Source organism: Enterococcus italicus (genome assembly GCF_023743875.1).
GTDB lineage: Bacteria > Bacillota > Bacilli > Lactobacillales > Enterococcaceae > Enterococcus_G > Enterococcus_G italicus.
In genome coordinates this window covers 829,050-939,674 of sequence record NZ_JAMRVB010000001.1, presented here as the reverse complement: position 1 = coordinate 939,674, position 110,625 = coordinate 829,050, and the positions used below count along the sequence as shown (strand labels likewise).

At 38.2% G+C, this 110,625-nt stretch carries 105 protein-coding genes, 1 tRNA gene, 1 other RNA gene and 2 pseudogenes; 56 read left to right on the top strand and 53 right to left on the bottom strand.

All coding sequences use genetic code 11. The features are described 5' to 3' along the window. Window positions 1-45 precede the first annotated feature (45 nt). The 15 genes from NE257_RS04535 to NE257_RS04465 all read left to right on the top strand — a co-directional run bounded on the left by NE257_RS04535 (window position 46) and on the right by NE257_RS04465 (window position 15,374). On the top strand, window positions 46-1,188 hold the full coding sequence (locus tag NE257_RS04535; RefSeq protein ID WP_251885891.1) for a DNA cytosine methyltransferase: 1,143 nt from the start codon (window positions 46-48) through the stop codon (window positions 1,186-1,188). Then, window positions 1,178-1,468, top strand: coding sequence for a hypothetical protein (locus tag NE257_RS04530; protein WP_081119424.1), 291 nt, complete (start codon window positions 1,178-1,180; stop codon window positions 1,466-1,468). Before NE257_RS04535 ends, NE257_RS04530 begins: the two co-directional genes overlap by 11 nt. 253 nt (window positions 1,469-1,721) lie before the next feature. After that, window positions 1,722-2,906, top strand: coding sequence for a MobT family relaxase (gene mobT / locus NE257_RS04525; RefSeq protein WP_251885890.1), 1,185 nt, complete (start codon window positions 1,722-1,724; stop codon window positions 2,904-2,906). Beyond that, window positions 2,903-3,040 carry a DUF3789 domain-containing protein gene (locus NE257_RS04520; protein ID WP_251885889.1) on the top strand — a complete coding sequence of 46 codons (138 nt, stop codon included), beginning with the start codon at window positions 2,903-2,905 and terminating at the stop codon, window positions 3,038-3,040. Before mobT ends, NE257_RS04520 begins: the two co-directional genes overlap by 4 nt. A gap of 4 nt (window positions 3,041-3,044) precedes the next feature. Further along, entirely contained in the window at window positions 3,045-3,266 is a 222-nt protein-coding gene (locus NE257_RS04515) for a hypothetical protein (protein WP_002298822.1), read from the top strand. 11 nt (window positions 3,267-3,277) lie between these two features. Then, a complete protein-coding gene (locus NE257_RS04510; protein ID WP_251885888.1) occupies window positions 3,278-3,781 on the top strand; it encodes an antirestriction protein ArdA in 504 nt (167 codons plus the stop codon). A 200-nt stretch (window positions 3,782-3,981) separates the two neighbouring features. Then, window positions 3,982-5,037 (top strand): dsDNA nuclease domain-containing protein, encoded by a 1,056-nt coding sequence (locus tag NE257_RS04505; protein ID WP_251885887.1) that lies wholly within the window; start codon window positions 3,982-3,984, stop codon window positions 5,035-5,037. Further along, window positions 5,034-6,722 (top strand): coiled-coil domain-containing protein, encoded by a 1,689-nt coding sequence (locus NE257_RS04500; protein WP_251885886.1) that lies wholly within the window; start codon window positions 5,034-5,036, stop codon window positions 6,720-6,722. Before NE257_RS04505 ends, NE257_RS04500 begins: the two co-directional genes overlap by 4 nt. 56 nt (window positions 6,723-6,778) lie before the next feature. Next, on the top strand, window positions 6,779-7,168 hold the full coding sequence (locus tag NE257_RS04495) for a conjugal transfer protein (protein WP_251885885.1): 390 nt from the start codon (window positions 6,779-6,781) through the stop codon (window positions 7,166-7,168). Continuing rightward, complete coding sequence (gene tcpF, locus NE257_RS04490) at window positions 7,155-9,602, top strand: conjugal transfer ATPase TcpF (protein WP_251885884.1); 2,448 nt, start codon at window positions 7,155-7,157, stop codon at window positions 9,600-9,602. Before NE257_RS04495 ends, tcpF begins: the two co-directional genes overlap by 14 nt. Before the next feature lie 4 nt (window positions 9,603-9,606). After that, on the top strand, window positions 9,607-11,730 hold the full coding sequence (locus NE257_RS04485; RefSeq protein ID WP_251885883.1) for an FUSC family protein: 2,124 nt from the start codon (window positions 9,607-9,609) through the stop codon (window positions 11,728-11,730). Beyond that, complete coding sequence (locus NE257_RS04480; RefSeq protein WP_251885882.1) at window positions 11,727-12,731, top strand: bifunctional lytic transglycosylase/C40 family peptidase; 1,005 nt, start codon at window positions 11,727-11,729, stop codon at window positions 12,729-12,731. Before NE257_RS04485 ends, NE257_RS04480 begins: the two co-directional genes overlap by 4 nt. A gap of 18 nt (window positions 12,732-12,749) precedes the next feature. Next, window positions 12,750-13,661 carry a conjugal transfer protein gene (locus tag NE257_RS04475; protein WP_251885881.1) on the top strand — a complete coding sequence of 304 codons (912 nt, stop codon included), beginning with the start codon at window positions 12,750-12,752 and terminating at the stop codon, window positions 13,659-13,661. Between the two features lie 82 nt (window positions 13,662-13,743). Further along, entirely contained in the window at window positions 13,744-14,574 is an 831-nt protein-coding gene (locus NE257_RS04470) for a hypothetical protein (protein WP_251885880.1), read from the top strand. Next, window positions 14,571-15,374: a hypothetical protein gene (locus NE257_RS04465; RefSeq protein ID WP_251885879.1), complete on the top strand. Its 804-nt coding sequence runs from the start codon at window positions 14,571-14,573 to the stop codon at window positions 15,372-15,374. Before NE257_RS04470 ends, NE257_RS04465 begins: the two co-directional genes overlap by 4 nt. 546 nt (window positions 15,375-15,920) lie before the next feature. Here NE257_RS04465 and NE257_RS04460 read toward each other — a convergent pair. Both NE257_RS04460 and NE257_RS04455 read right to left on the bottom strand, forming a co-directional pair. Further along, complete coding sequence (locus NE257_RS04460) at window positions 15,921-16,427, bottom strand: hypothetical protein (protein WP_251885878.1); 507 nt, start codon at window positions 16,425-16,427, stop codon at window positions 15,921-15,923. A 160-nt stretch (window positions 16,428-16,587) separates the two neighbouring features. Beyond that, window positions 16,588-16,968 carry a helix-turn-helix domain-containing protein gene (locus tag NE257_RS04455; protein ID WP_251885877.1) on the bottom strand — a complete coding sequence of 127 codons (381 nt, stop codon included), beginning with the start codon at window positions 16,966-16,968 and terminating at the stop codon, window positions 16,588-16,590. Window positions 16,969-17,129: 161 nt separating this feature from the next. Between NE257_RS04455 and NE257_RS04450 the strand changes: the two are divergent. From NE257_RS04450 to NE257_RS04400, 11 genes and pseudogenes are all read left to right on the top strand, one after another. Then, window positions 17,130-17,648, top strand: a pseudogene (locus NE257_RS04450) (hypothetical protein). Window positions 17,649-17,689: 41 nt separating this feature from the next. Beyond that, on the top strand, window positions 17,690-18,340 hold the full coding sequence (locus NE257_RS04445) for a hypothetical protein (RefSeq protein WP_251885875.1): 651 nt from the start codon (window positions 17,690-17,692) through the stop codon (window positions 18,338-18,340). An 8-nt stretch (window positions 18,341-18,348) separates the two neighbouring features. Then, a complete protein-coding gene (locus tag NE257_RS04440; RefSeq protein WP_251885874.1) occupies window positions 18,349-18,657 on the top strand; it encodes a hypothetical protein in 309 nt (102 codons plus the stop codon). After that, complete coding sequence (locus NE257_RS04435) at window positions 18,644-20,170, top strand: hypothetical protein (RefSeq protein ID WP_251885873.1); 1,527 nt, start codon at window positions 18,644-18,646, stop codon at window positions 20,168-20,170. The genes NE257_RS04440 and NE257_RS04435 overlap by 14 nt, the downstream gene beginning before the upstream one ends. Before the next feature lie 30 nt (window positions 20,171-20,200). After that, window positions 20,201-20,452 carry a hypothetical protein gene (locus NE257_RS04430; protein WP_251885872.1) on the top strand — a complete coding sequence of 84 codons (252 nt, stop codon included), beginning with the start codon at window positions 20,201-20,203 and terminating at the stop codon, window positions 20,450-20,452. Between the two features lie 3 nt (window positions 20,453-20,455). Further along, a complete protein-coding gene (locus NE257_RS04425; protein WP_251885871.1) occupies window positions 20,456-20,770 on the top strand; it encodes a hypothetical protein in 315 nt (104 codons plus the stop codon). A gap of 69 nt (window positions 20,771-20,839) precedes the next feature. Then, window positions 20,840-21,586 (top strand): AP2 domain-containing protein, encoded by a 747-nt coding sequence (locus NE257_RS04420; protein ID WP_251885870.1) that lies wholly within the window; start codon window positions 20,840-20,842, stop codon window positions 21,584-21,586. A 71-nt stretch (window positions 21,587-21,657) separates the two neighbouring features. Further along, on the top strand, window positions 21,658-22,119 hold the full coding sequence (locus NE257_RS04415) for a hypothetical protein (protein ID WP_251885869.1): 462 nt from the start codon (window positions 21,658-21,660) through the stop codon (window positions 22,117-22,119). A 52-nt stretch (window positions 22,120-22,171) separates the two neighbouring features. Further along, window positions 22,172-22,579 (top strand): sigma-70 family RNA polymerase sigma factor, encoded by a 408-nt coding sequence (locus NE257_RS04410; RefSeq protein WP_251885868.1) that lies wholly within the window; start codon window positions 22,172-22,174, stop codon window positions 22,577-22,579. Between the two features lie 82 nt (window positions 22,580-22,661). Next, window positions 22,662-22,853, top strand: a complete 192-nt coding sequence (locus tag NE257_RS04405) for a helix-turn-helix domain-containing protein (protein ID WP_070783127.1) — start codon at window positions 22,662-22,664, stop codon at window positions 22,851-22,853. Window positions 22,854-24,172: 1,319 nt separating this feature from the next. After that, window positions 24,173-24,964, top strand: a complete 792-nt coding sequence (locus NE257_RS04400) for a TdeIII family type II restriction endonuclease (protein WP_251885867.1) — start codon at window positions 24,173-24,175, stop codon at window positions 24,962-24,964. 22 nt (window positions 24,965-24,986) lie between these two features. On the opposite strand, the gene NE257_RS04395 is transcribed toward NE257_RS04400, so the two are convergent. Then, window positions 24,987-26,510, bottom strand: coding sequence for a DNA cytosine methyltransferase (locus tag NE257_RS04395; RefSeq protein ID WP_251885866.1), 1,524 nt, complete (start codon window positions 26,508-26,510; stop codon window positions 24,987-24,989). Between the two features lie 583 nt (window positions 26,511-27,093). Here NE257_RS04395 and NE257_RS04390 point away from each other — a divergent pair. The 11 genes from NE257_RS04390 to NE257_RS04340 all read left to right on the top strand — a co-directional run bounded on the left by NE257_RS04390 (window position 27,094) and on the right by NE257_RS04340 (window position 38,051). Further along, window positions 27,094-28,746 carry a hypothetical protein gene (locus NE257_RS04390; RefSeq protein WP_251885865.1) on the top strand — a complete coding sequence of 551 codons (1,653 nt, stop codon included), beginning with the start codon at window positions 27,094-27,096 and terminating at the stop codon, window positions 28,744-28,746. Beyond that, complete coding sequence (locus tag NE257_RS04385; RefSeq protein ID WP_251885864.1) at window positions 28,727-29,488, top strand: ABC-three component system middle component 1; 762 nt, start codon at window positions 28,727-28,729, stop codon at window positions 29,486-29,488. Before NE257_RS04390 ends, NE257_RS04385 begins: the two co-directional genes overlap by 20 nt. Window positions 29,489-29,490: 2 nt before the next feature. After that, entirely contained in the window at window positions 29,491-31,881 is a 2,391-nt protein-coding gene (locus tag NE257_RS04380; RefSeq protein WP_251885863.1) for an AAA family ATPase, read from the top strand. A gap of 441 nt (window positions 31,882-32,322) precedes the next feature. After that, entirely contained in the window at window positions 32,323-32,514 is a 192-nt protein-coding gene (locus NE257_RS04375; protein ID WP_016171849.1) for a DUF3173 domain-containing protein, read from the top strand. After that, entirely contained in the window at window positions 32,514-33,662 is a 1,149-nt protein-coding gene (locus NE257_RS04370) for a site-specific integrase (RefSeq protein ID WP_251885862.1), read from the top strand. The genes NE257_RS04375 and NE257_RS04370 overlap by 1 nt, the downstream gene beginning before the upstream one ends. 513 nt (window positions 33,663-34,175) lie before the next feature. Next, window positions 34,176-34,439 carry a type II toxin-antitoxin system Phd/YefM family antitoxin gene (locus tag NE257_RS04365; protein WP_251869087.1) on the top strand — a complete coding sequence of 88 codons (264 nt, stop codon included), beginning with the start codon at window positions 34,176-34,178 and terminating at the stop codon, window positions 34,437-34,439. After that, window positions 34,439-34,708 carry a Txe/YoeB family addiction module toxin gene (locus NE257_RS04360; RefSeq protein WP_251885861.1) on the top strand — a complete coding sequence of 90 codons (270 nt, stop codon included), beginning with the start codon at window positions 34,439-34,441 and terminating at the stop codon, window positions 34,706-34,708. The genes NE257_RS04365 and NE257_RS04360 overlap by 1 nt, the downstream gene beginning before the upstream one ends. Window positions 34,709-35,163: 455 nt before the next feature. Then, window positions 35,164-35,895, top strand: coding sequence for an amino acid ABC transporter ATP-binding protein (locus tag NE257_RS04355; RefSeq protein ID WP_251854649.1), 732 nt, complete (start codon window positions 35,164-35,166; stop codon window positions 35,893-35,895). Window positions 35,896-35,910: 15 nt separating this feature from the next. Continuing rightward, window positions 35,911-36,717 carry a transporter substrate-binding domain-containing protein gene (locus NE257_RS04350; protein WP_251885860.1) on the top strand — a complete coding sequence of 269 codons (807 nt, stop codon included), beginning with the start codon at window positions 35,911-35,913 and terminating at the stop codon, window positions 36,715-36,717. A gap of 14 nt (window positions 36,718-36,731) precedes the next feature. Beyond that, on the top strand, window positions 36,732-37,379 hold the full coding sequence (locus tag NE257_RS04345; protein ID WP_251851582.1) for an amino acid ABC transporter permease: 648 nt from the start codon (window positions 36,732-36,734) through the stop codon (window positions 37,377-37,379). A gap of 15 nt (window positions 37,380-37,394) precedes the next feature. Then, window positions 37,395-38,051, top strand: coding sequence for an amino acid ABC transporter permease (locus NE257_RS04340; protein ID WP_007208249.1), 657 nt, complete (start codon window positions 37,395-37,397; stop codon window positions 38,049-38,051). Between the two features lie 192 nt (window positions 38,052-38,243). On the opposite strand, the gene NE257_RS11600 is transcribed toward NE257_RS04340, so the two are convergent. The 6 genes from NE257_RS11600 to NE257_RS04315 all read right to left on the bottom strand — a co-directional run bounded on the left by NE257_RS11600 (window position 38,244) and on the right by NE257_RS04315 (window position 41,197). Beyond that, window positions 38,244-38,375 carry a hypothetical protein gene (locus NE257_RS11600; protein ID WP_276532299.1) on the bottom strand — a complete coding sequence of 44 codons (132 nt, stop codon included), beginning with the start codon at window positions 38,373-38,375 and terminating at the stop codon, window positions 38,244-38,246. An 86-nt stretch (window positions 38,376-38,461) separates the two neighbouring features. Beyond that, window positions 38,462-38,716, bottom strand: coding sequence for a hypothetical protein (locus NE257_RS04335; protein WP_007208251.1), 255 nt, complete (start codon window positions 38,714-38,716; stop codon window positions 38,462-38,464). Window positions 38,717-38,937: 221 nt separating this feature from the next. Further along, window positions 38,938-39,219: a DUF5960 family protein gene (locus NE257_RS04330; protein ID WP_007208252.1), complete on the bottom strand. Its 282-nt coding sequence runs from the start codon at window positions 39,217-39,219 to the stop codon at window positions 38,938-38,940. Beyond that, window positions 39,216-39,620 (bottom strand): hypothetical protein, encoded by a 405-nt coding sequence (locus NE257_RS04325; RefSeq protein WP_251854646.1) that lies wholly within the window; start codon window positions 39,618-39,620, stop codon window positions 39,216-39,218. The genes NE257_RS04330 and NE257_RS04325 overlap by 4 nt, the downstream gene beginning before the upstream one ends. Next, window positions 39,613-40,986 (bottom strand): Y-family DNA polymerase, encoded by a 1,374-nt coding sequence (locus NE257_RS04320; protein ID WP_251885859.1) that lies wholly within the window; start codon window positions 40,984-40,986, stop codon window positions 39,613-39,615. The genes NE257_RS04325 and NE257_RS04320 overlap by 8 nt, the downstream gene beginning before the upstream one ends. A 127-nt stretch (window positions 40,987-41,113) precedes the next feature. Further along, window positions 41,114-41,197, bottom strand: a tRNA-Leu gene (locus NE257_RS04315). Window positions 41,198-41,322: 125 nt separating this feature from the next. Between NE257_RS04315 and NE257_RS04310 the strand changes: the two genes are divergently transcribed. Next, entirely contained in the window at window positions 41,323-41,517 is a 195-nt protein-coding gene (locus NE257_RS04310) for a hypothetical protein (protein WP_040366534.1), read from the top strand. Window positions 41,518-41,660: 143 nt separating this feature from the next. Here the strand turns inward: NE257_RS04310 and NE257_RS04305 are convergent, their stop codons facing one another. Continuing rightward, window positions 41,661-42,269, bottom strand: a complete 609-nt coding sequence (locus NE257_RS04305) for a TetR/AcrR family transcriptional regulator (protein ID WP_251885858.1) — start codon at window positions 42,267-42,269, stop codon at window positions 41,661-41,663. 172 nt (window positions 42,270-42,441) lie between these two features. Between NE257_RS04305 and NE257_RS04300 the strand changes: the two genes are divergently transcribed. The 7 genes from NE257_RS04300 to NE257_RS04270 all read left to right on the top strand — a co-directional run bounded on the left by NE257_RS04300 (window position 42,442) and on the right by NE257_RS04270 (window position 51,243). Then, a complete protein-coding gene (locus NE257_RS04300; protein ID WP_251885857.1) occupies window positions 42,442-46,668 on the top strand; it encodes a 2-hydroxyacyl-CoA dehydratase in 4,227 nt (1,408 codons plus the stop codon). Window positions 46,669-46,786: 118 nt separating this feature from the next. Beyond that, window positions 46,787-47,713: a dihydroorotate oxidase gene (locus NE257_RS04295; protein ID WP_251885856.1), complete on the top strand. Its 927-nt coding sequence runs from the start codon at window positions 46,787-46,789 to the stop codon at window positions 47,711-47,713. A 13-nt stretch (window positions 47,714-47,726) separates the two neighbouring features. After that, window positions 47,727-48,233 (top strand): GNAT family N-acetyltransferase, encoded by a 507-nt coding sequence (locus NE257_RS04290; RefSeq protein WP_251885855.1) that lies wholly within the window; start codon window positions 47,727-47,729, stop codon window positions 48,231-48,233. A gap of 62 nt (window positions 48,234-48,295) precedes the next feature. Continuing rightward, window positions 48,296-48,484, top strand: coding sequence for a hypothetical protein (locus NE257_RS04285; RefSeq protein ID WP_071859117.1), 189 nt, complete (start codon window positions 48,296-48,298; stop codon window positions 48,482-48,484). 101 nt (window positions 48,485-48,585) lie between these two features. Beyond that, complete coding sequence (locus NE257_RS04280; protein ID WP_251885854.1) at window positions 48,586-49,449, top strand: hypothetical protein; 864 nt, start codon at window positions 48,586-48,588, stop codon at window positions 49,447-49,449. Beyond that, on the top strand, window positions 49,446-50,420 hold the full coding sequence (locus NE257_RS04275) for a hypothetical protein (protein ID WP_251885853.1): 975 nt from the start codon (window positions 49,446-49,448) through the stop codon (window positions 50,418-50,420). The genes NE257_RS04280 and NE257_RS04275 overlap by 4 nt, the downstream gene beginning before the upstream one ends. A gap of 97 nt (window positions 50,421-50,517) precedes the next feature. Next, entirely contained in the window at window positions 50,518-51,243 is a 726-nt protein-coding gene (locus tag NE257_RS04270; protein ID WP_251885852.1) for a methyltransferase domain-containing protein, read from the top strand. Window positions 51,244-51,286: 43 nt separating this feature from the next. Here the strand turns inward: NE257_RS04270 and sstT are convergent, their stop codons facing one another. After that, entirely contained in the window at window positions 51,287-52,567 is a 1,281-nt protein-coding gene (gene sstT / locus NE257_RS04265) for a serine/threonine transporter SstT (RefSeq protein ID WP_040367301.1), read from the bottom strand. Window positions 52,568-52,986: 419 nt separating this feature from the next. Between sstT and NE257_RS04260 the strand changes: the two genes are divergently transcribed. From NE257_RS04260 to NE257_RS04240, 5 genes are all read left to right on the top strand, one after another. After that, a complete protein-coding gene (locus NE257_RS04260; RefSeq protein ID WP_007208266.1) occupies window positions 52,987-54,639 on the top strand; it encodes a peptide ABC transporter substrate-binding protein in 1,653 nt (550 codons plus the stop codon). A 24-nt stretch (window positions 54,640-54,663) separates the two neighbouring features. Next, window positions 54,664-55,752 carry a dipeptide epimerase gene (locus NE257_RS04255; RefSeq protein WP_251851569.1) on the top strand — a complete coding sequence of 363 codons (1,089 nt, stop codon included), beginning with the start codon at window positions 54,664-54,666 and terminating at the stop codon, window positions 55,750-55,752. Further along, window positions 55,749-56,636 (top strand): C40 family peptidase, encoded by an 888-nt coding sequence (locus tag NE257_RS04250; protein WP_251885851.1) that lies wholly within the window; start codon window positions 55,749-55,751, stop codon window positions 56,634-56,636. Before NE257_RS04255 ends, NE257_RS04250 begins: the two co-directional genes overlap by 4 nt. Window positions 56,637-56,653: 17 nt before the next feature. Then, complete coding sequence (locus NE257_RS04245) at window positions 56,654-57,415, top strand: serine hydrolase (protein ID WP_251869073.1); 762 nt, start codon at window positions 56,654-56,656, stop codon at window positions 57,413-57,415. 68 nt (window positions 57,416-57,483) lie between these two features. Further along, on the top strand, window positions 57,484-58,281 hold the full coding sequence (locus tag NE257_RS04240; protein ID WP_251885850.1) for a GNAT family N-acetyltransferase: 798 nt from the start codon (window positions 57,484-57,486) through the stop codon (window positions 58,279-58,281). A gap of 253 nt (window positions 58,282-58,534) precedes the next feature. Here NE257_RS04240 and NE257_RS04235 read toward each other — a convergent pair whose 3' ends face one another. From NE257_RS04235 to NE257_RS04165, 15 genes are all read right to left on the bottom strand, one after another. Further along, a complete protein-coding gene (locus NE257_RS04235) occupies window positions 58,535-59,383 on the bottom strand; it encodes a DegV family protein (protein ID WP_251885849.1) in 849 nt (282 codons plus the stop codon). Window positions 59,384-59,462: 79 nt separating this feature from the next. Continuing rightward, window positions 59,463-60,734, bottom strand: a complete 1,272-nt coding sequence (locus NE257_RS04230) for an LCP family protein (RefSeq protein WP_251885848.1) — start codon at window positions 60,732-60,734, stop codon at window positions 59,463-59,465. 262 nt (window positions 60,735-60,996) lie between these two features. Continuing rightward, on the bottom strand, window positions 60,997-61,830 hold the full coding sequence (gene pheA, locus NE257_RS04225; protein ID WP_251885847.1) for a prephenate dehydratase: 834 nt from the start codon (window positions 61,828-61,830) through the stop codon (window positions 60,997-60,999). After that, window positions 61,830-62,336 carry a shikimate kinase gene (locus NE257_RS04220; RefSeq protein ID WP_251851564.1) on the bottom strand — a complete coding sequence of 169 codons (507 nt, stop codon included), beginning with the start codon at window positions 62,334-62,336 and terminating at the stop codon, window positions 61,830-61,832. Before NE257_RS04220 ends, pheA begins: the two co-directional genes overlap by 1 nt. Before the next feature lie 2 nt (window positions 62,337-62,338). After that, window positions 62,339-63,622 (bottom strand): 3-phosphoshikimate 1-carboxyvinyltransferase, encoded by a 1,284-nt coding sequence (gene aroA, locus NE257_RS04215; protein ID WP_251854635.1) that lies wholly within the window; start codon window positions 63,620-63,622, stop codon window positions 62,339-62,341. An 11-nt stretch (window positions 63,623-63,633) separates the two neighbouring features. Next, a complete protein-coding gene (locus tag NE257_RS04210; RefSeq protein WP_040366541.1) occupies window positions 63,634-64,725 on the bottom strand; it encodes a prephenate dehydrogenase in 1,092 nt (363 codons plus the stop codon). A gap of 21 nt (window positions 64,726-64,746) precedes the next feature. Next, window positions 64,747-65,913, bottom strand: coding sequence for a chorismate synthase (aroC, locus tag NE257_RS04205; protein WP_251885846.1), 1,167 nt, complete (start codon window positions 65,911-65,913; stop codon window positions 64,747-64,749). A 1-nt stretch (window position 65,914) separates the two neighbouring features. Beyond that, a complete protein-coding gene (aroB, locus tag NE257_RS04200) occupies window positions 65,915-66,994 on the bottom strand; it encodes a 3-dehydroquinate synthase (protein WP_251885845.1) in 1,080 nt (359 codons plus the stop codon). A 14-nt stretch (window positions 66,995-67,008) separates the two neighbouring features. Further along, complete coding sequence (aroF, locus tag NE257_RS04195) at window positions 67,009-68,037, bottom strand: 3-deoxy-7-phosphoheptulonate synthase (protein WP_040366546.1); 1,029 nt, start codon at window positions 68,035-68,037, stop codon at window positions 67,009-67,011. An 11-nt stretch (window positions 68,038-68,048) separates the two neighbouring features. After that, window positions 68,049-68,942 carry a shikimate dehydrogenase gene (aroE, locus tag NE257_RS04190; protein ID WP_040366547.1) on the bottom strand — a complete coding sequence of 298 codons (894 nt, stop codon included), beginning with the start codon at window positions 68,940-68,942 and terminating at the stop codon, window positions 68,049-68,051. 382 nt (window positions 68,943-69,324) lie between these two features. Beyond that, a complete protein-coding gene (locus NE257_RS04185; RefSeq protein WP_007208281.1) occupies window positions 69,325-70,095 on the bottom strand; it encodes an ABC transporter ATP-binding protein in 771 nt (256 codons plus the stop codon). Continuing rightward, the gene (locus NE257_RS04180) at window positions 70,096-70,980 is read right to left on the bottom strand and encodes an ABC transporter permease (protein WP_251851561.1); all 885 of its coding nucleotides are present in this window, start codon (window positions 70,978-70,980) and stop codon (window positions 70,096-70,098) included. 1 nt (window position 70,981) lies between these two features. Then, the gene (trpX, locus tag NE257_RS04175) at window positions 70,982-72,001 is read right to left on the bottom strand and encodes a tryptophan ABC transporter substrate-binding protein (protein WP_251885844.1); all 1,020 of its coding nucleotides are present in this window, start codon (window positions 71,999-72,001) and stop codon (window positions 70,982-70,984) included. 1 nt (window position 72,002) lies between these two features. Beyond that, window positions 72,003-73,019, bottom strand: coding sequence for a tryptophan ABC transporter substrate-binding protein (gene trpX / locus NE257_RS04170; RefSeq protein ID WP_251854632.1), 1,017 nt, complete (start codon window positions 73,017-73,019; stop codon window positions 72,003-72,005). Between the two features lie 293 nt (window positions 73,020-73,312). Then, complete coding sequence (locus NE257_RS04165; protein WP_052607487.1) at window positions 73,313-73,873, bottom strand: hypothetical protein; 561 nt, start codon at window positions 73,871-73,873, stop codon at window positions 73,313-73,315. Window positions 73,874-74,026: 153 nt separating this feature from the next. Between NE257_RS04165 and efbA the strand changes: the two genes are divergently transcribed. Beyond that, window positions 74,027-75,730 carry a fibronectin-binding protein EfbA gene (gene efbA, locus NE257_RS04160; protein ID WP_251885843.1) on the top strand — a complete coding sequence of 568 codons (1,704 nt, stop codon included), beginning with the start codon at window positions 74,027-74,029 and terminating at the stop codon, window positions 75,728-75,730. Window positions 75,731-75,734: 4 nt separating this feature from the next. On the opposite strand, the gene NE257_RS04155 is transcribed toward efbA, so the two are convergent. The 16 genes from NE257_RS04155 to NE257_RS04080 form a co-directional block, all read right to left on the bottom strand. Further along, window positions 75,735-76,472: a carbonic anhydrase family protein gene (locus NE257_RS04155; RefSeq protein WP_251851557.1), complete on the bottom strand. Its 738-nt coding sequence runs from the start codon at window positions 76,470-76,472 to the stop codon at window positions 75,735-75,737. Window positions 76,473-76,552: 80 nt separating this feature from the next. Then, window positions 76,553-77,182: an orotate phosphoribosyltransferase gene (gene pyrE, locus NE257_RS04150; RefSeq protein ID WP_251885842.1), complete on the bottom strand. Its 630-nt coding sequence runs from the start codon at window positions 77,180-77,182 to the stop codon at window positions 76,553-76,555. Then, on the bottom strand, window positions 77,183-77,905 hold the full coding sequence (pyrF, locus tag NE257_RS04145; RefSeq protein ID WP_251885841.1) for an orotidine-5'-phosphate decarboxylase: 723 nt from the start codon (window positions 77,903-77,905) through the stop codon (window positions 77,183-77,185). Then, window positions 77,902-78,834, bottom strand: a complete 933-nt coding sequence (locus tag NE257_RS04140) for a dihydroorotate dehydrogenase (protein ID WP_007208290.1) — start codon at window positions 78,832-78,834, stop codon at window positions 77,902-77,904. Before NE257_RS04140 ends, pyrF begins: the two co-directional genes overlap by 4 nt. Continuing rightward, on the bottom strand, window positions 78,831-79,598 hold the full coding sequence (locus tag NE257_RS04135) for a dihydroorotate dehydrogenase electron transfer subunit (RefSeq protein ID WP_251885840.1): 768 nt from the start codon (window positions 79,596-79,598) through the stop codon (window positions 78,831-78,833). Before NE257_RS04135 ends, NE257_RS04140 begins: the two co-directional genes overlap by 4 nt. A 22-nt stretch (window positions 79,599-79,620) precedes the next feature. After that, a complete protein-coding gene (gene carB, locus NE257_RS04130; protein WP_251885839.1) occupies window positions 79,621-82,800 on the bottom strand; it encodes a carbamoyl-phosphate synthase large subunit in 3,180 nt (1,059 codons plus the stop codon). After that, a complete protein-coding gene (locus NE257_RS04125) occupies window positions 82,775-83,881 on the bottom strand; it encodes a carbamoyl phosphate synthase small subunit (protein WP_251885838.1) in 1,107 nt (368 codons plus the stop codon). The genes carB and NE257_RS04125 overlap by 26 nt, the downstream gene beginning before the upstream one ends. Before the next feature lie 2 nt (window positions 83,882-83,883). Then, entirely contained in the window at window positions 83,884-85,164 is a 1,281-nt protein-coding gene (locus NE257_RS04120; RefSeq protein WP_251851550.1) for a dihydroorotase, read from the bottom strand. 10 nt (window positions 85,165-85,174) lie between these two features. After that, a complete protein-coding gene (locus NE257_RS04115) occupies window positions 85,175-86,098 on the bottom strand; it encodes an aspartate carbamoyltransferase catalytic subunit (protein ID WP_251885837.1) in 924 nt (307 codons plus the stop codon). Window positions 86,099-86,119: 21 nt separating this feature from the next. Beyond that, window positions 86,120-87,415 carry a solute carrier family 23 protein gene (locus NE257_RS04110; protein WP_040366559.1) on the bottom strand — a complete coding sequence of 432 codons (1,296 nt, stop codon included), beginning with the start codon at window positions 87,413-87,415 and terminating at the stop codon, window positions 86,120-86,122. Next, a complete protein-coding gene (gene pyrR / locus NE257_RS04105) occupies window positions 87,408-87,950 on the bottom strand; it encodes a bifunctional pyr operon transcriptional regulator/uracil phosphoribosyltransferase PyrR (RefSeq protein ID WP_071859059.1) in 543 nt (180 codons plus the stop codon). The genes NE257_RS04110 and pyrR overlap by 8 nt, the downstream gene beginning before the upstream one ends. Window positions 87,951-88,171: 221 nt before the next feature. After that, complete coding sequence (locus NE257_RS04100) at window positions 88,172-89,080, bottom strand: RluA family pseudouridine synthase (RefSeq protein WP_007208298.1); 909 nt, start codon at window positions 89,078-89,080, stop codon at window positions 88,172-88,174. After that, window positions 89,073-89,540, bottom strand: a complete 468-nt coding sequence (lspA, locus tag NE257_RS04095) for a signal peptidase II (protein ID WP_251885836.1) — start codon at window positions 89,538-89,540, stop codon at window positions 89,073-89,075. The genes NE257_RS04100 and lspA overlap by 8 nt, the downstream gene beginning before the upstream one ends. Window positions 89,541-89,556: 16 nt before the next feature. Continuing rightward, complete coding sequence (locus NE257_RS04090; RefSeq protein ID WP_251885835.1) at window positions 89,557-90,246, bottom strand: CBS domain-containing protein; 690 nt, start codon at window positions 90,244-90,246, stop codon at window positions 89,557-89,559. A gap of 122 nt (window positions 90,247-90,368) precedes the next feature. After that, window positions 90,369-92,042: a formate--tetrahydrofolate ligase gene (locus tag NE257_RS04085; protein WP_251885834.1), complete on the bottom strand. Its 1,674-nt coding sequence runs from the start codon at window positions 92,040-92,042 to the stop codon at window positions 90,369-90,371. A gap of 108 nt (window positions 92,043-92,150) precedes the next feature. Then, window positions 92,151-92,552, bottom strand: a complete 402-nt coding sequence (locus NE257_RS04080; protein ID WP_251854625.1) for an EbsA family protein — start codon at window positions 92,550-92,552, stop codon at window positions 92,151-92,153. Window positions 92,553-92,624: 72 nt separating this feature from the next. On the opposite strand from NE257_RS04080, the gene NE257_RS04075 reads away from it, so the two are divergent. Beyond that, window positions 92,625-93,029, top strand: a complete 405-nt coding sequence (locus NE257_RS04075) for a ribonuclease HI family protein (RefSeq protein ID WP_251851544.1) — start codon at window positions 92,625-92,627, stop codon at window positions 93,027-93,029. On the opposite strand, the gene cls is transcribed toward NE257_RS04075, so the two are convergent. The 3 genes from cls to NE257_RS04060 form a co-directional block, all read right to left on the bottom strand. Further along, window positions 93,024-94,487 carry a cardiolipin synthase gene (gene cls / locus NE257_RS04070; protein ID WP_251854624.1) on the bottom strand — a complete coding sequence of 488 codons (1,464 nt, stop codon included), beginning with the start codon at window positions 94,485-94,487 and terminating at the stop codon, window positions 93,024-93,026. The genes NE257_RS04075 and cls overlap by 6 nt on opposite strands. Window positions 94,488-94,743: 256 nt before the next feature. Then, window positions 94,744-97,386 (bottom strand): alanine--tRNA ligase, encoded by a 2,643-nt coding sequence (gene alaS, locus NE257_RS04065; protein ID WP_007208305.1) that lies wholly within the window; start codon window positions 97,384-97,386, stop codon window positions 94,744-94,746. Window positions 97,387-97,655: 269 nt separating this feature from the next. Further along, window positions 97,656-98,708: a DUF7278 family profilin-like fold-containing protein gene (locus tag NE257_RS04060; protein ID WP_007208306.1), complete on the bottom strand. Its 1,053-nt coding sequence runs from the start codon at window positions 98,706-98,708 to the stop codon at window positions 97,656-97,658. Window positions 98,709-98,813: 105 nt separating this feature from the next. On the opposite strand from NE257_RS04060, the gene NE257_RS04055 reads away from it, so the two are divergent. Then, window positions 98,814-99,764, top strand: a complete 951-nt coding sequence (locus NE257_RS04055; protein WP_251885833.1) for a DNA-deoxyinosine glycosylase — start codon at window positions 98,814-98,816, stop codon at window positions 99,762-99,764. Window positions 99,765-99,853: 89 nt separating this feature from the next. Here the strand turns inward: NE257_RS04055 and NE257_RS04050 are convergent, their stop codons facing one another. The 8 genes from NE257_RS04050 to NE257_RS04015 form a co-directional block, all read right to left on the bottom strand. Continuing rightward, complete coding sequence (locus NE257_RS04050) at window positions 99,854-101,203, bottom strand: DEAD/DEAH box helicase (protein ID WP_251854623.1); 1,350 nt, start codon at window positions 101,201-101,203, stop codon at window positions 99,854-99,856. Window positions 101,204-101,403: 200 nt separating this feature from the next. Then, the gene (locus NE257_RS04045; RefSeq protein WP_007208309.1) at window positions 101,404-101,775 is read right to left on the bottom strand and encodes a hypothetical protein; all 372 of its coding nucleotides are present in this window, start codon (window positions 101,773-101,775) and stop codon (window positions 101,404-101,406) included. Between the two features lie 77 nt (window positions 101,776-101,852). Beyond that, window positions 101,853-102,488, bottom strand: a complete 636-nt coding sequence (locus NE257_RS04040; RefSeq protein WP_251885832.1) for an HD domain-containing protein — start codon at window positions 102,486-102,488, stop codon at window positions 101,853-101,855. Beyond that, complete coding sequence (locus tag NE257_RS04035; RefSeq protein WP_251885831.1) at window positions 102,488-103,987, bottom strand: carboxypeptidase M32; 1,500 nt, start codon at window positions 103,985-103,987, stop codon at window positions 102,488-102,490. Before NE257_RS04035 ends, NE257_RS04040 begins: the two co-directional genes overlap by 1 nt. Beyond that, window positions 103,984-105,159, bottom strand: coding sequence for a THUMP domain-containing class I SAM-dependent RNA methyltransferase (locus NE257_RS04030; protein ID WP_251854621.1), 1,176 nt, complete (start codon window positions 105,157-105,159; stop codon window positions 103,984-103,986). The genes NE257_RS04035 and NE257_RS04030 overlap by 4 nt, the downstream gene beginning before the upstream one ends. A gap of 105 nt (window positions 105,160-105,264) precedes the next feature. Further along, window positions 105,265-105,628, bottom strand: an RNA gene (gene rnpB / locus NE257_RS04025) — RNase P RNA component class B. Between the two features lie 13 nt (window positions 105,629-105,641). Continuing rightward, complete coding sequence (gene gpsB / locus NE257_RS04020) at window positions 105,642-106,058, bottom strand: cell division regulator GpsB (RefSeq protein ID WP_007208313.1); 417 nt, start codon at window positions 106,056-106,058, stop codon at window positions 105,642-105,644. 67 nt (window positions 106,059-106,125) lie between these two features. Beyond that, window positions 106,126-106,674, bottom strand: a complete 549-nt coding sequence (locus NE257_RS04015; protein WP_251852410.1) for an SLOG family protein — start codon at window positions 106,672-106,674, stop codon at window positions 106,126-106,128. 56 nt (window positions 106,675-106,730) lie between these two features. Here NE257_RS04015 and recU point away from each other — a divergent pair, with 56 nt between their 5' ends. From recU to NE257_RS04000, 3 genes and pseudogenes are all read left to right on the top strand, one after another. Further along, complete coding sequence (gene recU / locus NE257_RS04010) at window positions 106,731-107,354, top strand: Holliday junction resolvase RecU (RefSeq protein WP_040366565.1); 624 nt, start codon at window positions 106,731-106,733, stop codon at window positions 107,352-107,354. Further along, the gene (locus NE257_RS04005; protein ID WP_251885830.1) at window positions 107,344-109,605 is read left to right on the top strand and encodes a transglycosylase domain-containing protein; all 2,262 of its coding nucleotides are present in this window, start codon (window positions 107,344-107,346) and stop codon (window positions 109,603-109,605) included. Before recU ends, NE257_RS04005 begins: the two co-directional genes overlap by 11 nt. Before the next feature lie 17 nt (window positions 109,606-109,622). Then, a pseudogene (locus tag NE257_RS04000) lies at window positions 109,623-110,625 on the top strand (transposase family protein); the annotation flags it as partial.

Sequence of the window (110,625 nt, the reverse complement as noted above, 5' to 3'; positions counted from 1 at the left end):
CAAAAATGTTCTTGGCTTTTTTCTATGCAATGAATGAGGTGATTTATGAAATTTTTAGATTTATTTGCCGGTATCGGTGGCTTTCGCTTAGGCATGGAACAAGCAGGCCACCAGTGTATCGGCTTTTGTGAGATTGATGAATTTGCTCGGCGGAGTTATAAGGCAATTCATGATACCAGAGAGGAGGTGGAAATGCATGACATCACAAGTGTATCAGACGAATTTGTTCAATTCCTCGGACCAGTGGACATCATTTGCGGCGGATTTCCGTGCCAAGCTTTTTCAATTGCGGGAAAGCGGCAAGGATTTTCCGATACTCGAGGTACTTTATTCTTTGAAATCGCTCGGTTCGCCGCTCTTCTCCGACCTAAGTTTTTATTCCTTGAGAACGTCCGGGGATTGCTCAATCACGAAGGAGGGGCTACGTTCGAGACAATCCTCCGAACGTTGGATGGATTGGGGTATGACTTGGAGTGGCAAGTGCTTAACTCAAAGGCCTACGTTCCCCAAAGCCGCGAGCGGGTTTTCCTTATCGGACATTATCGAGACGCATGTACCGAACAAGTATTTCCTATCATTGGATCGTCTGCGGCATCTGATCAAAACATCAGAAACGTGTTAAATATCAATCCATCTAATCGTGGGATGGGTGGACAAGTCTACGGTCCAGATGGCGTGGCACCAACCTTAACAGGAGATGAAGGAATCAAAATCGCGTTACCAGCCAAAGAAGGCATATCGGTGGCGGGGGTGTTGCCGGGGAATTTTGAACAAGGCAATCGGGTTTATGAGGTAACTGGAACAGCACCCACCTTGTCAACGAAACAAGGTGGAACGAAGATTATGATTCGGAAAAATGAAACTGAATACCAAGAGGTGAAGCCAGGGGACAGTGTGAACCTGGCTTTTCCTCATTCCACAAGTCGGCGGGGGCGCCTTGGCAAACAAAGTGTGCATACCTTATTAACAGGAGACCAACAAGCAGTCGTCACGGATCAGTACCAGATTCGTAAGCTTACGCCAAGAGAGTGCTGGCGGCTTCAAGGCTTTCCTGATTGGGCTTTTGATCGGGCAGCTCAAGTCAATTCAGATAGTCAGTTGTACAAACAGGCCGGAAACTCTGTGACAGTTCCGGTCATTTTTGATATTGCCAGAAGATTAAAGGAGGTGGAGAAGCATGATTTATGATGAGTTGATTGGGGAAATTTATTGGGTGATCGGCAAAATTCAGTCAGATCCGGAACTAGAAGAAGAATTACGACGGCTCAATTTTGAGATTCGCAAAAATGGGGTGAAAGTCCCGGGTGATCCGTATGTAATGGACGAGGAAACCGATGCGCGTATTGAAGTGAATCAAGTAATCGCAGAATTTGAACGGATTGCCGACCTTGCGAAAGAGCCAGAGATTCAGCAATACTTGCTCGAAATGAAAGCAGAGTTGGAAGCAGATGGGATTACAGATGAATAACAGCTAAACCCAACTGATAGGCGCTGACCACGGGGGATTTGCGAAGCAGAAATCCTCCGTGGTGCTGTGCCTGTTCATGGTCGGCGCCAGCCGGCCATGATGTCTCACCCCCCGTATCTAACAGGGGGGTACAAAAACACAAAAAATAAGCAAGCAACCATTAAAAATGCTTGTTGTATCAAGGATATTAAGCAATTTGCATAGGTGTTAACTCATTTGAAAAAGTTAACACCTTGAACTTGGAGGTGAGAACTTGACACAACGGAATTTAGATTATCGGTTATTAAAAGAACGACGCAATGAATATGGTGTTTCACAAAATAAATTGGCTACGGCTTGCGGGCTTAGCCGTCCCTATTTAAATCAGATAGAAAACGGTGGCGTAACCGCCTCTACAAAGACCATGAGGAAAATTTTTGACCAACTGGAAAGTTTCAATCCCGATTTGCCTTTGACGTTACTGTTTGACTATGTAAGGATTCGTTTCCCCACAACGGATGTCCGGAAGATTATTGAAGGAATTCTCCATCTGAAATTTGAGTATATGCTTCATGAAGATTACGCCTTTTACTCCTATCAAGAACAATATGTCATGGGCGATATTGTGGTGATGTTATCTCATGAAGAAGATAAAGGTGTGCTTTTGGAATTAAAAGGGCGAGGTTGTAGGCAGTTTGAAACTTTTTTACTCGCTCAAAAGCGTAGCTGGTACGATTTTTTCGAAGATTGTTTAAAGGCTAGTGGCGTGATGAAACGCTTGGATTTGGCAATCAATGATCGAGTTGGCTTGTTGGATATTCCTGAGTTAACGAAAAAATGTCAGAAGGAAGAATGTATCTCCTTGTTTCGTACCTTTAAAAGTTACCGCTCCGGAGAGTTGTTGAAAGCTGATGAAAAGGATGGTATGGGCAATACTTTATATATCGGCAGCCTCAAAAGCGAGGTTTATTTTTGCTTGTACGAGAAAGATTATGAGCAGTATATCAAGTTAGGGATTCCATTAGACCAAACTGAAACGAAAAATCGTTTTGAGATTCGACTGAAAAATGACCGTGCTTATCATGCGATTCAAGATTTGTTAAAAGGTCGTAGCATTGAAAGTACTACGTTCTCCATTATCAATCGTTATTTGCGATTTGCGGATAAGGTGGAAGGAAAGAGACGAACCAACTGGCCCTTGAATGAACAATGGGGGCGCTTCATTGGTCGTAATCGGAAAGAGATTCAACTCACTTCTGAACCGAAGCCGTATACCATTGAGCGAACGTTGAATTGGCTTGGAAGACAAGTCGCCCCTACGTGGAAAATGGCTAAGGAGTTAGATCGGATGAATCAGACAACCTATATTCAGGATATGGTACAGAATGCACGATTATCAGACCGACATAAAAAGATTTTGGAGCAACAAAGCATGGCAATCGAAAACTTGATTATATGAAAAGAGGAATTGTGGTGGGAATTGTAAAAGATATGTTATTGGTATTTGGTGGCAGTATGCTTGGTGTTACTGTGATGTGCTTGGTGCATGCAAGTGAAGCAGCAGACCGAGCAATGGAAAAGAAAGGAAAGTGACAAGATGAATTTCGGACAAAATTTGTATCAATGGTTTTTAACCAATGCCCAATCATTAGTCTTACTGGCAATTGTGGTCATTGGTTTATTTTTAGGATTTAAGCGAGAATTTTCCAAACTGATTGGCTTCTTGGTCATTGCCTTAATTGCGGTCGGACTGGTCTTCAATGCTTCTGGGGTGAAGGATGTCTTACTTAATTTGTTTAACCGAATTGTCGGTGCTTAGGGGGAATCACAATGGAACAGATGCGCGTTTATATTGCGAACCTCGGGAAATATAACGAAGGTGAGTTAGTGGGGGCGTGGTTTACCCCACCTGTCGATTTTGATGAGGTCAAAGAACGGATTGGATTAAATGACGAATACGAAGAGTACGCAATTCATGATTATGAACTTCCCTTTGAGATTGATGAGTATACACCAATTGAAGAAATTAATCGGTTGTGTGGCTTAGCAGAGGTGCTTGAAGGAACGCCAGTTGGTGAAGCAACTTTAGAGATTCAACAAGCTTTCTTCAATTCTTTCGAGGAAATGGTAGAGCATGTGGATGATATTGTTTATTATCCGGACTGCGATGATATGAGTGATGTGGCGTATTATTTGATTGAAGAAACAGGCGCTTTGGGAGAGGTTCCTATACACCTACAAAATTATATTGATTATGAAGCTTATGGCCGAGACTTGGAAATAGGTGGAAATTATTTGACTACTAGTCGTGGTGTTTTTGAATATTGTATATAATATAACAAATATATTTCCTTGACTAAAAGGGAGAACAAGTGTTCTAATATGTAAAGGGGATGTTTTAGTAAAATAATTAATAAAATTAACGGGTTGTATATATATCTTAAATATGGTTTAAACTGATTTTTTTATGCTGTATAGCAAGCATTCCAAAGAAGGTGTTATAATAATAACAGCACTTTCAAGGAGGCACAATTATGGGGATAGATGAGGCGTATTTGAATTACCAAGCAGATGTTTCTGGGGCACGTTCAAAAAATCGCTTTTCATTTGAAATTTATTGGGGAATTGATAAATTTCTACATGAGTTAGCTATTTCATCTGATTTCACAATGGTTTTTGATTATGTTTGTGATATTGAAATTCATCATCCAGATCGGTTCGAATTTTTTCAAGTTAAAACAAAGAATGCTAAATCATATACTATCGGATCCCTTACAAAGAAAGATTCAAAGAAAAATAATTCAATAATTAGTACCTTATATCAAATAAGACATACCGAATATGTTGCCGGTCACCCAAAATCTAAACTAGCTATTGTATCTAACTTACATTTAGCTGTACCAGGTAATTCAAAATTACCTAACTCGGAATTTCAATTAAGTCTGTTGGATGAAAAAAATAGAGAATCAATTCTGAAAGCTATTAGAGCTGAATTTCCTGATGAAGAAATCGATTTATCAGATATTTTTTTTATTAATAGTGATTTAAATATTTCTGCATATAAAGATACGATGGTAGGTCGTGTTAATTCTTTTTTCATTCAGATGTTTGGTGAAGATCCTATTAAACCTGGAGCATTATTAAATCTTTTAGCGGAAGAGGCACAGTTAAAAGCAAATTATGAATTTTCTATTACTTCGCGTCAAGAAGTATTGGATAAAAAAGGTCTTTCATCAGATCGAGTAAATTTGATTATGGGGCGGTATGCAGAGCAATCCTTTTCTATTGCAGAACAGTGTAAAAAATATATCCAAGATTCTGTGATGAATATGGGGAAAAGGTTGAAATATTTTTCTATGATTCCTGATGTAATTTCTCGGTTAAGAATGGATTATTATTGGCAAGAGCTTGAAGAGAAAATAAAAAAAGATGTAATCGCTAAAGCAAGTGATTTAGAGGCAGATGAAATGTTCAGCTTAGTGAGACAGTTCATTGAGATTACCGATGTAGATTTTCCAGTTGAATTCTCTTTAGAAGAGATAGAGTTGTTATCTTTGGTAGTTTTGATTAAATTGGAGGAGGTTTTATGATGACGAAGTCGCTGATTGTGAAAAATATATATCTGTTCTCAACAGCATCACAAATGGCAAAGAAAGTATCTTTCACTTCAGGAATTAATATTGTCACCTCTGATCAGGAAGATGGTAATCAGAGAGGGAAATCTCTTATTTTAAAGAGCATTTTTCATACTTTAGGTGCAGATAGTTTTTTTGATGACAATTTAAAAAAAGATTCTGTTACTTTTGTTATAGATTTTATGATCAATAATAGTGAATTTACTATGTTGCGATTAGGGAAATTTTTCAAGTTGTTTGATTCTGAAAAAAATCTATTACTAAGTACGGATATAAGAACAGAGTTGGCTGAGAGGCTGTATTCGTTGTTTGACTTTTCAGTTTATCTACCATCAAGGGATGATAAAAAGTTAATGATTGCTCCGCCGGCATTTGCGTATATGTTGAATTTTATTGATCAGGATCATATGAAAGGAAGCAAGTTTGAATCTTTTTCTGGTTTGGGGCAATTTACAAGATTTCAAGAAGCATTGCTGTATACACATTTTGGTTTGTTCAATCGGGAATATTTTGATTTGAGACTTAAACAAGATGAGTTGAAAGAAAAGTTGAAAGTAAGTGATAATGAACTCGTAACTATTGGGAATATGTTGAAAAAAATTGATCAAGAACTACCAGAAGCTGTTCCAGAGCAAGTAGAGGCATTGCGAGAAGAGTTGAATCGGCAGGAAAAGAAATATAGGATTATATACGATGATTTAAGAAAAGTAAAAAATGAACTGGCAAACCTTAGAAGTAATCAAGTGAATATTATTAAAACCTTGGAGGATGTCAATAAGCGTAAACGTCATGAGGTTAGAGATATAAATCATGTATTGGAAAAACATTCTTGTCCATTATGTCAGCAGGATTTAGAAGATACATTAGATGTACGTATGGTGAAAAATATCAATATCGAAGATTTGTCGCAAGTAAGTCTTGAACTACAGCGACTTATTTCAGAAACCAATCGGCATATTGAAAAAAAGGAGCATGTTTATAGTAAACATCTTTCTAGATTAAACGGGTACAATAAGCTGCTTAAAGGAACGAAAGAGAGTCATGATGAGATTCTGAAGATACAGGGATATTCTGATCTTAAGACTAAGTTAGAATTAGAATGGGCGGAGGAAGACTTATATAATAGAAAAATCTCTAGTGAAAATAATGATGTAAGCAAGAAGTTGAGAGCATATTCAAAAAAGAAAAAAGAAGTGAACGCCTTTTATTATAAATCTATGAAGCAAGATATCGTAAAATTTGGCTTGAAAGAAATACCAGATTCATCCATTGAAAAAGTTGAGAAAAATGTAAAAGCTTCTGGTAGTAATAAACCTATTGCAACAGTAATTTGGTATATGAATTTATTAAAAATAAAAAATGAATTCAATCCTGAAGCAATTGAATTTCCAATTATTATGGACAGTCCCAACCATGGTGAGCTTGATGATCAAAAAAAGGAGACTCTATTTGAGTATATTTTTGAAAATATTCAAACCGATACTCAGTGTATTCTTTCAACTTTAGGGTTTAATCGAAATGAGTACGATGATGATTTAGAACTGAATATTATTACGCTTAATAATGACAAGTATCAACTCATGAATTTTAATGACTATCAAGATAATAAAGAGTATCTTTCAATGCTCATAGATAAGTAATAACAAAGAACTGCAGTGTGTACACTGTGGTTCTTTATTTTAAATTGAGGTGAAATATGAAAAAAATAAAAAGTTATACCAGTATCTGGGCAGTTGAAAAAGTCATTTATGCGATTAATGACTTTCAGTTGCCTTTTCCTGTGACCTTTAATCAGATGGCTTGGTTTGTTTTATCGTTGTTGTTTGTCGTCGTATTTTCCCATGTGCCTCCACTATCTATGATAGAGGGGGCGTTTTTAAAATACTTAGGTATTCCGGTGGCGGTTACTTGGTTCATGTCGCAAAAGACCTTTGACGGCAAGAAACCATTAGGATTTTTACGATCTTTTATCAGCTATCACTTACGGTTTAAGGTCACTTTTGCAGGGAAGAAAGTCAAAGAACAAAAGAAACGATGGGACGAACCTATTACTCTTGTAAGGAGTGTGAACTATGTACCCGATTAAGTATATCGAAAACAATCTTGTTTTTAACCAAGAAGGCGAATGTTTTGCCTACTATGAATTAGTGCCCTATAACTATTCCTTTTTATCGCCTGAACAGAAGTATCAAGTACACGATAACTTTCGCCAATTAATTGCACAGAATCGTGAGGGGAAGATCCATGCCTTACAAATTGCCACCGAAAGTAGTATTCGTGCCACACAAGAGCGATCGAAAAAGGAAATTACAGGTAGACTCAAAGAAGTAGCATTACAACGAATTGACCTTCAGACAGATGCTTTAGTATCCATGATTGGCGATAGTCAGATTGATTATCGCTTTTTTATTGGCTTCAAACTAATTGCGACAGATGAAGAGGTCAATCTAAAGAATCTCAAGAAATCTTTCTTTTCTGGGCTTCAAGAATTTGTCTATGGAGTGAACCATCATTTAATGGGCGATTTTGTTTCGTTATCCAATGAAGAAATTCGTCGCTATTCTAAGCTTGAAAAATTAATGGAAAGTAAATTGGCCCGAAGATTTAAAGTCAGACGAGTCACACCGAGTGATCTGACGTATTTGATTGAACATATCTATGGCGAAAAAGGGACACCGTTTGAAGAATACGAATTTCAGCTACCAAAGAAAAAGCTAAAATCAGAAACACTGGTGAAACGTTATGACCTACTGCGTCCTAGTCGTTGCTTGATTGAAGAAAAGCCTCGGTACTTACGCATGGAACACGAAAATCATGAGTCTTATGTAGCGTATTTAACAATCAATACGATTGTGGGGGAGATGGAGTTTCCATCTTCGGAACTTTTCTATTACCAGCAACAACAATTCACTTTTCCGATTGATACTTCAATGAATGTAGAGATTGTGACGAATAAGAAAGCACTTGCTACCGTTCGCAATAAGAAAAAGGAACTGAAAGATTTAGACAACCATGCCTATCAATCCGATAATGAAACGAATGCCAATGTATTAGATGCTTTGGATTCAGTAGACGAATTGGAAACCACTTTGGATCAGTCGAAAGAATCCATGTACAAATTGAGTTATTTGGTTCGAGTTAGTGCGGAATCAGTGGATGAACTAAAACGCCGTTGTGATGAAGTGTTCGATTTTTATGATGATACCAATGTAAAACTAGTCCGGCCCTTTGGCGATATGATGGGTTTACATGAAGAGTTCTTACCCTCAAGCAAACGCTACATGAACGACTATATCCAGTATGTGACGTCTGACTTTCTGGCGGGGCTTGGTTTTGGGGCTACTCAGATGTTAGGAGAGTTGGAAGGGATTTACTTTGGCTATAACGTGGATACAGGTCGCAATGTTTACCTGAAACCGGCATTGGCCTCACAAGGGGTCAAGGGTTCAGTAACCAATGCACTGGCCGCCGCTTTCCTTGGTTCACTCGGTGGTGGCAAATCCTTTAGTAACAATCTTTTAGTCTACTATGCCATCCTTTTTGGTGGGCAAGCCGTGATTGTCGATCCAAAAGGGGAACGTGGTGGATGGAAAGAAACGTTGCCAGAAATCGCGGATGAAATCAATATTCTTAATTTAACTAGTAAGCCAGAAAATCAGGGGTTACTTGATCCGTATGTGATTATGAAGAAAAAGAAAGACTCGGAAAGTTTAGCAATTGATATTCTGACCTTCTTAACAGGAATTTCTAGTCGAGATGGGGAGAAATTTCCTGTTTTACGCAAGGCAATTCGAACCGTTACTCAAAGTGAGCAACGGGGGTTATTACAAGTAATCGTTGAATTGCGAAAAGAGGGCTCGCCAGTCGCAGAAAATATCGCGGATCATATCGAGTCTTTTACCGATTATGATTTTGCCCATTTGCTTTTCTCAGATGGTTCAATTACTCAATCGATTAGCTTAGACAAGCAGTTGAATATCATTCAAGTAGCGGATTTGGTTTTACCGGATGCAGAAACCACTTTTGAAGAATATACCACCATGGAATTGCTGAGTGTTTCGATGCTAATCGTCATTTCCACTTTTGCCTTAGATTTTATCCATAGCAACAGAGAAATCTTCAAGATTGTGGACCTAGATGAAGCTTGGTCATTTCTTCAAGTAGCACAAGGAAAGACCTTAGCGAATAAATTAGTGCGCGCTGGGCGGGCCATGAATGCCGGGGTTTATTTCGTTACGCAAAACAGTGACGATTTACTGGATGAACGTTTGAAGAATAATATCGGTTTGAAGTTTGCTTTTCGCAGTACCGATATTCATGAAATTAAGAAAACCTTGGAATTCTTTGGATTAGATCAAGAAGATGAAAGCAATCAAAAACGCCTGCGAGATTTGGAAAACGGTCAATGTTTAATGCAAGATTTGTATGGTCGAGTGGGCGTGGTCCAGGTTCATCCAGTCTTTGAAGAACTTTTCCATGCTTTTGATACTCGTCCACCTGTTCAAGAGAGAATGGAGTGAGGAGATGAAAAAGAAACTTTTTCGGATTGCAGGAATGATCGCAATCAGTCTCTGCGCTATTTTACTTCTTCTCAGCCTGATTGGAACGGTGGCCGAGGCAACAGGTCTGGTTGATGATACGGTTGAAGTGGGAAATATATACTCTCAATATTCTTTGAACAATTATCAACTAGATTTCTTTGTGGATAGCTCTTGGGATTGGCTGCCTTGGAATTGGGGTGATGGTCTAGGGAAGAGCGTGATGTATGGTCTTTATGCCATTACCAATTTTATTTGGACGGTTAGTCTCTATTTATCAAATGCCACGGGCTATGTAGTTCAAGAAGCCTACAAGTTGGACTTCATTTCAGACACTGCTGAAAGTATTGGGAAGAATATCCAAACCTTAGCTGGCATTACCGAAAACGGATTACAGACCTCGGGATTTTACTTTGGGTTTCTATTATTGATGATTTTAGCTCTAGGAGTTTATGTGGCGTATATCGGATTATTAAAACGAGAAACCACCAAAGCCGTGCGGGCTGTCATTAATTTTGTGATGATCTTTCTACTTTCAGGTTCGTTCATTGCTTATGCACCTACTTATATCACAAAAATCAATGACTTTAGTTCGGATGTTAGTGAAGCGGCTCTTAGCCTTGGAACCGAAATTGTTGTACCCAATTCAGAATGCCAAGGAAAGGATAGTGTGGATTTGATTCGAGATAGTTTATTTTCGATTCAAGTCCAACAACCTTGGTTACTCTTGCAATTTGATGATTCTAATATAGAAGAAATTGGCGAAGATCGTGTTAACAAAATCCTATCTGTAAGTCCAGATGAAAATAAAGGCAAGGATCGGGAAGAAGCGGTCAAAGCCGAAATTGAAGACAATGATAATGCGAATTTAAGTATTACCAAGACCATGAACCGCTTAGGAACCGTGGTCTTTTTGGTGTTGTTCAATATTGGAATTTCCTTCTTTGTTTTTCTTCTGACAGGGATTATGTTGTTCTCCCAAATTCTCTTCATTATCTTTGCGATGTTTCTACCGATTAGTTTCTTATTGTCCATGTTGCCGACTTATGAGAGTTTGGGCAAGAAGGCGATTATTCGTTTGTTTAATACAATTATGATGCGAGCAGGAGTTACTTTGGTGATTACGACTGCATTTAGTATCTCCACGATGTTTTTCAATATTTCGGCCACTTATCCCTTCTTTATGGTAGCATTTCTACAAATTGTGACCTTTGCCGGTATCTATTTCAAATTGGGCGACATTATGAGTATGTTCAATCTTCAAAGTAATGATAGCCAATCAATGGGAAAACATGTCATGCGAAAACCGCAAATGTTAATGAATCGAAAACTACGGCAACTCAATCGAAATGTGGGGCGAACTTTGGTTTTTGGTGGTGGTGCAGCAGTCGGAAATAAGTTGGCAAAGGAACAATCAAAATCCAAATTTAAGCCATCCGATTCTTCTCTACGGAAGAATTCACGATTACCTAACAATCACGAGGTAGCATCTGACTTGAATAAGGACAATCAAATCCCAGATAACAAGAAACGGTCTCGAATGAATTTGGCCGGGAGAAAAATCGGCAAGGTTTTGGATACCCAAGCTTTGGTGAAAGATAAGACCAAACAAGTAAAAGATCAAGTACGGAATACACCGACCAACTTGAAATACAATCTCCATAAAGGAATTGAAAAGACGAAAAAAGCACCAGAAGAATTCAAGCGCGGACTTGTCCAAGAAAAAGCAAATCGAGCGGAGTTGCGAGAAAAACAACGACAACTTAGAGATGAAAAAATGGCTGGAAAGCGTAAAGTATTGAACGAAGTAGGGAATCGTCGTGGGAAAAGAAGAGAAAATGTTCCGATTAAAGCAGAGGTCCAACCTAGGAAAGATAGGACGCCGAAAAAAGAAGCACCAAAGCGGATTGTGAAGGGAAATCTGAATCCCAAAATCAAACGAAAACTAACTAGTCAAGAAATCATTTCAAAAGGGAAAAGCCAATCATCAAGTAAAAAAAATTCTTTCCAACAAGTGAAACAGAGGTCCACTCTGCCAAAACGGACCAATCAAAAAGTACAAAAAAGAATGAACCATCGTCCAAAATCAAGGTCAGGTGAGAAAAAATGAACTTGAAGAAATTGAGTATTATTTCGTTAACTTTTCTGACCATCTCTTTTATGGGTATTTTGATGTGTGTGGGATTGTTGTTTGGTGAAGACAGTGAGGGAAGTGGTAGTTCTGGCACTTCTCCTGGCGGAATTGGTGTTTCAGAAGAAGTATTGAAACACCGTGCAATGGTGGAAAAATATGCCAAAGAATCGGATATAACAGAGTATGTCCCAATTCTTTTGGCGATTATTCAAGTGGAATCTGGCGGCACAATGGAAGACGTTATGCAAAGTTCTGAGTCAGCCGGGTTGCCACCGAATTCATTGAGTACCGAGGCATCCATTAAACAAGGGTGTCTCTATTTTGGGTCTTTGGTTAAGCGTTCCAAAGAACTAGGGTGCGATCAAGATAGTATTATTCAGGCCTATAACTATGGTGGCGGGTATTTAGATTATGTCGCAAAAAACGGGAAGAAGTATAGTTTTGCTTTAGCTGAATCCTTTTCAAAGGAAAAATCGGGCGGTCAAAAAGTAGACTATCCAAATCCCATCGCAATTAAAGAAAATGGTGGGTGGCGCTATAACTATGGCAACATGTTTTATTGCTTATTAGTGAAGCAATACCTAATTACGACACAGTTTGATGATAAAACTGTCCAAGAGATTTTTGACGAGGCGTTTAAGTATGAAGGGACGGCTTATGTATTTGGTGGCTCAAGTCCAGAAACGGGATTTGATTGTAGTGGCTTGACCCAATGGTGTTATGCCAAAGTTGGTCTGAAGCTTCCTCGGGTCGCTCAGGATCAATATGATGCCATGACCCATATTGATCTAAAAGATGCTAAACCAGGTGATTTGGTTTTCTTTCATTCGACTTATGATGCCGGCACTTATGTGACCCATGTGGGCATTTATGCAGGAGAGAATCGCATGTTTCATGCAGGGAATCCAGTGGGCTGGACAAATCTAACGGAAAACTATTGGCAGCAGCATCTTATCGGAGCTGGCCGCTACAAATAAGAGAAAAGAGGAAAAAGAATGAAGATCAAAATTGAACGAAATCAAAAGGAAAAGATTCCAAAAAAGAAGAAAGAACGAGCCGTTTCAGTGGGCAAGCATCGAAAACTGGTGCTTGCCCTTTGGATTTTATTGTCTTGTAGCCTTACTTTTGGCATCTACAAAAGCTTTACGGCGATTGATCAGCGTACAACTCATGAAAAAGTGGTAGTAAAAGAGAAGATAGTGAATACTTCTGGCGTTGAAAGCTTTACAGAGGATTTTGCGAAAGAATATTTTTCATGGAAGAATAATAAAGAAGCAATTGAAAAGAGAATGAGTACTCTCAGACAATACCTTACAGAAGAAGGTCTCACTTTGAGCCAAGATATGATCCGGGCAGATATTCCCACTAGTTCCGAAGTTCAATCCGTAAAAATCTTAGACGTTGAGAAGAGCTCGGAGGAATTTGTCGTTTCATTTTTAGTAGATCAAAAGATTACAGAGGGGAAAAAGACACAATCAGCTTCTTCTGCTTATCGAGCGATGATCTTTGAAGATGAAAATGGGAATCATGTTGTAACGAGTTTGCCTACCATGGTTGCAAAACCAGAAAAAGCGGAGTATGAAGTAAAACAAGTAGAAGGTGATTCAGAAATTGATGCCAAAACAACGGAAGAAATCACGGAATTTTTAGAGACATTTTTCAAGCTTTATCCAACAGCATCGGAAAAAGAACTTGAGTATTATGTAGAAGATAGTGAAGTCACACCAATAAATACTACATTGATGTTTATAGATTTGACTAATCCTATTTATCGACAGAAAGGAGAGAGTTATCAAGTTTCAGTGGTAGCAAAGTACCTTGATGATACTTCAAAAACAATAGATAATTTCAAGTATTCTTTTGTTTTACAAAAGTCGGAAAATTGGAAGATCATAGAAGCTTATTAGCTGGAAAATAATAAATTTATCTTTTGTAATTTGATGGTATATAATAATAACACAACTTTTAATTCATGAGAGGTGAGACTAAATGATTACATTAGATAAATTTATTGAAAAAAGATTGATAGATGATCAGAAGAACTTATTTGACTTAAAAAAGAAAGATGTTAATTTACAGGATTGTGTAAACTATGTTTTTGAATATTTTAATACTTATATTAACATCAATGAAGCTCAATCTTTGCAAATTGAAAACAATGAAAAACTGGAAAAATATCAAAAGCAAGTCGATAAATACTCAACAAATGTACAGAAATGGCTCATAGAGGTATATTCTCGTTATAACAAAAAAATGAATCAGCAAATCTCAAGATTGCTAAATAAAATGGATACTTTTTTACTAACCAATTCACCTGATAGTTTCAGAAAATATTCATATAAATGCTATTCCTTGCTAATTAAAAAGTATCCCTTTATGGAAAACTATATAGATCAACTTTACGAGTATATTGTTGACGAACATAGAGTTTTGAATACTAATAATTTGGGTGAAAATGAGCCAGTAATGAACTTTAATGAAAAAATCAATAATTATATCAAGAAAACAAATGATAAGTATAATGTTAATTTACTTATCTGGGCAGAAAATTATGCATCAAATTTTTCTGAATATGAACATATGTGGACCGCTGGTACGTATGATAATTTAGATTTTGGTAAATACTATAATCCGATTAAGGCTAAGAAAAATAGGTTTAATATAGATACTATATATTCTCAACTGTCAACTTTGCCATATATCAGGGGAAAAAAGAAAATTTTGGAAATATTGGTTATGTATTATTGGCATAATCAAATTTCACCAATTGAGGAAGATCTTTACGAAAAATATATGAAGCAAGCTTGTGAATCCATATGAAGATAGAGGAATATATTAAACTTAGAAAAACATATGAAGGATTTGATGAAACAGAATATAAGAATAAAGAAGATAACATTCGGAAATTAATAGAGTATATTTTTGATTTCTATAAAATCTTAGAGGATGATCAAAGTTTCCAGAAAAATCTACAATTAAAAGAATTGAGAAGAAATGTCAATTATCAGTATGAGATTGACTCATTTAGTGAAGATACGCAGCGGTGGTTGATTAAATTATTTAATCAATATAATGTGAAAGTTAATCGGAAGCTTTCTATTGTGTTAGATGATATTGATTACTTTTTACTGATTTCAGATGAAAAAGATTGGGAAAAATTATCGTATAGTCTATTCACTGAAGTGATAAGAAAACAAGCTTATTTAAGTGAATATCCTTTAGAAATATTATCCTTTGCAAAGGAATATTATGGAGTTTATAGTAAAAACACTAGTCTATCAAGCTTTAGATACCAAATAAGTTTAAAGTCAAAAAAATTTATTAAACATGTTTATAATGAATATGGAATTAATCTTGTTGCATGGGCGAAAAGCTACTTAAATTATTTTTATAGCAGGGTTACACTATGGCCAGTGTCTCACAGAATTGAAACAGAAAAAGATGGCAAAAGAATTGTTCAGTATAATATGAATGCTAATAGAGATGTTTTTGCACTTAAGGTTGTGCTGGAGAAGCTTTCTGACTCAAATGGTCTTTCTAGCTTATTGAAGAAAAATAAAAAAATTTTAGTAGAATTGCTAAGAGAGGAAAGCAAACAATTAAAAATTACAAGAAAATAGTAAATCATCATTTTATTATATAACGAAAAACGATACTTGAATAAAAATTCAAGTATCGTTTTTTTAATACTTATAAATACTGTTCTGCTTTTGTACTATGGACAGATCAAAGTCTTGCCTATTATTCACGATTTCATTGTAGACAGTGAGTATGTTCTCAAATTCTTTTGGAGTAGGATTTGAATGAATGGATACTACGGTACACTCTGGTACGAACAGTGATGGAAGATTGGTTATCAAAAGATCGTACTTACACATTTTTTCTCTAACTGAGGTAAGGCTAGTAGCATCAATCAGATCCACATTCACTCGCGTTTTTAAATGATACATAATATCTTCTTTCAAAAAATTACAGTGCTCATAGCTCGTATTGAAAAAGAGTCCAGTCTTAATAGTTGGCGATTTTTGTTCCAATTGATCAGATAATGAGTTCCATGAAGTGACCACCATAAATAGTAATCGATTAATAACGGAATCATCTACATAAATTGGTAAATCACTATTTAAAAAATAACGAGATACAATTTCTTTGACCCTTTGTGTGAATCATTCGTAATAATTATTGAGATTGATAAAAAATTCTTCATTAGGATTATAAAGGATTTTTGCAGGTTCCCAAATATAAGTGGTTGCGTTGTATAGATAAAGCATAAGTTCTTCTTTATTTGATAGGATTAGATTTTCCTTTTCAACAATTGAGTTTAATGTATTTTCTATCGCGACACGAAGATGATTAATTTTTGGATTTAAGGAGCATTTTTGATTTAAATCTGTCATTGACCATACATATTTATCATTGAAAAGTATGTAAAATAATCGATATATGCTCTTTGAGGTTATCTCAGTGTGGTAGTGTTGAAAAAGTTTTTGAGTTAACTCTTCTGAAAAAGTAAAACCATGTTTTTGATCATTTTGTGATTGGCTTGGAAGTAAATAACCTCTGCGAATGCGTAGAAAATTAATAAATAACATAGTTCTAAATTTATTTATATAAGAATAGGTTTGGCGTGCAGGTGTTTGTAAAAATGGGTAACAATCCATAAACTCTTGCATGACCTCATCCATCAATTCAACATCGTTCTCAGTAATTACTTTTTCAATGAGTCCATATTTTTCGATTAAGTAGCAAAAATAGAACCAGCAGATTTTTCTCTGATCACCGATTATGTCCATATAGGTACAGTCAATGTGAAAGTCGAAAGGAGTTAAAAGTTCATTGCTTGTTCCTATCTTTCTTTTTTTTTAATGTAGAAATGCTGAGGAAAAGATGATCAGCTAAAGAGGTCAAGTTGGTATGTCTACTTAAAAAGATTTCTTCAAGTATGGAGAATCTTGCAGACTGATTGTAAAGTGCAGAAAAAATAAAAAAAGGATTTTGATTAGGCATGAGAATTAGCCGTACACCAAGTTGTTTACTACTTTCCAGTTTCGCTGGGGTGATGTATCGGTTGATATCCCCAATACTTTTACGAACTGTACTTTCAGAGATTTGGGTAAATTTCGAAATAGTACTAATTTTTTCCCAGTCTCTATAAATGAGAAATTTAATGATTTGATAGTGCCGTTGTAAGTTTTTTTCTAATAATGTTTCCATATGGAGCCTCCAATAGTTAACGAACGTTAGATTAAAAATGAACTTTCTCAATGAGAATTATTGTTCTATAGTTATCACCGTTGTTGGAAACATAGGTAAGCTGACAAGCTACAATTATTATAACAACATTAGAGTAAGAAAAACAATGGACGGTAAGGAGAATGGAAAGAAAAAAACGATTAAGAGTTGTTATCCTTTTAATTTTGTTGATAGCTCTGTTAGTGGGAAGTGTATACTACTATTTTTTAACTCATCAAACTGCTCCCAATGTAGTTGCTGGCGAAGCTGATGGAAAATCAGGTGAGTTTGTTAAGGATATGAGCGAAAAAGAGTTTGAAGAGCTTCTTCAAGCAAAGGCTGATAAAAGCGAAGTACGTTTGAAAATGAATTCTGATATGGTTTTTGAATCTTCATCAGAGGTTGGCGAGGTCAGTATATTAAATCCGGCAAGTAATCAATATGCCATACGCGTTCAGACTACAATTGATGGAGAGAATAAAGTTGTTTATGATTCAGGTCTCATTAAGCCAAAACAATATGTATCCCAAGGAAAATTAAGCACTACCATCAAAAAAGGTGTTTATAAAACTCAAAATTTAGTCACCTATTATTAGAACGATAAGGCACAAAAAAAGGTTGGAGAAACCCTGGTAGTAGGGCAATTATCTGTGAATAACTAGAATATCTAGTTATAAATAATAGAAACAATGGAGGAACAAAAATGAAAAAAACGCAATTTGTAGCACTTTTCGGTGTAGTCGCATTTGGAGGAGCAGCATTATTAGGGCCATCAGCTGCGTTTGCCTATGAAGATGGTCAACCAGATCCGAATACCCAACCACAGGAAGTCAAAAAACAAGATTCTGCTACTATTCCGGCAGAAGGAACATTTAAAGAATTTGACCCAACAGATCCAACAGACCCGACTCAACCAGATCCAGATCCAACAGATCCTGCATGGGTTGATGTTAAAATTCCAACAAAAATCTTATTTGGTCAAACGGATGTAATTACAGGTATTATTTCTCCACTTTATGAAATTGAAAATCTTTCCTCAAAAGGAGTTAAGATTTCTGTTCACGATTTTAAGGATAGTGGTACACCGGGAGGATCTGGAAGTCAAACGGATGCTGAAAAAATTAGTGATAAGTTGACTTTGAATTTAACCAATAAAACTGCAAACAAAGACATTGCTTTGCACACGACAGACCCACAAAATCCTGCTCAATTCCCGGCGGAAATTGGCACTTTGAATCCAACTGGAGACAAGCTTGAATTTAAATTAAGTGGTGGGGTAGCAACAGGGTTTAATTTTGAAAAGAATGCTTTAAATCCACAATATGATTTAGTTCTTAAGTTTGAAGTTCAATAGGAATTGATATGAAAAAATACTATGGTTTTATATTGCTATCGTTAGTAATCATTCTAACTTTTATTTGTCCAATCGAGACCTTCGCTGAGTCATCAAGTATTCAGTTTAATCATATTCCGATTGAAGGAATCATTGGCAAAGGAAACGACCAACATTCTGATGTAGTTGATGAAAACCAAAGTGATAAGATGGAGAAATTACCACAATTAGGCAATGAAGGAGATAATAGTAAATTTCTCTCCTTCATTGGAGTGGTTCTTATGCTTATCGCTTTAGAGCTGAGGTTTCTATTGGGGGGCGCTTATGAAAAAAAGTAGCATTTCTTTGATTATGGCTTTCGTTTGCATTATTGGAAGTTTGTCATTTCCCACATATAGCTTTGCAAGTGATTCAGGAGCTACCGCAGCAGGAGTTGCACAAGATGCTACTGAGGCCGAGTGGAATAAGCTTGATACTTTTTTGACACAGGCTCTTATACCAAAAAAAGAGGGTGCATCCGTTTCGTATGATTATCCCACAAACTTTGAGACTTACTGTACGAATTGGGAAATGAATGAATACAATTTTACGGGTCCTGCCAAACGAGTCATAACAAAAATCACTAGCTCTGATCCAAATACGGTAATTCCGACGTATACAGATCATTCCATTAATTTGACACGAGGCAAAGGAAATACAGGGCTTGTTCAACTTGATATTGAATACAATCTTGAATGGCGATTTTATGTAGAAGAAAAAGTGGGCGGGATTTGGTACCAAGTCAATGATCGAATTGGAAGCTTTCATCAAACAAAATCGATTATGGTAAATGTTTCAAAACGATCACTAGATGTGATTCCAAAGAAAAATAATACGATTGAATTGAATTTATTTGATGCTACATTTAATGATCCGTTTAACTACGTTGATGTTTTATCACACGCTGGAACAGTAAATTGGAGTATGGAAGAGCGACCTATTGATTCCCGACTAGGTGTTACAACCGGTAAGTTTCGATTCTCCGATAATAATGAATCAATGCTGGTTACCGTTCCATTTACAGTAATTGACACCACACCTCCAACAGGGACATTAATCAACCCAATAGAATTAGAACTTGGCCAAAAATCAGATGTTAATGACTTCTTTGTAAGTCCACCAAAGGATAATGGAAAACAACCCGTTACCATTCGTCCAGACTCGGACCCAAATAGTCTAGGATTAGGTAGTCACAATTTTGGTGTTAAATTAATCGATAACTTGGGAAATACCGTAAGCTTGAGTACTACAGTGATTGTGAAGGATACAACTCCTCCAAAAGTCATAAGTAAGGATGCAACGATAGACTACGGAGGTACTGTAACGGAAGCTGATTTTATCGATCATGTATCAGATAATGATATTAATGGACCATTTTCGTTTTCATTTAATAAGTCAAAACCAACTCCGGACAATAAGAAAGTTGGTATTCAAGATGTTTATCTGGAAGTAAGTGATCCATCTGGAAATATTACCAAAGTACAAGCAAAGTTAACTGTTAATCCTGACAATGTTGCACCTACTGGGGATGGTATTTTACAAGTGATCCCAGTCAACGGCAGTATATCAGCCAACCCACTTGATGTAGTAACAAACTTGCAAGATAGCGATGCTATTTCAAAAATAACAGCAAAGTATATAAAAATACCTGATACATCTAAAATTGGTTTGACGGATGCAAAAGTTGAATTATCAGATCAAAATGGGAATAAGTCAGAAGTGACTGTGCCTGTTTTTGTACATGATCACCATAGTATCTTTGATGATCAATATGTTTTGAGTTCGCAAAATTTCACTGCCTATTCTAACTAAGTTCCTGCTTCAAAAATGGAAGAATGGATTTTGCAAGAAAGCCAATCTAAAGCGTGGGAACTTTCTAGTGGAAATGAAATATCTCAGCAAATTAAAGTGATTAAGCATGATGTCAAGCCTCAGTTTGGCTCCTATACTGCTACGATCCAACTTGGCAATCTTACGAAAGATATTACGATTAATATTTTAGATGCCAAAGATTTGATTGATGTTACTATCCCGCAAAAAGTAATTTTTGGATCAACAGATGTTCAAAACGGTAAGGTATCATCACCAAGTTAAGAAGTGAAAAATAATTCAACTGCTAAGCTCAAAGTATCTTTAGCCAAAATGCAAGTGGATTCTAGTTCAACGATTGATGTCATTCGAGCTAATGATATCGAACCTAGTGGGAAAGATGAAAAAGTGAAATTAAGCTTGAGTTCATTGGAAGAATTTCAGTTTCCGATGATTGAGTTACATCCATCAGTTGCAAATCAAGAATTGGGAATTTTAAATTCTCAAGCAGTTGGTGGATTTCAAATTAAAGGAGTATATTACGGAAAATATCAAAATACAAAATGTAACATCCAAATGACCTTCAAATTTGAAGTGATTTAGTAGAGATAACTAGGGTGGTCCCCTGGTTATCTCAGTACATAGATTTCATGAGTAATGAGGCGATGGGTTATGCAAAAAATATATGGTCATTTGATTATTTTAGATGAATTAATTCAAAATGGTTATAAAAAGTATCACTGCCTTTGTGATTGTGGACAAGAAACAGTTGTTTATCATTCCAATTTAGTATCAGGTCGAACAAAAAGCTGTGGGTGTGGAAATGTTAAAAATCGGCATAGATATAAAGATTTATCTAATAAAAAATTTGGTGAACTAGTTGCCCTTGCTCCAACAGAAGAACGTAGCGAAGGAACCGTTGTATGGAAATGCCTTTGTTCGTGTGGCAATGAAATACTGGCATCGGCAAAACGATTGCAACGAGAAGAAATCCGGAGTTGTGGATGTCTTAAGGAAAAACAGTTTCACATTGAAAAACAAGTATTCGGTAACCTGACCGTCATTGAACCATTAAATAAGAAGTTAGATTGGAAGGCAAAATGGAGATGTAAGTGTAGCTGTGGTCACTTATGTGAAGTAAGCTATGGCAACTTATCATCTGGTCACACAAAAAGTTGTGGTTGTTTGAAAGGAGTTGAAAGTAGAACTTGTGTAAAAGGAACAATTGTCGAATGTTTGAAAGCCAAATTGGCAAAAAACAATAGTAGTGGTGTAAAAGGAGTTTATCGTTGTCGGGGAATGTGGGTAGCCTATATTACTTTTCGCGGAAAACGGCACTATCTTGGTGCTTATAAAGATCTAAGTGAAGCAGCGCTGGCGAGAAAAAAGCCGAAGATAAATATTTTTTGCCACTGTTAAAACAATTTTCGATTTAATGTCCAGTTTCGTGTTCCCTTTTTGTTTTTAGTAGTGAAAGGGGAAGAAAGAATATGGATATTCGTGATGAAAAATGTCGAGTGTACGAGCAACTGAGACTATTGATGGAGGAAAGAAGGGAGCTTTCAAAACAGTATTTTGATTTAAAAGAATACTTGATTCATTTAGAAGATAATCAAGACACGACAAATTCTGATAAAGCAATACATCGTGAACTGGAGCCTATGAATTTAGAAAATGAAAAGGAGCTCCAAGATTACTTTGCTCAGCGAAAAGCAATCGACAACCATCATCGATCTTACAAAGATTACGGGTTTATTATTGCATCAATCTTGAAAGAGTCAGGAAAACCATTATCTGCCAAACAAATATATCATGAGTGGACAGAATCGTATGAAATTTTTCCTGATTATCGCAATTTTGTAAATAATATTCTTTCAAAAATTAATCGAGATGAATCAATCCCTGTTGAACGTGCTATGAGAGGATATTGGCAATATAGACTTAAAACCTAATTTGTCCGTATATCTTTTTCCTCTCGAATTTTCAAAGGAAGAAGTGACAGTGATGAATCAGAATTTTGATTTTGCAAATGATGATGCACAAATTATTAGCTATATTCAAAAAACAGTTCATAATACGGCAATTAATTATTTTGCTAAAAATAGCAGACTAAAAGGTACTGAATTTGTTCCTGGACAAAAGACACTAGATTATTTTATCGAGGAGCAAGCAATGTATCCACAAGAAACTATTACGGTAGTATCTGAAAAATTTCCGCTAGATTTCTCTAATTGTGACTTAGCCACTGAATTCCAAAAACTGTCTGATAAAGATCAATCTCTACTAATTCAAAAATATATTTTTGGATATTCAGACTATGAGATTTCTATTCAACTATCAATGACACGGCAAGGTGCAACAAAAAAGCGCCAACGCATTCTAGGAAAAATTCGAAAACATCTCCTTCCTTAATTTTAAAAAACTATATGATTCGTGCTCCTCCTGAAGTACTAGCTATTGAAAATCAGTGCTAAAATGATGGAGGGTGCGTGAAATGAAGTCATTGGCAGAACTCGTTATTCTTGTTCAAAAGGATGATGAAGAGGCGTTTTCTCAAATTGTGAACAGTTTTAAACCATTGCTGGTTAAAGAGTCATGCCGAAATGGGAGCTTTGATGAAGATTGCTATCAAGAGTGTATGATCAGATTATATTTAGCTCTTAAAAAAATTGATATTACAGAATAGTTACTTTTAAAGATAATTGTGTAGTCAGTTTCTGTTAGCATTCCCGAAAGGTAGGTACAAAGCTATGGACCTACCTTTCTTTGATTTTGAATGATATTAAAAAAAATTTAGGGGAGGTTTTATTATGCTTCTGTTTTTATTAGGCTTATTTATAGGATGTATGCTGGGAGCAATTATAATGAGTTGCTTAGCCGCGGGAAAAAATGACGATGTAACTTCCGGAAGAGAGTAGATTTTACAGGGATATAAGTAAGGATGGCAGCCGCATTTTGCAGAGGTGGGAGTAAAAATGAAACGAAAATATATTGTGCTGGCTTTGTGTGTGTTATTTTTATTGGTAGTATATTCTCTTTTGACGCCCTTTTCTAAGGATGTTGCAAACATGGTGATAGTCATAATAGGAACCGTTTTGATACTTGTAACATTTTGCTATGTTGCGATCAAAAAAACACCTAAATAAGTAATGCTAGGCTTGGTACTGATGGGAAATTTAATAAGCCTTATTGCATTCATTTACAGTGTTATTTGAGTGACGTTGAATGTCAACTTGTAAAGTATAGAATTTTATATCGAAAAAAATTTGGGGTAAATATCTATGGAACATAAAAGAAGTAGTAAATTGAAATTCAAAAGACTTCAACTTATATTCGTGTTATTGATGTTGATTGCACTTTCTCAAAGAAATTATATTTTGGCCTTTTTATGTGGAATTATGTCTACAATTTTTTATATTCTTCAAAATAAGCAATAGCTAGAGTTTTATCTATTTACAAAAAAATAACTGCTTTCAAAATGACAGAATGATGCTAATAGTTTGGGGATATTTTTGGTGATTTGATAAAAGGTATGTAGTATTACGTAGTTTTGGGGCTACAGTAATAATGTTTTATCTGCTTTTAGGAATTCTCACAAAGATATTTAGTGATTTTGTTTAGGAGAAACGATTTTTTTCTTTATAAGCTGGTTATTTGTGATTAGTTGCAGTTTTTTATAAAATATGTAAAGAAATTTTTATGTCAATTAATAGAAAAATCAGTCATTATAGAGATTGCATTAATAATTGTGATTTTTGCAATCTCATTTATCAGAAAGTGATTAAGTAAGTGCCGTAAGAAACTTGATTTAATAGGTAAAGGTAATATTTTTGTAACATCGAACTGAGTTTCTGGATGTTAACAATACTTTTAGATCGATCACTATTTCGACTTCTAAAGCCTTTTTTCATAATCATTTATTCAGGAGAAAAATTACTTAATCATTGTTAGAAAGTACGTTTGATGGTACGCTGTATCCATACAAGTGAACTTAGGAGGCGCTATATGCAACAGGAGACTAGAGAGCGAATCAAGGAAAGAATACGTGATAAGATGAATGGAATTTTAAATCGTCGAATTCGAGAATTGAACGAAGATATGCAGGAACTATACACAAGAAATCCATTTGGCGCGCGTTTAGTTCCCGAAATGATTTGGAAAGGGTCAAAATTCGAACGATCCTTTGTAACATCTTTTGGTCAAGGAGTATATGAGCAAATTGCTTATGAAATCGCTATCGACACTGGAGCTACGGCTCAAAATCAACACAGTGAAACTGTTATAATCAATACATGGCAAGCAGATTATATTGACGATTTGCTTAGTAGACAAAGAAATAATGATAGAAATAATCCAGTTTATCCGGATTGGACAGCAGAAATTAATGAAGGTCTTAATTTAAGAACTAATCGTGTGATTGAAATCCCAATTCGCTTTGATCTATATATTCGACGCATAGATGGAACTGAAGAGTACTACTCCATCAAAACAGTGAAACCAAACCTAGATCAAACAGAAATTGCCAAACGAGACATGATGAGAACGACTTTTGCTAAAGAAAATGCAAGAACCTATTTTGCATTACCCTATAATCCAGCGGGGGAAGGAACTCCGTATAATTGGAATGTAATCAATAAGATTTTTAATACAACTGATGACTCCGCAGTTTTAATTGGAAGTGATTTTTGGAATACTGTAGGCCAAGATCCTAATACTTACAATGAATTATTGGAAATCTTTGATGAATTGGGCGATGAATACCATCGAAAAATTCAGCAAAACTATATTGACCTTTAAACAAAAGAAAAGATCCTCGTTTTTAAACGGCGAAGATCTTTTTGTTTGTTTTGTTACTAGGAGTGTTCGACTCACTTGCTTTACCAGTTGAACGAACATACTTTGCTTTACTTGAGCTATTAACTTTAGCTTGCCCTGAATTTGTAGATATAGGCTTAACCTTATTATTTTTCTCCTTCTTTTTTTTTAGCTTGTGTTCTTCATTTTCTTCTTCGACTTTATTCATGAATGAATGATAATCAGTAGCTTTATATCGTGAATATTTAAATTCAGGATATTGAGGAAGAGCATTACCTGCGTTATCCGCAAGAATTGTTCTAGCTACAGCTTCGCCTAATTTAATAGGGACTGCGTTGCCTATTTGCCTGTAAATATCTGTAATTTCTCCGCAAAAAATCCAATCATCAGGAAAACCTTGAATTCTTCTATACTCTTCAATACTTAAAGGCCGATTTTCGACTGGATGACATAGGTCTGTTGCTGGCATTGTAGGCGTTGTAACCAATGTTGGTGATGGTCGATCGAAGCTTAACCTTCTAAAGAAACCTGTTCTACCTCCACCGAGCCCGAAAGACTTGCCCATAGCTAAGGGTTGAACGTCATCTGGAAGATTTCTCCAGTTCTGACCTTCTTTTAACATTCTAAAATATTGTAATCTTTTTTCAGGAAATTGTACATAATGTTGTTGTCCTTCTAAACCTTGAAGAGCGTCTCTTAGAGTAACCCAAGGTTCAAGATTATTAATACCTGTCTCTGAGTGTGTTGGTGTAAGGTAGGGAACTGTTTGATCGCCAAGTTTGCAGATCATAATGACTCGCTCTCGTATTTGAGGAGCACCAAAGTTGGCCGAGTTATAAAGTTCGAAAGACACTGTGTAACCATAGTTTTCTAAAATTCTTGTTACATAGTACAATGCTCCGCCTTTAATCACAGGGCCGCCAGGTTCAATTGGGTACTTTGCAGATTGTAGTCCACGAACATTTTCAATCAAAGCATACCGAGGCTTAACTTCACCAATTAAGTGAATGAAATCAAGAAACACGTTTCCTCGCTCATCTTCAAAACCTCGTCTAGCACCTGCTGTTGAGAAGGCCTGGCATGGAGGACCTCCATAGATTAAATCAACCTGAGTATCTCTTGGTAGACGTGCATACTCAAAGATTTCATCAGCTGTGAATTTTGACATGTCTCCAATCAATCCAATAGTTGGATGATTTACTTGAATAGTCTTTCTAGTTTCAGGGTCAATCTCAGAGGCTAATAAAGGATGAATGCCTTCATTCTCCATTCCAATATCTAATCCCATTGCTCCACTAAAGAAGCTAAGTGCTATAAAGTCAGGAATATCATTAGTAAGTCTGGGATGATCTGTAGGTTCAATGACTACGTTGTATTCTTCAATATATTTATTTAAATTTTCTTCTGTTGTAACCCATTGTCTACCAACACGCTCGCTTTGAAGTTTGCCTTCTCTACATAGTCGCCGGACATGCTGTTCACTAACTCTGAGGTGAGTTGCAATATCTTTTATAGTTAAAAGCTCCATAGGTATCTCCCACATTTCTTTCGCGAATAATTTTATATACCCTATGGATTATACCGTATTATTGCCTAAAGGCAAATAGAAATACTTGTGATTATAAAAAAAGATTTTTGAACAAGTAATGAAAAAGAAATTTATGAGGTAGAAGAAATAGCTAGCTTTTAATAGTGCAGTTAAGATAATTTATAGAATATCTATTAATCTTTGGATTTAATTTAATACTAAAGAATATTTAATTTATGCAGTTCGTGATTTACATTTGTTCATTTGGGAAATGGCTAGCTAATTACTATTATTTAAAGAAATAGATGATAAATTCTAAAATATTGATTCCAAATCAGAGAAATCTAATGAAATTACATTTCTCTGATTTAAGTACCTTTCTTCATCTCCTAAAAGAATTGATTGAATATACCGTGTCTTTTTATGACTATGTCGAGTTTATGAACTACACAGAAATTACACTTCACATTGGTTAATTCTTTTGAGATAATTAAAGCGACTTAAAAATTGGTATACATATCAGATATTGATAATGCTTATCTTAAATAGAAAGATTTTTATTTCAAGAAGGAGTAATACTTAAATGGAAAAATTTTATTTTCCCTATGATGCCATGAGTTCATGGGCTGGTTATGATATTCAAGGAAAAATGACAGTATATTTCATCTTAAATGAAATATATAAGGCAATTGAAAAGAATAAAAAATGCAATTTTGAAGATTTAAAAGAGGAGCTTAGTCAGATATTTGTGGAATTAGAAAACTTGGAAGATATCGCTATACTAGAGAGGAATGAGTATCGTCAAATTTACCAAGTGAAAGCAGGGAAGAATACTAAACTTAAATCAGCTGATTGCTATAATCTCTATGTAGCTTCATATATGCTCAAAATGATGTTTTCTCAAGATAAATTAAACGATACGAATAAAAATGAAGACAGCGGAGTTTATTTGATTTCTACTCATAACTTAGATAGTGCGGATCAAATAAAAGAACTAGGACGTAAGCATCTTGAAAATCTTTTAAATACGAATTATGAAAGTGATATTAGCAAAGATAAAATTGAAGATATAGATGGAAGAGCAAAAAAGGCGAGTTTTCAATTATTAATAAGAAAAATGGGTATTATGGATTTTCCTAAGTCTGTTCGAAAACAAAAAGTTCAGAGTGACATAATTGCTCCTCTGAATAGTTTACTAGAATCTTGGGATGATCTTAATGTGAAGATTTATTCAAGTGAGCATATCAGTGATTCGGATGCAATTAAAGATACTTGCCTTCAAATTATCGAAAAAATTAAAGGGATTATTTTAGATAAACATCCAGATTCAATAGAATTATCCCAACTGGTTGAAAAAGAAAATGAGAATATTTATTGGAATTTAGTTGATTTACTAGATTTGGAATTATTTTTTACTAAAATAGAAGACGAGAAAAATCAGGAAAATCCTAAGATAGAAAAGAAGAGAGGGGTTCAAATTTCGGTTAGTGATTTTCTAGATAACATGTGCAGTCCTATCGATAATTCAATTGATGAGATTGTACTTTTAAGTCATATTTTAAGTGATAAGCTACATCAAGTGTTAAATGAAATACCTCTATATTTTCGCGAAGAAGAAATTATTAACTGTCCTGAAGAGTCAGAGAGTTGCAGTTCTTGTACTATGAATGAAAATTGTTTATTCATGAGAAAACTAAAAGTAATTTTCGATAAGCGAGGATCAGTATTATTAGATTTCTTTAGTAGATTATTTTTAAATGAAAATGGTGATTTGAGAAATAGTAATAATTTACCTCAAGATGATGACATTTTGGCAGTCTTTTATAAAAATATCGGAAGGTACGAGAACTTTAATTATGCAGATGGTATTCCTGAAGCATTGATAGCTACTGAACCAGCAAAAAAAATGATAGCAGAGATGAGCACAGTGGACAATGCTACAATAATTGCTAGAAAAATATCCAGAATTGGTACGAAAGATATAAAGTTCATTGAAAAATTATTTGAATCATCTTATCTTTTTCATATGCATGGTGAGGAGTATTTTTCTCCTTTTCATTATGGAAATAATGAAAAATTTACGGACATTGTTTGTGAGGACTTAACATCGGATGAAATGAGCAAACTGAAATTTATGAGTAGAGATGTTACTTATGATTTTACTGGGCCGGCAATCGTTAAAGTGATTGGAACAAAAGAAGCGGAGGTATTATTAAATGCAGAATCTAGTACATGATATTTTTTTGGAGTATGAATACCGTTTGTTATCTGAAGTAGATGGGTCAGAAATGAGGTATGGCTTGGTTGATCAGAACAAGGCTGATTACTATATTTGTTGTTTTTGTGATGATAATACTAATCTAAGAGATTATAGTAATCAAGTTGAGCTTTCTTTTTCAGATGAAAATTATTATTCAAAAAATAAGTCAGATCCTGCACGTAAAAAGAATACGTCAATTATCTTTTTTGTTGAAACAACTGATGTATTGGAATTTGAAAAGCAAAATCAAAAATTAATTTATGACATTGAAGAATCAACTTATTATTTAAAAAAGTATGTTCTTGTATATAGCCAGGATCATGTTTACTTATTGAATAAAAATGTAGGACAAAATGAAGAGAAAACATCATTGAAAAAAAAGATGGAGGTAATTATATCTGATGTTGGTGAGTATAGGAAATCTGCTAAGTCAAACAAATCTGATTCGCTATATTTATTTGTGTTAAAACTTTACGCTAAAATTCCTTTTACGAGTTATAATGTTAGACCTGAACCTCTAATTGGGGAGTCTTTGGAAAAAATTGAAAAAGAAATTAATGATCAAAAAGATGATACTGTTAAGAGCGTTTTTTCAACGTATATAGATCAAAAATGGACTAAAGAAGATTTAGAGCAAGTCGCTAAAGGAATAGAAATAACTGACGAAGAAATTAAAAATTATATCACCCAGAAAATAACTGTATCGGAGGGTGATTAAAGATGGTAAGTGGGATAAAAAGAATTTCAATGTGTAACTTTAAAGGTTTCCCAAGTGACTATATTACTCATACGGATTTTGATAAGCAATTAAACATTTTATCGGGTCCAAATGGCTTTGGGAAGACAACAATTTTTGATGCTATTGAACTGATATTTAGTCACGAAATGACTCGCTTTAATGGGCTAGAAAATGGTAATCAAAAATTTGAAAATCACTTATTGCTAAATGATCCATCGAAAAAAGGTTTTTTGTGTATTGATGTCATTGACGATAGCGATAATACTAAACAATATGCTGCAATTATTAGTAACTCAAAAAGTCATAAATTTGTGAGTGTATTAGCAAAAACTATAACGTACTATGCTATTGAAAATGAAAATATTATTGAAAATTGGAATGAAATTATAAGTTCCGATGTTATTCAGCATATAGAAACTAGAGGCATTGAAGTGAAAAATCCTTTAATTGATAATTTCAATGTGTGCTATTATGTTTCACAAGAGGAATCTACTCATCTACTCAAATTGCCAATTAGACAGCGAGAAGATACTTTGTCACCGTTAATTGGGAAGGAACTTCTTGAAGATAAGTACAATCTTTTTAAGGAGAGTGCTGCCCTATTTAGTTATGATGAAACTAGAATAAATGAAATTATTAATGAAATTAGATCTCTCAATTACGATGAGGAGATACAGCCTGTAACATATCAACAGCTTTTTCCTGATAAGAGTTTGAATTGGGATAGTAATCAGTTAGTTGCTGATAAAACTATTTCATCATATATTTCATCTTTGAAGAAATTAAAAATAATTTCCCCATATGTTGCCGAAATAAAGCAATATTATTTAAACAGGAAAATCGGAAATTTAGTTAGGGATACTGAAAGAAATCAAATTGTATCTATCATGTATCGAGAAGGAATTAAAGATAGTGATGAATTAATAAAAACAATTTCTCAATCTAAAGTCAAATATGACAAGACTAAGGAATTAGTGAGTTCATATGAGCAGTTAGAGCAATTGTTAAGTCAAGAAATACTAAAAATAAATAAAGTAGAAACATTGATAAAAAGAATTGATAATATGAAGAATATTATTTCTGAAAATGACTATGCAATCATCGATATATCTAAGAATGTTGAGCAGGACTTCTCGAGTCTTTCATCTCTTTTGAAGAAAAGGAAAACCGATTTAGAATTACAAGATAAAATTTCAAATGAAAAAATGAATCTGGAACAATCTAGAAAAAATATTATTGAACATTTGGAATCCTACACACAATTAATTGATATTAATGAAACTCATTGTCCACTTTGTAATTCAAAATTTGACTCGTTTGAAGAGCTAGAAGAAGATATCAGCAGGGTTGGTCAGGTGCTAGAGTCAATTTCAGTAAAAGAAGATAGTGATTTGGAAGAAAATTGGGAGAATATAAGTGAAATTTTTTCTAGAATCAAATCCGATTTTTCACAACTGGATCCTCAAAATTATGTAATTGATTGGAAATTTGTTGACATTGAAAAATATATTGAAGATCAAACGAAAATTAATCAATTAGATCAATTATTAGATTTTATTAGAGATAAACGAATAGATATTGAAACAGATAATAATTGGATTGAAGAGATCAAATCTCTTAGGAAAGAGCCCAAAGAAGATTTTTTAAGGGTAGCTGCAGATCTCAATTTAGAAAGTGTTATTAATGATCTAGGAGTATTTCTTGAGATTGATACAATTGGTAGCCTAATTAATTTTATTGAGGAAACGGATAGTAAGCTCATTGATACAAAAATAGACTATTTAGTTTTTCTACAAAGAAGTTCGGAAAATACGAAATATCAAGATTTGATGACTAAATTAAATGCTCTTGTAAAAGAGAAGCTGCAATGGGAAAAAATGATTACAGCGTATAGAAAGATTGATCAAATAATTAAGGCTAATGAAAAAAAATTGAAGAAGACAATTGTTGAGGCAATTCGTATACCTTTGCTTGTTTACACAGCAAAAATGTTACAAAATTATCAAGGCGGTCTTGGTGTGTATATTGATGATAATGCATTAAGGTTTATTTCATCAGAGAAGCAGCCAGATATTTTGAACAAATTTAGTTCAGGTCAATTATCTGCTTTCATATTGACTTTTCTTCTTCTTATGAACAAACTATATGTAAACGATGGTGAACAATATCAATTTCTATTGGTAGATGATCCAGTTCAAACTATGGATGAAATCAATTTATCGTCATTTGTAGATGTTTTGCGTAGAGAGTTTCAAGATAAGCAAATTATTTTGTCAACACATGAAGAAGACAAGAAAAATTATATTGGCTACAAGTTTATAAAGAATGGATCTACAGTTAAAGTAATTAACGTTAAAGATGAGTGGTATTAAAATAAAAATCAATCATTTGAGAAATTGGAGTAATCAAAGTGGTGGTTTATTTAGTAAATTTCTAGAGAAAGCAACTTTCTTTCAAAGAGAGTTGCTTTTTTGTCTTCTCAATTGTCTTTATTAGTGTAAAGAAAAATGGCCTTTGAAAATTGAATACAAAAATCTATCAGTACTTTCCATTTGTAGGGAGCATTTCTCAATTTCGCCATGATGAGTAACCGGAGCGATAAATAATTGAGAGAAGAATTGTCGAATTCGAGCCATGATCTGCAAATGTAATAATGATACTTCCGTAATCAAATTGGCTCGCCATCACTGGGGAGAGGTGGAAATCCTATGTGCTTTTTGACATGAGCAGCTGGTAGATAAATAAATGTTTTTTATAATTTGTAACTTATGTTTTTTCGTGAGGCGCTGACGTAGGAAAGAGAAGGCGGTAGAATGAAGACAGCCACTCGGCAAGATATTATCAAGTTGGGATTTTCACGGTATTACGCTGACAAGATCTTCAGGGAATGCAAAGCTCTTTTGGTCACTAATGGGTATTCTTTTTATCGAAATAGCAAGATTAAAAGGATACCTGTGAGTGTCATTGAAGAGGTCTTACACATTTCTTGGGAGGATGAATACTGATGAGAAGAGTTGCAAATGTGTACAAAGACGAGAAGAGAGGAACGTGGTATTTTTCATTAACTTTGGGTTATGATCGTTTCGGAAAGAGAATTCAACCCACTAGAAGGGGATTTAAATCGCAAAAAGAAGCGAAAGATGCGATGGAGGAATTAAAAAAGAACTACTCTAATTCTCAAGAAATTTATTTACAAGGGATTACTTTTCGTGAGTTTTATAAGAAGTATTTTTTTCCGTGGTATAAACTTGGGACGATTGAGAAAACCTATGTAAAAACCGATAAGACTTTAAAACGTGCTTTAGCTTATTTTGGAAAAATGCAAATGGAAAAGATTCGTCCGATTCATATTCAAGAGTTTCAACAATTTCTTGTTCAAGAATGTTCTGTCACAAATAAAGAAGGAAAAATACGTCCGCTTTCGAACAATTATATTAAACAGATCTTTAATAAGTTACGGATTATTTTTAAGCGTGCGGTAGTTTTGGAAGTCATTGATGAGAATCCGGTAGACACTATTGGGAAAATTAGAACCCAACGATCGGTTGTGGCATTTTGGACTGTTGATGAATTTAAGAAAGTGTACAATTGTTCATATCGATGTGATTTCCAAGAAGAATTTTATAAACGAATGATGCGCTTTTTATTTGTAACAGGGCTTAGAAGTGAAGAACTTTTTGCGCTGCAATGGCCAGATATTGATTTTCGTAAAAGAACTTGTAGTGTGAGTAAGTCACTCTATATTCGAACAAGAACGGATTATGATTTCTCAGATACTAAAAATACTTCAAGTATCCGAACGATTACTCTAGACAAGCAAACGATAGAAGACTTAAGGAAATGGAAAGAATCTCAAAAAACGATTGGGGATGACTTGGGCTTTATTTTTACCTTTGATGGTTTGCCGCCATCTCCAAAGACATTTTTAGGTAGAGTAAAAAAATTAGCTGAAGTAGCTGGTGTCAAACCGATTCACTTACATGGATTACGTCATTCTCATGTAGCTTTTTTGATTGAGCATAACAAAAATATCTATGCTGTTTCAAAGCGTTTGGGACATTCTTCTGTTAAGACAACTTTAGATAAATATGGGCATCTTTATCCCGATACCAACCAAACTTTAGCAGATGAATTTACTAAATTTGAAGTGTAATTTTTTTTGCGATTTACTGCTGTCAAATTACTGGCACGAGCCGTTTTTAGCCGATTTTTGAATTTTCGATGTTGATATACCGGGCTTTAGAGGCTAGTGGTCGGAATCGAAAATGGATGAGGATGAACCGAAGAAATAGCAAGGGTTTGTTTGAAAATATTTAGTAAAAAAATCTAATTTTCATATTTTATTCGCCCTTTTGTCGCCCTGAAATTTTGGCTCTTTCTCAAATAGTGTTGTTTTATCACTCTTTAACAACTAGTATTGTTAAAACTTACAATCATTTGAATAGAACCTTTGGGTCAAGCAACGGTTTTCGTTGCTTGACCTTTTCAGCATGTATTAATATAGAATCTTGCGTAATTGAGCCTAGTATAATAGTAGAAGTGAACTTATTAAAAGTTGCAATTGAACCATGATAAGAGGCAAGTAAGCATCAGGCTTGTATCTATAAATGTTTACGTACTTAATTAAGTACGTTATAATGATGATATAAGTAGAGGGGGAATTAATATGGCAAACAGAAGTTTAAACCCTAGTTCAGCCCGAAAAGATTTTTATAAGTTATTGAAAGATGTCAATGAGAATCATACTGAAATTGAGATTATCAGTGACCGTAGTGAAAATAATGCAGTGCTTATTGGATTGGATGATTGGAGAGCAATCCAAGAAACCCTTTTTCTTGAGCAAACAGGTACTCTTGATGCTGTTCGGGCACGAGAGAAAGATCATAGTGGATTTACAGATATTGATGAAATTGATTGGGATAACTTGTAATGAGTAACTACTCTATACAAATAAAAAACTCTGCCAAAGTAGATTTAAGAAAAATTAAGCAGTCAAATTTGAGAGCTCAATTTGAAAAGGTAATTCAAACGTTAAAAGAAGATCCTTATCTTCCCACCCAATCATTCGAGAAACTAAAACCTACCCATGAAGGTCGCTATTCAAGACGATTGAATAGACAACATCGAGTAGTATATCGAGTAAATGAAGACGAAAAAATTGTAGAAATTTATTCAGCGTGGACACATTATGAAGCATAGAATTGCATACGAATAACATTTAGCATCATGAACCTTGTCTGAGGAGAGACATAAAGAATCGTGCGTGATTTCTCTTGAAAAAGTCAGGGCAGTTAGGTTCACACCGCAAAGCATTGTGTTCTTGATGCTCTTGAATTTTTGACAATATAGTGGACGCGACTAAACTACCAATTACTTTCATATAAAAAAACATCTCTAATCGAGGTGTTTTTTTGTTTAAGCAGAAAATTTACTGAAAACAAACAATTTGATTTAAATTGCCATTATTAGCTGAAATTATTTGTTTAATTAGGTATAATTAGTTTTTTACCTAATAAAAAACTAAAAAAACGACCATTTCACTTTTGAAAGTAGGCTTATTTTATTTAGTCAATTGAACAAAATATTTACAAAATGATTAAATTATGATTATAATATTGAAATAAAATTAAGAAACGAAAAATGGAGGCGTTCTAATGATTGAATTTAAGAATGTAGAAAAATATTACGGCAAATTCCATGCACTAAAAAATATTAATTTAGCGATTGAAGATGGGGAAGTCGTGGTTATCATTGGGCCGTCTGGTTCAGGAAAGAGCACGATGCTGCGTACCATTAATGGACTAGAGACTATCACTACAGGAGAGTTGTTGATTAATGGAACTAATATCCTTAGTAAGGAAACAAAATTAACTGAAATCCGTAAAAATATTGGGATGGTCTTTCAACATTTTAATTTATATCCAAACAAGACTGTAATGGAAAATATTACTTTAGCACCATTAAAAGTATTAAAACAGTCTGAATCTGAGGCGAATGCAATGGCAGAACGTTTGTTAAAACGAGTGGGTATGTGGGATAAAAAAGACTCTTATCCATCTATGTTATCAGGTGGTCAACAACAACGGGTAGCCATTGCTAGAGGATTAGCCATGAAACCAGATGTCTTATTATTCGATGAACCGACTTCAGCGCTAGATCCAGAAATGATTGGTGATGTTCTTGATGTTATGAAAAAATTAGCTAAAGAAGGCATGTCGATGATTGTTGTTACCCATGAAATGGGCTTTGCGCGTGAAGTTGCCGATCGGATTATTTTTATGGCTGAAGGCGAAGTTCTTGAAGATAGCCGTGATGTCAAAGGATTCTTTGCTAATCCAAGAGAAGAAAGAGCGCAACAATTTATTAGCAAGGTAATTAACCACTAGGAGGAGGGCGTTCAAATGAAAAAAATATATACCATGTTACTCCTCTTAGCCACAGTCATCACATTGGGTGCCTGTAAAAGCTCCAGTGCCGCTTCACAAGATATTTTAACGACGGCTAAGGAAACCAATCAAATTGTATGGGGAGTTAAAAATGATACCAAACTTTTTGGTTTGATGGATATTTCATCACGAGAAGTGAAGGGGTTTGATATTGATATTGCCAAGGCGATTACTGAAGAAATTTTAGGACGTGATGGTAATGCAGTCTTCGTCGAAGTAACATCGAAGACACGGATTCCATTGCTGAAAAACGGAAACATTGATGCGATTATTGCTACGATGACCATTACTGATGAACGGAAAAAGCAGGTTGATTTCTCTGATGTCTATTTTGATGCAGGGCAATCTCTCTTAGTATCCAAAGGAAGCCCGATTACGAATGTTAAAGATTTGACAGCCAACGATACAGTATTAGTCGTGAAAGGCTCGACTTCCGCTGATAATATTCGTAAAGCAGCACCTGATGCCAAGGTATTAGAAATGGAAAATTATTCAGAAGCATTTACGGCGTTGCAGGCAGGACAAGGTGACGCAGTTTCAACGGATAATGCGATTTTGTTAGGGATGGCTAGCGAAAATGACAACTATACTTTAGTTGGTGGTACGTTCACCAATGAGCCTTATGGAATTGCTATCAATAAAGGACAAGAATCGTTTTTAAATGCAGTTAATGATGCATTACGTACATTGCATACAAATGGAACCTACGACAAAATCTATGACAAATGGTTCCCTAATGATGACAGTGGGAAAGCTGAATAAGGAGGAAAACGTACATGCTTGAATTATTTCAAAACAATGCATCATTATTTATAGATGGATTCAAATACACCATTCTTGCAAGCTTCATCGCATTGATTGCAAGTTTGATTATCGGAACATTGATGGCGATTTTACAATTGTCCACAAACAATGTAATACGACGATTAGCCAAAGCGTATGTTGAATTTTTTAGAAATGTGCCTTTGCTAATTATTGTGATGATTTTTTATGTCGTAATTCCTCTTTATTTGGTTCCTTTTGATGGGTTTCAAGCTGGAACGATTGGTTTAACGATTTATACATCGGCGTTTATTGCAGAAACAGTTCGTTCAGGGATCCAAACAGTCCACTCAGGTCAGATGGAAGCAGGCTTATCTTCGGGATTTACCTATTGGCAAACAATGCGCTACATTGTGTTACCACAAGCATTTAAAATTGTGATTCCGCCACTAGGAGGACAATTTATTAATTTGATTAAAAATTCTTCTATTTTGGCAATGGTTGCAGGGCTAGATATTATGTACCAAGGTGATTTGATTGCTAGTACGACGTTTAATACCTTCGATACATATATCATTGTGGGTATTTTCTATCTAATTTTAACATTGCCATTGTCATATTATATGAGCTATTTAGAGAAAAAATGGGCGGTGCGCTCGTAGAAAGGGGGAGAACAAATGAGTTTTTTCGATGCTTTTTCGTTTATTAATTTGCGTTTCTTATTGGACGGTTTGATCGTAACCATTGAAGTTTCGCTCGTTTCAATTATTTTGAGTTTCTTATTTGGGGCAATTATGGGGACACTTCGTTTTTCAGCGATTCCCTTTGTTTCACGAATTGTCGGTCTAATCGTCGATATTATCCGCAATTTACCGTTGTTATTGATCATCTTCTTTACATACTTTGCTTTGCCACAGATAGGAATCAAATTTGACATCTTTTGGTCAGCAGTCATCGCTTTAACAATTTTTGAATCCGCGATGCTCTCAGAAATTTTCCGTGCCGGTCTAAATGCGGTGCCTAAAGGTCAAATGGAAGCTGGCTTATCTACAGGATTGACCTATCTGCAAGTGATGTTCTCCATTATGATTCCGCAAGCGTTTCGTTCAATGGTGCCAGCGATTGTCAGTCAGTTAATTTCTCTTGTAAAAGATACATCGCTAGCAGTCATTATCTCTTTACCTGAATTTACGCATAATGCAAAGATTATTTATGGTCAAAATTCAAACTATGTTATTCCTATGTACGTCGCATTGACGTTGGGTTATTTTGTTATTTGTTATTTGTTATCCTTGCTCTCTAAATACTTCGAAACCAAGCGGTATTCTTATTAAGCGAGTAACAACCATTTATACAAAAACAGAGCGTCCTTATTAGGGATGCTCTGTTTTTGTATAATAAAGAACTTCTTTGGTGTCAAAGCCTGCTTCAATGGTAAGCGGTCTCCGTATAATTGAGTGACTGCGCTAAATCTAAAAATGCCTCTAGCTTATGAACGTCTATCAGAGTTCCTTTCAAGTAATGTGCTACCATTGATTTTTTTGTTTGTCCTTTTGTGTATCTTGAATACCATGTTTTACTCCTAGCCGGATAATACCGTATAAAACAAAAGCCCCAATCAAGTAATAAATTAAACCAATACCCATACTCATCATCATTTTTATCACTTCCTTATTAAAAATCGGCAGAGACACTCTGTCCGTTGAGAAACAAAGCAAGAGTGACAGGATAAGACAGCCATCATTTAAAGGCTATGATAAAGCTTCAGTCCATTTTTTAAAGAGACAGCAAATGCACCAGCTACCAGTAAAATCATCGGTACGGTGGCAAATAAAGAGCGATTGATTTCGTTGGTAGACATCATGTATTCATCACCAGTTGCTGGAAACAAAAGATAGGAAAGTGTATCCCATAGAGTATGAAAGAAAATAAGAAAAGTAATAAATGAAATAAGGGCAAGTAACAGCCAAAAGACAACAAAAAAATTCGTTTTTTTCATTCTTTTTCCTCCTTTTTAGTCCTCTTCATTATACCTTACAAGCCAAATTACGTCACTTCTGTAAGTGGATGACAGGAATCGAACCTGCACCGAAACGTTAGTAAATGATTGTGCTGTGCTGAAACACAATCATTCGTATGGAAACACCAAGTTCATCCACAAAAACATCATACAAAGCAATCATTAGGTCAAACTTAAAAAAGAGAAAGAAAACATAAAGCTCAAGTATATAAATCCATCCCTAAATAATGATAGACTTTCATTTCTTTGTACTCATTAATTGTATCTATGCGAAAGTAAAAGATATGGTCCTTACGATCAATACATTTGTAACTAGGAATTTTAAAGTGCGTAATCTGTCGTTTGTCCATTAGATGCAACAGTTCATCTTGTAAGGCAAAAAAGGGGATTTCGGTCACAACATAATTGGTAAAGTCTTTTGTAAATTGCTCTGCATTATTAGTGAAATAATCAAACGACAATGATCGATTGGTTAAGCTCATCTTAGATCACTCCATTTTGAATCAGATAAGAAAGCGACATATTTGATAGTAGTTACATCAAGTATGTCCATTTTTTGGGCGTCAGTCAGTAAAAATAGACTACTATCCTCGATACCCATCACAATTCCTGTTAATAAACAATCACTTTGTCCTTCTGCTACTAACACATTGAGTTGTAGTTGGACAGGGCGGCGCTGTTGGTAGCTTTCAAATAAAATAACAAGACAATCTTGTGTCGTCATTGCTTGGTAGCGAGGGACGATGGACGTGCGTTCATTTTTATCTAGTTGCATCTGTGCTGTATGTTCACTTAAATAAAAGCCTAACCACTTCATTGTGCCGCGGTCGGTATACGAACGAACATAGGGATCAGGATGGTACGACATAAAGGACTCAGCCATGAGAAACATCTTCTTTTTTCAGTGGTGAAAGACCATCTAGACCACCAGCTCCACCGGCATGACCACCAACTAAATTCGCCCGCTTTAAACTACGCGCATCGGGTAGTAGCGAGCTTGACCGCATGATGCTTGAAAAACCATACTTTTCACGAATACGATCCAAAATCACTTCTAAGTCTTCCTCTTTTTGCTGCGTGATAGGTTCGTCAAATAAAGTCAACTGCGTACCGTTAGCAGGCACGAGCTTGCCGTAGCTGACACCAATTTGGCGAATCTTACTAGTTCCATCGTAAAACTTATAAAATAAATGAAGGAGCGATTCTGCTAATGGCTTAGAAGCGTTGGTCGCATCAACTTTCATTTGGCGGCTGAATCCTTTCGTAGATTCATCGCGACTATAGCCGATAAAGAGATGGATGGATGTTGTTTTTAACTGTTTCCGACGAATACGAATCGAGACTTGTTCCGCCATTTCACGAATAACAACAAGCAATTCTGAACTGGTATAATCTTTAGGTAAAATTTGGCTATTGCCAATCGTTGTTTCTTTTGGCACATAGCGTTCGGACAACTTGGTGCGGTCAATTCCATTGGCATGGTGATACAGCTGCAAGCCAATCACGCCAAAGGTTTGCTGCAACAATTGCGGAGAACTATTGGCTAATTCATGAACCGAAGAGATCCCTAAGCGATGCAATCTTGCCGCCGTGCGATGCCCGATACCCCAAAAATCTGTTAGTTGTGGTATCTGCCATACTTTTTCGGCCACATCACTATAGTTCCAAGATGCTCGTAGGGAAGGAGCCGTTTTTGCTTCGTTATCGAGTGCTAATTTGGCGAGTAACGGATTGCTATTGGACATCCCTACCGTAGAAAAAATCCCTGTTTTTTTTTGGATGTCTTGTTGTATGCGATCACAGACAATCGCTAGTTTTGTTTTTCGGTCTAATACACCCGGGACAAAGTAATTTAATGAACGTGACAAGTCAATCAAACCTTCATCAATAGAATACCAGAGTATATCTTCATCTGGGGCATAGTTTTGTAATACATGCTGAATTTTTAAGTTTTCTTGAATGTAATAATTCATGCGAGGAGGGGCGATAATCAGATTTTTCATTGCAGGATTCTCCCCAACTGTCGGTAAATCCCATCTACGAGTCACATTTTTGATACCTAATTTTTTTTTGGCCATCGGAGAGCTCGCTAAGATTAAACCGGACGTATTATCTGTAGTACTCATAACGATTAAGAGATGCTTTAGAGGATGAAGTCCACGAGCTACCAATTCACAGCTGGCATAAAAACTTTTCATATCGATAAAAGCATAATCTCCTGTAGGCTCCAATTCGTATTTGAAATTCATGTTCTATGCCTCCAATCTATTTCTTATACCCATTATACAAACGTATGTTCGCTTTTGTAAAGAGAAAATAAAAAAAGACGAACACAACCTTCTGAAGAGAAGATGATGCTCATCTAATGAACCTGTATGCGGCCAAGAAGACTCGAACTTCCACGATATTGCTATCACTAGCGCCTGAAGCTAGCGCGTCTGCCAATTCCGCCATGACCGCGAGAAACTAGTATTAGTATAAGACGATTTTATAACAATAGCAATAAAAGGCTTTTAAATGTGCAAAAAAGTGCTATGATAATATTAGATAGCGTTTTCATTATAGCTGGGTTTGGGGGAATCCTTATGAAACTAGTTTTTGCTTCACTAGCTGCACTTGTTGTGTTCATGTGTTTGATGTTTGCTGTTGTCTCTGTCGTTAGTAGGGAAAATATTGGTGAAGGCGTGTTAGTTGGTGGCGTTGGTATTGGTATTTTACTTGTACATTTGTATAGCATCGATACCCCAAAGCTACTTTGGGAAGATGAAGAAGACGGATAATCTATTTAAAGGAGTGTGACGAAAATTTGTCACACTCCTTTAATATGAATAAATGATTTACAAAAGCGTAATCAAGTTGCGCATGCTTTTCGAAATTTCTGGGATTATCGCTCGAAGCTAAACACGTTTGTCAATTCCTCTTTTTAATGATCGACTTCAATTCCTAAAACGGTTAAGTGTCCATTACCGACTAACTTAATGACCAATTTGGCTAAACTATTCGCATCCATAGTCGTATCCGCAGTAATCCACCAATGAAGCGTCGCAAAGAAAACAGAAGTTATATATTCAATAATAAAATCAATTGGGACTTCTAAATCATTTTCCGTAATTTTTAAGCGTGAGAAAATATGTGCATACTGGACTTCTAGAATTGCTTGGATTTGTTTGCGTAAGCGCTGGTCATCAGAAGACTCTAAAATAGTAATGAAAAAGACTTTGTTTTCTTTGATTTGTTGATAAATATTTGTCAAAACAAATTCCACTTGTTTTAATTTTAAACGATTGCCTTTTACGATTTGATCTGGATCAAGAACGGAGACAAAGACATTCATGGTTGAGTGAAAAATAGAATCATATAAATCTTGCTTGTTTTTGAAGTGAGCATAGAAGGTTGCTCGATTAATCATGGCCTCATCCGCTATTTCTTGCACAGTCAAATCATCGTAGCCACGTTCTTCCACTAAGCGAATAAAGGCTTCAATAATCATTTTATGCGTTCGTTTAACACGTAAATCGACTTTTTTCATCATTTTTCTCCTCCTTTTTCCGACACACGCTTTAAATTGTTGTTTATCTCACAGATTCCTATTCTTTGATTGTTGCAATTTTTTAGGAATATCACTACACTTTACGTGAATAGTATAACAAACGAGCTGTTGGATATTCAACATTTGTTGGAAATTTTAAAGGTAGGTGACAACGATGCACGTATATGCTGGTATAGATGTAGGCTCTACCACAGTTAAAATGATGGTAATCGATCAAGAAAAGAATGAATTGTATTCTTGCTATGAACGTCACTATTCAGATGTGAAAAAGGCAACAAAAAAAATGATTCGTGCAGCTTTGGAAGAAATCGGTGACCAAGATGTTGCCCTTACTATTACAGGATCTGGTGGAATTGGGCTTGCGGAGAGTTGCGAATTAACCTTTATCCAAGAAGTCATCGCTTGTACGCGTACAGTAGAAGAACTCATTCCTCAAACCGATGTGGTGATTGAACTAGGCGGAGAAGATGCCAAGATTACTTTTTTTGAAGGCTCCTTGGAACAACGGATGAATGGAACGTGCGCTGGTGGGACAGGTGCATTCATTGACCAAATGGCCTCATTATTAGATACGGATGCAAGTGGCCTAAATGAGCTTGCAAAACACGCAACGACGATATACCCGATTGCTTCTCGATGCGGCGTATTTGCAAAAACGGATATTCAGCCTTTACTTAATGAAGGAGCAGCAAAAGAAGATATTGCAAAAAGTATTTTCCAAGCGGTCGTCAATCAGACAATCGCTGGACTTGCATCTGGTCGTAAAATCAAAGGAAATGTAGCCTTTCTAGGCGGACCACTCTATTTCCTATCAGAGTTAAGGCAACGATTTATTGATACATTAGCCTTGTCGATGGATCAGGTCATCTTTCCTGAGCAATCTCAACTTTTTGTCGCGTATGGCGCAGCGCTTTTTGCCCAAGAAGAGAACCAAACTATGCGATTAAGCGAATTTATAGACAAGTTAGAGACGAATCCACAAAGCGCCAAACAAAGTGATACCTTAGCGCCCTTATTCGCAGACGAGGCTGCCAGAGAGGCATTTGTTGCTCGTCACGAAAAAGCCACCGTAAAAGAACGCGAATTAGATACCTATGAAGGACGCGCCTTTTTAGGAATTGATGCCGGATCAACTACCACGAAAGTAGCATTGATTGATGAACAGGGTGCACTTTTGTACTCTTGGTATGGTAGCAATGAAGGACAACCATTAGAGACGACGATTGCGATTTTGACCGAATTGTACCAACAGCTCCCTACAGCGGTCACGATTGCGAAAGCCGCAGTCACGGGCTACGGTGAGCACTTGATTAAGCATGCCTTAAAAGTCGATATTGGTGAAGTCGAGACCATGGCGCATTATAAAGCTGCTAATTTCTTCTTGCCAGGTGTTGATTTTATTTTAGATATTGGCGGTCAAGATATGAAGGCTATGACGATCAAAGATGGCGCACTATCTGCCATTCAATTAAATGAAGCTTGCTCTTCAGGGTGTGGGTCGTTTATTGAGACCTTCGCTAAATCCTTGCATTATCCTTTAGAAGAATTTGTCCAAGGTGCGATTGTTGCGGCTCATCCAGTTGACTTAGGCTCTCGCTGTACAGTCTTTATGAATTCAAAAGTGAAGCAAGTCCAAAAAGAAGGGGCATCAGTCGGCGATATCGCAGCAGGACTCGCTTATTCCGTCATTAAAAATGCTATATACAAAGTAATCAAAGTGCGTCGACCTGAGCAATTAGGTGAACGGATCGTCTGTCAAGGAGGGACATTTTACAATGATGCTGTCTTACGCGCATTTGAATTAGTGACTGGTCGAACAGTCATCCGTCCTAATATCGCTGGATTAATGGGAGCCTTTGGTGCGGCATTGATTGCAAAGGGCGCTTATCAAGAAGGGGAGCATACGACCTTATTAACAGCTAATGAATTAGCGACCTTTGAAGCAACGAAAGAGCTCACACATTGCGGTCTCTGTGAAAACAACTGTTTACTAACGATTACGCTATTTTCAGATGGTCGTCAATTTATCACAGGGAATCGCTGCGAGCGCGGTGCACGGATCAAAATTAATCGTGAAGACCGCAAAGTCAATCTATATGACTATAAGTTAAAGCGGATATTCAAGTATCGTTCCTTGCGAAAAAAAGAAGCCATTCGCGGAGAAATTGGCTTACCTCGAGTGTTAAATATGTATGAAAACTATCCGCTATGGCACACGTTTTTTACGGATTTAGGCTTTAGAGTCGTCTTATCGCCACATTCGACCAAAGAATGCTACGAGAAGGGGATTGAAACCATCCCTAGCGATACCGTCTGTTACCCAGCTAAACTGGTGCATGGACATATCCAGACATTGATTGAGCAACAAGTACCAATTATTTTTTATCCTAGTATTATTTTTGAGCAGAATGAAGGACAAGCGGCGGATAATCACTTTAACTGCCCCATTGTCCAAAGCTACCCTGATTTGATTCGGATGAATGTGGAAGAAATTCGCTCTGGTTCAGTCGATTACCGCAATCCTTTCTTAAATCTAGCAGATAAATCATCCATGATTGCTACCTTGACTGCTACGTTTGCTGACTTGCAACTATCAAGAGGAGATATCACTAAAGCATTGCAGCATGGATTTACAGAACTAGCAGCCGCAAAACAAGACATTCAAACGAAAGGTGAAGAAACCATTGCGATGCTAATGCAGACGAATCAAAATGGCATCGTGCTATCTGGTAGACCGTATCACCTTGATCCGGAAATCAATCATGGCATCGCAGAAGTACTTACACAAGAAGGCTTTCACGTCTTAACCGAAGACAGCCTCGCACACTTGGCTGAAGTCAAATCTCTACGTGTGGTGAACCAGTGGATGTATCATTCACGTCTCTATGCAGCCGCACATGTCGTGGCCAAATGCCCGCAATTAGAGATGGTCCAGCTAAATTCATTTGGCTGTGGGATTGACGCAGTGACTACAGATCAAGTAGCTGAAATAATGGAACAAGCAGGAAAACTGTATACTGTCTTAAAAATTGACGAAGGCGCAAACTTAGGAGCAGTCCGTATTCGTGTACGCTCGCTAAAAGCTGCGCTCCATGCTCGTGAAAAAACGCCCCATGCTCCTACTCATACAGCGAACCTACCGGAAAAAATTGTGTTTACGAAAGATATGCGCAAAAAGCATACGCTGCTTATGCCTATGCTCAGCCCAATCCATCAAAATGGCTTGTTTGACGTGGCGATGCGGGCATCGGGCTACCATATTGTGGGGCTCCCCGATGATGAAAGCGTGATTGACACTGGCTTACAATATGTAAACAACGACGCGTGCTACCCGGCAATTATTTCGATTGGTCAACTAATCAAAGCCTTGCAAAGTGGAGAGTATGATTTAGATAATGTTAGCGTGCTGATGAGCCAAACAGGTGGGGGCTGCCGGGCCACCAATTATATTCCACTGTTACGTAAAGCATTAAAAGAAGCAGGGTTTGAGAATGTTCCGGTCGTTTCCCTTTCCTTTGGTAATCAAGGAGTCGAAACCAATCCGGGCTTCACCTATTCCTACAAGATGATAAAACGAGTCTTACTAGCTGTTTTATATGGTGATTTATTTGAACGCTTGGTATATCGAGTACGACCGTATGAAGTCAAATCTGGTAGTACGGATCAATTACACCAAGCATGGCTCGAAAAAGTTGCAGCCAATGTCCAAAATGGCTCACTCACACAATTTAATCGTACCATTAAAAAAATCATCCATGATTTTGATGAACTGCCTATCAAGGACTGCCAAAAGCCAAAAGTGGGAGTTGTCGGCGAAATTTTGGTCAAGTATTCACCGATTGCCAATAATAATATTGTTCGCTTGCTTGAGTTAGAAGGGGCAGAGGTCGTTGTTCCTGACATACTAGGGTTTATGAACTATTCCTTATACAATCAAATCTGGAAAGAAGAACACCTTGGAATGTCAGTAAAGAGCAAGCGGACAGCGCAAGTCTTATTGAAACTAGTAAGTGTCGTCGAACAGCCTTTAAATCGTGCCTTACAAGATTCAACTCGTTTTTGTCCATCTTCTCCGATTGAAGAGTTAGCTACAAAAGCAAGTCGGGTCTTATCGATTGGGAACCAGACGGGGGAAGGATGGTTTTTGACAGCCGAAATGATTGAGCTACTGGACGAAGAGGTCGATAACATTGTTTGCTTGCAACCATTTGGCTGTCTGCCGAACCACATTGTAGGCAAAGGGGTGCTTAAAGAATTACGGGCACGCTATCCTCAAGCCAATATCGCTCCAATTGATTATGATCCAGGTGTTTCGATTGTCAACCAGTTAAATCGCATTCGTCTCATGCTATCAACAGCGAAAAAAAGAGTCCAATCTTAAACTAGAAAGCCGATGGAGCGAATCTGTCTAAAAAAGAACAGATTCGCTCCGCCATTTTTTGTATTGCCATCTAGCTGTAAAAAAGCTACACTTAGAAAAACTAAGGGGGAGAATTGTTATGCTAAAAACTGTTTTTGCCAATCATGAACTTGAAAATCCATTTATGAATGCGTCAGGGGTCCATTGTATGACCACAGAGGAATTGAATGAACTGTATCATTCTTCAGCGGGTGCGTTTATTACAAAAAGCTGTACGCCGCTACAACGGACAGGCAATCCCGAACCACGCTATATAGATCTACCAAATGGCAGCATCAACTCAATGGGCTTGCCGAATAAAGGTTTTGACTATTATCTTGATTACGTCACTCACACACCGTATCGTAAATTGTGCTTTTTTTCTATCTCTGGGATGAGTGCTGCCGAAAATTTAGATATGTTGCGCCGACTTGAAACTAGCTCCTTTGATGGCGTGACTGAACTAAACCTCTCTTGTCCGAATGTCCCTGGTAAGCCTCAGCTAGCCTATGACTTTGAGCAGACAGAACGATTGCTAACACAAGTATTTGACCTCTACCAAAAACCACTAGGAGTCAAATTGCCGCCTTATTTTGACTTTGCCCACTTTGATCAAATGGCTGACATTTTAAATCAATTCCCGCTAACTTATGTCAATACGATTAATTCAGTCGGAAACGGCCTTGTGATTGACCCAGACCTCGAGCAAGTCGTTATTAAACCCAAAAATGGTTTTGGCGGCCTAGGTGGACCTCTCATTAAAGCGACTGCACTAGCCAATGTCCGTGCTTTTGCAACGCGTTTAAATAGCGAGATCAAAATTATCGGCACAGGGGGTATTACCAATGGCCAAGATGCCTTTGAGCATCTCCTATGTGGCGCAAGTGTTCTACAAGTCGGAACCCAACTACACAAAGAAGGTCCCACTATTTTTGATCGTCTGGCTCGCGAGTTGTCTGATATTATGAAGAAAAAAGGCTACGCGGCTATTGATGAATTTAGAGGAAAACTAAAAGATCTTTCTTAGGAGGAATACCAAGATGCAGCTAAGAAAAGCAACGGAAAAAGATTTGCCAACCATTATGGCAATTATTGCTGATGGTATTCACGCACTAGCCCAACAACAATCTCCACAATGGCAAAATGGTCATGGCCCAAGAGAAGAACAATTTCTAGCTGATATTCGTCATGGCTGGACATATGTCCTTGAAGAAGAGACCATCGTAGCAGTAGCATCAATCATCCCTGGCATCGATCCGGTGTATGAAGCAATTGACGGGCGATGGATTATGCCTACAGACTCGTATGTATCGATCCATCGCTTTGCGGTCAAGTCTACCACGGCCAATAAAGGACTAGGGAAACGCTTTTTAGCTAACTTAGTTGCACAATGTGTTACTGATGGTATCACAGATATTCGCATCGATACACATCGCCTGAATATCAGGATGCAAAAAGTCGCCCTAGCTTGTGGCTTTGTTTGCTGTGGTGAGGTCGTCTTTCCGATTCCGGATGGTGAACGGTTAGCCTATCAGTGGCAAAATTAACCAAAACCCCTTGTCAATCGCAAATGCACTTGATAAGATAAACGAGAAAAGGATGGTGCCCAGTGAAAAAACGTCAAAAAAAGAAACAAGCGTATAAAAACTACATTCAAGCAATCTTTGAAGGCTATGAAACAATGCTCGAAAACCCAGATGTCCAGGAATTAGTCTTTACGTATTTGAAAGAAGAAACACGTTTAACAAGAGATGAACAAAAACAAATTCATTTTTTGACACGCGATGTAACTGCTTAAGCAATCATTCATTATAAAGGAAGGAAAAGGGATTGTTTTCAATCCCTTTTTTTCGTGTTTGATGATAAAATAAAAGGGTAAATGATAAAGGAGGTCTAAGCATGACGGAAGAAGAAGCTAGAGAATATAAAGAAGATGCGGCAGTCGATACGAATTTCGAAGCAATTAAAGATGTCGCCTCCCAAAACATTGGGTCTATGCTTAAGGATTTAACCGAGTTTGAAGAAGCCATTCGAACAGAAAATATCCCCGCTATTTACCGAATTTATAAGGGCCGCTTGCATCAAGAATTGAAAAATACTGCCAATAAAGATCATGAAATTGACGGGTTGCTGATGAAGAAATTGCATGACAGCTTTTTACAAGCCTTTCCTTTTATGAAATTAACGCAAAAAGTCAATCCAACTGTGCAATACTATCAATTAGGAAATTATTACCATGAGCGTCCAACAATTGGTTTAGATGCCAGTATTCCAGAGATTTTTGTCTTACCAGAGATTGAAGAAGAGTGGCAAACGCAACAGGCAGATGTAGACAATCCGCTAACAGCTGTAGAAAAGCAAATGGACGCGTTGACTGCTCGCTCAATCACAGCGGAGTCGGAATTAGTGGAAGTAGACGAGCAACTCCAAACATTGCGACAAACACTTGAAGAAAAGAAAGAAGCTTCAAAAGGCTTTTTTAATCGTTCAAAAACAGATGAGGATGTGGCAGAACTAACGCAGCAAATCGGAAAGTTAACTGCTCATCAAGAAGAGTTGCAACGGTTTGTAAACGACAAACAACAACTAGCCAACCAAAAAGAAAAATTAATGAATCATTATCAAGCATTGCGGTTACAGCGTGCCATTATTACCAAAGAATTGCGCTTAATCAACCGCCAGTTTGACTCATTTTCTTCTATGGGTACGCAACTTCAAGCCTTTATGAAAGACTATTTAGATGAGAGGGGTGTGCGCGGATGAGTGAAAAAGAAACAGACGTGACAGTAGAAGTGGTCGAAAAACAAATTTTGACCGTCGATGAACAAAGTAGTAATGCAACGACGTATGAGGCCACGCAACAACCTGCTGTTGATGACACTGCAGATTCTTACTATCTGTTTAAAGAACAAGAGCATGAAGAAATTTTGCAATATATTCAATCGGCAGAAGAAGAACTTGCTGACTTGAAATTACGAAAATTATTAATCGAAGCCGACTTTGAATCTTTATTAGATGGCTACAATCAATTTATCGTTCATGATACCGCTATTTCAGCGATCGCAAGAGCGAATCTTTTGGACTACTTCACGTATGAGCTATTAAAGCCATTGCGTACGATTGAATTGGCAAAATCTGATGCCTTTAACACTTGGCAAACCAAGCATTTTTTAACGAATTATCGTGTGAATGATGCGCACCAATTAGTGTTAAACTTTAAAATGAATGTTGTTGACAATCGTTTTGAAACAACCTACTTGCCATTAATTGTCATAGATACGCAGGCGATGAAAGTGACCGTATCAGAAAAAGATGTCTTAGAACTAATCCGTCTTTGGCATGTAGAAAAGGTCTTTTCAAGAAATCAGCTGTCACTCATCAACTATGATTTGAACAGTTTGTTGACCCACTTTAAGTCGCTTGGCTTTGAAGTATTGCCTAACTTTTTAGATAACTCGAATGCATTACTGGTGCACCTTGCTACTCAAGTAACCATTAGTGCGTCCATTTTAGATGAAATCTTTATTACAACGATGGAAGACGCTGATTACGAATTTGAAAAAGATGAGGATCAGAAATACACCATTCTCTTAAATCAAAATCAATCTGTCAGCTTTGACTTGAATCAAACACCAGTCATGTTAACGATTGATTCCAATACCCGGAAACGATCAATACTGGATTTTTTTACACATTATCCCTTTTTGGTGCCACTGATTGTGAAAGCCTCATGATGGAACAATAACTAATCAAGACATGTATGAGCAATCAGCCAACTTTTTCTCTCAAGCTGACTGATTGCTCACATATTCTTGTTTAAGGAGGGTGATAATGGATTACTTGGAAGAACAGCGACAATTTTGGGATGAGTTTGCGGATGAGTATTATGAAATCCAACAAGAATCATTTACAACAATTGTAGAAGATGTCGCGCAATATTTGCTTGAAACCAACTGTTTACCTTGTCAATTATTTGTCGATATTGCAGGTGGTTATGGCAAATACTTACCCGCGATTGCCCCATATGTCACTCAATACTTGCTAGTCGACTTTTCGGCTAATATGCTAAAGCAAGCTACCCATACCAATGATAACGTGCAATACATCCAATGCGATCAACAAACATTTTGTGCAAACTCCAATCCAGATCAATATGAGCTCGTCTTTTCGGCGATGAATCCAGCATTGAATACACTACAGCAGCTAAATGATTTGTTGCGGATGACGAAAAACCAACTTATTTTATTGCAAGTGGTTGACGATCAAGATACTGTCTTCACGCCATTAGAGCAATTTGTGTCAAATAACGTTGCCCCAGCCATTCCTTTCGAAAAATTTAAAAAATGGCTTGAAAAAGAGGGTATTCCTTGGGTGAATAAAACCTTCTCCTATCAACGAGAAGAACCCGTTACAAAAATATTTGTACAGGATTATTTTAAAGAAGAACTACAAAAAAATCCTGCTTTGAAAGAAAAAATTGATACATTGTTTGTCGATAGTGGAACAATTACAGCGATCCATAAAATTACCTTCGAATTACTAAGAATACTAAAATAAGCTCACTATCCGAGAGTGCACGTTTCGGATAGTGAGCTTATTTTTAATCGTTATCTAATGAAAAGTTCGTATCAGATAATTGAGTTGCTTGAGCGATCTTCACTCGCTTATTCACGTCGACAGGTTTACCCGCTTTATTTAAATCATAAAATTCAGCCGTAGCCGCAAATAACAAATCACTTGCTGAATTGACCGCGGTCTCCACGGAATCTTGAATCACGCCAATAATAAATCCAACACCCACAACTTGCATAGCCGTATCATTCGGAATATTAAATAAGCTACATGCCAAAGGAATCAGTAGGAGACTACCACCGGCAATACCTGAGACACCTGTAGCAGAGATAGCCGATAATAGACACAATAGAAAAGCTAATGTGATAGGGATTTGCATATCTAGCGTATGTGCAGCTGCTAACGTCATAACGGAAATGGTAATCGCTGCACCACCACTATTGGCTGTTGCTCCAAGTGGAATCGAAATTGAGTACGATTGACGATCAAGACCTAATTTTTCAGCTAATTCCATATTAATTGGAATATTGACAGCTGAGCTACGAGTGAAGAACGCTGGAATGCCACTTTCTTTCATCGTGTAAAAAGTTAATGGAAATGGATTTTGTCTGAGAAGTAAAAACACCATTAATGGATAAACAACAAATGCCACAAAGAGCATCGTACCCACGACAAGCAAAATAATTTTTAAGTAAGCAGCCATACCGCTTAAGCCAATTTCAGAAATAGTCGAAAAGACTAGCCCGACAATTCCTAATGGTGCAAATAAAATGACGCCTTGGATTGCTTTTGAGATTACTTCAGAGATATCAGATAAGACTTTTTTTGTCCCTTCACTTGCATGACGGAAACCTAGACCAAGGACACAGCCCCATAATAACAATGCTAAATAATTACCTTCTGAAATCGCGCTAATTGGATTGGCTACTGCATTGGTTAAAATGCCGCTTAAAATTTCTTGTAAATTATCTGGCGCTGTTTGGTTTTTTACAGCTTCAGGTAACACAAGACTCACTTTAAAGAGGTAACTAGCGACTACAGCAGTCAGTGCCGCAATAAATGTTGCTAGAAAGTACAAGACGATAACGGTCTTCATATGTGTCTTGGTCCCTTTTTTGTGTTTCGCCAAAGAATCAATAATCAAGAAGAAGACTAAAAGAGGTGCGATAGCTTTTAGAGCACCAATAAATAAATCACCTAAAATCGTTATAAAAGACCAAGAAGGTACCAACGTCCCTAAAATTGCTCCGATAATAATGCCACAAACAATTTGTTGAATCAGGCTTAGTCGCTGGATCTGTTGCCACAATTTCATAATTTAACCCCATTCTGTTTAATTTTATTTCTCAAATTATAGCAAAGAATAGTAGAGATAGACATACCTTTATTAAAAAAAGATGAATTAGATGAAAGAAATGCTAATAAAATAAGGTGACAGATAGAAAAAAGAAAACATTATTATCAATAATGAAAAATACGAACAAAAAAACGAAAAAAAAAGAGGTTTCCCATTTCGCTACATAAAAAATGAAATAGTTGAAATCCTTTATATATCAGTGTTTTTATTGAATGATTTGTGAATAAAAGACCGAAAATGATGCTAGAAAACGGACTAGCATCATTTTCAGCAATTTGTCAATGGGTGGTGCTGGTTGACTATTTTGTTATTTTTAATTAGAATTTAATGAAAATAAGTTAATAAAATAAAAAAATCTAGGGGGATTTGCAATGAAAAAAGGGAGTATGTCTCGAATCGGTTTTTCGATTCTCGGTTTAGCCTTATTAGGCGGGTGTTATAATAATCAATCAAGCACAGGAACTTCTACATCCAGTGAAACAAAGCAAGAATTTACACAATTGATCGGTTCTGAGTTGGCAACTGCAGATACATCGCTCGCAACAGATACATTAAGCTTTTATATGATTAATAACTATGATGAAGGCTTGTATCGTTTAGATGAAGACAACCAAGCCGTTCCAGCAGGAGCAGAAAGTTTAGCAGATGTGTCGGCTGATGGCAAGACGTATACAGTAAAATTACGTCAAGATGCAACATGGTCCAATGGTGATAAAGTAACTGCCAAAGATTATGTCTATGGTTGGCAACGAACTGTTGATCCAAAAACGGCATCACAATATGCATTTATGTTCTCGAATGTTGTCAATGCTGATGATATAGCCGATGGAAAAAAAGATGTCTCTGAACTTGGGATCAAAGCAGTAGACGACTATACATTAGAGATTACCTTAAACAAAGCAACACCTTATTTTTCATCACTGTTAGCTTTTCCATCATTCTTCCCACAAAATCAAAAATATATCGAAGAGCAAGGTACAAACTATGCATCAACAAGTGACCATTTAATCTTTAATGGACCATTTAAATTAGAAGGTTACGATGGACCTGGTATCGACACAGAATGGAAATTAGTAAAAAATGATACTTATTGGGATAAGAAGAATGTTAAATTATCTACTATTAATTTCTCAGTAGTCAAAGAGACGTCAACTGCTTATAATATGTTTGAAGACGGACAAGCCCAAGATATCTCACTAACTGGCGAGCTAGCCAAGCAAAAAGCAGATGACAAAGAATACGTTGCCGAACCACTTGCTGCTACTTTCTATGTGGAATTCAATCAAGCAGCCAGCGATTCACCATACCGCAATGCAAACTTGCGCAAAGCCATTTCATATGCAATCGATCGTGCAAGCCTAGTTGACAATATTTTAGGTAATGGCTCAGTCGTATCGACTGGTTTGGTGCCATCAGGAATGTCTTATAATTCTGAAACCAAAGCTGACTTCACCAAAGATGCGAATCTATCATTGGATTATGACCAAGCAAAAGCCAAAGAATACTGGGAAAAAGCAAAATCAGAATTAGGAATTACATCGTTAAGCTTTGATTTCCTTTCATCTGATACCGATGCAACGAAACAAGTTACTCAATACATGAAAGCTCAAATCGAAGATACTTTGTCAGGCGTTACGGTTAACTTAACACCGGTACCTGGTACTGTTCGACTTGATCGTGTAAACTCTGGAGATTTCCAAGTAGCCTTAAACAATTGGGTAGCTGACTACAATGACCCAAGTACGTTCTTGGATTTATTCCTAGAAGACAGCTCTTATAACCGCGGCAAATGGATTAACGCTGATTACAATAAAGCAGTCACAGCAGCGGCAAATGAAGATGCCAATGACGAAACAAAACGTTGGCAAGATATGATCGATGCTGACACCATCTTGAATGATGACATGGGTATCGTTCCATTGTATCAACCAAAAGAAGCGCACTTGCGTTCATCTAGTCTTAAAGGAATCGTAAGTCACCCAGCTGGTGCGCAATATGATTTCAAATGGGCATATATTAAATAACATTAATGAAAAGAGTCGTATCGTATGAAGATTAAAGAAGTTCAAACAGAACTCGTTCCAATTGCACTAAAGACACCATTCAAAACAGCACTGAGAGAAGTGCAGACATTGGATGTTGTACGCGTAAAAATCTATCTGGATAATGGGATTGTCGGTGTGGGGGAAGCTGCACCGACTCCTGCAATTACTGGTGACACGCAAGAAAGCATCTGGCATGATATTACACAATGTTATCGACCGTATTTATCGGGGCGAGAATTGAGCCACCCAATAAATATGTTAACTGAACTAAAAGAACTTGTTCCTCATGCGACAAGTGCAAAAGCAGCGATCGATATCGCTGTTTTTGACGCTCTAGCCAAACAAGCGCAACAACCACTTTATCAATACCTTGGTGGCAAGCAAGCGTCTTTACAAACAGATTACACCATCAGTATCGGCTCAAAGGAAAAAATGGTCGCTGATGCACAAGGCTATGTAAAGCAAGGCTTCACCGAACTAAAAGTCAAAATGGGACTAGATGATCCCGAAGTAGAAGTTGCTAAATTAAAAGCAATGAATCAAGCGCTGGATGGGAAGATTCAATTTCGAATTGATGCAAATCAAGGGTGGGAACCCCGTGAAGCAGTTGAAATTATCCAATCCTGGAAAGGCTTGCCCATTCAATTTATCGAGCAACCCGTGAAAGCACATGATTTGGACGGATTAGCTTTTGTGACGAAAAACAGTCCGTTTCCCATTATGGCCGATGAAAGTCTCTATAACTTAGCTGATGCACAAGCATTGATTCAGCACAAGGCTTGTCATATGTTTAATCTAAAATTGATGAAAACGGCAGGCATCCAAGGTGCATTAGAAATTTTTCAATTAGCACAAAAAGAACAAATCCCTTGCATGATGGGCTCAATGATTGAAGGATATGTGGGAATGGCCGCAGCCGTTCATTTTGCAGCAGGTATGAACACACTCGCGTATAACGACTTAGATGTTCCGTTTATGTGGAAGTTAACTGAGCAAGCGAAAAAACAGATGGGTTTTACCATCAGTAAAAATACCTTAACCTTATCCAATCAAGCAGGTGTAGGCATTTGGTTAGAGGAGGGACGAGCATGAAAGAAATCATTCAGAAACGCCATGTTTTTTTATGGAAACGACCAGAAGAAAATGCTGTTTTAACCACGATGAATCAATCCATTAGTGCAGAATTAGGCTTACTTACTGGCAAGGATGCCCTGTTGTTGCATGATGCTGATTTGGTTGATTCAGAGCTAGTCTTCGGCGACCCAGTCGAAGTCTTAACAGAAAAAGATGGCTGGAAAAAAATCGCAGCAATTGGACAAGGGAAAGTAGGAGAAGAGAAAGGGTATGAAGGGTGGATAGAAGCCGAGGATTCTATCCCGCTGACTTATCAGGTAGATGAGGTAGAGAAGGTAGCCATTACGCGCCAGTATGCACCTTTAAAATTTTGTGATGGGTTAGCATCTGAGGTCGAGTATCCCTTTGGCTGTGTCTTTCCAATTATCGAAGAATGGCCTACAAATTACTTGGTTCATACGCCACTTGGGCAAGCAACAATTGATCGGTATTATTGCCAAAAAACAAACGCCTTTACCGGAGAAGATTTAGCAAATAATCTTGTTCACCTAGCGAAACAATTTCGCGGACTCAGCTATGTGTGGGGCGGAATTAGTGGTTCTGGATTTGATTGTTCAGGTTTTGCTTATAGTTTGCATCGAGCACACGGTATTTTGATTGCAAGGGATGCGCATGAACAAGCCTTAGCTGGTAAAAAAGTAACCTTAGAAGAAGCGTTGCCAGGAGATTTACTATTTTTTGCGTATGAAGAGGGAAAAGGATTCATTCATCACGTGGGCGTCTATCTAGGTAGCAATCTCATGATTCACTCCCAAACACCTGGTTCAAAGGTATTAATCACACATATCATTGATACGAACTATCAAAAAGAACTCTGTATGATTCGCAGGTATTGGGAATGATAGTAGAGGAGGACTTAGTGAATGTGTGGCAGGGATTGATTGAAACCTACGCTGAGCAATTAGCTATGGGTATCTTAATACAAGATGGTCAAGACATACTTTTTTCCTACCAAGCAGAAAAACTATTTCCAGCAGCAAGTACCATTAAGCTAGGAATTGCGCTATATATTGCAGAGCATGAAGTCGATACTTCTAAGACCGTAACGCTAAAAACGCGTGTCGCTGGTGCAGGGGTACTCCATTTATTGACCAAAAAATCCACTTGGCAAATAGCTGAACTCATCCAGTTAATGTTGTCTGTTTCGGATAACACAGCAGCGAATGCCTTAATAGACTATTATGGTATGGCAACGATGCAATCTTGGCTACATCATAGATACCCAAGTGCGAACGTGCAACGCTATTTTATGGACTTTCACTCAGATAAACAAAATACACTTTCAGCACATGACGCTACACGAATGATTGCAGATATTTTCAAACCAAAAACTGGCTCAAATCAACACGTATATGATTTGATGAAAGATTCATTAGCAAACCAACAATTTCGTGAAGGCATATTTGCTAGCGTCACCGAAAAAGATATCCCACAACTACAACTTTATAATAAAAATGGCACATTAGATGGTATTTATCATGATGTGGGCAGAATCGTGTATCAGGAACGCAACTACAACTTTGCCATATTTACCGAGCAAAATACTAATAGCCAACCAATGATTGGTCAACAGTTTTTGCAACAATTTGGGGCTGCATTTTTTGTAAAAATCTTATCGTAAATAAAAAGGAGTGTGGCAGACTGTTGTTACACTCCTTTAACGATGGCTGTCATTATCGGAGGGAACTAATGGATCATTTAGCGTACACCTATCAAGCAGTTAAACTTATAACATCTATTCTATATGAAGACATCCATTCCCTAGAGAGTCGCTGTAGTGAATTTGAAGACATTCAATTGAAATTAGAACTAGATTTCAAGCGACAACAAGCAACTACAACTCCTGATGAAGATGCTACTCTGAATGAATTTCTCTGCTACCAAGGCACTAAACTTGTGGGTTATCTTGGCATTTGCTCATTTAGTGAAGAGGAGCTTGAAGTAAACGGAATGGTCGATCCAAACTATCGCAAACAAGGAATCTTTACACACCTTTTTTCCTTAGCCGATAAAGAAGTTCAGCGAAGACGTACACAAAAAATACTCCTTATTTGCGATAAAAACGGAGCAGAAGGCTTACGATTCATCAAACAAATCCCAACAAACTTTCATCATGCAGAATCTGATATGTATTTGCAAGTAATGCCCAATTTACTCGAATGTTCACCATTTCGTATAGAAGTCACTGAGGCCGATCCAGTAAACCATCGACATGTAGCAAGTTTTCATGGGCAACCGGTTGGCGAAGTTCGCTTAGAAGTTTTGCCTGGTTATGGTGGAATCTATGGGTTGGAAATTTATGAAGAATATCGTGGAAAAAAATTAGGTCGCGAATTATTAGTATGGGCCATTCATAAACTAATTGAATTTGATTGCAGGTCAATTTTTTTACAAGTAGATCAAACAAATGAAATCGCACTAAATTTGTATCAGTCGTTGAATTTCAAAGCAATAAATACATTACTTTACTATGAATTAGCAAAATAAAGCCCAAGCCAAAATTTTTCGGGTCAAAAGAGAGGTATTTACGCGAAAAAGGAGGGTGTAGCATCAAAATGAATGATTAAATAGCAGTGATTTTATTTTACTATATTTTAGTTTACATAATATATATTATACAAAGTTATATGGAAAAGAATAATGGTAAACTTGTCGTTCATTTCGGCTCTATTGATTGATTGGCCCCCTTCTTAATACACAAAAACAAGCATAACAAAGGATTTATGCTTGTTTTTGTTGTTTATTGTGCAGATATAGCTAAACCAATCGCTTTTTCTCCTAAATGAGTGCCAATAACTGGTCCAAAATGACCAATTTCAATAATTGCATTTGGGTATTCTTTTTGCAAATGTTCTTTTTCTTCTAGTGCCACACTTAAATTATTGGCATGAATCACATATAATTTTACCGGGTATGGAATATCATTTATACGTTGCCCGATAATTTTTTCAGCTCGTTTAAATGCTTTTTTACTCGAACGAATTTTTTCGAATAAGACAATTTTGCCTTGATCAAACGTTAAGATTGGCTTAATCTTCAATAAACCAGCAATTAATGCGGCGCCATTCGTTAAGCGACCACCACGAACTAGATTATTTAAATCTTCAACAATTAGATACGCATACGTATGGTCACGAATCTTATCCAGATGTGCTAAAATCGCCTGTATATCAAATCCTTCATCAAGGTCATCAAGTGCAGCTTCAACCATATGACCCATAGGCATACTAGTAATTAAGGAATCATAAGGGATCAGGTCTAATCCTTCGATATCATCTTTAAGTGTAAACAAAGTAGAATAAAAACCAGAAATTCCAGAAGAAAGATGAATACTAATGACAGTATCATATCCTTTTCTCTGCAAATCACGGTAGATTTCTATCGTTTCACCTAATGATGGTTGAGATGTCGTTGGAAATTCGGCGCTATTATTTAATAACTCATAATATTCATCTGGTTCAATATCAATTCCTTCATTATAACTCTTGCCATCAATAATGACTGGAATTGGTATAACATACAAATCTTTATGGCCACGTACTCTTTCAGGTATAAAAGCGGTACTATCAGTAACTATGGCTAACTTCATTTCATTTCCCCGTTTCAACAAGTTTTCACATAAATATAATATAGCATAAATAACTTGCTATTTGAAATATAAATCGCCTTTATTGTGCAAGAAACTTGCTAATAGCTTTTGTTTCAATATCATTATCAAAATAAATAACACTTTCCCCATCTGCTGTCGTCCCAAACTCCCATGTACTATCAACTGGAACAGATAATCGTTGCAAAGAAGATGCACCCTTGACTAATGAAAAACCAATTTTTGCATAGTAGCTAATCGGAATATCATTGGCAGTATATCCCAGTGCTTTTCCAGCTGCATAGGGTAACCGTAAAAGAGCCATCGGTGATTTTAATTGAGAAAAGATAGCAGTCATCACTTGTTGTTGTCTGCGAATGCGCCCAAAATCCCCCTCTTCATCATGTCGAAACCGAGCATATTGAAGCAACTTTAACCCATTCATCACCTGTTGACCCTTTTCAATTTGGATACCATCAAGATCGAGTGATTTTTCAGCATTAATTGCTACCCCATCAGGAAACAATGCATTCACAACTTTTTCAAAGGATTGAAAATCTACTGTTACGTAATACTTCGTGTCAATACCAAGGTTTTCTTTAATAGTCTTTCTTAATAACTCTGCACCACCATACGCATAAGCAGCATTTATTTTGGTAGAATTATACCCTGGGATATCGACATAGGAATCACGCATGATTGATATTAACTTTGGTGTTTTAGACTTGCCGGCAAAACTTAAAATCATAATGGTATCTGCCCGAGCATTTTCACCGTCACGACTGTCATTACCGATTAATAAAATATTTTTAGAGCCGTCTTCTGAAGTTACTCCATTGAAAGTTTGCGATTTTAGTGTTGAGGCTTCACTTTTTGCATCTTTTTGACCTAAGTAAAAGCCGCCAGCACAATAGCTAATGATCAGTACTAGTAACAATAGAATGAATTTTAAGATGCGGTGTTTTTTCTTTTTCTTGGTCTTTTTCTGTTTCGGCGATTTAGTAACTTGCGAGGATTCAACTACCTCAAGTTCACTATCGAAAGAATCGGTATGGTCTTCTGGATCGATTGTATCTTTATTCGTATTATAATAAATGGCTCTTCGTTGTTTTCTCTTTACATGCATTCGAGAAGGCTGCTTGTGCTCATAATAATAGTTAGCATACTCCTCATACGCTTCTGGCGTATCGTATTCGTTTGCTATATCTATTAGGTCATCAGTATCGGACCAATCTGTATCAAGGTAGTTATCTTCTTGTTCGTCTAATTGTTTTACCAGTTTTGAACGTCGATAAGCCTCTCTTGAGAATAGATCATTTTCACCATTCTTGTGGCGATCCATTCTTTTGCTCATTGCAGTTCCCCCTAAGTGACAGTATCTTCTACTATAGGATAACCTAGTATAAAACAATGTGAAAGTACTAATTAGAAAAAATTAACAATCTCCGCATAAGCTAATCGTCTTTTTTTGCTGAATAAATCAAGCAATCCATAGCTGTCGTATTACTTAATTCGCAATTTCCGGCAACAAGAAGACAAGTCAGACAGGAGTGTGACAAAACTCTATCACACTCCTTAAAAAATACTTTTTTTCCAAAAATTAGATTTGGCTATTTTTATTTTACGATACGAATCTCATAGGGGCCTAATACACGGATTTTCGCTCCTAATAAGGACACTTCCTCAAATGCATAATATGCTAATGCAACATTATCTTCAACGGCTAAATCAATAATAAAATAATATTGACCTAGACTTGTCTTCAATGGACGTGATTCAATTTTTGCCAAATCAATCCCACGCCAAGCAAAAGCTGCTAGCATCTTATGTAGCACGCCTGGTTGATTAGATGGCAATGTTAAAAAGAATGACAATTTACCTTGAGTGACTTTACTTGCTGATTCGGTCGGTTTATCTTTTCTTGTGATTACCCAAAATCTGGTCTCATTTTGATCATTGTCTTGAATATCCTGACCGATAATCGTCAAACCAAAGGCAGCGGCTGCTTGCTTGGATGCAATCGCTGCTACCTTTTCTTGAGGATGCGATGTCGCGTATTCTGCAGCATACGTCGTTGATGGTGTTTGTACAATAGATACATCTGGATAATGAGCAGACAAATACGCCTGAGATTGTGCTAATGCTTGCGGATGGGACATAATAACTTCGGGTATTCCCGGATTTGTCGCCATCAATTGTTGACGGATAGGCAAAATTATTTCTTGCTGCACGGTTAATTCTTTAGAATGAAACAAATAATCCATACTAGCATGAACAGATCCTTCTAAAGAATTCTCGATAGGAATGACCGCCATATCAACTTCTTTTGCAATCGTTGCTTCTAGGCACTTTTGAATGGTTGAAAAAGCAAGTTGCGTTTGATTTAGAAATGCTGCATTGGTCGCTTGATAAGTAAACGAGTTTTTAGGGCCTAAATAACCAATTTTCACTATTCCACTCCTACCTCTTTCATTATTTCTAAAACAATCGCTTCTGGAGTTTTGTTCGTTGTTTCCACAATATGAGAAGCTACCTCATGATAAAAGGACTCTCGTTCTTGGAATAAAGCAATCATTTCATCTGTCGTCCGTGAAAGGAACAATGGACGTACGTTGGTTTTATCTGCCTCTAAACGGCGAATAAATTCATCGGGGGCTGTTTTTAAGTAAACGACGTGAGGTAACTGTTTTAAAATGGAGCGATTCGCTTCATTTGTAACAATTCCACCACCTGTCGATAAAACACCTTTGTTTTCGGTTAATTCAGCTAAAACCGTCGTTTCTAACTGACGAAACTTTGGTTCACCGTACAAGGTAAAGTATTCATTTACACTCATATTGATTCTGTTTGTAATGGTCTCATCCGTATCGATAAATAACTGGTTTAGCTCCTTGCTTAGAAGTGAACCAATTGTCGTTTTTCCGGAACCCATAAATCCTACTAGCACTATTTGCATAATTAATCTTCCTCAGTAATTAAACGTTCAAAGTCAGTAAAGAACTGTGGATAAGAGATAGATACCGCTTCGGGATGTTCCAATTCAATCGTCTCATCTGTCAGAAGGGCAGCAATTTGCAACATCATTCCAATACGGTGATCACCATGACTTGAGACATGACCACCGTGGAGTTTAGTTGGTCCATAAATAATCAATCCATCGGCAGTTGGCTCAATATTGGCACCAAGCTTGCGTAATTCATTCGCAGTGGCATCGATGCGATTGGTTTCTTTCACTTTTAATTCTTCTGCATTTTTAATAATTGTCGTGCCCTTTGCTTGAGTAGCTAATAACGCAATGACAGGAATTTCATCAATGAGGCGTGGAATAATCTCGCCACCAATTTCAGTCGCTACTAATTTGCTAGAACGGATTTCTATATCTGCTGCTTGGTTATGTGTATCTTCATTTAAAATGGTCAGTCTTGCGCCCATCTTATTTAATACATCTAAAATTCCTGTTCTGGTTGGATTTACGCCAACATTTTTCAATACTAAGCGACTGTCTTTCCCAATAGCTCCTGCTACCAAGAAAAATGCTGCTGATGAAATATCACCAGGTACTGTAACCGTTTGACCCGTCAACTCCTGTGGACCGCTAATTTTAATGGTTTTGCCTTCAACCTCAATTGTTCCACCAAATTGTTTAATCATTTCTTCAGTATGGTTGCGTGATGGCTCTTTTTCGATAATAGTGGATTCCCCATCGGCCTGCAACGCAGCAAATAAAATAGCTGATTTCACTTGCGCACTCGCGACAGGCATCGTGTAATGGATTGGTTGTAACGATTCAGAAGGAGAAATCGTTATGGGAGCATAGCCGGACTCATTTTTCCCTGTCAGTTTCGCATTCATTTGTTTTAACGGATCGATTACTCGATTCATGGGCCTTTTAGATAGGGAGTCGTCACCTACTAAAATACTTTGAAATGGTTGATTGGCTAAAATCCCCATGATTAAACGAGTCGTTGTACCGGAATTGCCCATATCCAACGGTTCTTTTGCAGGCGAAAATCCTTTGAATCCTGCACCTTGAATTTTTAATGATGAGCCCCTTCGTTCGATAGAGACACCCAAATCTTGAAAAGCTTTCAATGTACTCAGGCAATCTTCTGCTTCTAAAAAATTCGTAACGACTGTTTCACCTTTTGCAATCGCTCCAAACATAATACTTCGATGGGAGATGGATTTATCTGCAGGAACGGCAAGTGTACCGTTTAAGCTTTTGGCTTGATGTAATTTCAAAAGAACGCCTCCTATTTCATATGACAATGATACGATGTTTTTGCTTCGATTTCATTTTTAGCAGCGAGTAAATCTTCTTCATTTTTAAAGCTTAGTTGCAAGATACCAATGATATCTTCACGAGTTTCTAAAATTTTTACATTAACTAGCGATAATTTTGCTTCGGCAATGAGTGAAGTCACTTCAGCAATCACCCCAGGATGGTCGGGGACGTTAACAAACAAATCATAAAAGCCGGGAATCGCTCCCCGCTGATGAATAGGTAACGTATCACGAGTCTCTTTTGCATTTTCAAAAAACGTGTAGATAGCCTCTTTTTGACTGTTCTGAATCCAGTGTTTTACTTGGTCCATATTTTGCTGCCATGCATCAATTAATTCGACCAATAGTGTCTGATTACTTAAAAGGATATCCGTCCACATGGTCGGATCAGAAGAAGCAATGCGAGTCACATCACGAAATCCGCCGGCAGCGAGTTGTCTGACACGTGGGTGTTCAGCTGAAAAAGAGTCTGCTTGGTTAACCAAGCTAGATGCTATGATATGCGGCAGATGGCTGACCATACCGGTAATGCTGTCGTGTTCTGTGGGAGAGAGCTCAATAAACTTGGCCTTTGTCCCTTGATAAAGTTGTTGCAATTCATTGACTCGGTCATCATTTTGTCTGGCTGGCGTAAAAAGAAAATACGCATTTTCAAATAAACGCTTGTCGACTGCTAAGACGCCTGATTTATGCGAGCCGGCCATCGGATGCCCTCCGATAAAATCAAACGTAAATTGCTCGGCATATCGAACAATCTCAAATTTAGTACTGCCAACATCTGTGACTAAAACATTGGGTTTCAATGCATAACCAGCAAGCTGTTTTAAGTAAGCAAGTGTGGTGTGAACAGGTCCTGCCAAAATAATAATATCCGCTTTTAAACAAGCCTGTTCAAAATCTTCTGTAAAGTCATCAATTATTCTTTGCTGCTTAGCGATAGCCATTGTTTCTTGATGGGCATCGTAGCCAAGTAATGTGATGTCTGGATGTTCATTTTTTATACACACAGCCAACGAACTACCAATTAATCCTAATCCAACTATAAAAACTGTTTGCTCCATTTTCATCGCTCCCCTATTTTTTTAAAAGTTTTTCAAATAGGTACGATAAGCTAAAACAGCTTCTTTTAATTCTTCAAAGGAATCACTTGGGAATTTTTCTAACAGTTCATTGGCAACCACTGTCGCTACGACACTCTCACAAACCACACTCGCTGCAGGAACAGCCGTACTGTCAGAGCGTTCCACACTCGCTTTATAGGGTTCTTTCGTGTCTATATCGACACTTTGTAATGGTTTGTATAATGTCGGGATTGGTTTCATTACACCACGGACAATCAAGACTTCTCCATTGGTCATCCCACCTTCAAATCCGCCAAGATGATTGGTTCGTCGCGTATAGCCTTTTTGTTCTTCCCATAAAATTTCATCCATAACTTTTGAACCAGGTAAATTCGCCGCTTCAAAACCAACGCCAAACTCCACCCCTTTGAATGCATTGATGCTTACCACTGCTTGGGCAATTTTTGCATCTAATTTTTTATCCCATTGCACATAACTACCTAAGCCAGCAGGTACGCCGCCAACCAAGACTTCGACAACTCCGCCAATTGTATCGCCATTTTTTTTCGTTTGGTCAATTAAGTCACGAATTGGTTGTTCTACGGTAGGATCTACTACCCGAACATCTGATGCTTCTGATTGCTCGCGTACTTGTGCAACAGACAAGCCGTCAGGAATGGTTGCCTCAATTCCTCCTAAGTTCACCACATGACCAGCTACATCAATGGCTAGTTCAGCAAGTAATTTTTTGGCAATCGCGCCAATTGCTACACGCATCGTCGTTTCTCTAGCAGACGAACGTTCCAAAACATTTCTCAAATCAGAATGATGGTATTTCATCCCACCAACCAAGTCAGCATGGCCGGGTCTAGGTCGAGCAACGCGGCGCATTTTTGCTTCTTTTTCCGATACTGGCTCTAACCCCATAACTTTGGTCCAGTTTTTAAAATCTTTATTTTCAACCACTAATGTGACAGGAGAACCCAATGTCTTTCCATGTCTCACACCAGAAGTAATTCGTACACGGTCAGTTTCGATCAACATCCGACCGCCTCTTCCGTAGCCAGTCTGGCGGCGAGCAAGCTCGGTATTAATATCTTCAGCTGATAAAGGCATACCCGCTGGTAATCCTTCAATGATTGCTGTTAGTTCTGGTCCGTGTGACTCTCCAGCAGTAATATAACGCATGTTAAATTTCCCCCTCTAGATGAACATAATCACGAAAATCAGCAAGATCTAATGGAACAATCTTCGCTTTACCTATTTTTTCAAGCAAAATAATCTTGATTTTTTGGCCTCGTGTTTTTTTATCGTTCGCAATTGCTTGAATTAATGTTTTATTTTCTAATTCTAACCCTTCTACACTAATAGGTAAATGGAATTTTTCTAACATTTGTGCGATTTTTTTATCGGTATCTACTGGCATTGTTTGTTTTTTTACAGCAGCTTGGCTAATTAAAACCATTCCTATCGCTACAGCTTCACCATGGCTGACAACGCCATAACCAGCTGTTTTTTCAATCGCGTGACCAATGGTGTGACCAAAATTCAATATTAAGCGTGACCCATTATCGAATTCATCTTCTTCGACGACAGTTTGCTTTACTTTTAAAGCTTGTACAATGACAGATTCCGCATGAGTCAGTAAATCAAATTCATCGCGATAGGTTGCTAGTTCTTCCCAGAAAGGTTCATCGGCAATCGCGGCACTCTTCACGATTTCAGCAATTCCTTCACGAATCCGTCTTGGCTCGAGTGTACTAAGAACTTCAGGGTCAATTAACACACCATCTGGTTGATAAAATGTGCCGACTAAGTTTTTCGCAGTCGCAGTATTTACACCTGTCTTGCCGCCAATGCTTGAATCGACTTGCGCCAATAAACTAGTAGGGACTTGCACAAAATGAATGCCACGCATATAAGTCGATGCAACAAAGCCGGCCAAATCACCGATAACCCCACCACCCAAAGCTACAATACCATCTGTTCGCGTAAATGTTTGTTCAGCAAGTTGTTCATATAATTTCGCTGCCTGTATCAATGACTTACTTTGCTCTCCTTCTGGCACTACCATCAACGTTACTGTAAAACCAGCTGCCTTCAATTGTTGGACAACGGTCTTTGCATAAAGTTCAGATACTCGTGAGTCAGAGATAACGGCAATTTTTTGAGGAACCCAAAGCGATTGTAACCACTCGCCCATCGTTTTTAAGGCTCCTTTTTTAATCAAAATATCATATTCATGATTCGCTGTCTTGATTGTTAGCATCATTGTTCCTTCTTTCAGATTGTTTCTAATTGACGAATTTTTTTCATCGCATCTACTAAAATTTCAACTTCTTTCATCATTTGCACATACGTTTTTTCATTGAGTGACTGAGGACCATCCGACCACGCATTCTTTGGATCTGGATGAATCTCTACAATCATACCATCCGCGCCACTGGCAACGCCCGCTCTTGCCATCGGTCCTACTAAATCCCAGACACCAGTACCGTGACTTGGGTCTACAATAATTGGGAAATGACTGAATTTTTTGATAATTGGCACTGCACTCAAATCAAAGGTATTTCTGGTCGCTGTTTCGTACGTCCGAATCCCTCGTTCGATGAAAATAATTGGGCTTTTCCCTTCGACCGCAATGTATTCAGCTGCATTCAACCATTCTGAAATGGTACCTGAAATGCCACGTTTTAAGCCAATTGGTTTTCCTGTTTTGCCGACAGCTGAGAGCAATTTGAAGTTTTGCATATTGCGGGCACCAATCTGGATAATGTCACTATAGGCGGCTACCATGTCGATGTGCCCCTCATCCATGACTTCCGTAATGACTTTCATATCATATTCATCCGCAGCTTGTCGAATTTGCTTTAAGCCTTCCTCTCCTAATCCTTGGAACGCATAAGGAGATGTCCGTGGTTTGAAAGCTCCTCCACGCAAGATTTTTGCGCCCCCTTTTTTCGCCATTTCAGCACAGATGCGAATTTGATCAAGCCCTTCAATTGAACAAGGTCCTGCCATCGTCACAAAACTACCATCGCCAATTTTTACTCCATCTACATCTACCACCGTGTCATCTGGATGGAATTCTCGAGAAGTTAATTTGTACGTATTGGTAATTCTTACGGCATCTTCCACACCATCATAACTCTTGAAAGCCACATCTTGCACCGAACGTGTATCACCGATCAATCCTAATACGACTTGTGCACTGCCGGTATTGACCTGCACCTCTAATCCATTGTCGTTCGCACGCTCAATAACCGTTTGAATTTCTTTTTCTGTTGCCGTTGGTTTCATAATGATAATCATTTCTTTTCCTCCTATTTTTTGGTCTTTTCTTTCAATACAAGCGGATAAATTTCTTCTGTTGGCATTTTTTGACCCGTCCATAATTCAAATGCATCGGCCCCTTGGTATAACAACATGCCTAATCCGTTTGCCGTCTGACATCCTTTTTCCTTAGCTAAAGTTAACAATTTTGTTTCAAAAGGATTGTAGATAATATCGACTACAGCCGTTGATGCCTGAAGTCGTTGCAAGCTTTCCTCAGGGAGCGGCAACTGATTTTCATGCGGTTTCATCCCAAGTGATGTCGCATTAACCAATAAGCGACTAGCATCTATGGCATGCGCTAACATCTGTAAATTATCGATGGGCACTAACTCAATCTGACAATTCGTCGTTTGATGAATGAGTGCTAATCGTTGACGAAATGAATCAAACGAAGCCCCTTTACGATTAAACACATAAATTTTCTTTGCTCCATCCAGAGCAGCTTGAGCAACAATAGCTGAAGCTGCGCCACCACAACCCAGCACAGTCATTGTTTGCCCGACAATCGAAATGTCTCGCTCACTCAAGTCTTTAAAAAAACCACTTCCATCTGTGTTATAGCCAATTAATTTACCTTCGAGATTAACGACCGTATTCATTGAGCCACTTAAACGAGCTGAATCGGATAACTCATCCATATAGCTCATCGCCTCAATCTTGAACGGCATTGAAATATTAACGCCTAACATATCAAAATCACGCACGGTTTGAATTGCCCGCTTTAATCCATCACTCGGCAATTCAAACGCTAGATAACGAGCGTTAATCCCCAGCAGTGAAAATGCTGTGTTGTGCATCAATGGGGAAATACTGTGCTTAGCTGGATTAGCAAAGAAGCCAGCAAGACGCGTCTTTCCATTAATTTCTATCGCTTGATCCATCCATATCCTCCTCTTTTTAAACATAACCTTTTCATTCGGGCAACTCATTGAACTCTCTAGAACCTTAGCACAAAAAAGGATGCTCACGTTGATTTTCATCTACAGTGAACATCCCTTCCAAAATGGAATACGATTATATATAGCCACCGTAGATTTAAAGCATCTACGTGGCGGCTTAACATATCAAAAACTCCCTAGCCATCATAGATACAAACTGCTCGTTTGTATCCAAATTCATGAATACAAACCTATCTAAAATAGCTAAAGTAGTAACGATTCAGTTGTGAGTGTTCTAGCATTTGATTCATACATATCGCTCCAACCTGATAAGATGAATCTAGTATAGGTGCTTGCCATCTAATTGTCAACCTTCTTTTTCCTTTTATGCGGGATAGGTGTCTTCGAAGAAACTCAACAAATCGACCATTGTTAGCTTCCTTTTTTCTTCTTCAGAAAAATCTTGAACAATTTTTCCTTTCTGTAGGACAATCAAGCGATTACCATAGCGCAACGCATCTTCCATGCGATGCGTGATCATTAGACAAGTCAACTTGTCTTCTTGCACCTTTTTATTGGTTAAATGCATTAATTGTTTTGACGTTTTTGGATCGAGTGCTGCTGTATGCTCATCAAGTAATAAAACGTCTGGTCGACGGATAGTAGCCATCAATAAGCTCAAGGCTTGCCTTTGACCACCAGAAAGATCTCCTGTCGGTGTATCCAAATGATTTTCTAATCCATTGCCTATTTTGGCACACATCGCATAAAAATGGTCCCGTTGTTTTTGCAGATTTCTAAGGCGAAATGCTCTTTTTTGGCCACGGAATTGGGCTAATAATAAATTCTCAGCGACAGTCATGCGAGGAGCTGTTCCCATCTTAGGATCTTGGAAGACTCGGGCTAGGTAGCGGGCTCTTTTTTCTTCCGAATAGCGTGTGATATCTGTATCATCCAACACGACTTCACCACTAGATAAGGCCAACGAGCCAGAAATGATATTGAAGAGCGTACTTTTTCCTGCACCATTGCCACCAAGGACAGTGACAAATTCTCCTTCATTGACAGTCAATTGCAAATGATCGAGTAAGACTTTTTTTTCATTGGCGCCATTATTTATAATCTTAGTGGCTTGATTGATTGCTAAGCGTGCCATTTAGAGTTCCTCCTTTTCCAGTCCAGTTTTTAAGTTTAATGCTGATTTTAATTGCGGAATCAACAAACAAATAGATAAGATAATGGCTGAAAAAATCTTCAAGTAGGTCGTGTCAAAGCCAAGCTTAATCACTAATAAAATTAATAATTGATAAATGACACTACCAATGACTATGGCAATCAATCGCTCGAAAAACGTCACTTCGCCATAAAGGACTTCCCCAATAATAATCGATGCTAACCCAATGACGATGACCCCCGTTCCTTTACTCACATCCGCATAGCCATCATTTTGGGCGATAAGCGCACCAGAAAGAGCAATCACCCCATTTGATAAAACCAATCCCATGATTTTCATCCAATCTGTTTGGATGCCCATCGAGCGAGCCATCGATTCATTGTCGCCAGTCGCGATGTACGCTTGACCTAGATCCGTTTGGAAAAAGTAATACAATACAGCAAGTAAAAGTGCTAGGACAATTATGCCTAATACGACCGTATCAAAGTTCGTTGGCAATTGGAGAACCTTTAAAGAATCCAATATTTTGGGCTGATTTAACAGTGAGAGATTGGGTGTTTGCATGACGAATAACATCACTGAGTTCAACGCTGACATAACCAAAATACCAGCCAATAAGACAGGAATTTTTCCTTTTGTGTACAACAGGCCAGTCACTAATCCTGCACACATACCTGCTAAAATACCAAGTACTGTTGCTAAAATGGGTGAAATACCGTGAACAATAGCCGTCACACAGACCGCTCCTCCTAGTGGAAAGGAACCTTCTGTCGTCATATCTGGAAAGTTTAATATTCGAAACGTCATAAAGATGCCAAGTCCAAGTATACTCCATAAAAATCCTTGGCCAATAGATGAAATAATCATGCTAGTCTCCCCCTACGATTGTTGCGTCTTTTAATACATCTTCTGGAATTGTGATACCTAATTCCTTTGCCTTCTCTTCATTTACAATGACATTCCCCGTTGATACGACATCAAAAGGCAAGGTTGTTTTACTCGTTTGTTTTAAGACTTTCGCCACTAGTTTTGCTGTACGGATACCAAGTTGATACTGATCTTGGCCGACAGTCGCCAAGCCGCCTTCTTCAACCATGTTATCAACAGAAACAAAGACTGGTTTCTTTGCTTTGTTTGCTTCGTTCATTAAGGTTTGAAATGCGCTAGCGATACCATTGTCTTGCGGAACATAGATGATATCTGTCTCTTGACTCATCATTTGGACGGTTTGTGCCAAATCATTGCTAGATTGAATTGCATAGCTTTTGATTTCGTACCCAGCTTCAGTACTTTTTTCCGTGATTGCTTTAACATAACTTTTTGAATTTTCTTCATTGGCGGAATAGATGACACCAATCGTTTTTGCATCAGGTAATAATTCTTTTAAAAGCTTGATTTGATCAGCGATGGGAGCTTTATTTTGTACGCCGGTAATATTACCGGTAGGCTCTGTTACACTAGTCACTAGTCCCGACCCCACCGGATCAGAGATTGCACCTGCCACGATGGGAATCGTCGTTGTTTCATTGGCAATGGCTTTCGCTGCTGGTGTTGCAATCGGAATTAAGACATCAGGATTTTCTGACACCAATTGCTGGCTCATTGTTTTGAGCTTACTTTGATCTCCTTGCCCGTTTAAAAAGGTAATGGTCGCATTTTTCCCATCTGTATATCCTTCTTTATCCAAACCATCGATAATTCCTTTTTTGATTTGATCTAGTGAGGGATGGCTAATGTATTGCAAAATGCCAATTGTGTAATGTTTTTGCGTGCTCGTCGTGGTTGTAGCTACCTTGCTGGTTCCTTGTTGCAACCCTACGAGATACCCACCAATCCCCAATGCCAAAAAGAAAGCCAGACCGGCGATGCCCTTACTTAGTTTTTTCATCTCATTCGTCCCCTTCAATCGTCGCTTTTTCTAAAATATCATCTGGGATATTAATACCAAGAAGTTCTGCTTGTTTTGTATTCACAATAATATCCCCACTAGAGAATGTATAGACTGGTGTGGTCGCTGGGTTTGATTTTCCATTTAAGATGGCCGCAACCATTTCACCTGTTTTGATGCCCAATTCTTTTTGATTGATTCCAACCGTGGCAAGTCCACCTTGTTCGACCATGGTATCCACAGATGGGATAATCGGTGTTTTGGTTTTGTTGGCTTGGGCAACGACACTAGCCATGGCATTGGCAATTGTATTATCTAATGGCACATAGATAAAATCGACTGCTTCACTCATTACTTGTACAGTTTGACTAATTTCATTGGTTGAAGGAACAGCATATTTTTTCACTGTATAACCCAATGCTTCTGCAATTTTTGTCGCTTCTTCGACTTGATATTTTGAATTGTCTTCAGCCGATGAATACAAGATTCCGACTGTTTTGGCTTTTGGCAAAAGCGTTTGTGCCAATTCAAATTGAGCGTTGATTGGTGCTTTATCTGAGACCCCAGTTATATTGCCACCGGGTTCTTTTAAGCTAGCGACCAATTTGGCACTAACAGGATCAGTCACTGCACCCAAAACGATGGGGATCGTCGAGGTTGTATTGGCTAGAGCTTGGGCCGCAGGAGTCGCGATACCAACCAATACATCTGCTTTATTATTTACCAACTGCTCACTCATCGTTGCTAGCTTACTTTGGTCGGCTTGGCCATTTTGAAAGCGAATGGTCAAATTGTCACCTTCTGTATAGCCACCTTTTTTTAATCCTTCAATGACGCCTTCTTTAATGGTATCTAGTGCTGGGTGACTGACATATTGTAAGATACCTACCGTCTTATGAGTCGTTGTTTGTTCACTCGATGAAGCCTTGGTCTGTTTCACACCCATGCCATACCCATACATCGACACTAAAAACCCAAATAATAAAAAATAGGAAAAAATCAAGCTTTTGTTTTTCATTCTTTCTACTCCCCTTTTCATAAAAAAAAACTGCATCGATTGGCAGTTGTAAAAACACAAAAGCCGCGTATAATCTACGCGGCTTCGTAAGTATTTATCCGACATAGATACAGTTTTTAGATGTGCACTCTAAAAAGTTGTATCTATGGATATGAGTCCATCAATACAACTACCTACGCCAAATTTGCCATGCTGTTGCTTGCATTTTCACGTGATTCGTTCTCATGATTTTCTCCCCTTTTTTTAATGTTGGTTAAAATATACCGTAACTTCCAACATCCGTCAATCTTTTTTTAATTTGTTTCGTTATCTGTAATATTCCACATCGGTAACCGATTCATTTCCGGAATGAGTTCGCTAGTTGGTTTTTTAAGTGAGGCATAGGTAAATTGTTTCTTTTGTACCCCTTTTTGGAAAAAGACAAACGTTGCTTCACTTGAAGCTAGCTTGTATTGCATTTCGGTCGTCTGGACATCATAAACTAAGGGATAGACATAGATTATCCGATTTAATTCAGATTCTTTTTCGTTTATTAACTGGAAAATCTTTTGATAATTTTTGGCTTGTGGGCTCACAAAAAGAACCGACAATGCAGCCTTTTTACTAACCATTTCATCTAACTCACCATATGGGATTAGCGTTAATTTTTTGGTTGTTTGAAATGCGTCGGTGGCGACTTCATTGATTTGCGATTGACGAATCGACACACGCATCTGTCTCGTCAGTCTTATCCCAATAAAGATGACAAACAAAATAATAACCAAAACGATGCCACTTTTTACTACTTGTTTGCGATTGAGTGATTGGATCTTTTGCAACCACTGAGCAACTATACCTTTTATCTTATTCTGCATATGCTTATCCTTTACTTCATCCATTTCTCACTTATAGTAGCAAGAAAAAAAGCATATCGTCAAGTTGCAATTATGATGGGCGGTACATGTCTTTGTTTTTTACTGTATTTTCGTTATAATGATAGAAGAATCTATAGAAATGAGGGATGAAAGATGTCATTTGACGGAATTTTCACCCACTTAATGGTCCAAGAGTTATCCGAAACTTTAGTTAGCGGCCGAGTGAATAAAATTCATCAACCGTATGACAATGAAATAATATTAGTCATTCGTACCAAAGGAGCCACTCATAAACTGTTACTTTCTGCGCATCCTGCTTATGCGCGAGTCCAGCTAACGAATATGACGTACCAAAATCCAGACACACCACCTAATTTTGTAATGATGCTACGCAAATATCTGGATGGCGCCATCTTATCAAGTATCCAACAAATCGATAACGATCGCGTGATTCACTTAGTCTTCCATAAACGAAATGAACTCGGTGATTTAGAACATATTGTCTTAGTGGTCGAACTTATGGGACGGCACTCGACAATCTTACTGATGAATCAACAAACTGGAAAAATATTAGATACCATCAAGCACGTGGGTAGTTCGCAAAACAGCTACCGCCTATTGCTTCCGGGTGCAACGTATCTTGCGCCGCCACCACAAGATGCAGCAAATCCATATGAGCTGGCTGACTTGGAAGCCTTCGATAAGTTATCCACCTTGCCTGAATTCACAGCAAAGGCTATCCAGCACATCTTTCAAGGATTTGGCGGTGATACAGCCAGTGAATTAGCCTATCGCTTACAACAAGCACCTAATGCTCGCTTACAAGTATGGCAGGAATTTAAAAAAGATCTATCATCGCCACAAAGTTGTTGCTACGTCTTAGAAAAGAAAGAGTTTTTTACGCCTTTTTCTTTCCAATCACTTGATGACAAGGCAGTGAGCAAAAAGCAGTTTGCATCATTAAGTGCCTTATTAGATGCATTTTACCATGAGAAAGCTGAACGAGATCGTGTCAAACAGCAGGGCAGCGAATTAATAAAAAAGGTCGAAAATGATTTGAAGCGAAATGAAAGTAAGCTAAAAAAACGCGAACAAACATTGATCGATTCAGAATCCGCTGATGACCTACGTCAAAAAGGGGAATTATTGACTACCTATCAAGCACAAATTGAGCGCGGTCTAAATACGATTGACTTACCGAATTATTATAAAGAGAACCAAGTCGAAACAATTGCACTGAACCCGGCTCTATCCCCTGTGCAAAATGCTCAACGCTACTTCCAAAAGTATCAAAAATTAAGGAATGCGGTAAAACTAGTCGGAACGCAAATTGCAGAAACCAAACAAGAAATCCTCTACTTGCAATCGGTCTTATCCCAGCTCGAGCTTGCTCATCCCTCTGAAATTGCTGGCATTCGAGAAGAATTGATTGCCGGGGGGTATTTAAAACCTTCAAAACGGGTGCAACAAAAGCGCACAGCAAAATCCAAGCCAACCACGTTCCGCTCAACAGACGGAACGGAAATTCTTGTTGGAAAAAACAATCTAGAAAATGATCAACTGACGATGAAGCTAGCGAGAAAGACGGACTACTGGTTACATGCCAAAAATATCCCTGGCTCTCATGTCATTGTGCGCTCTGATGACCCTAGCGAAGAGACGTTACTAGAAGCTGCTGAAATTGCCGCCTTCTATTCAAAATTTCGCCAATCAGCGCAAGTCCCTGTGGATTGTGTGCAAGTCAAGCATATCCGAAAGCCCAATGGCGCCAAGCCCGGATTTGTGATCTATGAAAATCAAAAAACCTATTTTGTCACTCCGCATGAAGAACATGTCCTTACAAAAAAAACTAGCTAGTTAGCTAGTTTTTTTCTACATAATAGATGGATCGCCCTTTTGTTTCTTGGATGGGGCGATTATTTTTTTCTAGTAATTCATCGCTAAATTCTTTTAAAAACTCTGGGTTAAAATGCTGAATTGTCTCAAATACAAACCATTGAACCGGACCGGCAGTCGGCGGCGTCGTCAATGAGCCGGTATAATGAAAATAAGACTGATTTTGAGGCAAAAAGATGGCTGGTGAAAAGGTCTGTAAGTGATTAGGAAAATCCCATTTTGATTGTATGTCCACTTTGTCTAGTTCGACTGCTTCCGTATCAAATGTACATATGACACCGACGACTAGGTTTTTTTGTTGCTCACTAGTATGAACCAAGTGGAATTCAATCTCATGTACTTGTCCATCGATGATGTGTTCACTCGGGCGATGGAAATGAATATCCGTCAAAAAATAGCGCACATTTTGAAACACGACATAGCTTTCATGGCTATACGGGACAAAATGCATCGTATTTTTGAATTCTTTTTCGGTAAAGCGTTCGGTTTGGTAATGAAAAAAAAGTTGTGCTTGCTCACTGTTTTTTATCACATGATTGCCGTGTGAAAGTGAAATTGGCGATTGATAGGGATACTGTGCTCCTTTTGCGAACCAATCACAAAGTTCGTGCCAGTGTTCTGGTCCTGTTTGTCCTTCATAACTCCACTCTACATCCATATTGCGTTTGATTTGTTTACTCACGTTTGCTTCGCCAACTTTCATTCTAGAATAACTATCAGTATAATATAGATGAGAAAAAAAAAAACGAATGACGCCTCGCCGAATTCGTTTTTTTGCTTTGACTAATTTAACCAGTTTTCTGGGTTTTCTTTCCATCTGCTTAGCAAGTCTTTTTGTTCTGGACGAATGTAAGCTTCTTCTTGGGCGACATTAATTAGGGTTGAATAATTGGTTAATGTCACAAGTGGTGTAGTGGCATTTTCAAAATTTTCTTTTCCTTTTGGTAATTCATAGGTGAAAATCGCTGCTACGCCTAGCACATTGGCTCCTTCGTTTTCAGCAGCTGCACAGGCTTCTAACACACTACCGCCAGTTGAAATCAAGTCTTCGATGACGACCATCTTTTGACCAGGTGTGATCCGTCCTTCGATTTGATTGCCTTTTCCATGATCTTTGGGCTTACTACGAATATAGACCATCGGCAAGTCAAGCAACTCAGCTACCCAAGCTGCATGCGGGATGCCGGCTGTGGCTGTTCCAGCAATGACTTGGACATCAGGGAATGTCGCTTTAATCTTTTCAGCTAATCCTTTGGCAATTTTTTTTCTGACAGCTGGATAGCTCATCGTCAAGCGGTTGTCACAGTATATCGGACTTTTCATACCGCTTGCCCAAGTGAATGGTTCTTCAGGGTTTAAAAAGACGGCTTTAATAGCTAATAATTCATGGGCGATAGACATTTCTACTGACATTTAGTTTTCCTCATTCCATAAAGATTTGATTTCTTGGTATTTTTCATACGGGCTTTTCGCCTGTGTAATTGGACGACCGACTACGATATAGTCCGCTGTTAGCCCTCGTGCTTGGTTTGGTGTAACGACTCTTTGTTGGTCGCCCTTCGCATCGGTCAATAAACGAATACCGGGTGTCAAACAAACAAAATCAGTCGAAGTTTGCTCGTGAATCCATTTGGCTTCCAAGGCAGAGCATACGACGCCATCCAAACCAGCTGTTTCAGTCAGTTTTGCGTAATGCAAGACACTTTCATGTAGGCTGTGAGGAATCAATTGTTCCGCTTGCATGCTTTGTTCACTAGTCGAAGTGAGTTGAGTGACTGCGATTAATTGAGGTTTGACTTGACTTCTGATGCTTTGCGCACCTTCAAGTAGCCCTTCTTTGGCAACTTTCATCATTTCACTACCACCTGCAGCATGGACATTGGTAATCGCTACGCCAAGTTTACCCAAATTTTTCATCGCGCGATACACAGTGTTCGGTATATCGTGTAGTTTCAGGTCTAAAAACACTTCATGACCTTGGTCTGTTAGTTCTTGAACGATGCTTGGCCCTTCTTTGTAAAATAATTCCATTCCGACTTTGACAAACAACTGCTCCTCTTTGGGAAATGTACTCAAAAAATGCTGGGCATCCTCTCTATTTGGAAAATCTAAAGCAATAATTGGTAAAGTATTCATTGGTTCCTCCTAGCTTTGGTTTCTGCGATGAGTTCGTCTAGACTACTAATTCCTAGCTCTTGCATCCGATTTGGTAGTTGTTCAATGAGTTTTTGGCAAATCCATGGATCGGTAAAATTTGCCGTTCCGACCGCCACAGCACTTGCTCCTGCCATAAACATTTCAAGCACATCATCGACGGTCCCAACCCCACCCATTCCAATAATTGGTAGGTCGCAGACTTGAGACACTTGGCGAATCATTCGGATGGCTACCGGTTTAATTGCCGGGCCAGACAATCCCCCTGTTTGATTGGCTAGAATGGGCAATCTCGTTTTAAGATCAATTCGCATTCCTAAAAGCGTATTAATCATCGTTAATCCATCCGCTCCAGCTTTTTCAACCGCTAAAGCAATGGACACGATATCAGTCACATTCGGGGATAGCTTCACATAAATAGGGACAGCCGATACCGATTTGACAGCTTTGGTTAACTCATACGCTACGTCTGGATCAGTCCCAAAGGCAATCCCACCTTGTTTGACATTTGGGCATGAAATATTTAGCTCGATTGCCTGAACGTTTGGCGCTTGTGAAATGGATTGGCACACTGCAACATATTCGTCTAAAGTGGAACCAGCAACATTGGCAATAATTGGTAAATCAGGATGCGACGAAGCTAATGTAGGTAAAATGTCGCTAGTAATTTTTGCGAGTCCTGGATTTTGCAGTCCAATTGCGTTGAGCATCCCACTAGGGGTTTCGGCCACTCGTGGCATTGGATTTCCCATTCGAGGATCTAAGGTCGCAGCTTTAATCATGACTGCTCCCAGACAATTCAAATCATAATACTGAGCATACTCTTTGCCAAAACCAAAGCAGCCACTCGCAGGCATGATTGGATTTTTTAAGTCCAATCCAGGTAATTGAATACGTAGTTTAGACGTCATACCAGCACCTCACTTGCTTGAAAGACAGGCCCATCTTGGCAGACTTTCAATGTTTCGCTCGGGCTCTCTTTTTTTGAGCAGACACAAGCATAGCAAGCGCCAATTCCACAGGCCATCCGAGCTTCTAATGACAGTTGAACATCTGGGACATTCTCATAATAACTAGCGACTGATTGGAGTAAGCCTTTATTGCCACAACTATAGATAGCATCTGGTACATCGACATTGGGAAAGACTGTCGCCACAGTACCACGTGCACCATAGCTACCGTCATCTGTTGCCACATGTACGACACCTAATTCCGCAAATTTGGCTAGATGATAGCATTTGTCTTTATTGGTAAAACCAAACAAATGAGTGACGATGGCCCCTTTTTTGACTAGTTGCTTACTAAGTTCATACAAAGGAGGAATGCCAATCCCTCCTCCGATGACGAGTATTTTTTGCCCCTTTTGAACTTGCTCTATCTGAAAGCCATTCCCAAGTGGTCCCAAACAATCCAGTGTTGCACCTTTTTTTAATTCTGAGAAGACTTTTGTCCCCTCACCTTCTGTCCGGTAAATAAGCTTGCACTCATTTTTTTCTTTGGCAATCTCGTGAATGCTGATCGGACGTCTTAGGATGAGGTCTTCCCGTGGTACTTTGATGTGTAAAAATTGTCCAGGAACGTTCATTTCTTTTACAAGTTCACCTGCTAGTGTAAGTTCATAGATTTGTGGTGCAAGTTGCACTTGCTCGACAAGGTGCATCGCTTCTTGCTTCATGTCCTGACTTCCCTCCGATGGCTTATATTGAATTTGTCGCAAATGCGCGCGATTCCATCACTTTCAAAATAGCATCTGCCGTATCAAGTGAGGTAAAAAGTGGCACACCGTGTTCGACGGCATAGCGGCGAATCAAAAAGCCGTCTTCTGAATCTTGGTTCCGATTTTTGTCTGTCGTATTGATGGCCATTTGGATCATCCCTTTTTGAATTAGATCAATGACGGTCTCGCCTTCTTCATCGAGCTTACCGATTGATTGCACCCGTAGACCGAGTGAGGATAAATAGTTTGCAGTCCCTTTTGTTGCCCGTAAGCTAAAGCCAATATCCGAAAAGCGACGCGCCAATTCGGCCGCTTCTTCTTTTGATTCGTCGGCAATTGTAAATAAGACCGAGCCATATTCTGGGATGTGTAAACCTGATGCTTCAAATGCTTTGTATAATGCCTTTTCAAGTGTTGCATCCGAGCCCATTACTTCGCCGGTGGACTTCATTTCTGGGCCTAAGTAAGTATCGACTTTGCGCAATTTTGTAAATGAGAAGACTGGCGCTTTGACATGGACTAATTGCGACTCGTGATATAAGCCATCTTGATAGCCAAGACTTTGTAACGATTCGCCTAAAATCGCTTTAGTCGCGATTTGAGCCATCGGGATACCTGTGACTTTACTTAAAAATGGTACAGTCCGACTGGCACGAGGATTCACTTCAATGACGTAGACTGTCTCATCATGAATGACAAATTGAATATTCATCATCCCAATACAATTTAAGCCAAGCGCCAATTTTTTGGTATAGTCGATAATGGTTTGTTTTGTTTTTTCGCTTAATGTTTGTGGCGGATAGACAGCCATTGAGTCACCTGAATGGACACCTGCTCGTTCTATGTGTTCCATTATTCCTGGGATAAGCACTATTTTCCCATCACAAATGGCATCAACTTCGCACTCTTTCCCTACTAAATAGCGATCGACAAGGACTGGATGTTCTGGCGATGCCTTGACAGCGTGCTCCATATAATCGCGTAGGTCTGTTTCATTTTCAACAATTTCCATTGCCCGGCCTCCCAAGACATAGCTCGGACGAACCAAGACAGGGAAGCCGATTCGTTTGGCGATTGCTACGGCATCCTCTTTATTGGTAGCCGTGTCGCCTTCTGGTTGCGGTATTTCTAATTCTTTCAGGGCTTGTTCAAACAAGTCGCGATTCTCTGCTCGATCCAAGTCTTCAATCGTCGTGCCCAAAATCTTTACGCCCGCTTTGACTAATGGTTCAGCTAAATTAATCGCAGTTTGCCCACCGAATTGAACGATTACGCCTAGAGGTTGCTCTAAGTCAATCACGTTTAAGACATCTTCCAGTGTTAAGGGTTCAAAATACAATTTATCTGAGATTGAAAAGTCTGTCGACACTGTCTCAGGGTTACTGTTCATAATTACTGCTTCGTATCCTGCCGCTTGAATAGCTTTAACCGAATGAACCGTTGCATAGTCAAATTCAACCCCTTGACCAATGCGGATTGGCCCAGAACCTAGTACTAAAATAGAAGGTTTTTCTGACACAATACTTTCATTTTCCCATTCGTAGGTACTGTAGAAATAAGGTGTCTCCGAGGCAAATTCACCCGCACAGGTATCGACCATCTTATAGACTGGTAAAATGGCGTTGTCTTTCCGTAATTGGCGTACTTGGTTACTTGTCGTTTGCCAAATTTCGGCAATCTTTTGGTCGGTAAAGCCGTATTGTTTGGCCACTTTTACTAGCTCGTTATCAAATGGTGCCTTCGCAAGCGCATGCTCTAGTTCAATGATATGCAAAAGCTTATCGAGGAAGAAGAGATTGATTTTGGTCATTTCTTCTAATTCTTGAATGGTATATCCTCTTCTGATTGCTTCAGCTAAATAAAAGAGACGATCATCTTGAGCTTTGACGATTTTATTTGTCAGTTCACTATCCGGAAAATCGACTAATTCTTTTAATTCCATATGATGTGTGCCAATTTCAAGTGAGCGTACCGCTTTAAGTAACGATTCCTCAATGGTGCGACCGATTGCCATCACTTCACCGGTGGCCTTCATCTGTGTGCCGAGTAGACGGTCACCATGTTCAAATTTATCAAACGGCCATCTCGGAATCTTCGCCACCACATAATCGAGCGCTGGTTCAAATTCGGCATACGTGGTTTCAGTTACAGGATTTTTCATCTCATCAAGGGTTAAGCCTACCGCAATCTTGGCTGCTAATTTTGCGATTGGATAACCTGTAGCTTTACTTGCTAAGGCTGATGAGCGCGAGACACGAGGGTTAACTTCGATAACATAATATTGGAAGCTTTCAGGATCCAAGGCTAGCTGAACATTGCAGCCTCCTTCGATTTTTAGCGCGCGGATGATGGTCAATGATGCGTCACGAAGCATTTGGTATTCATAATCCGAGAGAGTCTGACTTGGTGCAAAGACAATTGAGTCACCGGTATGAATCCCCACTGGATCAAAGTTTTCCATATTACATACCACAATTGCGTTATCTGCCGAATCACGCATCACTTCGTATTCAATCTCTTTAAATCCGGCGATACTGCGTTCGATTAGACATTGGGTCACAGGCGATAGCTTTAAGCCGTTTTCAGCAATTTGACGCAACTCTTCTTCGTTAGCACACATGCCTCCACCAGTCCCGCCTAGCGTAAATGCGGGACGGACAATGACTGGGTAGCCGATTTTTTTGGCAAATACAACAGCTTGTTCAACCGTCGTAATGATATCTGATTCAGGAATGGGTTGTGCTAATTCTTCCATTAATTTTTTAAATAAATCACGGTCTTCCGCTTGGTCAATCGCGCTTAACTTCGTTCCTAATAATTCGATCTTTAATTCATCTAGAATACCAACTTTTGATAGCTCCATCGCCATATTTAACCCCGTTTGCCCACCTAGCGTTGGTAAGATGGCATCTGGCATTTCTTTGCGTAAAATACGAGAAACAAATTCATACGTAATCGGTTCAATATACACACGATCAGCGATTTCGCGATCTGTCATGATAGTCGCAGGATTGGAGTTAACTAAAACTACTTCATATCCTTCTTCTTTTAATGCTAAGCATGCTTGGGTGCCTGCGTAGTCAAATTCAGCAGCCTGACCGATGACAATCGGACCAGAGCCAATAACCATAATTTTAGAAATATCTGTTCGTTTTGGCACGTTCTTTTTGCTCCTTCCATGCTTCCATTAATTCAATAAACTCATCAAACAAGTGAACGGCGTCATGTGGCCCCGGCGCTGCATCCGGGTGAAACTGGACACTAAATGCTGGAAACTTACGATGACGTATTCCTTCAATCGTCTCATCATTGACTTCGACATGGGTAATCATCAATGCTTCTTGGTCAATCGACTCGGCGCTGACTGCAAAGCCATGGTTTTGCGAGGTGAAGTCAATTTTGCCTGTCGCAATCTCTCTAACTGGATGATTCAAGCCGCGATGGCCGAATTTCATTTTGTATGTATCTGCCCCATTTGCTAGAGCGAATAGCTGATGACCCAAACAAATACCAAAAATTGGTAGTTTCCCTTGAATGCCTTGAATCATTTTGACTGCTTCTGGTAAGCTCTTCGGATCCCCCGGGCCATTTGTAAGCATCACACCATCTGGAGCCAGCGCTAAGATTTCTTCCGCTGTCGCACTATAAGGCAAGACGGTTAAATTACATGAACGCTTCGAAAACTCGCGCATAATACTATGTTTTAAACCAAAGTCAACAATGACCACATTATGACCTGTACCAGGACTTGGATAGGCTTTACTAGTAGATACTTGTTGGACTTGATTGGTAGGTAATACCGCAGCTTTTAATTGATCATACGAATGTTCAAACTGATCACCGATATCAACGATGCTTGCTTTCATCGTGCCGACTTCGCGAATTTTTTTGGTCAATGCACGGGTATCAATCCCTGCAATTCCTGGAATGCCTTTATTTTTTAAAAATTGATCCAGAGTCAGTTGTGAGCGCCAATTGCTAGGTACGCGAGCAAATTCCTTCACGATAACACCTTTACATGTGGGAACAATCGACTCATAATCATCGCGGTTAATGCCATAGTTACCAACCATTGGATAGGTAAAGGTAATGATTTGACCATTAAAGCTTTGGTCAGTAATTGTTTCTTGGTAGCCTGTCATACTTGTTGTAAAGACGACTTCCCCAAAGACGTTTGTCGGAGCGCCAAATCCTTCTCCTTCAAAATAGGTGCCATCTTCTAATATTAACCAACGTTTCATTCTTATTCCTCCCTTTGCCATACAACTTCGCCATTTACGAAGGTGTAGACGGTGTCGCCAGAAAAAGTCCAACCATCAAATGGGGTATTCACACCCATCGATTCAAACTTGTTCGCATCTACTTGGTAATTTTGTTCAAGGTCAAAGACCGCAATATCGGCTGGACGACCAACATCTAGGTACCCAGCTTTTAATCCAAAAATATCAGCTGGCTTTTTTGTCATCCAATCGATGACTTGTTTTAATGTAAAAATGCCTGTTTGTACAAACTGGCTGTACATGAGTTGAAACGCATATTCAGAGCCCACGATGCCGAATGGTGCGTTTAAAAAACTTTGCGATTTTTCTTCTAATCCATGAGGTGCATGGTCAGTCGCAATACAATCGATTGTTCCATCCAATAGACCATCGATCAACGCTTTCTGATCTTCTGTGGCCCTTAATGGAGGATTCATTTTCCAAAAACCAAAGTCACTTTGAATATCTTCATCTACTAAGCGTAGATGATGGGGGCAGACTTCACACGTCACATGAACACCAGCTGCTTTTGCATCTCGAATCACCCGAACACTTTCTTTTGTCGATACATGACACACATGATAATGGACACCCGTCGCCTCAGCTAGTAACAAATCTCTAGCAATTTGCGATGACTCTGTCACACTCAAAATACCTGGCAAACCGAGTTCTTTAGAGCGCTTGCCTTCATGCATAACTCCGCCAAATAAGAGTGACTCGTCTTCCGTATGTGCCACCACTGGCATACTTAGTTTGGCAGCTTCTTTCATTGCTAGATACATCGTACCCGCTGTCTGTACGCCGACACCGTCATTAGTAAAGGCAAAGGCGCCCGCCTCTTTTAGTTGTGCATAGTCGACTAATTCCTCACTGCGTAATGCTTTGGTTAATGAAGCATATTGCAATACATTGACTTTCGCATCTTTTTCAATTATCGTTTGAATATTTTGAAAATTTTCTTTGCTATCGGGGACTGGATCAAGATTAGGCATGGCACAGACTGTCGTAAAGCCCCCTCTAGCAGCAGCCATCGAACCGGTCGCAATGGTTTCTTTATAGGTAAAGCCAGGTTCTCTAAAATGCACATGTACATCGACTAAGCCCGGAGCTGTGAATTTCCCGTCTAATGCATAGACTTGATCAAATGCTTCTTCTTCAAACGACTGGCCAATCGCATAAATTTTTCCATCTTCAATCCAAATATCGAAAATCCCTAACTCGCCTGAAGCGGTAAATAGATTGGCATCTTTCAGTAATGTCTTCATTCAAATCCTCCTATAAGATAGCTTCCGTTAATACTGCTTCTAATATGGCCATACGCGCGTAAACGCCATTGGTCATTTGAGTAACAATTCTTGATTGCTTGGCTTCCACTAATTCACTTGCCAATTCGACATCGCGATTGACTGGTGCTGGATGCATGATAATCGCTGAGGGCTTCATTTGGCTCGCTCGCTCAATGGTCAGTCCATATGTTTGATGGTAGGCCTCTTTTGAAAACACCTGCTTGCCATCATGATGACGCTCATGTTGCACGCGCAGCATCATCATCACGTCGACTGATTTTACAAGCTCGTCGATTGGTAAATAAGTGCCGAACGCCATATACTCTTCAGAAAACCACTCCTTTGGTCCTGAGAAATATACCTCAGCTCCCAAGCGCCGCAGCATCTGCATGTTTGATTTTGCCACACGAGAATGGACGATATCACCAACGATGGCTACTTTTAGTGAATCAAATGTGCCAAATTCCTCATAAATGGTCATTAAATCAAGTAAACACTGACTAGGATGCTGACCACTACCATCGCCACCATTCACAATTTGTGTTTTAATGGTCTTGCTATCGATTAGCGGTTGAAAAAATGCTTCCTCAGAATGTCGAATAACACAGACATCCGTTCCTAGTGCCGAAAGTGTTAAAATCGTATCATACAAGGTCTCACCCTTTTGGATGGAGCTGGTGGATGTATCAAATGAAAGAACATCCACCCCTAATTTTCGTTCGGCCGTTTCAAAGCTAGTATGTGTACGAGTGCTATTTTCAAAAAAGAGATTTGCTGCAAAATACTGCTGCTTTTCAGGTTGCCACGTTGCACCTTTTTTGAATGCTTCTCCTCTTCGAATCAACTTCATTACCTCTATATTTGACAGTCGTTCGACACTGGCAAAATGATTTAGTATTACGCGATCATTCATGGAATCACCTCTCACCTAAGCTTACTTTTCTTCGCTTCTTGCTTGTTCTGGTAATATCAGATTTAGAAAAATCCCTAGTACTGTTGCTAACGCCATTGAAGATAGCGTAAATGTTCCTGCTTGGAATACCAATCCACCAATACCGACTACCAAAATAACTGAAGCAATCAACAGATTTTTCTTTTTATCAAAGTCCACTTTGTTTTCAATCAATATTTTCAAACCACTTGCAGCAATGACACCAAAGAGGACAAAGCTAATCCCCGAGATAACAGGATTTGGAATACTTAAGATTAGTGCAGTTAATTTTCCGACAAAGCCTAAGCCGACCGCTAAGACAGCTGCGCCACCGATGACAAATACACTATGCACTCTGGTGATTGCTAATACCCCAATATTTTCACCATAACTTGTGACTGGCGGTCCACCGACAAAACCAGCTACGACTTGAGCAAGTCCATCTCCTAGCAGTGTTTTGTTTAGACCAGGTTCTTCAAAGAAGTTACGCTTAGTTAATTTATTTAACACCATTAAGTGACCGATATGCTCTGTCATCGTGACAAAGGCAATCGGTGCCATCGTCGTAATCGCTCCGATATGCAATGTTGGTTTGTATTCGATAAACGGTACTTGAAAGTCCGGTAGTGCAAACCAATGGGCATCGACAATCGGTTGTACATCGACAATCCCCACAAGCAATGCTAAGACATAGCCACTCACGATACCTAGTAAAATGGGAATTAACCCTAGAAAGCCTTTCAGGTACATGTTAAAGAAAATTGTAATTGCTAAAGTCGCTAGAGCTACAAAGACGTATTTGAAATCATAGACTTGGTTGCCGTCTACTGTCCGATACATGGCATTGTTTGCGGCAGTCGCTGCTAACCCTAATCCAATAACCATTACCACCGGACCAACGACAATCGCTGGTAAAATTTTATCCAACCATGCTGATCCAACCTTGCCAATCACGATTGAAACGATGATGTATACTAACCCGGTAGTCATCGCCCCTTGTGCAATCGCTGGATAACCATCTGTTTTCATTAATAATTGCATCGCTGCAATAAAGGCAAAGCTACTTCCCAAATAGGCTGGAATTTTCCCTTTTGTTACAGTTAAGTAAACCAATGTTCCTAGTCCAGAACTCACCAATGCAATCCCAGGATTGATTCCGACTAAGATTGGAACTAAAACTGTCGCACCAAACATGGTGAATAAATGCTGTAAACTTAACCCTATCCAATGTAGCGGTGCTGGTTTATCATTAATATCTAATACTGCCTCGTTGTTCCGAAAGTCACTTTGCTTACTCATTTCCATCCTCCAGTTGATCAATTAAGATACGATCATTTCCATCTAACTCTTCCATCTCTACGACAATTTCTTCTGATTTTGAAGTAGGAATATTTTTTCCGACAAAGTCAGCACGAATCGGTAATTCACGATGGCCACGGTCTACTAATACTGCTAATGAGATTCTTCTCGGACGGCCATAATCCATTACTGCATCCAGTGCTGCTCGGATGGTACGACCGGTGTAAAGTACATCATCCAGCAAGATGACTTCTTTGCCTTCAAGTGCTACTGGAATATTGGATAATTTCGCGACTGTGCCATCATTTTTTTGATCATCGCGATAGCCAGTAATATCTAGTTCTCCAACTGGAACTTCTACGTTCTCTAATTGTTTCAAGCGTTGCGCGATACGTTGCGCAATATAGATGCCACGCGTTTTAATACCAATTAAAACTAAATCCTCAATCCCTTTATTGCGTTCAATAATTTCATACGTAATTCGTGTTAATGCTCGTTTCATGGTTACTGCATCAATGACTTCTTTTTTTACCACTGCTAATTCCTCCTCCAAAATTAATAAAAAAACTCCTGCCTAATGTAAGGCAGGAGTGAACATGCTCGTATTCTTTCGTCTGGATATAGACGAAACCAATTAGTAACTAACTTTGCACGCATGCATCGTAATTACTATTCACAACCTTCTTAGCCTCACGGGACTATCATTAAAGGATTACTATTTATTTTTTCTTACTATACCGTTAATTAAGTAAAAAATCAATCACTTTTCGGCAATTTCGCTAACGTTTTTTTGAAAATTTCTGGTAAAGGGGCTTCAAATACCATTTTTTCTCCTGTCGAAGGATGCGTAAAACCTAATAGCTTCGCATGAAGAAACTGACCATTACCTTTAATCGTCCGCTTTAAGCCGTAGACCGGATCGCCAACGAGTGGATAGCCGATGTATTGCATATGCACACGAATCTGGTGCGTTCTCCCCGTTTCAAGTTGAAGCTCGACTAGCGTATAATCTTCATAGCGCTCAAGCACTTGAAAATGCGTAACCGCATCTTTGCCATTGTCGACAACCGCTTGCATCTTACGATCGACTGTTGAGCGGCCAATTGGTGCTCGAATGACACCTTTATCATGAGGAATCACGCCATGGACTAGTGCGACATATTTTCTTAATGAGGTTTTATCTTTCAACTGCTTTGCTAAATCTTCATGTGCTTGATCGTTTTTAGCAACCATTAATAGACCTGAAGTATCTTTATCAATCCGATGAACGATTCCCGGTCGAATGACACCATTAATCGATGACAACGAATTTAAATGATAGATCAATGCATTTACCAAGGTGCCATTCGGGTGTCCAGCTGAAGGATGGACGACCATTCCTTGTGGCTTATTGATGACTGCGACGTCCGCATCTTCATAGACAATTTCAAGCGGCAAATTCTCGGCAATTAAGTCCAAGGTCTCTGGTTCAGGGATTTGAATGGTAATCCGATCTCCCTTTTGCACTTTATAATTGGCCTTAACAACAACGCCATCGATTTTCACGCATGCTTCTTTTAGCCACAGTTGAATTTGCGAGCGGCTATAATTCGCCAATTTTTCGGCCAAAACTTTATCAATACGGCCTTTTTCTTCAGTGATACTTATTTTTAATTCCTCAGTCATTATGAGTTCCTTTCAAACGTTCTTCAAAAAATGTGTAGATAAACAAACAAGCCACACCGATACAAAGAGACATGTCTGCCACGTTAAAAATGGGAAATTGAATAAAATCTAATTGAAACATATCAACGACATAGCCCAATCGAATGCGATCAATAAAATTTCCTAGTGCACCAGCTAAAATCAGTGAAAAACCGACCATTAGTAATACATGACCACCGCGATTTTTAACCATAAAATAGAGAATGGCCGCAACAGCGACAACGGTAATAACGGTAAAAAAAGCTAGTTTCCCTTCGAAAATACTCCAGGCTGCGCCAGTGTTTTGCAAATACGTCAGCGAGAACACATTGGTAAGAACTGGATGTGACTCACCTAGTGGAATTGCAGAAACAATGGCACTTTTTACCCATTGATCCAATCCGACAATCAAAAAACTTAACAAAAAATATCCTATTAACATATAATCCCATCCATTTCTATTGTTCTACTAAGTCACGTGGGCGAATAATTCCAACTAGATTGCCATTGGGTTCGCCGTCTTTGGTAATCAAAATGGCTTCTAACGTAGCATTTTCAGAAAATTGTTCTTGTACATAGTCTATCGTTGTGTCACTAGAGACAAATTGATAGTTTGTTGTTTTATTATCTGCTTCAAGTAGGGCACTGGCAGTTAATTGCTTAATACGTTCAGCCGAAATGGGATAATGCTTGGCAAACCAAAACCCCAAAATCCTTAAAGTTAATAATCCTTTAAATTCGCCGTCTCGATACATCGGAAACTGCGAATAGCGTTCTTTAGCAACGATACTAAGCAATTCTTCAAGCGGCAAATCAACAGTAAAGCCAGTCACTTTCTTAGCAAAGCGCGGCAATACTTTTTCGGGCTCAAATAATTCCTTTTCAATCAGCTGGATTCGGGTGATGACCCAATCATTTGGCTCTGCAATCACAAAATCTTCACCAATTTGATCATGAACAATCGCATTTCGTAATTGTGATAACTGCAAAAGGTCATCTTCATATTTTTTTATCGGCAAATCTGAGCGACGAGCTAACTTACGAACCATCTGACTAAAGCCCATCTTGGTTTCACTTTTCAATTGATTTTGCATCCATTTTTCGATACGGTTAAACGCACTAATAAAAATTTGTGCTCTCTCAGCCATGATACGGGTCCCCTTTCTATCGAGTGAACTTATTAAGTATACCTTATTTTTGCTTCCCAGCAAGCTATTTCAACCTAAAAAAATGGTGACCTCTTATCAAAAAAGGACACCAGTCTAACTATTTAAAACAAACCAATCGCCTGACCATCGTCAGTGACATCCATATTTAATGCTGCTGGGCGTTTTGGTAGCCCAGGCATGGTCATGACGTCTCCTGTTAAAGCGACAAGAAAGCCTGCGCCTAACTTAGGGACAAATTCTCTAATGGTCACGTCAAAGTCAGTCGGCGCTCCTAATTTTGTTGGATCGTCGGAAAAAGAATATTGCGTTTTAGCCATGCAGATTGGTAACTCGTCCCAGCCATATTGTTTAAATGATTGGATTTGTTTGGTTGCTTTTTGGCTGAATGTCACTTGCTTACCACCATAGATTTTTTTTACAATTGCTGCTGTTTTTTCTTCAATGCTCGCGTCGTCTTGATATAGTCGTTGATAATTTGTCGTTCCATTCCCTGCTGTCATCTCTACAATGGCTTGCGCTAACTCTTCACCGCCAGCACCACCTTGCGCCCATACGGCACAACGTCTGATCTCTACTTGATCTGCTTGACACAAGTCGACAAGTGTTTGAAATTCTGCTTCCGTATCAGTCACAAACTCATTTAATGCAACAACTACAGGTATTTGATAGCGTTGCATATTTCTGATATGTCGTTGCAAGTTTGCATAGCCCTCTTTCAGGCTAGCAATATCTTCCTGTGCTAACTCATTTTTAGGTAGCCCACCATGCATTTTCAACGCTCGAATCGTAGCGACAATCACAATGGCATCTGGTGCTTTTCCTAAAACAGGTACCTTGATATCTAGAAATTTCTCGGCACCTAAATCCGCACCAAAGCCAGCCTCTGTTACTACAAACTCACTCGCATGCAAAGCTAACTTAGTCGCCATGACACTGTTGCATCCATGTGCGATATTGGCAAACGGCCCTCCATGAACAAATGCCGGTGTTCCTTCTAACGTCTGCACCAAATTGGGTTTCAGTGCATCTTTTAATAGTAACGCCAAAGCTCCTTCAACTTGTAAATCGCTGACTGTTATCGGTTCTTTTTGATAAGTATAGCCGATAACAATCGCACCTAACCGTCTTTTTAAGTCATGGATGGAATCAGCCAAACAAAGGATTGCCATAATTTCACTCGCAACGGTAATATCGAACCCATCTTCGCGCGGCACGCCTTGCATCGGTCCGCCTAAACCAACGACAATTTGCCGTAAGGCCCGATCATTCAAATCCACTACCCGCTTCCAAATGACACGACGGGCATCAATTTGTAAAGCATTGCCTTGCTGCATATGATTATCAATTAATGCCGACAATGCATTATTAGCTGTCGTAATCGCATGCATATCACCGGTAAAGTGTAAGTTGATATCCTCCATTGGTACCACTTGAGCATAGCCACCACCTGTAGCACCACCCTTCACTCCCATGACTGGCCCTAAAGAAGGTTCACGTAAGGCCAATGAAGTTTTGGCGCCTATGCGGTTTAAGCCATCTGCCAAACCAATACTAACAGTTGATTTCCCCTCTCCTGCTGGTGTCGGATTAATGGAAGTGACCAAAATTAATTTACCCGATGGTTCACTATCTTTTGCTTTGATTGTTTCAAAAGGGATTTTGGCTTTGTACTGGCCATATTGCTCGATGGAATCAGGTGAGAACCCTACTTTATTTGCTATCTCTGTGATTGGTGCCATTGTGGCTGCTTGTGAAATTTCAATATCTGTTTTCATAGATTCCTCCAATTTACGAACATTCTAACGATAAAGATGAATTTCATCCATCATTAGGTCTTTATTATAACAAATAAACTCGAATTTTAAATTAATAATAATAATTTCTTACTTTTCTCCTTTAAGACTTTCGCATTTTTTCCATTCTTCGATAAAGCGCAATTGATTTTTCTTAGACATCCTACACACGAACTGCTCATTGAAAAGTTCAATACAGATATGGTTATTGACTTGCTTGATTGAACGGATGTTCGCTAATGAAAGCGTCCGTCTTTTCCAAAAACGAGCATAAGTAATTCGTAAGGAGTTTCGATCTAGAATAATTTTCCGTCGCCACCCTAGAAAGAGAATAAATAGTGAAACTATCGTAAGTAAAATACTAGCTGGATATGGTTTTGCATTTTCCAAAGCCATAATCAAACTAAAGAAAAATAAAAACAAGGCACTCGACCAAAAAATTAAACTCGAGGCCGTTTCAGGTTGCCAGTGAAATTTTTTTTGAGACGGCATGCATAAAACTCCTTAAGCAATGTTTGATGATTTTTTGTATAATAAATGCAAAATGAAAGGATTGTGACTGTAGTGTTAAAAATATATATCGACGCATCCACAAAAGGAAATCCCGGACCAAGCGGAGGGGGATTTATGATTATAGGAGAAGGGCTTTATGTTCAAAAATCCTTTCCATTTACTCAAAAATTGACGAACCACCAAGCAGAATTTTCCGTCTTATCTTCATTATTAGACTATTTGCTTGAAGAAAACTTAGTGGAACATACGATAACCATACATACCGATAGCAAAGTAGTCGCTCAGGCAATTGCCAAAAAATTTACGAAAAATTCTGCTTTCGATTCGCTTGTAGAAGAAATCTTGATTAAATTTGCTTTATTTCCTTTATTATTTTTAAAATGGATCCCAGAATCACAAAATAAAGGGGCCGATCATCTAGCTCGTCAAGGTTTGGCCAAAGCGCTAAAATTATAAGATAGGCGAAAGTAAGCGCGAGAAGTTTTGCTTAAATCGCAACCATCTGGACTGACTACGGATCATTTCTCGTGTTAATTCGACCGAATGTTTCATATCCTCTTCAAAAATTTCTGCTAAAGCCTGGTTCACTTCTTGATTGTAAGCAAAGGCACTCACCTCAAAATTCAGTGCATAGCTCCGGATATCTTGATTAGTTGTCCCAAAACTTGAAATCGTATCATCCATAATGAGCGTCTTCGCATGAATAAAACCATTATTATAAATGTAGATTTTCACGCCGCGCTTTTGCAAATAATTCGCATAATGCTGCGTCGCACGGTAAATAAACGGATGATCTGGCATACAAGGAATCATAATTCGGACATCGATTCCTGATCGCACAGCAATGACTAGTGCAGTAATCATGGAATCATCTGGAATCAAATATGGCGTTTGAATCCAAACGCGCTTCTCAGCTCCTAAAAGCATCTTGATAAAGCCGCCTCTAAGGATTTGCTCCTCGCTATCAGGTCCATCTGCGACAATCTGCATGGTAACATTTCCTGCATCTTTGGGATCCGGTATTGAAAAGAAACGAGACTCGTACTCCATCATTTGTGACTCTTTTTTAACAGAAGCATTCCAATCTTTGATGAAAATCTCTTGCAGACTAAACGCAGCAGTACCCACAATTCTGGCATGCGTATCACGCCAATACCCAAATTTTTTGCTTTCACCTAGGTATTGATCACCAACATTGAAACCACCTGTCCAGCCAATTTTACCATCGATAATGACAATCTTACGATGTAAATGATAATTTAATCTTGTCTTACGAATTAAATTCCGCGACGTAATAAAAGGCAATACTTTTCCACCTGCTTCAATCAGCGGTTTAAAGAATTTAATGGATGTTTTACCGCCCCACGGATCAAATACTAGGCGCACAGAGACACCTTCTTTTGCCTTTTCGACTAGTACATCTAAAAATTGGTTACCGATCTTGTCGTTAAAAAAAGCATAGTATTCCACGTTTACGGTATCTTTCGCTGCTCGAATGTCGTCAAACAAAGCTGCAAACTTTTCTTTCCCATCCGTATAAAAGTCAACTTTATTCCCTTTTGTTAGTGGCGATTCTTCCACGTTATTGAAATAATTATTTAATAACTGCGATTCTACCGTTTTAACGGTCTGATGGTAATGCTTATTGTTTTCTTTGATTAGTTCATTAATTTCTTTAATACGCATCCGATGGGTATCTTTAAAGCGATACATCGCCTCGCCATCAATTCCACGCCCACAAAAGGTATACAAAATAAAGCCAAAGACTGGGAAGAAAACCAATGTCAACATCCAAGCAAATACACTAGCAATCGACCTTGGTCTACGAAATACCGTAATAAATGCCCCAATCGTGTTTAACATAATTAAAACGATTAACGCATCGTATAACAAAGTCATATCCATTTTTACCATTTTATTCCTCCCGCCTTAGTTAACAACTAAGCCCCTCTACTAAAAGCACAAATATTACAAAAATTATAACACAAAAAAGAGAAAGTGACAGAAGACGGTAAATCAGGAAATCGATGGCATTTTTTTCATCTATGGACTGATATTTTTCTCATTCAATCAGAAAAAATAGCTTTTACAACTAATGCACATGAATTGTTCGGTTTCTTGATTTATTTGGCTTCTGTACTGTTCTCTTTTTTCTATTCTTACAGTATTGTTAGTTTGCTGTTAACCATTCACTAACAGCTGCTAGTGCATCCGGAATACCGGCAGGATTTTTCCCACCTGCTTGCGCCATATCCGGTCTGCCACCGCCTCCGCCACCAACTTTTGGTGCGATTGCTTTGACTAACTCGCCTGCTTTGTATCCTTTTTGAATTGCTTGCTCACTCATCGCCACTAACAAATTGACTTTCTCATCCGCAGCAGTAGCTAGTACCAATACATCCGAAATCGCCTTTTGCTTCCATTGGTCTGCTAATTGACGCAGTTGATTCATATCTTTGACGTTCACTTGTGAAGCAACATAGGTTACCCCGTTGACTTCTTTGATATCTGTGAAAATATCAGATGCTTGTTGATTAGCTAATTTCGTTGAAAGCGTGTCATTTTCTTTTTGGGCTTCTTTTAATTGTTGTTGCAATTGATCAACTTTGCTTACGACTTCTTTTAGTTGTGGCGATTTTACTAATGAAGCTACTTGTTTTAATTGTTCTTCTTGCTCACGTGCAAGTAAATACGCTTCTTTGCTAGTTACGGCTTCAATTCTTCTTACACCGGCACCGATTCCTGATTCAGAGACAATCTTAAACAAGCCAATGTCTTCCGTATTTTTGACATGATTTCCTCCACATAGCTCAATCGACCAATCTGCAATATTCACTACGCGGACATCATGCCCGTATTTTTCACCAAAGAGTGCCATCGCACCCATTGCTTTTGCAGAATCAATATCCGTCTCAACAGTGACAACTGGTAGAGCTTCCCAAATCTTTTCATTGACAATTTGTTCCATCTTCACTAATTCTTCAGGTGTCACTTGACCAAAGTGAGTAAAGTCAAAACGTAAATGCTCTGGGGCCACTAAAGATCCAGCTTGATTGGCATGTGATCCTAGGACTTCTTTTAATGCTTTGTGCAGCATATGAGTAGCTGTATGGTTCTTAATTGTTTTGTTGTGTTTAGCAGTATTCACTTGTAAAAAGTACTCAGTTCCTTCAATTAATTGACCTTTTACTGTTACTGTGTGTAAAAACTGACCATTTGGCGCTTTTTTAACATTGGTTACGTCTGCTACAATCATGCCCTCACTGTTGACGACGATACCTGTATCGGCTACTTGACCACCCATTTCAGCATAAAATGGTGTTTTAGCAAAGATTAATTGTGCTGAACCTTCATCAATTTTTTTGACAAATGCATCGTCACTTATAATTAAAACGAGCGCTGATTTTGCTTCCAAATCCGAATAGCCGACATAGTCACTTTCAACTTTGATATCAGTTAATAGTGTCGATTGTACACCCATTGATTGCTCTTTTGAACGGCCTGCACGGGCACGGTCTCTTTGCGCTTGCATTTCTTTTTCAAAACCTACATGATCCACTTTTAAGCCAGCATCTTCAGCTACTTCTTCAGTTAATTCAACTGGAAAACCATACGTGTCATACAATTTAAAGATGGCTTGACCTGCTAACGTTGTTCTATTGTTCGCTTTAACATCTTCGATTACTTCGTTTAAGATAGCTAATCCTTCGTTAATCGTTTCGTGGAAGCGTTCCTCTTCATTTCGCACGACTTTTTCGATAAAGGCTTGTTGTTTTAATACTTCAGGATAGTAACTTTCCATAATGTGGCCAACTACAGGCACTAATTTGTATAAAAAGGCTTGTTGAATTCCTAATTTTTGTCCATGCATTACTGCACGACGCAACAAACGTCTCAATACATAGCCACGACCTTCATTTGAAGGAAGCGCACCATCACCTATCGCAAATGATAAGGCACGGATATGGTCAGCAATGACTTTAAAGGATACATCCGTTTGTAAGCTATCCCCATAATGCACACCTTGGCTCAGCTCTTCTACACTATGAATAATAGGTAAAAACAAATCTGTTTCAAAGTTAGTTGGTGCATTTTGGATAATTGAGACGACACGTTCCAAGCCCATACCTGTATCAATGTTTTTATGTGGTAACGGTTCATAGGTGTTGTCTGGTTTATGGTTGAATTCAGAAAATACTAGATTCCAAATTTCTAGGTAGCGTTCATTTTCTCCACCAGGGAAGTTTTCCGGATCATCTTCCGCAATGTCTAAATATTCTGGACCACGGTCATAGAATATTTCGCTATCTGGACCACTTGGACCCGCACCAATATCCCAAAAGTTATCTTCAATTTCAATAATGTGTTCTGGCGTCAAGCCAATTTCTTCAGACCAAATGCGTTTTGCTTCGGTATCTTTTGGATAGACTGTGACGTATAGTTTTTCAGGGTCAAAGGCTAACCATTCTGGTGATGTCAAAAATTCCCATGCAAAATGAATAGCATCTTCTTTAAAATAATCACCGATTGAAAAGTTCCCTAACATTTCAAACATGGTATGGTGACGAGCTGTTTTCCCAACATTTTCAATATCATTGGTACGAATTGATTTTTGCGCATTTGTAATTCTTGGGTTTTCAGGGACCACACTGCCATCAAAGTATTTCTTTAAGGTAGCAACACCTGAGTTAATCCATAATAAGGTCGGGTCATTTACCGGCACAAGCGATGCGCTTGGCTCTACTGTATGTCCTTTTGAACGAAAGAAGTCCAAAAAAAGTTGTCTCACTTGTGCACTTGTCAGTTGTTTCATGAATTCTCCTACTTTCTATCATTATAAATAAAAAAACATCCTTGCAGACAAGGACGTCTACACGCGGTACCACCTTGTTTGCAATGATGTTTGAATCATTACCTCTTAAGACTCGTTAACGCGGAGTAACGTCAATGTTTCCACTGAATCAAAAAAAGGGAGCAACTTACTTTCTGTTCTCTCTCACCAACTAAGAACTCTCTTGTTTTGAAAGAAGTCATGTCCTTTTCTACCCTGTGAAGTATAGCGAAATTCCTCTGCATTGTCAATCATTCCGAGCGAATGATAATTGCCTTACGATAATTATATTCTAGCGGTGATAACTTTGCCTGCCGATCAAAACTGTGGCGAGATCGATAATAACTAGCTTGTGGCAGTAAATCTAATAAGGTCAAGCCCGTTTGCTCCCATTGCTCCCCTTTGACACAAGTCGAGTCGGTTAATTCAAAACATTGAGCTAATGATTGAAACGACAGACCAAACATGTTCTTACTTTCGATCATTTGTTCAATGTACGCGTGTTGATCCGGTGTGTCGCTGCTCACCATATTTCCCCAGCGGAATAACTTGCGACTTCCTGCCCCTATGGCATACTCCCATTGATCTTCATCTAGTAAATCAAAGACGTGATTCGTCAATTGATCGTTTAATTCATCATAGCTACTAAGTTGATGCACATATACATCATAGCTTTCTTGATTTGCATTCAGTTTTGCAAAGAATTGATTTTCTTTATAGAGCGTAGCGGGTTGTTCACAACTAAGACTTTCTTCAAAAGTGACTGGTGCTAAAAAAGCCGCTTGAAAGTCTTGTTCAATTGTTTGAAAAATCTTTTGTTGGCCAAAAAATTCACCAGTGATGATATGAAAATGGCCGATAAGCTTCGTTCCGACAGGCTGAGGAGTCTTTTGGACAAACATTGGTAGAATATCTTTTTTTCTAAGTGGACTAGTCGATTCATTTAGAAAGGTCGTCCAATCATCTTTGGTTTTTAGCTGATAGTTTCGGATTATTTTTTTGACTTGCTCTGTTTCATTTTCTAATTTGTCATGCCAAGCAGTTGTCGGCAGACCATTGACGCCCGAATCCCAACCAAGAATCGTATCCGTATTTCCTGGGACAAAGACAAACCATTCCCCGTCAATTTGAAATTCAAACGTTTGGCATTTAATACCGTCTTGCGCACAGTCAATATACCGTACATTAGACACTTTTTTTAATGGACTAACAAAATACATAAGTAATTGGCTAATTATTTGTACCTTCATTTCTTTGGCTAGCGTTTTCCATACGCTCCAATCTAGGACCTCGTAGAAATTCATCTTTTCACCCCATCATTGTTGCTAGTTGTATTATACTTATATTCTCACAGGAAATCAGTTAAAAGTAAAACACTTTTTTGCTAAATAACAGAACGGAGGATAAAAATGACTTCTGGATTTCATCCCGTCTTCTCAAAATCAACTAAAACCTTGATATTAGGAACTGCTCCAAGTGTAACCTCCTTAAAAAAACAAGAGTATTATGGTCATGTCGGTAATCAATTCTGGCCACTCTTTACTTCCTTTTATCGACTAGATCCTTTGTCTTATGCTGAGCGCTGTCAGAAACTACTAGAGTTTCAATTAGGATTATGGGATGTCTACAATCAATTTCAACGAATAGGAAGTTCCGACCAATCCTTTGTATCCACGACTGTAAATACATTTGATTCTCATTTCTTACGAGAGCAACTCTCATTGATAATTTTTAACGGAAAAAGAGCGGCTAAAGAAGGAGCAAAACAAGCTTTCTTTACCGACAAATTAACATTGACTTGCCCTTCAACTAGTGGTGCAAACAATGCGCAGGCACATGTAAGAGAACAAAAATGGTTCCAAGCATATCAACTTCATGAGCATATAAGAAAAAGCTCACTCGCTAAGTTCCATTTATTTTTTGGTCATTCTGATACACTAAAACAAGCAGTCTTTGCGTTACGACAGGAAGTGTTTGTTCATGAACAACAGATTTCAGAATTAGATGAATTTGATTGGCGCGACCAGACAGAGGATACCAACTATTTTTTAGTGACGTCAACTGACTTTTCTCCAGTCGCAACCATTCGTTTTCAAACCCTGTCACCTACGACCGTTCAGCCCGATCGTTTCTGTGTGCAAAGCGACTATCGCATGCAACATATCGGCTGGGATCTATTAACTCTTTATGAATTGTACGCTTCGTTCCACGGTTTTCACACCAGTATTCTCAGTGCTGAATTAACAGCTATTGATTTTTATCAAAAGCTGGGCTATCACACGTCGGGCGACTCCTTTTACGAAGATGGCATTCTTTGCCAAAAAATGACCAAAAAACCAAAAAACTGTAAAAATGGATGAAGACAGAATTATTTAATCACAAATTAAAAGACCATAAACTTCAAAAGTTGGAGAAACAACTTCTGGATTTATGGTCTTTTTGGTCAGGATTATTGGCTTGAATTTTTTTTGTGTTTTTTCGCTTGGCGCGTCTTTTGACGTTGCTCAATTCTTCGTTTTTGTTGTTTTGACTTATCAATTTCCCACTGAATTTTTTTCTTGTAACCAGGTTTAATTTTTTTCTTTTTCTTTTTCACCATACCAATTAAAGTCGGATCTAATACATCTTGTGTTTTTTTCTCACGCTTCGTTCGACGATTACGATCGTACGTAGAAATAATTTCACCATTTTTAATTTCTTTCGGCTCAAAAGATATCCCTAAGGCTTCGATTGCTTCAATTTGTGGCTCTTGCGATGGATCGTAAAGCGTGATGGCGATACCACTTAGTTGATTTCGACCAGTTCTGCCTACACGGTGAATGAAAAAGTCTAAATCGTCAGGAATCTCTGCATTTATGACATGTGAAACGCCCTGAATGTCGATGCCTCTTGCAGCTAAGTCAGTCGCAACGACATATTGAAATTCCATATTTTGAACTTGCTTCATAACCCGCTTTCGTTCACGAGGACTAATGTCACCATGAATGGTAGCTACTTTTAAATCTTGTTCTTTCAAATAATTGGCAATTTCATTCACACGTTGTTTCGTATTAGCAAACACGATGGCCAAATATGGATGCCCAACCGTTAACAATTGATACACCAAATGACTGGTATTTTTGCCTTTCGTTGAAATCAACCAATTATCAATTGAGTCCGAAATTACCGTTTTCGAAGCAATTTCTTCAATCACTGGATTTTGCATGTATTTTTTTAAGAATGGGCGTAGCTTTTCTGGAATCGTCGCCGAAAAGACTAAAAATTGAATATCCTCAGAAAATTTCGCAGCAATTTGATCGACTTCTGGTAAAAATCCCATATCCAATGCCATGTCTGCTTCATCTACGACAAAAGCGAATGCCGTATGAATCTGAAGCGCTTGTTCATTGATCATATCTAAGATACGACCTGGCGTTCCGATGACCACTTGCGGCTGTTGGTTCGCGATGCGGTCCACTTGTCTTTTTTTATCCGTTCCACCAACAAAATTCATAACACGAATTTCTGTTTCGGAAAATGACGCCAGTTGTTTGGCTTCTTGATAAATTTGACTAGCTAATTCCCGACTTGGTGCACAGATTACGACTTGAACTTCATTTTTTTCTGGTTGCACTTTGTCAAATAATGGCAGTAAAAAGGTATGGGTTTTCCCACTGCCCGTTTGTGATTGACCAATTAGGCTCTTTCCTTTGCTAATAATTGGTATTAATTTCTCTTGTACTTCAGTAGGGTGTACAAATCCCTTATCCGCCAAGGCGGTTTGGATATATGGTTGAAATGCAAATGAGGTAAATAACATTTACGCACCTTCTTTCTCTAGACATCTTGATTAGTATACCACAGATTTACTCTGCATTTGATTGTATTTATGCATTGTTGATTTCAAAACTCTTAGTAATCATTCGTAGCCGCTACAAAAAAACTATAGCAAACAGATACCACCACTCACTCGAACAGATCAAATGAATTGGAGGCATAAGAATCTATTTGCTATAGCGTTTAATTCGTATGAAAACCATCCACAAATTCATAATAATAAAAAGATATGGGTTTCTTTTGACTCGCAACTGTCAGTAGCGACAAGTCCATTTGTACGAAAGCTTTATCTAAAACCATATAATAGTTATCTTCTAACGCTTGCTCTATATATGGTAAAAGTTCAGCTTCATCACCTTGCTTTTCAAGCAAGATTTCTTTGACTTGTTCAAATACTCGTGCATCCTTAAGTCGAAAATAGCACTCTTCATATTTATAAAAGGCTAATTGGAAAAGACGCTCTTCCAACTTGGCTTCAACTATGAAGAAACACTCGGAAACATGGGGAAGTACTCGTAACAATTGATCCGGCTTCATCGCCTGTTGAAAAAACATGAAATCCTCTCCTCTTATCCTTATTATATGAAATTCATATCGAAAAGAAAACAAATCGACTCATATTCTAAGAAAAACTAAAGAGCCATTTCGTTAAAAAACTCTGTTAAAAAAGATTCCATAAAAACTTTGCGACGTATTCCTTCTTTTTTTCCAGTTGGCGTGTTCATTAGGTCGGGTAACAGAAATAGTTTTTCATAAAAATGATTAATGACTGTCGAACCTTTGCGGTAGTCACTTTTTGATGAATATGTGCGCGGTAAAAGATGCTTATCAAAAATCGGATGGCCATTTGATCCACCAAAGTAAGCCGTTCGCAAAATTCCTTGGGCACCAAGAGCATCGATTCGATCCGCATCTTGCACAATTTGTCCTTCTATAGACAAGGACTTCTTCTCCTGTAAATTCGCAGAATAAGACATACTGTCTAAAATAGCGATAATTTGGTCAGCTTGCGTTTCTGTCGCAATTTGACCGAGAAATATCAGTAACTCTTCCCGCGCGCTTGTAACGTCAGCGACAACTTTGTCATCGATGGTATCATGTAATAGAGCGGCACTCTTAGCTACAAACTCATCTACAACAAAGCCATCTTCTTGGATAATTTTTTCAACCCATGCCAAAACCCGTTTGGCATGCTCAAAATCATGACCTGTACGTTCGTCTGTCAACTTCTCTTGACTATAAGCACTTACTTCTGCAAATGAATCCATTAGTTTTTCACTTGGTAGACGTCAAAGTAGATTTTTTCCATATAATCCAAGAGATATTTCGGATTTAACGCCTCGCCCGTAGCATCCATAATCAGTTGATTTGGCTTTCTAGAAGCTCCATACTGATGGATGTGCTCTGTTGACCATCGTTTAATTGGTGAATAGTCATCCGAGGCTAAAATCTCATCGATTGCTAGCTCTTTGCCCATCGCATGGTACAACTGTGCGGCATACATATAGCCAAGTGCGTATGAAGGGAAATACCCAAAGCTACTTCCTGACCAATGCACATCTTGTAAAATACCAGTCAAATCATCTTCCGGACGAATGCCTAGATACTCTTCATATTTGTCATTCCATAAAGTTGGTAAGTCATCAATACTCACTTCTCCGTCAAAAATTAATTTTTCAATTTCGTAACGGATAATAATGTGTAATGGATACGTTAGACTATCTGCTTCGATGCGGACTAAACTTGCTTGCGATTTTTTTAATGAACGATAAAAATCTTCAAAAGAAATGTCAGCAAATGTTCCTTCTGCACATTCTTGGAAGAATGGGTATTGTTTTTCCCAGAAAGCTCGATTACTGCCGACAATTATTTCGTTGAATAACGATTGCGATTCGTGAATGCCCATCGATGCCCCTTCGTGAGCGGGTGTATACTCGTATTTTTCATCGATATTTTGTTCATACATCCCGTGACCAGCTTCATGAATAATACCAAAGACAGCCATCATAAAGTCGTTTTCATTCCAACGAGTCGTAATCCGAACATCGCGATGATTGATTCCTGTCGCAAATGGATGAATGGTGTCATCTAAGCGACCACGTGAAAAGTCATAGCCAAGATCAGCAACTACTTTTGTAATGAATCGTTTTTGTTGCGCTTTGGACATGTGGCGATTCAAGAAATCAGTCACTGGTTCTGTCCCTTCCGTAGCCAATTTCTCACGAATTGTCATAATTCCCGTGCGCAATTCAGAAAAGACTTGGTCTAACTTAGCAGTTGTCATCCCTGGTTCATATTGATTTAGTAAAACATCATAATTAGTGGACTCATCTTTTTTCCAATACGGAATTAATTCTTTCGTCAAGCGAATGTTTTCTGCCAATGCCTCTTTAAAATAAGCATAGTCATTCTCTTTTCTAGCTTTTTGCCATGCGCCATGCGCTTTAGATGTCGCAGCTGAATAAGCTACCATCAATTCATTAGGAACGGCATGATTTAATTCATATTCCTCTTTTACTAGTCCAAGAGCGACTTGGCCCACTTCCGTTAATTCTTCTGGCTTATCTTCAAAATAGGTGATAGCTTCTTTAATTGTTGCGCCGATTTTCTTTTCAAAGTAGAGACCAGCTAGATAGCCTATCGTTTCTCCACGGTATTCGCTGCCTTCTTCTGGCATACCGGTTTGAGAATCCCACTCTAAAATTGCAAGTGTTTGTTGCAACATATCTAATTCTTTTAATTCTTGTAAAAAAGTGGCTTCGTTCATTTTACCCCATCCTCTTCTTTTTTCACTCTCGGTGGACGTTTTCCCCAATATTGGAAGTAGTCCGTACGCAACGCTCCATTATAAAGCTTGCGTTTTTTGGTTGCTTTTTGCCCATAAAATTCTTCAAATAATAAATCACTCGTCAAAATATATTTACTCCACGTATCAAGAGGGCGAAAGACCTCTCCCATCTCTTCATACAATTTACGGACAGTCTCTTCTTCACCTAGACGTTCACCGTAAGGAGGATTCGCAATAATCACACCATATTCTTTTTCTGTTTTAAAATCTTTGACTGCTTGTTGCTTAAATGTAATGGACGAGCCTAGCCCAATTTCATCGGCGTTTGCTTGTGCAATCTCAATCATTCTACCATTGATGTCCGTACCAGTAATATCAAGCTCGCAATCATAATCAGCCAAGTCATCCGCTTCAGAACGAACCTTCGCAAACACTGCTTTATCGACCCAATCCCAACTTTCACAAGCAAAGATTCTGTTAAAACCAGGGGCAATATTGTGACCAATTAACGCTGCTTCAATACAAAGCGTACCTGACCCACACACAGGATCAATTAACGGGCGATCTTTACGCCAATTCGTCAACATAACTAGGGCAGCAGCCATATTTTCTTTTAGTGGTGCGCCACCTTTTTCAAGACGGTAACCTCGCTTAAACAAACTAGGACCCGTCGTATCAAGAGTTACCATGACGTGATCTTTTAAAAGAGCCACCTCAATTTTAAACAACGCCCCTGTTTCTGCCAATGGGATTGACGCCGGACGATGATAATACTCTCTTAATCTATTGACAATGGCTTTTTTCGTAATTGCTTGGCAATCTGGTGTACTGAAAAGCTTGGATTTGATTGATTTACCAGCGACAGGAAACTCTGCATCGAGTGGCAATAAATCTTCCCATGGTAAGGCTTTGACATTTTCAAATAATTGATCAAATGTGAGTGCATCAAATTCACCTACGACAATTTTGATGCGATCGGCTGTCCGTAACCAAAGATTGGCTTTGGCTATTGTCTCGATCGTACCTTCAAAGCGTGCACGGCCATTCTCAATTTGACAGTCAATCCCTAGATCTCTTAATTCTTTACCAACTAATGCTTCTAATCCACTTGCTGCTGTCGCAACTAATTGAAAGGTTTGGTTGTTTTTCATAATTCACTCCTCGTTTATTGACAGGAAATGTATCTCATCTAAAAAAATGTAGCTATTTCCAAAAAAAAACCTTCCAATTGGAAGGAATCCCTGATTACTGTGATTTTCTATAAGCCATGTTTTGTCCAATTATTTTACAGGGAGCAAAATAATTTGGATAATCATCTATCTGCAATTTCTTGCCTCTTTGTTCCGTTCATTTCCGTTCCAAAAAGCGCCCCGACCATTGTTTGGGTTGCTCACTCGAGGGGTTTACCGCGTTCCACCAAATCAATTTCTTGATTTGCTTCGTCACTGTGGCACTTTCAAGGATACTGAAGCATAGCAAAGCCTTAGCTCTTTTTCCTGCCGTTACCGTATAGGTACCCTAGCTTATGGTTTCACTAGGCACGAACACTACAAGCATCGCAGCTTGTGTGAGCATGGACTTTCCTCAGCCTACCTATGTAGACCGCGATTATCCGAAAACCACAATTTTTAACTTAAAATTGTCTTGTTCGTTCGTTGTCGTCTTCTAATTCCACTTGGGTATAATTAGACGTAACAACTGGTGTCGTTTTTTCTTCAATTTTTACATCTTGATGCAATTTTTTACCGAAGACTTCTTTTTCTAAATTCGATAAACGCTTCAAAATATCAAAATTAGTTACTGTTTGACTTTTTGGTAGTTCTGTTTGAACACGTGAATTTACAACAGACTGTGTTTTGCTCAGCTGTGCGACTTTCGCATGCAATTTGTCATTTTCTTCTTGCAATTCGAGGATGCTCTTGGCATACGTTTCGTAATCTTTAATAACATTATCTAAAAATTCATCCACTTCAACCGGATCATATCCACGCATTTTATTTTTAAATTCTTGTTGTAAAATATCTTTTGGCGAATAAATTAAATCTGACATCTGTACACCTCTTCTCTAATATACCATATCTGTCTCTTATCATATCGAAAAACTAGTCATAAATCAATTAAAATCCGTCAGCCCACACGCTATTTTGTAAATCATCCATCGTTAATTGATAGACAACGTAATCTGCTTGCTCTTCGTATCGTCGAGCTTGCTTATAAAAATGCTGGCATTTGCCAATATATTCCTCATCATAAATAACAAAACTCGCATCAGAATGCGTCAGCAAAAATTGGCTATGATTTTGTAACTGTGCTTTATTCTGATACGGTGCATGGCTGACACTCCCAACATAATCAGCTTTTGCGACTAAGTTATCTCGTAGCTGTTGGTTTGATTCATTCCAATTCGAGCCAAATTCAAGATATGGAAATAGAACTCCTAATTTTATTTCCGGATACTCTTTTTTTAAATCGAGTACGACCTCACCTCCCCAGACTTCAATACCCAAATTACCACCAACTAAAAACCATTGATAGCCATCCTCGATAAATTGCCTTACTTGCGAAGTTAAACTTTTTTTAATAATCGTAATTTTTTTATCTGTAGCTTGAAAAATTCCAAGTTCGCTTGCACGATAACCGGTGATTACTATGCGCTTCACATACATCCTCTTTCCTTTATTTATTGCTTTTTGGTATACTGATTGACAGGAGCGTGATAAAAGTGGTAATACACTATCCAAACGGTCAAGCAAGACCTAGTCATCAGCTAAGTAAACCAACCATACTTGAAGGCAACAAAAAAAGCAATTTTGCTAATCGCGGAATGCGTTTTGAGGAAGCTATCAATCAAAGCAATGACTACTATTTAAGTCGCAATATAGCAGTTGTCCATAAAAAGCCCACACCTGTCCAGATCGTTTCGGTCGACTACCCTCGAAGAAGTGCAGCTGTGATCAAAGAAGCGTATTTCAAAGAAGCATCGACCACGGATTACAACGGTGTGTACAAAGGAAGGTATCTTGACTTTGAAGCCAAAGAAACCAAAAATAAAACATCCTTTCCACTAAAAAATTTCCATCAACATCAAATCACTCATATGAAAATGTGTGGCAATCAAGGGGGACTTTGTTTTGTTTTATTATGGTTTTCCACCATACAGAGATGCTTCTTTTATCCAAGCCCTCTCTTAGTTTCGTATTGGGAGACAAGTCAACGTAAATCTTTACCTCTCGGAGTAATTGAGCAAAATGGAATTGAAATTTCTTTAGGTATCGCTCCAAGAATCCCATATATTCAGGCAGTTGATGCCTATATTCAATCAAAGGAGACTCAATATGGCAAATGAATCACGGACCAATCGGCACAAAAAAGAGCCACAGGAAAAAACCAAAAAAACGGCACCTAAAAAGAAAAAAGGAAAAAAATCAGTCCACTCTATCATTGGTAAGATTTTTTTGGCACTTCTATTTTTAGGATGTATCCTCTTTCTCGCCGGCGTTGCACTTTTTGCATACTATATACGCGATACACCCAAACTAACTAATTCCGCACTTGATGCAACGGTATCATCTCAGTTGTACGCGGCGAATAATGAAAACTTTATCGACATCGGCACGGAAAATCGAGTAAAAATCGATCCTACTGATGTTCCCGAGCAACTTGCAGATGCGATTGTCTCTATTGAGGACAAGCGTTTTTACAAACATATTGGTGTCGATCCCATTCGGATAGTCGGCTCAGCAATTTCAAATATCTTTAAAGGAACAAAACAGGGTGGAAGCACCTTGACACAGCAACTTGTAAAACTATCCTACTTCTCAACAAATGAAGAAGATCAAACTTTCAAACGAAAAGCGCAAGAAGCATGGTTATCCGTCCAATTAGAACGTAAGAAATCAAAACAAGAAATCCTTACCTACTATATCAATAAAGTCTATATGGCCAACGGTGTATATGGGATAGAGACCGCAAGTGAAACCTATTATGGAAAGTCATTGAAAGAGTTAACTTTAGCACAAACAGCCTTACTTGCCGGTCTGCCAAATGCACCATCTTACTATAACCCATATGTAAATCCAGACGCTGCAAAATCCAGACGAGATTTAGTCCTACAAGCTATGCTAGACAATAAAAAGATAAGTCAAGCTGAATACGAAGCAGCCGTTAAGAGTGATGTCTCCGACGGCTTGCAAAAATTGGCAACAACGGATTCGAATTGGAAATACTACGATAACTATATTAAGCAAGTAAAAGAAGAAGTTAAGGAAAAAACGGGTAAAGATATCGATACTGCTGGATTAAAAGTGTATACCAATCTAAATATCGATGCTCAAAAACAATTGTACACTATCGTTAACTCTGATGAATACGTTAGTTACCCTGACAGTGAGATGCAAGTCGCATCTACGCTAATCGATGTAACCTCTGGTAAAGTCGTAGCGCAAATTGGTGGTAGAAATATCCCGGAAGACACGCGTTTGGGTACCAACCTTGCCGTAAGTACTCAAAGAGATTTTGGCTCTACTGTGAAGCCAATTACCGATTATGGACCTGCTTTCCAATATCTCCATTACTCGACTGGTAGATATATTACCGATGAACCTTACAATTACGAAAATTCGTCGACTGCCTTAAAGAACTGGGATAATTTGTATTATGGCACACTAACCTTAAGAAGAGCTTTAGCTCTTTCACGAAATGTACCTGCCGCCAAATTATTCGCAGATGTGGGTGTCGATGATATCACAACTTTCCTTAAAGGCTTAGGAATTGAGTATAAATCAATTTCTCAAGCTAATGCTATTACAAGTAACACAGAGCAAGATGGCACCAAATATGGCATATCAAGCTTAAAAATGGCCGCTGCCTATGCTGCATTTGCCAATGGTGGTACCTATTATAAGCCACAATATGTCAATAAAATTGTCTTTCCTGACGGTACTGAAAAAACATATAGCGCTGAAGGAACAAAAGCAATGGATGCAGGTACCGCTTATATGATCACCGATATATTAAAGGATGTGATTAGCGGTCTAGGTAATAATGCTGCCATTAACGGCTTATACCAAGCTGGAAAAACCGGGACATCCAATTATACCGATGAACAATTAGCGCAGATTACATCGCCCTACTCCGTCTATCCAGATACGACATTTGTCGGGTACACACCACATTATTCGATGGCTGTTTGGATTGGCTATAATAATATTTTAGACCCAGTTACTAGTCAATCAGCCCATGTAGCAACAGATGTCTATCGCGAGCTGATGACATACGTCTCGTCATCTGTTGAAAATACGGATTGGGAAATGCCTAATGATTTAATTAGAGTTGGTAATGAATTATACTTTAAAGGGACTTACCAAGCACCTGTCCAATCATCAACAACTATTCAACAGTCAAGCTCAACATCAAGTACTAGCAGTTCCTCATCCTCAACAAGTGAATCAAGTAGTAGTTCATCTACTAGCTCTTCTGAGGAAGCTGAGAGCAGTTCGAGTACTGAATCAAGTACAAACACTACACCTAGCAGCTCAATATCAAGTAGTAGCGAAGAACAACAATCTTCAAGCTCTTCCAGTTCAGAAAATCAATAAAAAAGAGACTGCAAAAAATGTCCAGATACACGCACAAAGACCAGAAAATCTCAGATAAAAATTTAGAAATTATAGATGTCTCTTACGAGACAGTGAACAAAAAACAGCGCTTAGTGATCAACGCAACGCTATCTCCTTGCCCGCAAGCTTGTAAATCATGTGGATCCACAGGGAAAGACAGTGATGGTAAAACGGTAATTGTAAGAAATGGCAAGAAAAAAACTACCATACGTTTTGATGAATATAATCATATGCCGATGGTTATGCAATTAAAAAAGCAGCGCTACAAATGTAAAAATTGTGAAACATATTGGACTGCACAATCTTACTTTGTTCTTCCAAAACATTCTATTGCCCATCATTTAAGATACAAAATCATTTCTTTACTAACGGATAAAGTTTCTTTGAGTTTTATTGCTAAGCTTTGCACGGTGTCTTTAATTACAGTGATTCGAATACTAAAAGAACTCAAAAGCTATCTTCCAGGAAACGCTAAAAAGGTTCTTCCCAAAGTATTGATGGTGGATGAGTTTCGATCACATGCTTCACTTGAAGATAAAATGAGCTTTATTTGTGCAGATGAAAAAGTGGAGCCAGATAAAAATTTAGAAATTGTAGATGTCTCTTACGAGACAGTGAACAAAAAACAGCGCTTAGTGATCAACGCAACGCTATCTCCTTGCCCGCAAGCTTGTAAATCATGTGGATCCACAGTGAAAGACAGTGATGGTAAAACGGTAATTGTAAGAAATGGCAAGAAAAAAACTACCATACGTTTTGATGAATATAATCATATGCCGATGGTTATGAAATTAAAAAAGCAGCGCTACAAATGTAAAAATTGTGAAACCTATTGGACTGCACAATCTTACTTTGTTCTTCCAAAACATTCTATTGCCAATCATTTGAGATACAAAATCATTTCTTTACTAACGGATAAAGTTTCTTTGAGTTTTATTGCTAAGCTTTGCACGGTGTCTTTAACTACAGTGATTCGAATACTAAAAGAACTCAAAAGCT

Bases quoted from the DNA above. Each gene is read 5' to 3' on its own strand.
- NE257_RS04535 (WP_251885891.1), top strand. From the start codon at position 46: ATGAAATTTTTAGATTTATTTGCCGGTATCGGTGGCTTTCGCTTAGGC.
- NE257_RS04530 (WP_081119424.1), top strand. From the start codon at position 1,178: ATGATTTATGATGAGTTGATTGGGGAAATTTATTGGGTGATCGGCAAA.
- NE257_RS04520 (WP_251885889.1), top strand. From the start codon at position 2,903: ATGAAAAGAGGAATTGTGGTGGGAATTGTAAAAGATATGTTATTGGTA.
- NE257_RS04515 (WP_002298822.1), top strand. From the start codon at position 3,045: ATGAATTTCGGACAAAATTTGTATCAATGGTTTTTAACCAATGCCCAA.
- NE257_RS04510 (WP_251885888.1), top strand. From the start codon at position 3,278: ATGGAACAGATGCGCGTTTATATTGCGAACCTCGGGAAATATAACGAA.
- NE257_RS04505 (WP_251885887.1), top strand. From the start codon at position 3,982: ATGGGGATAGATGAGGCGTATTTGAATTACCAAGCAGATGTTTCTGGG.
- NE257_RS04500 (WP_251885886.1), top strand. From the start codon at position 5,034: ATGATGACGAAGTCGCTGATTGTGAAAAATATATATCTGTTCTCAACA.
- NE257_RS04495 (WP_251885885.1), top strand. From the start codon at position 6,779: ATGAAAAAAATAAAAAGTTATACCAGTATCTGGGCAGTTGAAAAAGTC.
- tcpF (WP_251885884.1), top strand. From the start codon at position 7,155: ATGTACCCGATTAAGTATATCGAAAACAATCTTGTTTTTAACCAAGAA.
- NE257_RS04485 (WP_251885883.1), top strand. From the start codon at position 9,607: ATGAAAAAGAAACTTTTTCGGATTGCAGGAATGATCGCAATCAGTCTC.
- NE257_RS04480 (WP_251885882.1), top strand. From the start codon at position 11,727: ATGAACTTGAAGAAATTGAGTATTATTTCGTTAACTTTTCTGACCATC.
- NE257_RS04475 (WP_251885881.1), top strand. From the start codon at position 12,750: ATGAAGATCAAAATTGAACGAAATCAAAAGGAAAAGATTCCAAAAAAG.
- NE257_RS04470 (WP_251885880.1), top strand. From the start codon at position 13,744: ATGATTACATTAGATAAATTTATTGAAAAAAGATTGATAGATGATCAG.
- NE257_RS04465 (WP_251885879.1), top strand. From the start codon at position 14,571: ATGAAGATAGAGGAATATATTAAACTTAGAAAAACATATGAAGGATTT.
- NE257_RS04460 (WP_251885878.1), bottom strand. From the start codon at position 16,427: ATGCAAGAGTTTATGGATTGTTACCCATTTTTACAAACACCTGCACGC.
- NE257_RS04455 (WP_251885877.1), bottom strand. From the start codon at position 16,968: ATGGAAACATTATTAGAAAAAAACTTACAACGGCACTATCAAATCATT.
- NE257_RS04445 (WP_251885875.1), top strand. From the start codon at position 17,690: ATGAAAAAAACGCAATTTGTAGCACTTTTCGGTGTAGTCGCATTTGGA.
- NE257_RS04440 (WP_251885874.1), top strand. From the start codon at position 18,349: ATGAAAAAATACTATGGTTTTATATTGCTATCGTTAGTAATCATTCTA.
- NE257_RS04435 (WP_251885873.1), top strand. From the start codon at position 18,644: ATGAAAAAAAGTAGCATTTCTTTGATTATGGCTTTCGTTTGCATTATT.
- NE257_RS04420 (WP_251885870.1), top strand. From the start codon at position 20,840: ATGCAAAAAATATATGGTCATTTGATTATTTTAGATGAATTAATTCAA.
- NE257_RS04415 (WP_251885869.1), top strand. From the start codon at position 21,658: ATGGATATTCGTGATGAAAAATGTCGAGTGTACGAGCAACTGAGACTA.
- NE257_RS04410 (WP_251885868.1), top strand. From the start codon at position 22,172: ATGAATCAGAATTTTGATTTTGCAAATGATGATGCACAAATTATTAGC.
- NE257_RS04405 (WP_070783127.1), top strand. From the start codon at position 22,662: ATGAAGTCATTGGCAGAACTCGTTATTCTTGTTCAAAAGGATGATGAA.
- NE257_RS04400 (WP_251885867.1), top strand. From the start codon at position 24,173: ATGCAACAGGAGACTAGAGAGCGAATCAAGGAAAGAATACGTGATAAG.
- NE257_RS04395 (WP_251885866.1), bottom strand. From the start codon at position 26,510: ATGGAGCTTTTAACTATAAAAGATATTGCAACTCACCTCAGAGTTAGT.
- NE257_RS04390 (WP_251885865.1), top strand. From the start codon at position 27,094: ATGGAAAAATTTTATTTTCCCTATGATGCCATGAGTTCATGGGCTGGT.
- NE257_RS04385 (WP_251885864.1), top strand. From the start codon at position 28,727: ATGCAGAATCTAGTACATGATATTTTTTTGGAGTATGAATACCGTTTG.
- NE257_RS04380 (WP_251885863.1), top strand. From the start codon at position 29,491: ATGGTAAGTGGGATAAAAAGAATTTCAATGTGTAACTTTAAAGGTTTC.
- NE257_RS04375 (WP_016171849.1), top strand. From the start codon at position 32,323: ATGAAGACAGCCACTCGGCAAGATATTATCAAGTTGGGATTTTCACGG.
- NE257_RS04370 (WP_251885862.1), top strand. From the start codon at position 32,514: ATGAGAAGAGTTGCAAATGTGTACAAAGACGAGAAGAGAGGAACGTGG.
- NE257_RS04365 (WP_251869087.1), top strand. From the start codon at position 34,176: ATGGCAAACAGAAGTTTAAACCCTAGTTCAGCCCGAAAAGATTTTTAT.
- NE257_RS04360 (WP_251885861.1), top strand. From the start codon at position 34,439: ATGAGTAACTACTCTATACAAATAAAAAACTCTGCCAAAGTAGATTTA.
- NE257_RS04355 (WP_251854649.1), top strand. From the start codon at position 35,164: ATGATTGAATTTAAGAATGTAGAAAAATATTACGGCAAATTCCATGCA.
- NE257_RS04350 (WP_251885860.1), top strand. From the start codon at position 35,911: ATGAAAAAAATATATACCATGTTACTCCTCTTAGCCACAGTCATCACA.
- NE257_RS04345 (WP_251851582.1), top strand. From the start codon at position 36,732: ATGCTTGAATTATTTCAAAACAATGCATCATTATTTATAGATGGATTC.
- NE257_RS04340 (WP_007208249.1), top strand. From the start codon at position 37,395: ATGAGTTTTTTCGATGCTTTTTCGTTTATTAATTTGCGTTTCTTATTG.
- NE257_RS11600 (WP_276532299.1), bottom strand. From the start codon at position 38,375: ATGATGATGAGTATGGGTATTGGTTTAATTTATTACTTGATTGGGGCT.
- NE257_RS04335 (WP_007208251.1), bottom strand. From the start codon at position 38,716: ATGAAAAAAACGAATTTTTTTGTTGTCTTTTGGCTGTTACTTGCCCTT.
- NE257_RS04330 (WP_007208252.1), bottom strand. From the start codon at position 39,219: ATGAGCTTAACCAATCGATCATTGTCGTTTGATTATTTCACTAATAAT.
- NE257_RS04325 (WP_251854646.1), bottom strand. From the start codon at position 39,620: ATGGCTGAGTCCTTTATGTCGTACCATCCTGATCCCTATGTTCGTTCG.
- NE257_RS04320 (WP_251885859.1), bottom strand. From the start codon at position 40,986: ATGAATTTCAAATACGAATTGGAGCCTACAGGAGATTATGCTTTTATC.
- NE257_RS04310 (WP_040366534.1), top strand. From the start codon at position 41,323: ATGAAACTAGTTTTTGCTTCACTAGCTGCACTTGTTGTGTTCATGTGT.
- NE257_RS04305 (WP_251885858.1), bottom strand. From the start codon at position 42,269: ATGATGAAAAAAGTCGATTTACGTGTTAAACGAACGCATAAAATGATT.
- NE257_RS04300 (WP_251885857.1), top strand. From the start codon at position 42,442: ATGCACGTATATGCTGGTATAGATGTAGGCTCTACCACAGTTAAAATG.
- NE257_RS04295 (WP_251885856.1), top strand. From the start codon at position 46,787: ATGCTAAAAACTGTTTTTGCCAATCATGAACTTGAAAATCCATTTATG.
- NE257_RS04290 (WP_251885855.1), top strand. From the start codon at position 47,727: ATGCAGCTAAGAAAAGCAACGGAAAAAGATTTGCCAACCATTATGGCA.
- NE257_RS04280 (WP_251885854.1), top strand. From the start codon at position 48,586: ATGACGGAAGAAGAAGCTAGAGAATATAAAGAAGATGCGGCAGTCGAT.
- NE257_RS04275 (WP_251885853.1), top strand. From the start codon at position 49,446: ATGAGTGAAAAAGAAACAGACGTGACAGTAGAAGTGGTCGAAAAACAA.
- NE257_RS04270 (WP_251885852.1), top strand. From the start codon at position 50,518: ATGGATTACTTGGAAGAACAGCGACAATTTTGGGATGAGTTTGCGGAT.
- NE257_RS04260 (WP_007208266.1), top strand. From the start codon at position 52,987: ATGAAAAAAGGGAGTATGTCTCGAATCGGTTTTTCGATTCTCGGTTTA.
- NE257_RS04255 (WP_251851569.1), top strand. From the start codon at position 54,664: ATGAAGATTAAAGAAGTTCAAACAGAACTCGTTCCAATTGCACTAAAG.
- NE257_RS04250 (WP_251885851.1), top strand. From the start codon at position 55,749: ATGAAAGAAATCATTCAGAAACGCCATGTTTTTTTATGGAAACGACCA.
- NE257_RS04240 (WP_251885850.1), top strand. From the start codon at position 57,484: ATGGATCATTTAGCGTACACCTATCAAGCAGTTAAACTTATAACATCT.
- NE257_RS04235 (WP_251885849.1), bottom strand. From the start codon at position 59,383: ATGAAGTTAGCCATAGTTACTGATAGTACCGCTTTTATACCTGAAAGA.
- NE257_RS04230 (WP_251885848.1), bottom strand. From the start codon at position 60,734: ATGAGCAAAAGAATGGATCGCCACAAGAATGGTGAAAATGATCTATTC.
- NE257_RS04220 (WP_251851564.1), bottom strand. From the start codon at position 62,336: ATGCAAATAGTGCTAGTAGGATTTATGGGTTCCGGAAAAACGACAATT.
- NE257_RS04210 (WP_040366541.1), bottom strand. From the start codon at position 64,725: ATGGAGCAAACAGTTTTTATAGTTGGATTAGGATTAATTGGTAGTTCG.
- aroC (WP_251885846.1), bottom strand. From the start codon at position 65,913: ATGCGTTATATTACTGCTGGAGAGTCACACGGACCAGAACTAACAGCA.
- aroB (WP_251885845.1), bottom strand. From the start codon at position 66,994: ATGCTAACAATCAAGACAGCGAATCATGAATATGATATTTTGATTAAA.
- aroF (WP_040366546.1), bottom strand. From the start codon at position 68,037: ATGATTATCATTATGAAACCAACGGCAACAGAAAAAGAAATTCAAACG.
- aroE (WP_040366547.1), bottom strand. From the start codon at position 68,942: ATGGATCAAGCGATAGAAATTAATGGAAAGACGCGTCTTGCTGGCTTC.
- NE257_RS04185 (WP_007208281.1), bottom strand. From the start codon at position 70,095: ATGGCACGCTTAGCAATCAATCAAGCCACTAAGATTATAAATAATGGC.
- NE257_RS04180 (WP_251851561.1), bottom strand. From the start codon at position 70,980: ATGATTATTTCATCTATTGGCCAAGGATTTTTATGGAGTATACTTGGA.
- trpX (WP_251885844.1), bottom strand. From the start codon at position 72,001: ATGAAAAAACTAAGTAAGGGCATCGCCGGTCTGGCTTTCTTTTTGGCA.
- trpX (WP_251854632.1), bottom strand. From the start codon at position 73,019: ATGAAAAACAAAAGCTTGATTTTTTCCTATTTTTTATTATTTGGGTTT.
- NE257_RS04165 (WP_052607487.1), bottom strand. From the start codon at position 73,873: ATGCAGAATAAGATAAAAGGTATAGTTGCTCAGTGGTTGCAAAAGATC.
- efbA (WP_251885843.1), top strand. From the start codon at position 74,027: ATGTCATTTGACGGAATTTTCACCCACTTAATGGTCCAAGAGTTATCC.
- NE257_RS04155 (WP_251851557.1), bottom strand. From the start codon at position 76,472: ATGAAAGTTGGCGAAGCAAACGTGAGTAAACAAATCAAACGCAATATG.
- pyrE (WP_251885842.1), bottom strand. From the start codon at position 77,182: ATGTCAGTAGAAATGTCTATCGCCCATGAATTATTAGCTATTAAAGCC.
- pyrF (WP_251885841.1), bottom strand. From the start codon at position 77,905: ATGAATACTTTACCAATTATTGCTTTAGATTTTCCAAATAGAGAGGAT.
- NE257_RS04140 (WP_007208290.1), bottom strand. From the start codon at position 78,834: ATGACGTCTAAACTACGTATTCAATTACCTGGATTGGACTTAAAAAAT.
- NE257_RS04135 (WP_251885840.1), bottom strand. From the start codon at position 79,598: ATGAAGCAAGAAGCGATGCACCTTGTCGAGCAAGTGCAACTTGCACCA.
- NE257_RS04125 (WP_251885838.1), bottom strand. From the start codon at position 83,881: ATGAAACGTTGGTTAATATTAGAAGATGGCACCTATTTTGAAGGAGAA.
- NE257_RS04120 (WP_251851550.1), bottom strand. From the start codon at position 85,164: ATGAAGACATTACTGAAAGATGCCAATCTATTTACCGCTTCAGGCGAG.
- NE257_RS04115 (WP_251885837.1), bottom strand. From the start codon at position 86,098: ATGAATGATCGCGTAATACTAAATCATTTTGCCAGTGTCGAACGACTG.
- NE257_RS04110 (WP_040366559.1), bottom strand. From the start codon at position 87,415: ATGAGTAAGCAAAGTGACTTTCGGAACAACGAGGCAGTATTAGATATT.
- NE257_RS04100 (WP_007208298.1), bottom strand. From the start codon at position 89,080: ATGACTGAGGAATTAAAAATAAGTATCACTGAAGAAAAAGGCCGTATT.
- lspA (WP_251885836.1), bottom strand. From the start codon at position 89,540: ATGTTAATAGGATATTTTTTGTTAAGTTTTTTGATTGTCGGATTGGAT.
- NE257_RS04090 (WP_251885835.1), bottom strand. From the start codon at position 90,246: ATGGCTGAGAGAGCACAAATTTTTATTAGTGCGTTTAACCGTATCGAA.
- NE257_RS04085 (WP_251885834.1), bottom strand. From the start codon at position 92,042: ATGAAAACAGATATTGAAATTTCACAAGCAGCCACAATGGCACCAATC.
- NE257_RS04080 (WP_251854625.1), bottom strand. From the start codon at position 92,552: ATGCCGTCTCAAAAAAAATTTCACTGGCAACCTGAAACGGCCTCGAGT.
- cls (WP_251854624.1), bottom strand. From the start codon at position 94,487: ATGGTAAAAATGGATATGACTTTGTTATACGATGCGTTAATCGTTTTA.
- alaS (WP_007208305.1), bottom strand. From the start codon at position 97,386: ATGAAACAACTGACAAGTGCACAAGTGAGACAACTTTTTTTGGACTTC.
- NE257_RS04060 (WP_007208306.1), bottom strand. From the start codon at position 98,708: ATGAATTTCTACGAGGTCCTAGATTGGAGCGTATGGAAAACGCTAGCC.
- NE257_RS04055 (WP_251885833.1), top strand. From the start codon at position 98,814: ATGACTTCTGGATTTCATCCCGTCTTCTCAAAATCAACTAAAACCTTG.
- NE257_RS04050 (WP_251854623.1), bottom strand. From the start codon at position 101,203: ATGTTATTTACCTCATTTGCATTTCAACCATATATCCAAACCGCCTTG.
- NE257_RS04045 (WP_007208309.1), bottom strand. From the start codon at position 101,775: ATGTTTTTTCAACAGGCGATGAAGCCGGATCAATTGTTACGAGTACTT.
- NE257_RS04040 (WP_251885832.1), bottom strand. From the start codon at position 102,488: ATGGATTCATTTGCAGAAGTAAGTGCTTATAGTCAAGAGAAGTTGACA.
- NE257_RS04035 (WP_251885831.1), bottom strand. From the start codon at position 103,987: ATGAACGAAGCCACTTTTTTACAAGAATTAAAAGAATTAGATATGTTG.
- NE257_RS04030 (WP_251854621.1), bottom strand. From the start codon at position 105,159: ATGAAAAACAACCAAACCTTTCAATTAGTTGCGACAGCAGCAAGTGGA.
- gpsB (WP_007208313.1), bottom strand. From the start codon at position 106,058: ATGTCAGATTTAATTTATTCGCCAAAAGATATTTTACAACAAGAATTT.
- NE257_RS04015 (WP_251852410.1), bottom strand. From the start codon at position 106,674: ATGTATGTGAAGCGCATAGTAATCACCGGTTATCGTGCAAGCGAACTT.
- NE257_RS04005 (WP_251885830.1), top strand. From the start codon at position 107,344: ATGGCAAATGAATCACGGACCAATCGGCACAAAAAAGAGCCACAGGAA.